General features: G+C 65.5%; 111 protein-coding genes, 2 tRNA genes and 1 pseudogene. 69 read left to right on the forward strand and 45 right to left on the reverse strand.

The genetic code is table 11. The annotated features are described in order from the left end of the window. Positions 1 to 165: 165 nt before the first annotated feature. Both phhA and hppD read right to left on the reverse strand, forming a co-directional pair. Positions 166 to 1,065: a phenylalanine 4-monooxygenase gene (gene phhA / locus F615_RS0107285; RefSeq protein WP_019560517.1), complete on the reverse strand. Its 900-nt coding sequence runs from the start codon at positions 1,063 to 1,065 to the stop codon at positions 166 to 168. 23 nt (positions 1,066 to 1,088) lie between these two features. Beyond that, a complete protein-coding gene (hppD, locus tag F615_RS0107290; protein WP_019560518.1) occupies positions 1,089 to 2,195 on the reverse strand; it encodes a 4-hydroxyphenylpyruvate dioxygenase in 1,107 nt (368 codons plus the stop codon). A 144-nt stretch (positions 2,196 to 2,339) separates the two neighbouring features. On the opposite strand from hppD, the gene F615_RS0107295 reads away from it, so the two are divergent. Both F615_RS0107295 and F615_RS0107300 read left to right on the forward strand, forming a co-directional pair. Beyond that, positions 2,340 to 2,822 carry an Lrp/AsnC family transcriptional regulator gene (locus tag F615_RS0107295; protein ID WP_019560519.1) on the forward strand — a complete coding sequence of 161 codons (483 nt, stop codon included), beginning with the start codon at positions 2,340 to 2,342 and terminating at the stop codon, positions 2,820 to 2,822. A gap of 116 nt (positions 2,823 to 2,938) precedes the next feature. Then, positions 2,939 to 4,345, forward strand: a complete 1,407-nt coding sequence (locus F615_RS0107300) for an alpha/beta hydrolase family protein (RefSeq protein WP_019560520.1) — start codon at positions 2,939 to 2,941, stop codon at positions 4,343 to 4,345. Positions 4,346 to 4,359: 14 nt separating this feature from the next. Here the strand turns inward: F615_RS0107300 and F615_RS0107305 are convergent, their stop codons facing one another. After that, positions 4,360 to 5,202 carry an HDOD domain-containing protein gene (locus F615_RS0107305; protein ID WP_019560521.1) on the reverse strand — a complete coding sequence of 281 codons (843 nt, stop codon included), beginning with the start codon at positions 5,200 to 5,202 and terminating at the stop codon, positions 4,360 to 4,362. A 160-nt stretch (positions 5,203 to 5,362) separates the two neighbouring features. Between F615_RS0107305 and F615_RS0107310 the strand changes: the two genes are divergently transcribed. Further along, on the forward strand, positions 5,363 to 6,100 hold the full coding sequence (locus tag F615_RS0107310) for a hypothetical protein (protein WP_156824572.1): 738 nt from the start codon (positions 5,363 to 5,365) through the stop codon (positions 6,098 to 6,100). Between the two features lie 64 nt (positions 6,101 to 6,164). Here the strand turns inward: F615_RS0107310 and fusA are convergent, their stop codons facing one another. From fusA to F615_RS0107335, 5 genes are all read right to left on the reverse strand, one after another. Beyond that, positions 6,165 to 8,216, reverse strand: a complete 2,052-nt coding sequence (gene fusA / locus F615_RS0107315) for an elongation factor G (RefSeq protein WP_019560523.1) — start codon at positions 8,214 to 8,216, stop codon at positions 6,165 to 6,167. Between the two features lie 74 nt (positions 8,217 to 8,290). Next, complete coding sequence (locus tag F615_RS0107320) at positions 8,291 to 9,886, reverse strand: acyl CoA:acetate/3-ketoacid CoA transferase (protein ID WP_019560524.1); 1,596 nt, start codon at positions 9,884 to 9,886, stop codon at positions 8,291 to 8,293. Between the two features lie 190 nt (positions 9,887 to 10,076). Beyond that, positions 10,077 to 10,583, reverse strand: coding sequence for an Hsp20/alpha crystallin family protein (locus tag F615_RS0107325; protein ID WP_026330115.1), 507 nt, complete (start codon positions 10,581 to 10,583; stop codon positions 10,077 to 10,079). Between the two features lie 35 nt (positions 10,584 to 10,618). Further along, positions 10,619 to 11,020 (reverse strand): Hsp20/alpha crystallin family protein, encoded by a 402-nt coding sequence (locus F615_RS0107330; RefSeq protein WP_019560526.1) that lies wholly within the window; start codon positions 11,018 to 11,020, stop codon positions 10,619 to 10,621. A 17-nt stretch (positions 11,021 to 11,037) separates the two neighbouring features. Beyond that, positions 11,038 to 11,475 carry an Hsp20/alpha crystallin family protein gene (locus tag F615_RS0107335; protein ID WP_019560527.1) on the reverse strand — a complete coding sequence of 146 codons (438 nt, stop codon included), beginning with the start codon at positions 11,473 to 11,475 and terminating at the stop codon, positions 11,038 to 11,040. A gap of 309 nt (positions 11,476 to 11,784) precedes the next feature. On the opposite strand from F615_RS0107335, the gene F615_RS0107340 reads away from it, so the two are divergent. The 10 genes from F615_RS0107340 (at position 11,785) to F615_RS0107385 (ending at position 22,531) form a co-directional block, all read left to right on the forward strand. Beyond that, the gene (locus F615_RS0107340; RefSeq protein WP_019560528.1) at positions 11,785 to 12,993 is read left to right on the forward strand and encodes a substrate-binding domain-containing protein; all 1,209 of its coding nucleotides are present in this window, start codon (positions 11,785 to 11,787) and stop codon (positions 12,991 to 12,993) included. A gap of 51 nt (positions 12,994 to 13,044) precedes the next feature. Further along, positions 13,045 to 14,568 carry a sigma-54 interaction domain-containing protein gene (locus tag F615_RS0107345; RefSeq protein ID WP_019560529.1) on the forward strand — a complete coding sequence of 508 codons (1,524 nt, stop codon included), beginning with the start codon at positions 13,045 to 13,047 and terminating at the stop codon, positions 14,566 to 14,568. Between the two features lie 245 nt (positions 14,569 to 14,813). Continuing rightward, entirely contained in the window at positions 14,814 to 16,016 is a 1,203-nt protein-coding gene (locus F615_RS0107350; RefSeq protein ID WP_019560530.1) for a substrate-binding domain-containing protein, read from the forward strand. A gap of 121 nt (positions 16,017 to 16,137) precedes the next feature. Further along, a complete protein-coding gene (locus F615_RS0107355) occupies positions 16,138 to 17,625 on the forward strand; it encodes an extracellular catalytic domain type 2 short-chain-length polyhydroxyalkanoate depolymerase (protein ID WP_026330118.1) in 1,488 nt (495 codons plus the stop codon). A 56-nt stretch (positions 17,626 to 17,681) separates the two neighbouring features. Next, entirely contained in the window at positions 17,682 to 18,440 is a 759-nt protein-coding gene (locus tag F615_RS0107360) for an ABC transporter ATP-binding protein (protein ID WP_211211792.1), read from the forward strand. Continuing rightward, the gene (locus F615_RS0107365) at positions 18,437 to 19,192 is read left to right on the forward strand and encodes an ABC transporter ATP-binding protein (protein WP_019560533.1); all 756 of its coding nucleotides are present in this window, start codon (positions 18,437 to 18,439) and stop codon (positions 19,190 to 19,192) included. Before F615_RS0107360 ends, F615_RS0107365 begins: the two co-directional genes overlap by 4 nt. Before the next feature lie 14 nt (positions 19,193 to 19,206). Next, positions 19,207 to 20,241: a branched-chain amino acid ABC transporter permease gene (locus tag F615_RS0107370; protein WP_019560534.1), complete on the forward strand. Its 1,035-nt coding sequence runs from the start codon at positions 19,207 to 19,209 to the stop codon at positions 20,239 to 20,241. A gap of 10 nt (positions 20,242 to 20,251) precedes the next feature. Next, on the forward strand, positions 20,252 to 21,313 hold the full coding sequence (locus F615_RS0107375; protein ID WP_019560535.1) for a branched-chain amino acid ABC transporter permease: 1,062 nt from the start codon (positions 20,252 to 20,254) through the stop codon (positions 21,311 to 21,313). A 42-nt stretch (positions 21,314 to 21,355) separates the two neighbouring features. After that, positions 21,356 to 22,216, forward strand: coding sequence for an alpha/beta fold hydrolase (locus F615_RS0107380; RefSeq protein ID WP_019560536.1), 861 nt, complete (start codon positions 21,356 to 21,358; stop codon positions 22,214 to 22,216). Between the two features lie 42 nt (positions 22,217 to 22,258). Next, positions 22,259 to 22,531, forward strand: a complete 273-nt coding sequence (locus tag F615_RS0107385) for a hypothetical protein (RefSeq protein ID WP_019560537.1) — start codon at positions 22,259 to 22,261, stop codon at positions 22,529 to 22,531. Between the two features lies 1 nt (position 22,532). Here F615_RS0107385 and F615_RS0107390 read toward each other — a convergent pair whose 3' ends face one another. The 3 genes from F615_RS0107390 to F615_RS0107400 all read right to left on the reverse strand — a co-directional run bounded on the left by F615_RS0107390 (position 22,533) and on the right by F615_RS0107400 (position 24,240). After that, a complete protein-coding gene (locus tag F615_RS0107390; protein ID WP_211211791.1) occupies positions 22,533 to 23,324 on the reverse strand; it encodes a glycosyl transferase in 792 nt (263 codons plus the stop codon). Between the two features lie 79 nt (positions 23,325 to 23,403). Beyond that, positions 23,404 to 23,571, reverse strand: coding sequence for a hypothetical protein (locus tag F615_RS19865; RefSeq protein WP_019560539.1), 168 nt, complete (start codon positions 23,569 to 23,571; stop codon positions 23,404 to 23,406). A gap of 12 nt (positions 23,572 to 23,583) precedes the next feature. Continuing rightward, positions 23,584 to 24,240, reverse strand: coding sequence for a TetR/AcrR family transcriptional regulator (locus tag F615_RS0107400; protein ID WP_019560540.1), 657 nt, complete (start codon positions 24,238 to 24,240; stop codon positions 23,584 to 23,586). 133 nt (positions 24,241 to 24,373) lie between these two features. Between F615_RS0107400 and F615_RS17940 the strand changes: the two genes are divergently transcribed. From F615_RS17940 to F615_RS17945, 19 genes are all read left to right on the forward strand, one after another. Beyond that, positions 24,374 to 25,327 carry an ABC transporter ATP-binding protein gene (locus F615_RS17940; protein ID WP_019560541.1) on the forward strand — a complete coding sequence of 318 codons (954 nt, stop codon included), beginning with the start codon at positions 24,374 to 24,376 and terminating at the stop codon, positions 25,325 to 25,327. Next, positions 25,324 to 26,112, forward strand: a complete 789-nt coding sequence (locus F615_RS0107410) for an ABC transporter permease (RefSeq protein ID WP_019560542.1) — start codon at positions 25,324 to 25,326, stop codon at positions 26,110 to 26,112. Before F615_RS17940 ends, F615_RS0107410 begins: the two co-directional genes overlap by 4 nt. Positions 26,113 to 26,136: 24 nt before the next feature. Continuing rightward, on the forward strand, positions 26,137 to 26,400 hold the full coding sequence (locus tag F615_RS0107415) for a BolA family protein (protein WP_019560543.1): 264 nt from the start codon (positions 26,137 to 26,139) through the stop codon (positions 26,398 to 26,400). A 107-nt stretch (positions 26,401 to 26,507) separates the two neighbouring features. Then, the gene (murA, locus tag F615_RS0107420; RefSeq protein WP_019560544.1) at positions 26,508 to 27,773 is read left to right on the forward strand and encodes a UDP-N-acetylglucosamine 1-carboxyvinyltransferase; all 1,266 of its coding nucleotides are present in this window, start codon (positions 26,508 to 26,510) and stop codon (positions 27,771 to 27,773) included. A 14-nt stretch (positions 27,774 to 27,787) separates the two neighbouring features. Beyond that, the gene (gene hisG / locus F615_RS0107425) at positions 27,788 to 28,429 is read left to right on the forward strand and encodes an ATP phosphoribosyltransferase (protein ID WP_026330121.1); all 642 of its coding nucleotides are present in this window, start codon (positions 27,788 to 27,790) and stop codon (positions 28,427 to 28,429) included. A 3-nt stretch (positions 28,430 to 28,432) separates the two neighbouring features. Continuing rightward, a complete protein-coding gene (gene hisD, locus F615_RS0107430; RefSeq protein ID WP_019560546.1) occupies positions 28,433 to 29,755 on the forward strand; it encodes a histidinol dehydrogenase in 1,323 nt (440 codons plus the stop codon). After that, a complete protein-coding gene (gene hisC / locus F615_RS0107435; RefSeq protein WP_019560547.1) occupies positions 29,752 to 30,828 on the forward strand; it encodes a histidinol-phosphate transaminase in 1,077 nt (358 codons plus the stop codon). Before hisD ends, hisC begins: the two co-directional genes overlap by 4 nt. 6 nt (positions 30,829 to 30,834) lie before the next feature. Further along, a complete protein-coding gene (gene hisB / locus F615_RS0107440; protein ID WP_019560548.1) occupies positions 30,835 to 31,440 on the forward strand; it encodes an imidazoleglycerol-phosphate dehydratase HisB in 606 nt (201 codons plus the stop codon). 11 nt (positions 31,441 to 31,451) lie between these two features. Beyond that, positions 31,452 to 32,096, forward strand: a complete 645-nt coding sequence (hisH, locus tag F615_RS0107445) for an imidazole glycerol phosphate synthase subunit HisH (RefSeq protein ID WP_156824574.1) — start codon at positions 31,452 to 31,454, stop codon at positions 32,094 to 32,096. 100 nt (positions 32,097 to 32,196) lie between these two features. After that, positions 32,197 to 32,943, forward strand: coding sequence for a 1-(5-phosphoribosyl)-5-[(5-phosphoribosylamino)methylideneamino]imidazole-4-carboxamide isomerase (gene hisA, locus F615_RS0107450; RefSeq protein WP_019560550.1), 747 nt, complete (start codon positions 32,197 to 32,199; stop codon positions 32,941 to 32,943). Between the two features lie 10 nt (positions 32,944 to 32,953). Further along, positions 32,954 to 33,715 carry an imidazole glycerol phosphate synthase subunit HisF gene (hisF, locus tag F615_RS0107455; RefSeq protein WP_019560551.1) on the forward strand — a complete coding sequence of 254 codons (762 nt, stop codon included), beginning with the start codon at positions 32,954 to 32,956 and terminating at the stop codon, positions 33,713 to 33,715. A 42-nt stretch (positions 33,716 to 33,757) separates the two neighbouring features. Next, positions 33,758 to 34,147, forward strand: a complete 390-nt coding sequence (gene hisI / locus F615_RS0107460; protein ID WP_019560552.1) for a phosphoribosyl-AMP cyclohydrolase — start codon at positions 33,758 to 33,760, stop codon at positions 34,145 to 34,147. Then, on the forward strand, positions 34,144 to 34,521 hold the full coding sequence (locus F615_RS0107465) for a phosphoribosyl-ATP diphosphatase (RefSeq protein ID WP_019560553.1): 378 nt from the start codon (positions 34,144 to 34,146) through the stop codon (positions 34,519 to 34,521). Before hisI ends, F615_RS0107465 begins: the two co-directional genes overlap by 4 nt. Then, positions 34,518 to 34,949, forward strand: coding sequence for a DUF4870 family protein (locus tag F615_RS0107470; protein ID WP_019560554.1), 432 nt, complete (start codon positions 34,518 to 34,520; stop codon positions 34,947 to 34,949). The genes F615_RS0107465 and F615_RS0107470 overlap by 4 nt, the downstream gene beginning before the upstream one ends. Continuing rightward, positions 34,946 to 35,293, forward strand: coding sequence for a histidine triad nucleotide-binding protein (locus F615_RS0107475; RefSeq protein ID WP_019560555.1), 348 nt, complete (start codon positions 34,946 to 34,948; stop codon positions 35,291 to 35,293). Before F615_RS0107470 ends, F615_RS0107475 begins: the two co-directional genes overlap by 4 nt. Positions 35,294 to 35,356: 63 nt before the next feature. After that, the gene (gene tatA / locus F615_RS0107480) at positions 35,357 to 35,596 is read left to right on the forward strand and encodes a Sec-independent protein translocase subunit TatA (RefSeq protein ID WP_019560556.1); all 240 of its coding nucleotides are present in this window, start codon (positions 35,357 to 35,359) and stop codon (positions 35,594 to 35,596) included. A 37-nt stretch (positions 35,597 to 35,633) separates the two neighbouring features. Then, positions 35,634 to 36,125, forward strand: a complete 492-nt coding sequence (tatB, locus tag F615_RS0107485) for a Sec-independent protein translocase protein TatB (RefSeq protein ID WP_019560557.1) — start codon at positions 35,634 to 35,636, stop codon at positions 36,123 to 36,125. Then, positions 36,122 to 36,919 (forward strand): twin-arginine translocase subunit TatC, encoded by a 798-nt coding sequence (gene tatC / locus F615_RS0107490; RefSeq protein ID WP_019560558.1) that lies wholly within the window; start codon positions 36,122 to 36,124, stop codon positions 36,917 to 36,919. The genes tatB and tatC overlap by 4 nt, the downstream gene beginning before the upstream one ends. Before the next feature lie 203 nt (positions 36,920 to 37,122). Further along, positions 37,123 to 38,325, forward strand: a complete 1,203-nt coding sequence (locus F615_RS17945; protein ID WP_019560559.1) for a maltoporin — start codon at positions 37,123 to 37,125, stop codon at positions 38,323 to 38,325. A 15-nt stretch (positions 38,326 to 38,340) separates the two neighbouring features. On the opposite strand, the gene F615_RS0107500 is transcribed toward F615_RS17945, so the two are convergent. Continuing rightward, a complete protein-coding gene (locus F615_RS0107500) occupies positions 38,341 to 39,498 on the reverse strand; it encodes a Do family serine endopeptidase (RefSeq protein WP_019560560.1) in 1,158 nt (385 codons plus the stop codon). 109 nt (positions 39,499 to 39,607) lie between these two features. On the opposite strand from F615_RS0107500, the gene F615_RS0107505 reads away from it, so the two are divergent. Further along, entirely contained in the window at positions 39,608 to 40,357 is a 750-nt protein-coding gene (locus F615_RS0107505) for a Nif3-like dinuclear metal center hexameric protein (RefSeq protein ID WP_019560561.1), read from the forward strand. 191 nt (positions 40,358 to 40,548) lie between these two features. Then, complete coding sequence (locus tag F615_RS0107510; RefSeq protein ID WP_019560562.1) at positions 40,549 to 41,670, forward strand: ABC transporter substrate-binding protein; 1,122 nt, start codon at positions 40,549 to 40,551, stop codon at positions 41,668 to 41,670. Positions 41,671 to 41,726: 56 nt separating this feature from the next. On the opposite strand, the gene F615_RS0107515 is transcribed toward F615_RS0107510, so the two are convergent. From F615_RS0107515 to F615_RS0107530, 4 genes are all read right to left on the reverse strand, one after another. Next, positions 41,727 to 43,310 (reverse strand): MFS transporter, encoded by a 1,584-nt coding sequence (locus tag F615_RS0107515; protein WP_019560563.1) that lies wholly within the window; start codon positions 43,308 to 43,310, stop codon positions 41,727 to 41,729. A gap of 122 nt (positions 43,311 to 43,432) precedes the next feature. Beyond that, positions 43,433 to 45,733, reverse strand: coding sequence for an NADP-dependent malic enzyme (locus F615_RS0107520; protein ID WP_019560564.1), 2,301 nt, complete (start codon positions 45,731 to 45,733; stop codon positions 43,433 to 43,435). Between the two features lie 127 nt (positions 45,734 to 45,860). Further along, positions 45,861 to 46,844, reverse strand: coding sequence for an acrylyl-CoA reductase (NADPH) (gene acuI, locus F615_RS0107525; protein WP_019560565.1), 984 nt, complete (start codon positions 46,842 to 46,844; stop codon positions 45,861 to 45,863). Between the two features lie 48 nt (positions 46,845 to 46,892). Continuing rightward, positions 46,893 to 47,297, reverse strand: coding sequence for a hypothetical protein (locus F615_RS0107530; protein WP_019560566.1), 405 nt, complete (start codon positions 47,295 to 47,297; stop codon positions 46,893 to 46,895). 225 nt (positions 47,298 to 47,522) lie between these two features. Here F615_RS0107530 and pdxA point away from each other — a divergent pair, with 225 nt between their 5' ends. After that, the gene (gene pdxA / locus F615_RS0107535; protein ID WP_019560567.1) at positions 47,523 to 48,557 is read left to right on the forward strand and encodes a 4-hydroxythreonine-4-phosphate dehydrogenase PdxA; all 1,035 of its coding nucleotides are present in this window, start codon (positions 47,523 to 47,525) and stop codon (positions 48,555 to 48,557) included. Here pdxA and F615_RS0107540 read toward each other — a convergent pair. Next, complete coding sequence (locus F615_RS0107540; protein ID WP_019560568.1) at positions 48,535 to 51,030, reverse strand: DUF1631 family protein; 2,496 nt, start codon at positions 51,028 to 51,030, stop codon at positions 48,535 to 48,537. The genes pdxA and F615_RS0107540 overlap by 23 nt on opposite strands. 164 nt (positions 51,031 to 51,194) lie before the next feature. Next, on the reverse strand, positions 51,195 to 51,614 hold the full coding sequence (mscL, locus tag F615_RS0107545; RefSeq protein WP_019560569.1) for a large conductance mechanosensitive channel protein MscL: 420 nt from the start codon (positions 51,612 to 51,614) through the stop codon (positions 51,195 to 51,197). Between the two features lie 205 nt (positions 51,615 to 51,819). Between mscL and petA the strand changes: the two genes are divergently transcribed. The 8 genes from petA to F615_RS0107585 all read left to right on the forward strand — a co-directional run bounded on the left by petA (position 51,820) and on the right by F615_RS0107585 (position 57,284). Continuing rightward, a complete protein-coding gene (gene petA, locus F615_RS0107550) occupies positions 51,820 to 52,416 on the forward strand; it encodes a ubiquinol-cytochrome c reductase iron-sulfur subunit (protein ID WP_019560570.1) in 597 nt (198 codons plus the stop codon). A 34-nt stretch (positions 52,417 to 52,450) separates the two neighbouring features. Then, complete coding sequence (locus F615_RS0107555; protein ID WP_019560571.1) at positions 52,451 to 53,851, forward strand: cytochrome b; 1,401 nt, start codon at positions 52,451 to 52,453, stop codon at positions 53,849 to 53,851. A gap of 20 nt (positions 53,852 to 53,871) precedes the next feature. Next, a complete protein-coding gene (locus tag F615_RS0107560) occupies positions 53,872 to 54,651 on the forward strand; it encodes a cytochrome c1 (protein WP_019560572.1) in 780 nt (259 codons plus the stop codon). A 122-nt stretch (positions 54,652 to 54,773) separates the two neighbouring features. Continuing rightward, on the forward strand, positions 54,774 to 55,385 hold the full coding sequence (locus tag F615_RS0107565) for a glutathione S-transferase N-terminal domain-containing protein (RefSeq protein ID WP_019560573.1): 612 nt from the start codon (positions 54,774 to 54,776) through the stop codon (positions 55,383 to 55,385). A 7-nt stretch (positions 55,386 to 55,392) separates the two neighbouring features. Then, on the forward strand, positions 55,393 to 55,917 hold the full coding sequence (locus F615_RS0107570; RefSeq protein ID WP_019560574.1) for a ClpXP protease specificity-enhancing factor: 525 nt from the start codon (positions 55,393 to 55,395) through the stop codon (positions 55,915 to 55,917). A 43-nt stretch (positions 55,918 to 55,960) separates the two neighbouring features. Next, a tRNA-Thr gene (locus F615_RS0107575) sits at positions 55,961 to 56,036 on the forward strand. Positions 56,037 to 56,118: 82 nt separating this feature from the next. Next, positions 56,119 to 56,481: a hypothetical protein gene (locus F615_RS0107580; protein ID WP_019560575.1), complete on the forward strand. Its 363-nt coding sequence runs from the start codon at positions 56,119 to 56,121 to the stop codon at positions 56,479 to 56,481. Between the two features lie 107 nt (positions 56,482 to 56,588). Then, a complete protein-coding gene (locus F615_RS0107585) occupies positions 56,589 to 57,284 on the forward strand; it encodes a Bax inhibitor-1/YccA family protein (protein ID WP_019560576.1) in 696 nt (231 codons plus the stop codon). 98 nt (positions 57,285 to 57,382) lie between these two features. Here the strand turns inward: F615_RS0107585 and F615_RS0107590 are convergent, their stop codons facing one another. After that, complete coding sequence (locus F615_RS0107590; protein WP_019560577.1) at positions 57,383 to 57,688, reverse strand: DciA family protein; 306 nt, start codon at positions 57,686 to 57,688, stop codon at positions 57,383 to 57,385. Between the two features lie 17 nt (positions 57,689 to 57,705). Between F615_RS0107590 and F615_RS0107595 the strand changes: the two genes are divergently transcribed. From F615_RS0107595 to argJ, 3 genes are all read left to right on the forward strand, one after another. Further along, on the forward strand, positions 57,706 to 58,665 hold the full coding sequence (locus tag F615_RS0107595; RefSeq protein WP_019560578.1) for a M23 family metallopeptidase: 960 nt from the start codon (positions 57,706 to 57,708) through the stop codon (positions 58,663 to 58,665). A gap of 271 nt (positions 58,666 to 58,936) precedes the next feature. After that, the gene (gene secA, locus F615_RS0107600; protein WP_019560579.1) at positions 58,937 to 61,681 is read left to right on the forward strand and encodes a preprotein translocase subunit SecA; all 2,745 of its coding nucleotides are present in this window, start codon (positions 58,937 to 58,939) and stop codon (positions 61,679 to 61,681) included. Between the two features lie 8 nt (positions 61,682 to 61,689). Then, positions 61,690 to 62,919, forward strand: a complete 1,230-nt coding sequence (argJ, locus tag F615_RS0107605; protein WP_019560580.1) for a bifunctional glutamate N-acetyltransferase/amino-acid acetyltransferase ArgJ — start codon at positions 61,690 to 61,692, stop codon at positions 62,917 to 62,919. Positions 62,920 to 63,010: 91 nt separating this feature from the next. Here argJ and F615_RS0107610 read toward each other — a convergent pair whose 3' ends face one another. Beyond that, complete coding sequence (locus tag F615_RS0107610; protein WP_019560581.1) at positions 63,011 to 63,544, reverse strand: phasin family protein; 534 nt, start codon at positions 63,542 to 63,544, stop codon at positions 63,011 to 63,013. A gap of 353 nt (positions 63,545 to 63,897) precedes the next feature. Here F615_RS0107610 and bioA point away from each other — a divergent pair, with 353 nt between their 5' ends. Genes bioA through bioD form a run of 3 tightly spaced genes read left to right on the forward strand, consistent with a single transcriptional unit; the run spans position 63,898 to position 67,197 of the window. Further along, positions 63,898 to 65,295: an adenosylmethionine--8-amino-7-oxononanoate transaminase gene (gene bioA, locus F615_RS0107615; RefSeq protein ID WP_019560582.1), complete on the forward strand. Its 1,398-nt coding sequence runs from the start codon at positions 63,898 to 63,900 to the stop codon at positions 65,293 to 65,295. Further along, a complete protein-coding gene (gene bioF, locus F615_RS0107620) occupies positions 65,285 to 66,499 on the forward strand; it encodes an 8-amino-7-oxononanoate synthase (RefSeq protein ID WP_019560583.1) in 1,215 nt (404 codons plus the stop codon). Before bioA ends, bioF begins: the two co-directional genes overlap by 11 nt. Continuing rightward, positions 66,496 to 67,197, forward strand: a complete 702-nt coding sequence (gene bioD / locus F615_RS0107625) for a dethiobiotin synthase (protein ID WP_019560584.1) — start codon at positions 66,496 to 66,498, stop codon at positions 67,195 to 67,197. Before bioF ends, bioD begins: the two co-directional genes overlap by 4 nt. 7 nt (positions 67,198 to 67,204) lie before the next feature. Here the strand turns inward: bioD and F615_RS0107630 are convergent, their stop codons facing one another. Together F615_RS0107630 and F615_RS0107635 are read right to left on the reverse strand one after the other, a co-directional pair. Continuing rightward, the gene (locus F615_RS0107630) at positions 67,205 to 67,483 is read right to left on the reverse strand and encodes a copper-binding protein (protein WP_019560585.1); all 279 of its coding nucleotides are present in this window, start codon (positions 67,481 to 67,483) and stop codon (positions 67,205 to 67,207) included. A 16-nt stretch (positions 67,484 to 67,499) separates the two neighbouring features. Next, a complete protein-coding gene (locus F615_RS0107635) occupies positions 67,500 to 67,988 on the reverse strand; it encodes a DUF411 domain-containing protein (protein ID WP_019560586.1) in 489 nt (162 codons plus the stop codon). Positions 67,989 to 68,349: 361 nt separating this feature from the next. Between F615_RS0107635 and argB the strand changes: the two genes are divergently transcribed. Genes argB through F615_RS0107665 form a run of 6 tightly spaced genes read left to right on the forward strand, consistent with a single transcriptional unit; the run spans position 68,350 to position 72,656 of the window. After that, complete coding sequence (gene argB / locus F615_RS0107640) at positions 68,350 to 69,261, forward strand: acetylglutamate kinase (protein ID WP_019560587.1); 912 nt, start codon at positions 68,350 to 68,352, stop codon at positions 69,259 to 69,261. Positions 69,262 to 69,274: 13 nt separating this feature from the next. Beyond that, a complete protein-coding gene (locus tag F615_RS0107645) occupies positions 69,275 to 69,967 on the forward strand; it encodes a pyrimidine 5'-nucleotidase (protein WP_019560588.1) in 693 nt (230 codons plus the stop codon). Continuing rightward, positions 69,967 to 70,617 carry a nucleoid occlusion factor SlmA gene (slmA, locus tag F615_RS0107650; RefSeq protein ID WP_019560589.1) on the forward strand — a complete coding sequence of 217 codons (651 nt, stop codon included), beginning with the start codon at positions 69,967 to 69,969 and terminating at the stop codon, positions 70,615 to 70,617. Before F615_RS0107645 ends, slmA begins: the two co-directional genes overlap by 1 nt. Positions 70,618 to 70,636: 19 nt before the next feature. Beyond that, positions 70,637 to 71,293 (forward strand): ligase-associated DNA damage response endonuclease PdeM, encoded by a 657-nt coding sequence (gene pdeM, locus F615_RS0107655; protein ID WP_019560590.1) that lies wholly within the window; start codon positions 70,637 to 70,639, stop codon positions 71,291 to 71,293. 53 nt (positions 71,294 to 71,346) lie between these two features. After that, positions 71,347 to 72,228, forward strand: a complete 882-nt coding sequence (locus tag F615_RS0107660) for an ATP-binding protein (protein ID WP_019560591.1) — start codon at positions 71,347 to 71,349, stop codon at positions 72,226 to 72,228. Next, on the forward strand, positions 72,225 to 72,656 hold the full coding sequence (locus F615_RS0107665; RefSeq protein WP_019560592.1) for an NUDIX domain-containing protein: 432 nt from the start codon (positions 72,225 to 72,227) through the stop codon (positions 72,654 to 72,656). Before F615_RS0107660 ends, F615_RS0107665 begins: the two co-directional genes overlap by 4 nt. Before the next feature lie 7 nt (positions 72,657 to 72,663). On the opposite strand, the gene F615_RS19645 is transcribed toward F615_RS0107665, so the two are convergent. The 6 genes from F615_RS19645 to pilB form a co-directional block, all read right to left on the reverse strand. Continuing rightward, positions 72,664 to 72,876: a DNA gyrase inhibitor YacG gene (locus tag F615_RS19645; RefSeq protein WP_083932418.1), complete on the reverse strand. Its 213-nt coding sequence runs from the start codon at positions 72,874 to 72,876 to the stop codon at positions 72,664 to 72,666. Continuing rightward, complete coding sequence (gene zapD / locus F615_RS0107670) at positions 72,873 to 73,631, reverse strand: cell division protein ZapD (protein ID WP_026330127.1); 759 nt, start codon at positions 73,629 to 73,631, stop codon at positions 72,873 to 72,875. Before zapD ends, F615_RS19645 begins: the two co-directional genes overlap by 4 nt. Before the next feature lie 118 nt (positions 73,632 to 73,749). Continuing rightward, positions 73,750 to 74,403 (reverse strand): dephospho-CoA kinase, encoded by a 654-nt coding sequence (coaE, locus tag F615_RS0107675; RefSeq protein ID WP_019560594.1) that lies wholly within the window; start codon positions 74,401 to 74,403, stop codon positions 73,750 to 73,752. A gap of 4 nt (positions 74,404 to 74,407) precedes the next feature. After that, entirely contained in the window at positions 74,408 to 75,262 is an 855-nt protein-coding gene (locus F615_RS0107680) for a prepilin peptidase (RefSeq protein ID WP_026330128.1), read from the reverse strand. A gap of 21 nt (positions 75,263 to 75,283) precedes the next feature. Then, entirely contained in the window at positions 75,284 to 76,501 is a 1,218-nt protein-coding gene (locus F615_RS0107685; protein WP_019560596.1) for a type II secretion system F family protein, read from the reverse strand. 33 nt (positions 76,502 to 76,534) lie between these two features. Then, positions 76,535 to 78,253: a type IV-A pilus assembly ATPase PilB gene (pilB, locus tag F615_RS0107690; protein WP_019560597.1), complete on the reverse strand. Its 1,719-nt coding sequence runs from the start codon at positions 78,251 to 78,253 to the stop codon at positions 76,535 to 76,537. 423 nt (positions 78,254 to 78,676) lie between these two features. On the opposite strand from pilB, the gene F615_RS0107695 reads away from it, so the two are divergent. Next, positions 78,677 to 79,522: a beta-keto acid cleavage family enzyme gene (locus tag F615_RS0107695; RefSeq protein ID WP_019560598.1), complete on the forward strand. Its 846-nt coding sequence runs from the start codon at positions 78,677 to 78,679 to the stop codon at positions 79,520 to 79,522. A 6-nt stretch (positions 79,523 to 79,528) separates the two neighbouring features. After that, positions 79,529 to 79,870, forward strand: a pseudogene (locus F615_RS19650) (DODA-type extradiol aromatic ring-opening family dioxygenase); the annotation flags it as partial. A gap of 146 nt (positions 79,871 to 80,016) precedes the next feature. Here F615_RS19650 and F615_RS0107705 read toward each other — a convergent pair. Both F615_RS0107705 and ispB read right to left on the reverse strand, forming a co-directional pair. Then, positions 80,017 to 80,093, reverse strand: a tRNA-Pro gene (locus F615_RS0107705). Between the two features lie 42 nt (positions 80,094 to 80,135). Then, entirely contained in the window at positions 80,136 to 81,116 is a 981-nt protein-coding gene (gene ispB / locus F615_RS0107710) for an octaprenyl diphosphate synthase (protein WP_083932419.1), read from the reverse strand. Between the two features lie 323 nt (positions 81,117 to 81,439). On the opposite strand from ispB, the gene rplU reads away from it, so the two are divergent. From rplU to proB, 4 genes are all read left to right on the forward strand, one after another. Next, positions 81,440 to 81,751: a 50S ribosomal protein L21 gene (rplU, locus tag F615_RS0107715; protein WP_019560600.1), complete on the forward strand. Its 312-nt coding sequence runs from the start codon at positions 81,440 to 81,442 to the stop codon at positions 81,749 to 81,751. A 23-nt stretch (positions 81,752 to 81,774) separates the two neighbouring features. Next, positions 81,775 to 82,032, forward strand: a complete 258-nt coding sequence (gene rpmA, locus F615_RS0107720) for a 50S ribosomal protein L27 (protein ID WP_019560601.1) — start codon at positions 81,775 to 81,777, stop codon at positions 82,030 to 82,032. Between the two features lie 145 nt (positions 82,033 to 82,177). Next, complete coding sequence (gene cgtA / locus F615_RS0107725) at positions 82,178 to 83,290, forward strand: Obg family GTPase CgtA (RefSeq protein ID WP_019560602.1); 1,113 nt, start codon at positions 82,178 to 82,180, stop codon at positions 83,288 to 83,290. A 38-nt stretch (positions 83,291 to 83,328) separates the two neighbouring features. After that, positions 83,329 to 84,447, forward strand: a complete 1,119-nt coding sequence (gene proB / locus F615_RS0107730; protein ID WP_019560603.1) for a glutamate 5-kinase — start codon at positions 83,329 to 83,331, stop codon at positions 84,445 to 84,447. 415 nt (positions 84,448 to 84,862) lie between these two features. Here proB and F615_RS0107735 read toward each other — a convergent pair whose 3' ends face one another. Next, positions 84,863 to 85,450, reverse strand: a complete 588-nt coding sequence (locus F615_RS0107735; RefSeq protein ID WP_019560604.1) for an RNA pyrophosphohydrolase — start codon at positions 85,448 to 85,450, stop codon at positions 84,863 to 84,865. 131 nt (positions 85,451 to 85,581) lie between these two features. On the opposite strand from F615_RS0107735, the gene F615_RS0107740 reads away from it, so the two are divergent. Together F615_RS0107740 and F615_RS17950 are read left to right on the forward strand one after the other, a co-directional pair. Further along, the gene (locus F615_RS0107740) at positions 85,582 to 87,327 is read left to right on the forward strand and encodes a proline--tRNA ligase (RefSeq protein ID WP_019560605.1); all 1,746 of its coding nucleotides are present in this window, start codon (positions 85,582 to 85,584) and stop codon (positions 87,325 to 87,327) included. Then, positions 87,324 to 88,013 (forward strand): lytic transglycosylase domain-containing protein, encoded by a 690-nt coding sequence (locus tag F615_RS17950; protein WP_051090206.1) that lies wholly within the window; start codon positions 87,324 to 87,326, stop codon positions 88,011 to 88,013. Before F615_RS0107740 ends, F615_RS17950 begins: the two co-directional genes overlap by 4 nt. Positions 88,014 to 88,043: 30 nt before the next feature. Here the strand turns inward: F615_RS17950 and F615_RS0107750 are convergent, their stop codons facing one another. The 4 genes from F615_RS0107750 to F615_RS0107765 are packed head-to-tail and all read right to left on the reverse strand — an operon-like array spanning position 88,044 to position 91,888. Continuing rightward, positions 88,044 to 89,213, reverse strand: a complete 1,170-nt coding sequence (locus F615_RS0107750; RefSeq protein WP_019560607.1) for a mandelate racemase/muconate lactonizing enzyme family protein — start codon at positions 89,211 to 89,213, stop codon at positions 88,044 to 88,046. Further along, positions 89,210 to 89,938: an SDR family NAD(P)-dependent oxidoreductase gene (locus F615_RS17955; RefSeq protein WP_033371080.1), complete on the reverse strand. Its 729-nt coding sequence runs from the start codon at positions 89,936 to 89,938 to the stop codon at positions 89,210 to 89,212. The genes F615_RS0107750 and F615_RS17955 overlap by 4 nt, the downstream gene beginning before the upstream one ends. Then, positions 89,928 to 90,911: a Bug family tripartite tricarboxylate transporter substrate binding protein gene (locus F615_RS0107760; protein WP_019560609.1), complete on the reverse strand. Its 984-nt coding sequence runs from the start codon at positions 90,909 to 90,911 to the stop codon at positions 89,928 to 89,930. The genes F615_RS17955 and F615_RS0107760 overlap by 11 nt, the downstream gene beginning before the upstream one ends. Positions 90,912 to 90,955: 44 nt before the next feature. Continuing rightward, positions 90,956 to 91,888 (reverse strand): dihydrodipicolinate synthase family protein, encoded by a 933-nt coding sequence (locus tag F615_RS0107765; RefSeq protein WP_019560610.1) that lies wholly within the window; start codon positions 91,886 to 91,888, stop codon positions 90,956 to 90,958. Positions 91,889 to 91,989: 101 nt separating this feature from the next. Here F615_RS0107765 and F615_RS0107770 point away from each other — a divergent pair, with 101 nt between their 5' ends. Beyond that, on the forward strand, positions 91,990 to 92,919 hold the full coding sequence (locus tag F615_RS0107770) for a LysR family transcriptional regulator (RefSeq protein ID WP_019560611.1): 930 nt from the start codon (positions 91,990 to 91,992) through the stop codon (positions 92,917 to 92,919). Between the two features lie 6 nt (positions 92,920 to 92,925). Here F615_RS0107770 and F615_RS0107775 read toward each other — a convergent pair whose 3' ends face one another. From F615_RS0107775 to F615_RS19385, 3 genes are all read right to left on the reverse strand, one after another. Continuing rightward, a complete protein-coding gene (locus F615_RS0107775; protein WP_019560612.1) occupies positions 92,926 to 93,492 on the reverse strand; it encodes a UbiX family flavin prenyltransferase in 567 nt (188 codons plus the stop codon). A gap of 10 nt (positions 93,493 to 93,502) precedes the next feature. Continuing rightward, on the reverse strand, positions 93,503 to 93,820 hold the full coding sequence (gene grxD / locus F615_RS0107780; RefSeq protein ID WP_019560613.1) for a Grx4 family monothiol glutaredoxin: 318 nt from the start codon (positions 93,818 to 93,820) through the stop codon (positions 93,503 to 93,505). A gap of 97 nt (positions 93,821 to 93,917) precedes the next feature. Further along, complete coding sequence (locus tag F615_RS19385) at positions 93,918 to 97,631, reverse strand: PAS domain-containing protein (RefSeq protein WP_019560614.1); 3,714 nt, start codon at positions 97,629 to 97,631, stop codon at positions 93,918 to 93,920. A gap of 208 nt (positions 97,632 to 97,839) precedes the next feature. Here F615_RS19385 and F615_RS0107790 point away from each other — a divergent pair, with 208 nt between their 5' ends. Continuing rightward, positions 97,840 to 98,682, forward strand: a complete 843-nt coding sequence (locus F615_RS0107790) for a GNAT family N-acetyltransferase (protein ID WP_026330132.1) — start codon at positions 97,840 to 97,842, stop codon at positions 98,680 to 98,682. A 47-nt stretch (positions 98,683 to 98,729) separates the two neighbouring features. On the opposite strand, the gene F615_RS0107795 is transcribed toward F615_RS0107790, so the two are convergent. Genes F615_RS0107795 through F615_RS17965 form a run of 4 tightly spaced genes read right to left on the reverse strand, consistent with a single transcriptional unit; the run spans position 98,730 to position 101,255 of the window. Next, positions 98,730 to 98,999, reverse strand: coding sequence for an HPr family phosphocarrier protein (locus F615_RS0107795; RefSeq protein WP_019560617.1), 270 nt, complete (start codon positions 98,997 to 98,999; stop codon positions 98,730 to 98,732). After that, positions 98,968 to 99,414: a PTS sugar transporter subunit IIA gene (locus F615_RS0107800; protein WP_019560618.1), complete on the reverse strand. Its 447-nt coding sequence runs from the start codon at positions 99,412 to 99,414 to the stop codon at positions 98,968 to 98,970. Before F615_RS0107800 ends, F615_RS0107795 begins: the two co-directional genes overlap by 32 nt. Before the next feature lie 48 nt (positions 99,415 to 99,462). Next, on the reverse strand, positions 99,463 to 100,728 hold the full coding sequence (locus F615_RS0107805) for an MFS transporter (RefSeq protein WP_019560619.1): 1,266 nt from the start codon (positions 100,726 to 100,728) through the stop codon (positions 99,463 to 99,465). Beyond that, complete coding sequence (locus tag F615_RS17965) at positions 100,725 to 101,255, reverse strand: hypothetical protein (protein WP_019560620.1); 531 nt, start codon at positions 101,253 to 101,255, stop codon at positions 100,725 to 100,727. Before F615_RS17965 ends, F615_RS0107805 begins: the two co-directional genes overlap by 4 nt. Before the next feature lie 126 nt (positions 101,256 to 101,381). Between F615_RS17965 and F615_RS0107815 the strand changes: the two genes are divergently transcribed. Beyond that, positions 101,382 to 102,560, forward strand: a complete 1,179-nt coding sequence (locus tag F615_RS0107815) for a hypothetical protein (RefSeq protein WP_019560621.1) — start codon at positions 101,382 to 101,384, stop codon at positions 102,558 to 102,560. Between the two features lie 124 nt (positions 102,561 to 102,684). Further along, entirely contained in the window at positions 102,685 to 103,182 is a 498-nt protein-coding gene (locus F615_RS0107820; protein ID WP_019560622.1) for a TlpA family protein disulfide reductase, read from the forward strand. Here the strand turns inward: F615_RS0107820 and F615_RS0107825 are convergent, their stop codons facing one another. Further along, on the reverse strand, positions 103,183 to 104,043 hold the full coding sequence (locus F615_RS0107825; protein ID WP_019560623.1) for a DMT family transporter: 861 nt from the start codon (positions 104,041 to 104,043) through the stop codon (positions 103,183 to 103,185). Positions 104,044 to 104,239: 196 nt separating this feature from the next. Between F615_RS0107825 and F615_RS0107830 the strand changes: the two genes are divergently transcribed. After that, positions 104,240 to 104,590 (forward strand): hypothetical protein, encoded by a 351-nt coding sequence (locus tag F615_RS0107830; protein WP_019560624.1) that lies wholly within the window; start codon positions 104,240 to 104,242, stop codon positions 104,588 to 104,590. Continuing rightward, positions 104,590 to 104,736 (forward strand): hypothetical protein, encoded by a 147-nt coding sequence (locus F615_RS19870; protein WP_019560625.1) that lies wholly within the window; start codon positions 104,590 to 104,592, stop codon positions 104,734 to 104,736. The genes F615_RS0107830 and F615_RS19870 overlap by 1 nt, the downstream gene beginning before the upstream one ends. A gap of 108 nt (positions 104,737 to 104,844) precedes the next feature. Here F615_RS19870 and F615_RS17970 read toward each other — a convergent pair whose 3' ends face one another. Next, positions 104,845 to 105,237, reverse strand: coding sequence for a helix-turn-helix domain-containing protein (locus F615_RS17970; RefSeq protein WP_019560626.1), 393 nt, complete (start codon positions 105,235 to 105,237; stop codon positions 104,845 to 104,847). Between the two features lie 26 nt (positions 105,238 to 105,263). Further along, positions 105,264 to 105,462, reverse strand: a 199-nt coding sequence (locus F615_RS0107845; RefSeq protein ID WP_019560627.1) for a transposase, incomplete at its 5' end; no start/stop codon positions are given.

The raw sequence follows: 105,462 nt of genomic DNA on the forward strand, positions 1-105,462 counted from the left end.
GGGCTTGCGAAAACGCTCGAATCCCGCGGACGCATCGGCCGCCGCTGCCAAGGTCATCTGCTTCATGACCGTAATCATCGCCGCCCATCACCAGGGCGACAAGACGGACTACTGCCAGGCGCAGGACTTGATCAGCGTTTCCCTAGGCCACCGAGGACGGCAGGCTCAGTTCGGGGCGAAGAGCTGCTCGGCGGGCAGCAGCTCACCGGCTTCCAGCGCGGGCAGTTGGCGCACGCGCGCATAAATCGGCGTGAAGTCGGGGGCGGTGGCCTGGAAGAGCTGATCGAAGCTGTCGATCACGAAGTAGGTGCGCTGGTAAGTGTCGATTTTGTAGCGCGTGCGCATGATGCGCTCGACGTCGAAGCGCACGCGCTTGGGCTCGGGCGAGGTGACGCTGTAGCGCAGTTCGCCGGTGGATGACAGGATGCCGGCACCGTAGGCGCGCAGGCCCTCGGGCGTGGCGATGAGGCCGAATTCGACCGTGTACCAGTACAGCCGTGCCAGCAGCTCGCAGGCGTCCAGCCGGCTGGCTTTGAGGCCGCCGGCGCCATAGGCCTGCATGTAGTCCGCAAAGACCGGGTTGAACAGCAGGGGCACGTGACCGAACAGGTCGTGGAAGACGTCGGGCTCGACGACGTAGTCGAATTCCTCGGGCTCGCGAATCCATTCGGTGACCGGGAAGCGGCGCTCGGACAGCAGTTTGAAGAAGGCCTCCTCGGGGATGAGCCCGGGCACGGCCACCACCTGCCAGCCGGTGGCGCGCATGAGGCGCTCGCTCAGCTCGTCGAAGCGCGGGATGCGGTCGGGCTCGCCCAGGTGGGCCACGGCCTCGATGAACTCTCGGCAGGCCAGACCCGGCAACTGGGCCGCCTGGCGTTCGTAAAGTCTGCGGTAGAGGTCGTGCTGGGCCGGGGTATAGGCGCCCCAGTCTTGCTCGCAGGTGTAGTCGGCACGGGCGCGGGCATAGTTGCCGCGCGGCGGACGTTCGCCTTCGCCGTAGGTGACCGGCGCCACGCCCTGGTTGACGCCGCTGTGGAAGTCGATGGCGGTGGAAGGGGCAGTCATGGCGCGCTCCTCGTGCGGGATGTTCAGGCCGCGGTGGCGTCGGTCTTCAAGACGCCGCGGCGCATTTGATCCAGTTCCATGGTTTCGAAGAGTGCCTTGAAGTTGCCTTCGCCAAACCCTTGATTGCCTTTGCGCTGGATGAATTCGAAAAAGATGGGGCCGAGCTGGTTCTCGCTGAAGATTTGCAGCAGCAGCTCGCCGGGCTGGCCGTCGACCAGGATGTTGCGGGCCTTCAGCCCTTCCAGATCTTCGCCGTGGTTGGGGATGCGCTTGGGCAGCAGCTCGTAGTAGGTGGCGCTGGTGCTCAGCAGCTTGATGCCGGCCATTTGCAGGGCGTCGACGGTGTCGTAGAGGTTGTTCGTGCCCAGGGCGATGTGCTGGATGCCCTCGCCGCGGTAGCGATCGAGGTATTCCTGGATCTGGCCGGCTTTTTCGTTGCCTTCCTCGTTGATGGGGATGCGGATTTTGCCGCAAGGGCTGGTCATGGCCTTGCTTTTGACGCCGGTGGCCTGGCCTTCGATGTCGAAGTAACGCACTTCGCGGAAGTTGAAGATGCGTTCGTAGAACTCGGCCCATTCGGCCATGCGGCCGCGGTGCACGTTGTGCGTGAGGTGGTCGATGTAGGTCAGGCCATGGCCCACCGGGTGGAGCTCGGCGCCGGGCAAGGGCTCGAAGTCGACGTCATAAAAGCCGATGTTGCCGATGTCGCCTTCTTTGGCGCCGTTCTTGCCGCGCCATTTGTCGACCAGATAGATCAGCGAGTCGCCGATGCCCTTGATGGCCGGGATGTTGAGCTCGCCCGGGCCGGCCTGGTTGGCATAGCCCCAAGCGCCCAGGCTGATGGCGCGTTCGTAGGCGGCCTTGGCATCTTGTACGCGAAAGGCAATGGCGCACACGCTGGGGCCGTGCAGACGGGCGAAACGCTGGGCGAAGGAGTCGGGCTCGGCATTGAGGATGAAATTGATCTCGCCCTGGCGATACAGCGTCACGTTTTTGTGTCGGTGGCGCGCGATGGCCTTGAAGCCCATGCGCTCGAAGAGCTGGCCCATCGCGGCAGGATCGGGCGCGGCGTATTCGATGAATTCGAAGCCATCGGTGCCCATCGGATTGTCCCAGGGGGTGAACTGCATACCGGTCTCCTCGTCGAGCATGGGCAAGCGCCGCGCGCCTGCAGGTTGAGCTGTGTCAAGACTGTAGGTGACGTGAGACGCAGTTTTGCTGCATTTTTGAATGCCTGCACGGACATTACGCAATAAATATGCAAAAATTTATCTATGAACACAGTTGTTGCGCTCGATGCGATCGATCGGCGCATCCTTCGCGCCTTGCAGGTTCATGGCCGCATGACCTATGACGAGCTGGCGGCCCAGGTGAGCTTGTCGCCTTCGGCGGCCTTGCGCCGCGTCAAGCGGCTGGAGGAGGCTGGCGTGATCGCCGGCTATGTGGCCATCGTTGCGCCTGAGCGGGTGGGCTTGGGGCTGACGGCCTACATCAATGTGCGCTTGGAAAAGCACACCGAGACCCATAAGCGCAATCCCATGGATCTGTTCCGCGCCGCGGTGCAGAGCTGGCCCGAGGTGGTGGAGTGCGTGGCCCTTACCGGCGAGATGGACTACCTGCTGCGCGTGGTGGTGGAGGACATGGCGCATTACTCGCGCTTCATCATGGACACCTTGCTCAAGCACCCGAGCGTCGAAGACTGCAAAACCAGCTTCGTGCTCGATCGGGTGAAGAACACCACGGCCGTGCCGGTGTAATCCCTAGGGCTGGGCTGTCGCTTTGGCGACAGAAACGATCCGGCGAGTCTCCACAATGGATTTGCAAATTTGCACGGTCGTGCATTTTACAGTGCAGAACACCAAAGGAGACGAGCATGCCGATATTCCGCTTCACTGGGGCCGTCGCCATGGGCGGCGTGATGTTGTTGGCCGCTTGCGGCGGGGGAGACAGCCCTCCCGAACCCGAGGAGGTGCGGCCGCACGATGCGCGCACCTTTCCACTGGATGCGTCGAGTCTGGCTTTCGATGCCTTGCCCGGGACCTCCACGAGGCGCTTTCATGGGGTGCTGGATGGAGCGGGTTATCGCATCGAGGTGCCGGAGAACTGGAATGGCCGCCTCGTGATGTATGCGCACGGCTACCGAGGCACCGCGGTGCCGCTGACGGTGAGCAATCCCCCGATTCGCGCTCACTTGATTGCCAATGGCTATGCCTGGGCGGCATCGAGCTACAGCAAGAATTACTACGATGTGCGCGCTGGGGTGGAGGACACCAATGCGTTGGCGCTGGCGTTTTCGCGCCTGACCGGGCTGCCCGAGCCGACACGGCGCTACATCATTGGCCATTCGATGGGTGGACACATCACCGGCGCGGCGATCGAGGAGGAAACCTTCCGCACGGCCCGGCACAAGGTGCGCTACCACGGAGCCGTGCCGATGTGCGGGGTGATGGGCGATACGGAGTTGTTCAATTACTTCTCTGCATATCAGACGGCCGCGCAGTACTTCGCGGGGGTGCCTCTGTACCCCACCACGGGGTGGGCCGATATCAATGCCTTGGTGCGCAGCCGGTTGTTCACGACGTTCTCCCAGATCGAGATCGTGCCCACGGAGGATGGCCAGAAGCTCAAGGGGGTGGTGATGAACCTGACGGGCGGCAGTCGGCCCATCTTCGAGCAAGGCTTCGCCAACGCGGGCCTGCAGCAGGTGGTCTGGGGCACCTTCGGCGGCGACGGCACGATCAACGGCATCCTCAATGCCAGCGTGCTGGACACGCGTGACCTGGTCTTGCAGATCGACAGCGACCCGGCGCTCAGTGACGAGGAGACCTTGCTCAACCAGCGCTTGCTGCGTGTCACTCCGGTGCCCGAGGCCAACCGCTTGCGCCGTGACGGCTTGCGCTGGATTCCAAAGGTCAACGGCCAGTTCAGTGTGCCGGTGGTGTCTTTGCATACCCTGGGCGACATGTATGTGCCGTTCAGCATGCAGCAGATCTACAAGCGCCGCGCCGATGCCAATGGGTCGGGGCAGTGGTTGGTGCAACGCGCCATCCGTGCGCCCGGCCATTGCGATTTCACGGTGGCCGAACAGGTGGCGGCGTTCGATGACATGGTGGCTTGGGAACAAACCGGTGTGCGACCGCAAGGGGACGAGGTGCTGGATGCGGCCACGGTGGCCGACCCGGCCTATGGGTGTCGCTTCACGGTGAATGCCGGCGGGCCCTATGACAACCCCAATACGCTGACCGCGCGCGGGCTGATGCCCGCCTGCCCAACGCCTTGAGGGGGCTTGTTGACTCAGCTTTCGTCCAGGTCGCGCAGCTTGCGCAGCGTGGCCTCGGGCGAGAGGTTGAGCAAGGCGGCGATGTCGGTGATGTCGTCCGGGACGGCTGGATTGTCCCAGCCATGCTGGGTGTGGCGGGCCAGGCGGATGGCCAGGGTCACGCAGCGTGCTTGAGGGTCGTGGACGGCGGCGTGGTCGTCGGTGAGCCGGCGCCAGACGCGCGGCAGACGCCAGGTGCGCATCAAGGCTTGTTCGAGATCGGTCAGCCGGATGTGCAGCACGTCCCACTGGGCCTGCGCCGAACGCAGGCGCGGATCGCGTCGCTGACGATGGCGGATTTCCAGCGCCAAGTCGGGGGCATGGCACCACAGCAGCATTTCGGCGAAATCATGCAGCAAGGCCGCGTGATAGAGCGCCGGCGCGTCGCTGTCCATGCGGTGCACGGCAAAGCCCAGCGCGAACACGGCCGCACGGGCGGCACGGGTGAGCACCTCGTGCAGGCCGTCACGTGCTTGCGGGTGGGCTTGCAGCAGGTCTTCGGTGGTTTGCAGATGTTGGAAGGCGCGGAAAAAGGGCCCCACGCCCAGGTAGACCAGGGCTGCGGTGAGGGTCTCGGTCACGACTTCTTCGTCGTCGTCCTCGTGGCCTGGCCGACGCAGGCTGGCCACGTGGCTGAACAGTTTGAGGGCCATCAGCGGGTCGCCAGCGAGGAATTCGGCAATGCTGTGGGCGTCCAGATCGTCTTGCCGGGTGGCCAACCAATCGATGGATTCGGCCGTGCGGGGCAGCACGGGAATGGTGGCCGCTGCGAAGTGGGCCGTCCAGGCCTCCAGGGTGGGTAAGGGGCGGGTGAGCATACAGACCCTCCTGAGGGGTTATCGGCGGTCTTGCCGGAGGACTTGAATGGGACAAACCCGCAAGGGGGTCTGAGGTGTCGCCTGGGCAGCATCGCGGCGGTGGGGCGCAGGCTCACAATGCGGGCGATCAGGACAGAGACCGTCGGCAGCGGAGGTGGACATGGCGTCATCGTGGGGACGCGGCAGTGGGCGCGGGCCTTGGTGGATCGCGGGGGTGATTGTGCTGGGCGGCGTGGTGGCGCTCGGGGGATGGCTGAGCCGCACCGGGCCGCAGTGGCAGGCCGGCGACGAAGCGACAAAGGCCCTGTCGCCGCAAGAACGAGAGGCTTTGGAGGCCGCCGGCCAGCGCTTGGCTCAGGCGCTGCGAAACCGGGACAGGGCGTGGCGCGAGGGCGGCGCGGCGGCGATGGAGCAGGCCCAGCGCGCGCTCAACGAGGTCATGGGGCTGGGGACCCGGCCCACGCTACGACCTGAGCAGATCGAGGCGGTGCTGCCTGCACAGTTGGGTGGTTTGCCGCGGCAGCCCAGCGATACGTTTGGCGATGCGTCCTTGGGGGCGTCCAGTGTGTCGGTCAGTACGCAATACGGGGACGATGCCGCGCGCCGCATCGTGTTGTCGGTCAGTGACACAGGGGGCTTGTCGGTCTGGGCGGTGATGGCCGAGTGGCTGCGCGTGGCTGCCGAAGCGCAGCAGGCGGGGCGTCGAGAGATCGTGCGCTTCGAGCAAGGCCGGGTGCGGCGCGAGGTCGAGCCGGCGGACGCGACGCCGGCCCAGATTCACTGGGTGCTGGCCAATGGGGTGGCCGTGGAGGCGCTGGCCGACGGCTTGGACCTGGACGGCCTGCGAGCCGCCATGAAGGATTTGGACTTGGCCGCCTTGGAGGGGCTGCGGCCTTGAGGGGGGCGGGTCTCGCGACGTCTGCTCGGGAGCATGCAAACATGCCTGGGACCGGAGGACGCGCTCAATCCTCCTCGCGCAGCCGGAACTGGCTGACGAGTTGTTGTTGTACAGCCGCAGGCACGGGTTCGTAGTGTGAGAACTCGATGAGGTAGCTGCCATGGCCGGCCGTGAGGGCGTGCAGCCTGGATTGGTAGCCGTTGAGTTCGGACAGCGGGGCTTGACCGAGCACGACCAGGGTGCCGGGTGAGAGCGCGCGGGTGCCGTTGATTTGGCCGCGCTTGGTGGCCAGGTCCCCGGTGATGTCGCCGATATGGGCCTCGGGGGCCGTCACTTCGAGCTTGACGATGGGCTCCAACACGATGGGCGCGGCCTTGAGCATCGCATCGATGAAGGCTTTGCGCCCAGCGGTGATGAAGGCGATCTCTTTGGAATCCACCGAGTGGTGTTTGCCGTCATACACCACCACCCTCACATCTTGGATCGGGTAGCCGGCGATGACGCCGCCGTCCATGGCTTGGCGCACGCCTTTTTCCACGGCCGGGATGAAGACGCTGGGGATGGCGCCTCCTTTGACCTCGTCGATGAATTCGAAGCCGGCTCCGCGTGGCAGGGGTTCGATGCGCAGGAAGACTTCGCCGAATTGGCCGGCTCCACCGGTTTGCTTTTTGTGCCTGTGGTGGCCTTCGGCCGATTGGGTGATGGTCTCTCGGTAGGCGATGCGCGGTGGCCTGGTGAGCACCTCGCATTTGTAGATCTCGGTCATGCGTTCGAGCAGCACGCGCAGATGCATCTCGCCCAGGCCGTAGATCACGGTTTCGTTGGTCGTGGCCACATGTTCTACTTTCAAACAGGGATCTTCTTCGACGAGTTTTTGCAGCACTTCCCACATGCGTTGTTCGTCGCCGCGCCGTTTCGGTTCGATGGCCAGTCCGTGCACGGGCACCGGGAAGGGCAGGGGCTCGAGGTGGATGTGGCTGTCTTCGGCGGCGTCGTGCAGCACGGCGTCGTAGTGGATCTCATCGACTTTGGCCACGGCGGCGATTTCGCCTGGACCGGCGCTGGGGATCTCGACATGGTCGCGGCCGTGCACGGCAAAGAGGTGGCCGACCTTGAACGGCTTGCGCCCGTCTCCGACGTAGAGCAAGCTGTCCTTGGTGACGGTGCCTTGGTGCACGCGGAAAAGGCTGAGCTTGCCGACATAGGGGTCGCTGACGACTTTGAACACATGGGCCAGCACGTGTCGGTCGGCGTCGGGCTCGGCGCGCACGGGGCGGGCCTGTGGTCCTTCGCCTTCGAGGAAGTGTGGCGGGTTGCCCTCGCCGGGGTGGGGCATCAGGGCCGCCATCACGTCCAGCAGCTCGGCAATGCCTGCACCGTTGCGTGCCGAGGTGAAGCACACGGGCACCAAGTGGCCTTCGCGCAGGGCTTGCTCCAGCGGCGCGTGCAGTTCGCGCGGGTCGACGTCGCCATCGTTGAGATAGCGCTCGACGAAGTCGGCATCGACTTCCACCACTTGCTCCACCAGCGCGCGGTGCGCAGCCTCCACGGAGGAAAAATCCGACGCGCCAGCGGGATTGAAGAAGCAGTCGACCACCTGGGTGCCACCGCCGGCAGGCAGGTTCAGCGGCAGGCATTCCTTGCCGAAAGCTTCCTGGATTTGCGTCAGCAGCCCAGGCAGGTCGACCCGTTCGGCGTCGATTTTGTTGATGATGATCAGCCGGCACAGGTCGCGCTGACGGGCCCAGTTCATCATCCGGATGGCCATCGGTTCGATGCCGACGGTCGCGTTGAGCACGATGGCCGCCGTCTCCACGGCTTCGAGCGCGGGCAGCGCTTGGCCGAGGAAGTCGGGCAGCCCCGGGGTGTCGAGCAGCTGGATCCGCGCTCCCCCGTGTTCGAGGCTGACCAGGCTGGTGTTGAGGGAGTGTTGGAACTTGCGCTCCAGCGGGTCGAAGTCGGACACGGTGCTGCCGCGTTCCAGACTGCCCAGGCTGCCGATGCGGCCGGCGCGATGCAGCAAGGCCTCGACGAGGCTGGTTTTGCCCGCCGCGCTTTGCCCCACCAGGGCCAGGTTGCGGATCGTGGCAGTCCTGGGGGACGGTGTCGTGGGCATGGCGCATTCCTCCTTGGGCGGAACATCCGTCGCCGAGGGGTCGGTGCGCCGTGCAGGGCGCGCCGACTGGACGATCACAGCGTAAGGGATCGGCCCTGCGCCGGCAAGGGGGTTGCCGCCGACGGTGCTTGCGTCATCGGCGCGTCGGTGAAGATGCGTGGGTCCATGGGGCGCAAGTCCTCGGCCACGGCGATGGGGGCGTCGCAGGCTGCGAGCACATCGCGTTGCAGGTCCAGGCCGGGGGCGATTTCGGTGAGGGTGAGGCCGGTTTCGCGCAGTTCGAAAACGGCCCGTTCGGTGATGTACAGGACCTCGCGGCCCAGGCTGCGCATGTAGAGGCCGTTGAAGCTGAGGTGGCCCACTCGAGGCACCAGCTTTTTCACCCGGCCTTCGCGCACGATGCGCAGTTGCCCACCGCCGGCTTGGGCCTGCAGTCCCTCGGCGGTGAGCGTGCCCATCAACACCACGCGACGGGCGCTTTGGCTGATGTTGATGAAGCCGCCCACCCCGGCGATGCGGCTGCCGAAGCGGCTGACGTTGACATTGCCTTGCGGGTCGAGTTCGGCCAGGCCCAGAAAGGCGATGTCGATGCCTCCGCCATCGTAGAAGTCGAACATCGCGGCATGGTCGATGATGGCTTCGGGGTTGGCGCTGGCACCAAAGCTCAACAGCTGCGCGGGGGTGCCGCCGACCGGGCCGGCTTCCACCGTGAGGGTGAAGTCGCTGTGACCTTCCTCACGGGCGATGAGCCCCAGGCCGGCGGGCATGCCCACGCCCAGGTTGACGACGGGCTTGTGCAGCTTTTTCAGCTCCAGAAAGGCACGCCGTTGCACGATCTTGCGCACGTCCAGCGGCAGGGGCTGGAAGGCTTGTTCGGGCTGGCGCACTTCGCCGGTATACGCGGGGTTGTAGGCCTCGCCGAAGGTCATCCAGTGATCGGCCGGGTCCTCGGTGATCACGACATAGTCCACCAGGATGCCAGGCACGCGCACGAGGTTGGGGTTCATGCTGCCGGCGCGGGTCAGGCGCTTGACTTGGGCGATGACGATGCCACCGCTGTTGTGAGCGGCTTGCGCAATGGCCAGCAAGTCTTGGTGGAAGGGCTCGTGCTCGGTGGTGAGATTGCCATGCTCGTCGGCCGTGGTGGCGCGGATGAGGCCGCAGTGGATCGGAAAGCTGGGGTAGAACAGCTGCTCCTCGCCGTTGAGGTGGATCAGTTGCACGAGCTGCTCGGTGGTGCGCGGCGTCAGCCGCCCGCCGTCATGGCGTGGGTCGACGAAGGTGTGCAATCCGATGCGGGTGATCACACCCGGCTTGCCCCCGGCGATGGCGCGAAAGAGGTGGGCGATCACCCCTTGGGGCCAGTTGTAGGCCTCGATCTCATTGCGCGCCACCAGCTCGCCCAGGCGCGGGGCCGAGATCCAATGCCCCCCGATCACGCGTTTGACCAGCCCGGCATGACCGAAGTGGTTGACCCCTCGCCGGGCACGATCGCCTTGGCCGGCGGCATACACCAGAGTCAGGTCGCGCGGCGCGGCTTCGGCCTCGAACCGGCGCTCGATGGCCGCGGTGATGGCCTCGGCATGGCCCGCACCGACGAAGCCGGCCGTGGCGATGGTCCAGTGGTTTTGGATCAGGGCAGCGGCTTGGGCTGCGGTGATGACTTGCATGGCGTGAGGGCTGGGGCAGGCTACAAAGCCTCCAAGTATCACGCCGAAGTGGAGCCGGCAGCCGCTGTCCGTTGGTGCCGAAGGCCGCGGCCTGCTGCCGCGGCATGGCGCTGTGCCGGCGTGAGGCACCGACCGGGGGGCGCTGCGCGTCCTCGCGTTTCGCAGCGGGGGCGGCGGATCGTCGCGGTGCTCAGTTCACCGTGAGCTGGATGCGCCGGGCGCTGCCAGGCTGGGCCTTGGGCAGCTCGATGCGCAGCACACCGTCACGATAGCGAGCTTGGGCTTGGTCGGCCTTCACGGGCACGGGCAGCGGCACGGTGCGCTCGAAGCTGCCATAAGCGCATTGCAGCACGCGCCAGCGGCCGTCGCTGGACTCCTGCTCGAAGCGCTTCTCACCACGGACCACGAGCACATCGTGATGCACTTCGATGTCGAAGTCCTTCTTGTCCATGCCTGGCACTTCCAGCCGCACGACCAGGCGGCGGTCGTCTTCGAAGACATCGCCGCCGATCAGCGCCCAGCCGTGCGAGGCATTGAAGCTGCTGTCGTCGATGCGGCTGCGGTCGGGCAGCTGGGCTTCGTCGCCGGCGCGAAACCGGGTGAGGGCGCCACGCGCAGACTCGCGCAGGCGCGCCCAACCTTCGGAAAGACTGTCCCACAGCGAGTCGAAGCCTTCACGGATGGTTTTCATCGTCATGTCGGGCCTCCATTCGATGTTGGACATGCCGCAGTTCAGATCACCCGCACCTCGACGCGGCGTGGCTGGGCATGCTCGGCTTTGGGGATACGCACCCGCAGCACCCCGTGCGTGAGTTCGGCGCTGACCTTGTCGGGGTCGAGCTCCTTGCTCAGCGTGAAGGTGCGACGGAAGCGCGACAGCTGCACCTCGGCATGGCTGGGCGTCATCTCCTGCGGCACGGCCAGCTGCATCTCGCCTTCGAGGCTGAGCGTGTCGCCTTCGACTCGCAGGTTCAGGCGTTCCTTGGGCACGCCGGGCAAGTCGGCGTACAGCGTGATGCCGGTGCTGTCCTCGATCACGTCCACCGGCGGCACGAGCGCCGGTTCATTGCGTTCACTGGCGGGATGGCGCACAGCGGCTTGGCCAGTTGGGGTCACGGCAGTGGTCGTGTTCATGGCTTCACTCCTTGTGTTCATTGAACCTCGATGCGCCGCGGTTGGGCATTGGCTTTGCGCGGGATGCTGACTTGCAGCACGCCATCGCGGTAGCTGGCCGTCACGCCGGCCGGGTCGATGTCGTCGGGCAGGCTGATGACGCGGCGGAAGCGCCCGTCGAAGCGCTCATGGATGTGCAGCGTTTGCTTCTCGTCGCTGGCCTGGGCCACAGGCGCGCGCTCACCGGCCAGCGTCAGCACGCCGCGGTCCAGATTGACCTCGATGCGGGCCGGATCCAAGCCGGGCGCAAAAGCGTAGACCTCCACCGAGGTCGGCGTGCTGCCGATGTTGAGCGCAGGATAGCCCCCACGGCCGAAGCCGCGAATGCTGGGCGACAGATCGAAGACCTGCTGCATCTCGCGCTGCAGGCGATCCAATTCGGCGAACAGGTCGCGTGAAAAGAGCGAGCGATACATGGTGTGTCCTCCGTCGATTTCGATGGGTCTCGAAACCCTGAGCCCGATATAGGGGGTGCGCGGGCCGGTTTCAAGACCTCTGTCTTGAGCTTGGTCAGATGTCCGTCAATCAGGCAGGTCTGAGCGGCCTGGTGTCTGGACGGTGGTCACATGGGCGCGCCGCTGGGCGGCGCATCGGTCACGTCCGCTGTCACGTCTGCCGCGCCCGGGCGTGCGCGGCCGGTCCTTGGCATCGTGCTTGCATCGGAGCGACTCCACATCGGTCCGCCGGCGTTGCGCCTTGGCGGGCATCACACTGAGGAGACGGTCATGACATCGGTGCTGAAGCGTCGTGGGGTGTTGAGCTTGGCTGCGGCGGCGTGGGCATTGCCGTCGCTGCGAGCGCATGCGGCGCGCGCCCCGATCCGCTTGGCGCACATCCACAGCCGCAGCGGCCCTTTGCAGTCCTACGGGCAGCAGACGTCCATCGGCTTGGCCATGGGGCTGGAATACGCCACCGGCGGCAGCCTGCAGGTGGCCGGTCGTCCGCTGGTGCTCACGGAAGCCGATGACGAGGGGCGGCCCGAACGCGGACAGGCCCTGCTGGAGCAGGCCTATGCCGATGGCGCGGATCTGGCCATCGGCCCGACCTCTTCGGCGGTGGCCTTGGCCTTGTTGCCGGTGGCCCAGGCGCAGCGCAAGTTGTTGCTCGTCGAGCCCGCAGTGGCCGACATCATCACTGGTGAGCGCTGGAACCGCTACATCTTCCGCACTGCGCGCAACAGCAGTCAGGATGCCATCGCCAATGCGATCGTGCTGGATCACGAGGGGCTGCACCTGGCCACGTTGGCCCAGGACTCGCCTTTCGGTCGCAGCGGCGTGGCCGCATTCCGGGCGGCCTTGCGCAAAGCCGAGATCGTTCACGAAGAGTATGTCGACACCGGCCGTGTGCCCGACGTCGGCGCGATCGCGCAACGCCTGATCGAGCGCCTCAGAGGACGCACCGGGCGCAAGGTGGTGTGGATCCTTTGGGCCGGCGACGACCCTCCGTTTGCACTGGCCGATCACTTCAAGCGCCATGGCATCGAGCTCGCCACCGTGGGCAACACGCTGGGGGCGATGGTGCAATTCAATCGAATGCCCGGCATGCAGGGCGCGGCGTATTACTACTACGCGTTTTCGCGCAACACCGTCAACCTGTGGTTGGTCACTCAGCACTTTCTGCGTTACGGAAGCCCCCCCGACATGTTCACGGCCGGGGGCTTTGCCGCAGCGATGGCCATCGTCAGCGCATTGCGCGCCACGCAAGGCGATACCGACCCCGAGCGTCTGGTGGCTGCGATGGAGGGCTTGCGCTTCGAAACCCCAAAGGGTTGGATGCAGTTCCGCGCCGAGGACCACCAGGCCTTGCAAAGCATGTACCACTTTCGCGTCTCGTCTGGGGCTTTTCCTGGCAGCATTCCCGACCTCAAACTCGTGCGTGAAATCCCGCCCGCCGAGATAGACCTGCCCATCCGCAATCGCCGCAAGACCGGCTGAGTGGGCAGCCCGGGCTAACCCCGGCCGCAAACCACGCGGTCAGGCGTTAGCATGCGCGCGATGTCCCAGATCCGAGCTCTCGATCCCCTGGATGCGGCCAGCGACTTGCCGCGCGATGCCCGCAGTGTGCTGGAGTTGGCCGCACGTTCGATGTTCCAGCTCTTTGCCGACACGGCCGAGGGCATGATGGTCGTGGACCGTAGTGGCCGGGTGGTGTGGATCAGCGAGGGCTACAAGCAATTCCTGCCGGCCCTGGGGCTGAAAGACGAGGCCGATTTCGTCGGGCATCGGGTCGAGGAGGTGGTGCCCAACACCCTGATGCACGAGGTCATCGCCACCGGCCGGCCCATCCTCGTGGACCTGCTGACCAACAAGGCGGGCACCTTTCTCGTCAGCCGCATCCCGCTGCGTGACGAGGCCGGCGAAGTGATCGGAGCGCTCGGTTTGGTGTTGATGGCCCATCCCGAGAGCACGATGCAGCCGCTGATGAAGAAATTCGCGATGCTGCAGCGCGAGCTCGACGATGCGCGCAAGCAGCTGGCCGAACAACGCCGGCCCAAATACACCTTTGCCAGCTTCATCGGCTCCAGTCCGCAGGCCATGGAGGTCAAGCGCCAGGCGCGCCGGGTGGCGGGCACCGACAGCACGGTGCTGCTGCTGGGCGAAACCGGCACCGGCAAAGAGCTGTTGGCCCACGCGATCCATGCCGCTTCCTCCCGCGCGCGGCGCCCCTTCATCGGCGTGAACATCGCGGCGGTGCCCGAAACCTTGCTGGAGGCCGAGTTCTTCGGCGTGGCCCCCGGCGCCTACACCGGCGCCGACCGCAAGGGGCGTGACGGCAAGTTCAAGCTCGCCGATGGTGGCACGCTCTTTCTCGACGAGATCGGCGACATGCCGGCGCCGCTGCAGGCCAAGCTCTTGCGCGCTTTGCAAGAGCAGGAGATCGAGCCGCTGGGCTCCAACCAGGTCATCAAGATCGATGTCCGCGTGATCGCCGCCACCAGCCGTGACCTGCCGGCGCTCGTGGCCCAGGGGCGGTTCCGCGAAGATCTCTATTACCGGCTCAACGTGGTGCCCATCCGCATCCCGGCCCTGCGTGAGCGCCTCAGCGACCTGGAGGCCTTGGTCGAAGCTTTGGAAGAGGACATTGCCCGGCGCAGCGGCATGCCCCATCGCGAGGTGACGCCCGAGGCCCTGGAGGTGCTGCGCCGCCACCCCTGGCGCGGCAACATTCGCGAACTGCGCAATGTGCTGGAGCAAGTGAGCTTGCTGACCGACGATCTGCGCCTCGATGCCCACCATTTCGCGCGGGTGCTTTCGCCCGGGGAGGCGCAGGCCGCCGCACCTGTGGCAGCAGCGGCCGACGAGGCCCGCACCGCCGGCCCGCAGCCACCGCAGGCCCCCCACGTGCGCCCGCTGGCCGAGGCCGTGGCCGAGCTCGAGCGCCGCGCCATCGCCGAGGCCTTGCGCATCACCGGCGGCAACAAGCTGGCCGCCGCCCGCTTGCTGCGCATTTCGCGGGCCACCCTCTATGAAAAACTGGCCGCCTGGCCGGAGTTGCGCCAGCTGTCTTGAGTTCAGACACTGTCTGAAATCCAGACAATTGCGGCCGCGATGAGCTGTCCGACTTTCGGACAATCGCTCGAGACCCCATCCTCGGGTAAACCCTAAAATCGATCCCGAATTCCAAGGACGACAAGGGTCTGGCGGCCGTTGTTCGGCTCGGCATGCACCTTGCAGAGTCGGGGTGTCCGGCCCGAATTCTGCGGGACGGTGACTCGGTGGTGGAGGGATCCGCCACGACAACCACAGGAGACACCATGACTGCGCATCCCATCCGTCGCGCCTTCCTGGCCCTGGCCGTCACGGCGCTGGCTGCCTCCGGCACCGGCTTGGCTCAGGCCCAAGGCAAGGACATTCGCATCGCCCACGTCTACAGCAAAACCGGCCCGCTGGAGGCCTATGGCAAGCAGACCCAGACCGGTCTGATGCTGGGGCTGGAATATGCCACTGGCGGCACCATGCAAGTGGCCGGCCGCAAGATCGTGGTGATCGAGAAAGACGACCAGGGCAAGCCTGACGTGGGCAAATCGCTGTTGGCGGCGGCCTATGCCGACGACAAGGTCGACTTGGCCGTGGGGCCCACGTCCTCCGGCGTGGCCTTGGCCATGCTGCCGGTGGCCGAGGAGTACAAGAAGATCCTGCTGGTCGAGCCGGCCGTGGCCGACTCCATCACCGGCGAGAAGTGGAACAAATACATCTTCCGCACCGGTCGCAACAGCTCGCAAGACGCCATCTCCAACGCCGTGGCGCTGGACAAGGAAGGCACCGTGATTGCCACCTTGGCGCAGGACTACGCCTTCGGTCGCGATGGTGTGGCGGCCTTCAAGGCGGCGCTCAAGAAGGCCAAGCTGGTGCATGAAGAGTATTTGCCCACCAACACCACCGACTTCACCGCCGGGGCGCAGCGGCTCATCGACAAGCTCAAAGACCAGCCCGGTCGCAAAGTGATCTTCATCATCTGGGCCGGCGCGGGCAATCCCTTCAAGATCGCCGATCTGGATCTCAAGCGCTACGGCATCGAGATCGCCACCGGCGGCAACATCCTGCCGGCGATGGCCGCGTACAAGCAGTTTCCGGGCATGGAGGGCGCCACCTACTACTACTTCGGCATCCCGAAAAACCCGGTCAATGAGTGGCTGGTGGCCAACCACTACAGCAAATTCAAGAGCCCGCCCGACTTCTTCACGGCCGGGGGCTTCGCCGCTGCCATGGCCATCGTCACCGCGTTGAAGAAAACCAATGGCGACACCAACACCAACAAGCTGATCGCCACGATGGAAGGCATGAGCTTCGAGACGCCCAAAGGGACGATGACCTTCCGCAAGGAAGATCACCAGGCCATGCAGAGCATGTACCACTTCCGCATCAAGGACGATCCGGCCTTCGCCTGGGGGGTGCCGGAGCTGGTGCGCGAAATCAAGCCCGAAGAAATGCAAGTGCCCATCCGCAACAAACGCTGACCCCAGCGTGGGCCGCGGCCTGCCGTCGCGGCCCTTGCATGCACATTCTTTGCATCGTTTCACAACAACCGCGCATCGGCGGGCGGGGGCGCTCATCCCCGAGACGACGAGGAGACAAACGATGAAGACCAGAATGTTGGTGGGCTGGGCCGCAGCCGCCGTTCTCGCAGCGGGCCCGGCCTGGGCCGTGCAGAGCTTGCCCAGACTCAATATCGACAAAAGCCAGATCAGCGTATCGGGCCTGTCCTCCGGCGGCTTCATGGCCAACCAGCTCGGTGTGGCGCACTCGTCCACCTTCATGGGGGTGGGCGTGTTTGCTGCCGGCCCCTACATGTGCGCAGGGCACTACAACTACACCGCCTGCATGTACAACGCCACGATCAGCGATGGCCAGCTCTCCACGATGCAGTCCAGCATCAACCACTGGAGCGGCTCGCAAATCGACGACAAGGCCGGGATCGCCAAGCAGAAGATTTACTTGTTCGTCGGCACGAGCGACAGCACGATCGGCCCCAACCCCATGGACGCCTTGCGCAAGCAGTACGCGAACAACGCCGTGCCCTCGGGCAACGTCGAATACATCAAGCGCAGCGGTGCAGCGCATGTGTTTCCCACCGATTTCGATGCCGCTGGCAACAACAGCTGTGGCAGCACGTCCTCTCCCTACATCGCCAACTGCGGCTATGACGGCGCCAAGGCCGTGCTGACCCGCATCTACGGCACGCTCAACCCCCGCAACGACACACCGCCGGCCAGCAACTACATCGAGTTCAGCCAAGCCAGCTTCACCAACAACCCCGGCATGGCCGCCACCGGCTGGGTGTACGTGCCCAGCGACTGCGCCGCCGGCGCCCAATGCAGGCTGCACGTGGCCCTGCACGGCTGCCAGCAGAGCTATGCGCAGATCGGCGACAAGTTCATCAAGAACACCGGCTATACCCGCTGGGCCGACACCAACCGCATCGTCGTGCTGTTTCCTCAGACCAAGGTGGACAACACCAGCCGCAGCACCGCCGCCAGCGGCCTGTTGCCCAACCCCAATGCCTGCTGGGATTGGATCGGCTGGTATGGCAGCGACTTCGCCCAGAAGGGCGGGTCCCAGATCAGTGCCATCAAGGCCATGGTGGACCACCTGGCCAGCGGTGCGCCCACGTCCACGCTGCCTGCGCCCACGGGGGTCAGTACCTCGGGGGCGACCGACACCTCGATGGTGATTTCCTGGGCCTCGGTTCAGGGGGCGGCTGGCTACCACGTGTATCGCAACGGTGCCAAGCAGACGACGACCCCGGTGACCGGCACCAGCTACACCGACACCGGGCTGACACCAGCCACCACCTACCAGTGGACCGTGACCGCGGTCGATGGACAAGGGGCCGAGAGTGTGCCATCTGCTGCGGCCAGTGGCACCACCACCGGGGCGGCGCCACCACCGGCCACCTGCTACACGGCCAGCAACTATGCGCACACCACCGCAGGCCGCGCCTATGCCGCCTGGGGGTACGCCTATGCCAAAGGCTCCAACCAGAACATGGGGCTGTGGAACATCTACGTCATCACCACCCTGAAGCAGACGGGACCCAACCACTACGTGATCGGCACCTGTCCCTGAGGGCCGATCGTCCTCGATCCGATGAACCCACAGAAAGTGAAGCAGCGATGAGCGGCGTGCTCGAAACCCAGGATCTCACGGTCCGCTTTGGCGGACATGTGGCCGTGGACCGCGTCAGCTGTGCCTTCCATCCAGGCACGCTGACGGCCATCGTCGGGCCCAACGGCGCGGGCAAGACGACCTATTTCAACCTCATTTCCGGGCAGCTCAAGGCGACAAGCGGCAGCGTGCGGCTCGATGGGGAGGAGATCGGTCATCTGCCCGCGCCGTTGCGCACCCGGCGCGGGCTGGGGCGCGCTTTCCAGCTCACCCAGCTCTTCCCCAACCTTTCGGTGCTGGAGAACGTGCGCTTGGCCGTGCAGTCGCGTCACGGCGGCGTTCTGCAGTTGTTCAGCGTGTGGCTCGATCGCAAAGACCTCATCGATGAGGCCTACGCTCGGCTGGAGGCGGTGCGTTTGGCCGACAAGGCCCATGCGCCGGCCTCCAGCCTGCCCCACGGCGACCAGCGCAAACTGGAAGTGGCGCTGATGATGGCCTTGGATCCCAAGGTCTACATGTTCGACGAACCCACCGCCGGCATGAGCGTGGACGAAGTGCCCGTGGTGCTCGATCTCATCCGCGCGCTGAAGGATCGGCGCGACAAGACCATCTTGCTCGTCGAGCACAAGATGGACGTCGTGCGCGAACTGGCCGATCGCATCATCGTGCTGCACAACGGTCAGCTGTTGGCCGACGGCGAGCCGGCTCAGGTGATGAACCTGCCCATCGTGCAAAGCGCCTACATGGGCACGGCCGACATTCGGGAGACCGCATGAATCCGAACGACATCGTGCTCAGCCTCTCTGGCGTGCACACCCACATCGGTGCCTATCACATCCTGCATGGCGTGGACTTCGAGGTGCCGGCCGGTCAGGTCACCATGTTGCTGGGGCGCAATGGCGCCGGCAAAACCACCACGCTGCGCACCATCATGGGCTTGTGGTCCGCGCAGCAAGGCAGCATTCGATTCAAGGGCCAGGCCATCGGTGGGCCCGGTGCGAAGCTCTCCACACCGGACATTGCCCAGCGTGGCATCGCTTATGTCCCCGAAAGCATGGGGATCTTCAGCGACCTCAGCGTCAAGGAGAACCTGCTGCTGGCCGCGCGCGGGGCGCGCACCGTCGATGAGCTCGACTCCCGGCGTCTGGAGTGGATCTTCGGGCTCTTCCCGGCGCTGAAGAAGTTCTGGCTCTATCCCGCCGGCAAGCTTTCGGGCGGCCAGAAGCAGATGCTGGCCATCGCGCGCGCCATCGTCGAGCCGCGCGAGCTGCTGCTCATCGACGAGCCCAGCAAGGGGTTGGCGCCGGCCATCATCCAGAACCTCATCGGCGCGCTGCGTGAACTCAAGTCCACGCACACCACCATCTTGCTCGTCGAACAGAACTTTGCCATGGCCAAGGCCCTGGGCGACCAGGTGGCGGTGATGGACGACGGCCGCATCGTGCATCGCGGCCCGATGGCCGAACTCGCCCAGGACGAGGCCCTCCAGCAGCGCCTGTTGGGGCTGTCGCTGGCGGCTCATCAGTGAACACGAGGTGTGCGATGACTCCCATCACTTCTGCTGTGGGCGCCACCGGTGGCGCCACCGAGGCCGTGCCGCGCGAGCGCTTCGACCTCATTCCCTTGGCCTTGGTGCTGGTTCTGGCGGCAGCCGCCCTGCCGCTGGTCGGTTCGGTGCCCACCTGGCTGACGCTGACCATCGCCGGATTGGCCATGGGCATGATCATTTTCATCATCGCCTCGGGCCTGACCCTCGTCTTCGGCCTGATGGACGTGCTCAACTTCGGCCATGGCGTGTTCATCGCGCTTGGCGCCTTCATGGCCACCACGGTCCTGGGGGCCATGGGCGACTGGACTGCCAGCGACTCGCTGTGGCGCAATCTGACGGCCATTTTCCTCGCGATGGTGGTGGCCATGAGCGTGGCCGGTGCGGTGGGTTACGCCTTCGAGCGCGTGGTCGTGCGGCCGGTCTACGGCCAGCACCTGAAGCAGATCCTCATCACGATGGGCGGCATGATCATCGGTGAGGAAATCATCAAGGTGATTTGGGGGCCGCTGCAGATCCCGTTGCCGCTGCCCCAAGGCTTGCGCGGCTCGGTGCTGCTGGGAGAGGCGGCCATCGAGAAATACCGGCTGTTGGCGGTGGTCCTCGGCGCGGTGGTGCTGGCGGCCATGCTGTTCGTGCTCAACCGCACCAAGATCGGGTTGCTCATCCGCGCCGGCGTGCAAGACCGCGAGATGGTCGAAAGCCTGGGCTATCGCATCAAGCGCTTGTTCATCGGCGTGTTCGTCGTGGGCTCGGCGCTGGCCGGCTTGGGGGGCGTGCTTTGGGGTCTGTACCAGCAAATGGTGGTGCCGCAGATGGGCGCGCAGATCAATGTGCTGCTGTTCATCGTCATCATCATCGGCGGTTTGGGCTCCACGCTGGGCTGCTTCGTCGGGGCTTTATTGGTCGGACTGATGGCCAATTACACCGGTTTTCTGGCCCCGAAGGTCGCGCTGTTTTCCAACATCGGTCTGATGGTGGCCATCTTGCTGTGGCGACCCCAAGGCCTGTATCCGGTGACCCATCGTTGAGGGGGCGATCATGTTGCAACGCCTGCTGTCCCATGACCTGCCTCGCAGCCGCTGGCTGGCCCTGGCTTTGATCATCATCCTGCTCGGACTCTTGCTCACGCCCTTCGTCTTTCCGGGCAGCAAGTCGCTCAACGTGGCGGCCAAGATCCTCATCTTCATGGTGCTGGTGGCCAGCTACGACCTCTTGCTGGGCTACACCGGCATCGTCAGCTTCGCCCACACCATGTTCTTCGGCATTGGCGCCTACGGCGTGGCCATCGCCTCCAGCCGCATGGGCGCGGGCTGGGATGCGCTGGCGGTGGGCATCGGCTGCGCGTTGTTGCTGTCGCTGGTCTTGTCGTTCGTGATCGGCTTGTTCAGCCTGCGCGTGAAGGCCATCTTCTACGCAATGATCACGCTGGCGGTGGCCTCGGCGTTCCAGACCCTGGCCTCGCAGCTGTCAGAGATCACCGGTGGCGAGGATGGGTTGACCTTCCGCATGCCCGAGTGGCTGAGCCCGAGTTTCGAGCCTTTCGACAACGAATTCTTCGGGGTGCTCATCGACGGACGCATCATCAGCTACTACGGCTTGTTCCTGCTCACCCTGCTGCTGCTGGGCTTGATGCTGCGCATCGTCAACTCGCCGTTTGGCCGCGTGCTGCAGGCCATCCGCGAGAACGATTTCCGTGCCGAGGCCATTGGCTATCGCACGGTGGTCTACCGCACCTTGTCCAATGTGCTGTCGGCATTGTTCGCCACGGTGGCCGGCGCCATGCTGGCCATCTGGCTGCGCTACAACGGCCCGGACACCTCCTTGAGCTTCGAGATCATGCTGGACATCTTGCTCATCGTGGTCATTGGCGGCATGGGCACGATCTACGGCGCGGTCATCGGCGCGGCGCTGTTCGTGCTGGCCCAAAACTACCTGCAAGACCTCATGCGCCTGGGCGCGGGTGCGGTCCAAGGGCTTCCAGTCGTCTCCGAGCTCGTGTCTCCCGACCGGTGGCTGCTGTGGTTGGGCGTGCTGTTCGTGCTGTGCGTCTACCACTTTCCCACCGGCATCGTCGGGCGGCTGCGTCAGCGCGCCCTGTGATCGGTTGCACATGCTTGAGGCACACGAGCAAGGGAGATTCTCATGCCGTTCACTTCCCACTATCTGAGCTGCGTCGGCCGCGAGATCCATTACACCGAATGGGGCGCGCAGCACCGCGAGACCGTGATCGCCTGGCATGGCCTGGCACGCACCGGCCGTGACATGGATGACGTGGCCGAATACTTGTCTTCGCGTTTTCGCGTCATCTGCCCGGACACACTCGGCCGTGGGCTGTCGCAGTGGAGCCCCGACCCTGTCAATGAATACAAGCTTTCGTTCTATGTGCAGATCGCTACGGCGCTGGTGGACCAGCTCGGCTTGGAACGTTTCCACTGGTTGGGCACCTCCATGGGAGGGGCCATCGGCACGCTGGCGGCGGCCACCACGCTGCGGGGGCGCATCCGGCGGCTCATTCTCAATGACAACGGTCCCCAACTGGCCCAACCGGCGCTCGAACGCATCCGGGCCTATGCCGGCAGTCCGCCGACCTTCGAGCGCATGACCGAGCTCGAGGCTTTCTTGCGCACCGTTTACCGGCCCTATGGCTGGCTGTCCGATGCCCAGTGGCGCCGCATGGCCGAAACCTCGGCGCGCCGCCTGCCCGATGGACGCATCACCACCCATTACGACCCGGCGATGGCGCAGCAATTCGTCCATCACCCACACGACTACGACCTGTGGGAGGCCTATGACAGCCTGGACATCCCGGTGCTGTGCTTGCGCGGCGAACACTCCGATCTGCTGCTGGCCGAGACGGCCGAGGCCATGCGCAACCGCGGTCCGCGTGCCGTGGTCGTCACCATCCCCGGCTGCGGGCATGCGCCGGCGCTGAACGTGCCGGACCAATGGGAGTTGGTCGAACGCTTCTTCTGCGCCAGCGACCCCCGAAGTCATGGGGCTTGAATCCGCGTGGTTTCATGGTAGCCTGCCGAGAGGGAGGTTTTCATGAAACGACGCATTCAACGCTTGTCCCCGCATCAAAACGGCAAGGTGGCTGGGCTGATGATGGCCCTGGTGTCCTTGGTCATCCTGGTGCCTTTCATGCTGATCCTGGGGGGCATCATGCCCCACGGCGAACGAATGCCCTGGCTGATGGTGCTCATCCTGCCCGTGCTCTACCTGGTGCTCGGCTACATCGGCACGGTGCTGGCCTGCTGGGTCTACAACCTGGTGGCCGGCTGGGTCGGCGGCATCGAGTACGACGCGCAGGAGGTCTGAGTCACTCGCGCCAGTGCTGTGCGATCCAGGGCACTGGCTTGACATAGCGGGTGGCATGGCGCCAACGCTGCTTCAGGCTCAGGCCGGGGCGAAAGGCGCCGCGCAGATGCTCCCAGGGCGAAGGGTGTTCGGGGGCCTCGGGGGTCCAGCGCCCCACCAACACGTCGCCCGGGTTGGGGCCGCCGGGAAAGGTCACGATGCGTGTTCCGCGAGGCAGTCGTGCGGGCATGAAGTAGCGCAGCGGAAACGGCGGCAAGCAATGCAGGCGGAAATGCCTCGTCCAGCTTTCAGGCCAGAGCTTGATGCCGCCGGGCACGGCATGTGTGATGTAGTGCTGCTCGAAGCGATAGCGGTCGGCCACGCCTTGCGGGTCGGCACGAAAGTCAGCCAGGATGTGCGGATAGCGGCCCACGGGGAAGCGAAACACCGAGGTCTGCCCCAGCCGTTGCAAAGGTTTGGACCAATTTCTCGCCAGGATCACGTCCTCGGGGTGGCCGTAACTGAAATAGTCGTCCAGCGAGCCGACGATCACGGAGTCCAGATCCACGAAGAGCGCGGGGCCGCGCAGGTCGCCCAGGGTCTCGCCCCACAACACCACCTTGCGCCATTTGCCCATCGTGCGTTGCGGATGGGCGCACCCCAGCTCCGGCAGGTCGAACGTGTCCACCTCGGGGCGGATGCCACGCCGGTCGTCGGTGAAACATACCAGCCGAAACGGGCCTGTGATGTGGCGTGACACCATGCCGTAGAGCCGGTTGACGTACTCCGGTCCATAGGCGGTGCCCCACTTCACGCAGATGATTTGCTTGGGTGTGGTCGACATCGGGGGCGGGCAGTGTGAGGCTGCGCATCATAACGGGGTCGCAGCAGGTTCATGACTCGAGTTCGGACCGGGCCATCTCGACGTCCAGCCGGCGCGTCGCGTCCATGGGCTCGCAGGCGGCAGCTTCGGCATCCAGCCGCGCCCACTGTGGCTGCAAGGGGGCCAGGTCGTGGGTGGAGGCGGTGGCGTCGTCAGGGAAGGCAGTCCATCGGGCCATGGGGGGCTTGACTCAGGGGGGGCTGTAGTGCCCGACCAGACCCAGCAGGTGGGTCTTTTGTGCGGGATCGAGATAAGGCAGCAGCAGGCTCAGCACATGGAACGCCCCCCGCAACAGGGCCGCGCCGGCGCATTCGGGCTCCAGCGCGTGGCGCGGGTCGCGCACATATTCATAGCTGAGCCAGTAGGTGAGCACCACCACCATGGCGGTGGCTACCGAGTCGGCTTCACGGCCATCGATGCGTAACGACTGATGGCGCGACAAGGCGTCGAGCACCGTGCGCACCGCGCGGGACTTGTTCTTCAGCACGAACTGGAAATGCGTCTCCAGTCGGCGGTTCTTGCTCAGCAGGTCGTTGAGATCGCGGTAGAGGAAACGGTACTGCCAAATCAACTCGAACAGCATGTGAAAGAACAGCCAGGCGTCTTCCACGTTGCGCACATCGTCAGCGGCGTGCAGCAGCTCGTTGAGGGCGCGTTCGTAGCGGTCGAACAAGGCATTGATCAGTTCGTCCTTGGCCGGGTAGTGGTAATAAAGGTTGCCTGGGCTGATGTTCAGTTCGGCCGAAATCAGGGTGGTCGAGACATTGGGCTCGCCGAAGCGGTTGAACAGATCGAGCGAGACTTCGAGAATGCGCTCGGCCGTGCGGCGCGGCTTTTTGGTGTGCATGATGGCTCCGGGGCACGGACGCCTTGTGCGCCGGCATGCCCGCTGCCAATCTAGCAAATCCGGTTCCGACCGCAAGCCGGGTCTGTCCCGCGGGCTGCACGCTGCGGCGGCCTTGCCTACAATCAAGCCCCCTATGTCCGCTGTCGTTTTCCAGCAGGTCAGCAAGACCTATCGCACCGCGCGGGGCCCATTGCAGGCTTTGCGCGAGGTAAGCTTCACCATCGAACCCGGTGAATTCTTCGGCTTGCTGGGGCCCAACGGCGCGGGCAAGACCACCCTGATCAGCATTCTGGCCGGTCTGAGCCGGGCCACCAGCGGGCGTGTGTGCGTGCATGGCCACGATGTGGTGGACGCCTACGCGATGGCGCGCCGATGCTTGGGCATCGTGCCTCAGGAACTGGTCTTCGACCCCTTCTTCAGCGTGCGCGAGGCGCTGCGCATCCAGTCGGGATACTTTGGCTTGCGTCGCAACGACGACTGGATCGACGAGTTGCTGGTCAATCTGGGTCTGGCCGACAAGGCCAACGCCAACATGCGCCAGCTGTCGGGCGGGATGAAGCGTCGGGTGCTGGTGGCCCAGGCCCTGGTGCACCGGCCTGCGGTGATCGTGCTGGACGAGCCGACGGCCGGCGTGGACGTGGAGCTGCGCCAGACGTTGTGGCAGTTCATCGCGCGCTTGAACCGCGAAGGCCACACAGTGCTGCTGACCACGCATTACCTCGAGGAGGCCGAGGCCCTGTGCCATCGCATCGCCATGCTCAAGGCCGGGCAGGTGGTGGCCCTGGACCGCACCTCGGCCCTGCTGTCGGGCCGGGCCAGCACGATGCTGCGTTTCAAGACCGACGACCCGCTGCCGGCCTCGCTGGCCGACATGGCGCGTGTGACCGGACGCATCGTGCAGATCAAAGCCCACGATGCCTTGGAGGTGGAGGAGATCCTGTCCACCTTGCGCCTGCATCACGTGGCCGTGGAAGACCTCGAGATCGGCCGCGCCGATCTGGAAGACGTGTTCCTCGAAATCATGCAAGCCGATACCGCGCCGGCATTCCTCGACCATCCCAGCCCGCTGGAGGAGGTGCCATCGTGAAGCCGCTGGATCCCGCGTCGATCGCGCCGACGGCTGGCGTGCGCACGCTGCTGTACAAGGAGGTGCTGCGCTTTTGGAAGGTGAGCTTCCAGACCGTGGCCGCGCCGGTGCTCACCGCGGTGCTGTATCTGCTGATCTTCGGCCATGTGCTCGAAGAGCATGTCCAGGTCTATGACGGCGTCAGCTACACCGCCTTTTTGGTGCCGGGCCTGGTGATGATGAGCGTGCTGCAAAATGCCTTTGCCAACAGCTCCTCGTCCTTGATCCAGAGCAAGATCACTGGCAACTTGGTGTTCTTGCTGGTGGCGCCGCTGTCGCATCGGGACTGGTTTGTTGCCTATGTCGGCGCCTCGGTGATCCGGGGCTTGTTGGTGGGGCTGGGAGTGTTCCTGGTCACGCTGGGCTTTGCCGTGCCGCCGTTTGCGCAACCGGGATGGATCCTGGTGTTTGCAGTGCTGGGGGCGGGCATGTTGGGCTCGCTGGGTTTGATCGCCGGCCTGTGGGCCGAGAAGTTCGACCAGATGGCGGCCTTCCAGAACTTCCTGATCATGCCGATGACGTTTTTGGCCGGGGTGTTCTACTCGGTGCATTCGCTGCCGCCGTTCTGGCAGGCGGTGAGCCACCTCAACCCCTTTTTCTACATGATCGACGGGTTCCGTCGGGGGTTTTTCGGTGTCAGTGACGTCTCGCCGTGGCTCAGCCTGGCCGTGGTGGGTGGCAGCTTCGCCGTGGTGGCTGCGATCGCCCTGCACCTGCTCAAGACCGGCTACAAGATCCGGCATTGAAGAATGCAGGATAATTGGTCCACTATGGCCGATCCGACTCCTCAGGAAGTGCGCACCTACATTGCCCAAGGGCTCGCCTGCGAGCATTTGGACGTGGAGGGCGACGGCCGCCATTTTTTCGCCACCATCGTGTCGGCCGAGTTCGAGGGGCTGTCGCGCGTGGCGCGGCACCAGCGTGTCTACCGCGCGCTGGGCGATAGAATGCGCGAGCAAATCCACGCCCTGTCGATGAAGACGTTCACGCCGGCCGAGTGGTCTGCCACTTCGGCGTCCACCCACCACCATTGATCGGCGCCCGTGGCCGCGGCACGGGTGGCAGCCCCCTGGGCGCGGTTGGCGTGCAAGCGGGGGGCGCCCAGACGGGCGCGGCGCGGGGCCTGTAAACCAGCCCACGCATGGACAAACTCCTCATCCGCGGCGGCCGCCCTCTGGCGGGCGAGATCACCATTTCAGGGGCCAAGAACGCCGCCCTGCCTGAATTGTGCGCGGCCTTGTTGACGGCCGAACCCGTCACGCTGGACAACGTGCCGGCGCTGCAAGACGTGGCGACCATGCTCAAGCTCTTGCGCAACATGGGGGCCAAGGCCGAGCGAGATGCCGACCACCCCGAGCGCATCCACCTGGACGCCAGCTGCGTCACCTCCCCGGAAGCGCCGTATGACCTGGTCAAGACCATGCGGGCCTCCATCTTGGCGCTGGGGCCGCTGCTGGCGCGCTTCGGGGAGGCCACGGTCTCGCTGCCCGGCGGCTGTGCGATCGGCTCGCGCCCGGTGGACCAACACATCAAGGGCCTGCAGGCCATGGGGGCCGACATCCGGGTCGAGCATGGTTACATCCTGGCCAAGGCGCCGGCCGGTGGGCTGCGCGGGGCGCGCATCACCACCGACATGGTCACCGTCACCGGCACCGAGAACTTGATGATGGCGGCCACGCTGGCCCGGGGCGAAACGGTGCTGGAAAATGCCGCACAAGAGCCTGAAATTCCCGATCTGGCCGAGATGCTGATCGCCATGGGGGCGAAGATCGAAGGGCATGGGACGAGCAAGATCCGCATCCAGGGTGTCGAGCGCCTCGGCGGCGTGACGCACCGGACCATTCCGGACCGCATCGAAACCGGCACCTTCCTGTGCGCCGTGGCCGCCGCCGGTGGCAACGTGCTGTTGCGCCAGGCGCGTGCCGATCATCTGGATGCGGTGATCGACAAGTTGCGCGAGGCCGGCGCCCGCATCGAAGCCGGCGCCGACTGGATCCGCGTGGCCGCCTCGGGGCGGCTGAAAGCCCAGTCCTTCCGTACCAGTGAATACCCGGCCTTTCCTACCGACATGCAGGCGCAATTCATGGCGCTGAACTGTGTCGCCGAAGGCACGTCCCGCATCACCGAGACCATCTTCGAAAACCGCTTCATGCATGTCAACGAGCTGGTGCGTCTGGGGGCGCGCATCGAGGTGGACGGCCACACGGCCATCGTGCAGGGGGTCGAGAAACTCTCGGGCGCTGCCGTGATGGCCACCGATTTGCGCGCCTCGGCCAGTTTGGTGATCGCCGGCTTGGTGGCCGAGGGCGAGACCGTGGTCGATCGCATTTACCACTTGGACCGGGGTTACGACCACATGGAAGTCAAGTTGCGCGCTTTGGGTGCGGACATCGAAAGAATTCAATGAGCCAGAACGCAGCCATGATCACGCTGGCGCTGTCCAAGGGCCGCATCTTCGATGAAACCTTGCCGCTGCTGAAGGCGGCCGGTGTCGAGGTGATGGAGGACCCGGAGACATCGCGCAAGCTCATCTTGCCCACCAATCGACCCGATGTGCGTGTGGTGTTGGTGCGCGCCACGGACGTGCCCACCTATGTGCAGTATGGCGGGGCCGACGTGGGGGTGGCAGGCAAAGACGTGCTGCTCGAGCATGGTGGCCAGGGTTTGTATCAGCCCTTGGACTTGAACATCGCCCGCTGTCGCATGAGTGTGGCGGTGCGCGCCGACTTCGACTATGCGGCAGCCGTCAAGCAGGGCTCGCGCATCCGCGTGGCCACCAAGTACACCACGGTGGCGCGCCAGCATTTTGCCGACAAGGGCGTGCATGTCGATCTGATCAAGCTGTATGGTTCGATGGAGCTCGCCCCGCTGACTGGCCTGGCCGATGCCATCGTCGATCTGGTATCCACCGGCAGCACGCTCAGGGCCAACCATCTGGTCGAGGTCGAGCAGATCATGCCGATTTCCTCGCGGCTGATCGTCAACCAAGCGGCGCTCAAGCTCAAGCGTGCGGCGCTGCGCTCGCTCATCGATGCGTTTGCCGGCGCCATTGCGAAGGAGTGAACGATGTCCGTCCGAATCCGTCAACTGGCCACCACATCGCCCGATTTCGAGACCGAGTTTCAGCGCGTGTTGCATTGGACGGCACAGGCAGACCCAGCGATCGAGGCCCGTGTCACGGAGATTTTGGCCGACGTGCGTGCGCGAGGCGATGCTGCCGTGCTCGACCACACCGCGCGTTTGGACGGGCTGCAGGCCGCCTCGGTGGCCGAGCTGGCGCTCAGTCCGGCGCAGTTGCAGGCGGCTTTCGAGGCCATCCCGGCGACCCAGCGAGAGGCGCTCCAAGCCGCCGCCAAGCGTGTGCGGACCTATCACGAACGTCAGTTGGAGGCCTGCGGCCGCTCTTGGTCGTACCGTGACGAGGACGGCACTTTGTTGGGCCAGAAGGTCACGCCGCTGGACCGCGTGGGCATTTACGTGCCCGGCGGCAAGGCGGCCTACCCCTCGTCGGTGCTGATGAACGCCATTCCTGCCCAGGTGGCCGGGGTGGGCGAGATCATCATGGTGGTGCCCACGCCGCGGGGCGAGAAGAACCCGCTCGTGCTGGCCGCCGCGCATGTGGCCGGCGTCAGCCGTGCCTTCACCATCGGCGGGGCGCAGGCCGTGGCCGCCCTGGCTTATGGCACGGCCACCATCCCGAAAGTGGACAAGATCACCGGCCCGGGCAATGCCTACGTGGCCAGCGCCAAGAAGCATGTGTTTGGCACCGTGGGCATCGACATGATCGCCGGCCCCAGCGAAATCCTGGTGCTGGCCGACGGCAGCACGCCGGCCGATTGGGTGGCCATGGACCTGTTCAGCCAGGCCGAGCACGACGAGTTGGCCCAAAGCATCCTGCTGTGCCCTGATGCCCACTACATCGCCGAGGTCCGAGCGGCGATCGATCGTTTGCTGCCAGGCATGCCGCGCCGCGACATCATTCGCGCCTCGCTCGAAGGCCGCGGTGCGCTGATCCTGACCCGCAGCATGGAAGAAGCTTGCGAGATCAGCAACCGCATTGCCCCGGAGCATTTGGAAGTGTCCTCTCGGGAGCCGGGGCGTTGGGAGCCCTTGCTGCGCCATGCGGGGGCGATATTCCTGGGGGCGTACACCAGCGAGAGCCTGGGCGATTACTGCGCCGGCCCCAATCACGTGCTGCCCACCTCGGGCACGGCCCGCTTTTCCTCGCCGTTGGGGGTGTATGACTTTCAGAAGCGTTCCAGCCTGATCGAGGTGAGCGAATCGGGCGCTCGAGTGCTGGGTGCCATTGCCGCCGAGTTGGCCTATGGCGAGGGTCTGCAAGCCCATGCGCAGGCGGCCGAGTTCCGCTTGAAGGGGCAGGTGCGATGAGCCGGCTCGATGCGGTGATGGCGCGCTGGCTGCGCCAGGACGTGCAAGGCATGCATGCCTATGCCGTGCAAGACAGCACCGGCATGATCAAGCTCGATGCGATGGAAAACCCCTTTCGGCTGCCGCCGCGGCTGCAGCAAGCCTTGGGTGAGCGCTTGGGCGCGGTGGCCATCAACCGCTATCCCGGCGCGCGCATCGACACCTTGCGCCAAGCCCTGGCGCGTCACGCCGGCCTGCCCGAAGGCTGCGCGCTGATGCTGGGCAATGGATCCGATGAGCTCATCAGCCTGCTGGCCATGGCTTGCGACGTGCCCGGCGCCACCATCATGGCCCCGGTGCCCAGCTTCGTGATGTACCCGATGTCGGCGCAGCTGCAGGGGCTGAAGTTCGTCGGCGTGCCGCTGACGGACACATTCGAGCTGGACGAGACGGCCATGCTGAGGGCTTTGGAAGCGCATCAGCCCACCCTGCTGTATCTCCCCTATCCGAACAATCCGACGGCCAATCTCTTCGACGATCGCATCGTCCAGCGGCTCATCGAGGCCGCACCGGGCCTGGTGGTGATCGACGAGGCCTACCAACCCTTTGCCAGCCGCAGTTTCATCGATCGGCTGGGCCAGCACGAGCATGTGCTGCTGATGCGCACGCTGAGCAAATTCGGTCTGGCCGGGGTGCGTGTGGGCTACATGATGGGTGCGGCCCGGCTGATCGCCCAGATCGACAAAGTGCGCCCGCCCTACAACGTGAGCGTGCTCAATGCCGAGGCGGCTTTGTTCGCCTTGGAGCATGCCGACGAGTACGCCCGCCAGGCGGCCGTGTTGCGCGAGGAGCGCACGCGGCTGATCCAGGCCCTCGACAGCCTGCCCGGCGTGACGCCCTTTCCCAGCGAGGCCAACATGGTGCTGGTGCGCGTGCCCGAGGCCGACCGCGCCTTTGCCGGCTTGAAGCAGCGTGGCGTGCTGGTGAAGAACGTTTCTAGAATGCATCCATTGCTGCGAGACTGTCTGCGCTTGACCGTGGGCACGCCCGAGGAGAACCAGCGCCTGATCGCCGCCTTGCGAGAAAGTCTGTAAGCCACCATGAGCACTTCCATCGCGCCGCGCGTCGCCGAGGTCACGCGCCATACCCATGAAACGAAGATTCGCGTGGCCCTCAATCTCGACGGCAGCGGCCAGGCCAAGCTGAACACCGGCATCGGCTTTTTCGACCACATGCTCGATCAGGTCGCCCGTCATGGGCTGATCGACTTGGAGATCGACTGCCAGGGCGATCTGCACATCGATGGTCACCACACGGTGGAAGACGTGGGCATCACCCTGGGGCAGGCCGTGGCCAAGGCCGTGGGCGACAAACGGGGCATTCGCCGCTACGGCCATGCCTATGTGCCGCTGGACGAGGCCTTGTCGCGGGTGGTGATCGATTTTTCCGGCCGGCCCGGCTTGCACATGCACGTGCCCTTCACGGCCGGCATGATCGGCGGCTTCGACACCCAGCTGGCGTTCGAGTTCTTCCAGGGCTTTGCCAACCATGCGTTGGTGACGTTGCATATCGACAACCTCAGGGGGGTGAATGCGCACCATCAATGCGAGACGGTCTTCAAGGCCTTTGCCCGCGCCCTGCGTGCCGCCCTGGAGCTCGATCCGCGCAGCGCTGGCGTCATCCCGTCCACCAAAGGCTCGCTGTGAGCGCGCGTGCCATGGCTACCGTTGCGGTCGTCGACTACGGCATGGGCAATCTGCGCTCGGTGTCGCAGGCCGTGCGCCATGTGGCGCAGGGCTGTGGCCTGGAGGTGGTCGTCACCGCTCGCCCCGATGAGGTGTATGCCGCCGAGCGCGTCGTGCTGCCCGGCCAGGGGGCCATGCCCGATTGCATGCGACAGCTGCGTGACTGCGGCTTGCTGGAGGCCGTGCTGCATGCGGCGGCGAACAAGCCGCTGATGGGCGTGTGCGTGGGCATGCAGATGCTGCTGTCACGCAGCGAGGAGGGGCCCACCGAAGGCTTGGGCTTGATTGCCGGCGAGGTGGTGCGCTTCCAGCTCGAAGGCCAGATCCAGCCTGATGGCAGCCGCTACAAAGTGCCGCAGATGGGGTGGAATCAGGTCTGGCAGACGCGTTCGCACCCGATGTGGGCCGGCGTGCCCGATGGGGCTTGGTTCTATTTCGTCCACAGCTTCTATGCGCGGGTGGTCGATGAGGCCCATAGCACCGGGGAAACCGAGTACGGGCTGCGCTTTACCTGTGCGGTGGCCCGGGATAATATTTTCGCGACGCAGTTCCACCCCGAGAAAAGCGCCGATCACGGCTTGGCCCTGTACCGCAACTTCCTGAGCTGGAAGCCCTGACATCGCCCGAGACCGTCGACTCCTAAAGCGTGCACCGCTGCGGTGCCCGATTCTTTCGCCACTCCGCTGCCCTTCCCATCCCACCCACTCGACTTCGGCTATGTTGCTGATCCCTGCCATCGATCTCAAAGACGGCCAATGTGTGCGCCTCAAGCAGGGCGACATGAATGACTCCACCACCTTCGGCGAAGATCCGGCGGCCATGGCGCGCCGTTGGGTCGATGCGGGGGCACGTCGCTTGCATCTGGTCGATCTCAACGGGGCTTTTGCCGGCAAGCCGGTCAACGAGTCGGCGATCAAAGCCATCCTGGCCGAGGTGGGCGATGAGATTCCCGTGCAGTTGGGCGGGGGCATCCGCGACCTCGACACCATCGAGCGCTATCTCGACGATGGCCTCAGCTACATCATCATCGGCACGGCCGCGGTGAAGAACCCGGGGTTCTTGAAAGATGCTTGCAGCGCCTTTGGCGGCCACATCATCGTCGGGTTGGATGCCAAAGACGGCAAAGTGGCCACCGACGGCTGGTCCAAGCTCTCGGGCCACGAGGTGATCGATCTGGCCAAGAAGTTCGAGGACTATGGCGTCGAGGCGGTGATCTACACCGACATCGGCCGCGACGGCATGCTCACAGGCATCAACATCGAGGCCACCGTCAAGCTGGCGCAGGCTCTGAGCATTCCGGTGATCGCCTCTGGCGGCTTAAGCAGCTTGGCCGACATCGAAAAGCTGTGCGCAGTGGAAGACGAAGGCATCGAGGGGGTGATTTGCGGTCGGGCGATCTATACCGGTGCACTCGATTTCGCGCAGGCCCAAAAGCGCGCCGATGAACTCAACGGCGGCGCTTGAGCGCAGATCCATGCTGGCCAAACGCATCATTCCCTGCTTGGACGTCACCGGCGGCCGCGTCGTCAAGGGGGTCAATTTCGTCGAGTTGCGCGATGCCGGCGACCCGGTGGAGATCGCCGCGCGTTACAACGAGCAAGGCGCCGACGAGCTGACCTTCCTCGACATCACGGCCACCAGCGATGGGCGCGACCTGATCCTGCCCATCATCGAGGCCGTGGCTTCACAGGTCTTCATCCCGCTGACGGTCGGCGGAGGCGTGCGCACCGTGGACGATGTGCGCCGCCTGCTCAATGCCGGGGCCGACAAGGTGAGCTTCAACTCGGCGGCGGTGGCCAACCCTCAGGTCATTCGCGAGGCGTCGGCCAAGTATGGGGCCCAGTGCATCGTGGTGGCCATCGATGCCAAGGCCCGGCCCGATGGCAGCGGCTGGGACGTCTATACCCACGGTGGACGCAAGAACACCGGGCTGGACGCCGTGGCCTGGGCTCGGCAGATGGCCGAGCATGGGGCCGGAGAGATCTTGCTCACCAGCATGGACCGCGACGGCACCAAGAGCGGCTTCGACCTGGCGCTCACGCGGGCCGTCAGCGATGCGGTGAATGTGCCGGTGATTGCCTCGGGCGGCGTCGGCACCCTCGAACACTTGGTCCAGGGCATCCAGCAAGGCGGTGCCGATGCCGTGCTGGCAGCCAGCATTTTTCATTACGGCGAGTACACGGTCGGGCAGGCCAAGGCCCTGATGGCTGCAAGGGGAATCCCGGTGCGGGCCTGAGAGGCGGCATCGCCGATTCCCCGTGGTTGCTACACTGTGCCGATGAGTTGGCTCGACGAAGTGAAATGGGACCGCGACGGCCTGGTGCCGGTGATCGCGCAGGAGGCGAGCACCAAGGACGTGCTGATGTTCGCCTACATGAACCGCGAGGCGCTTGCCGAGACGGCCCGTCGCGGTGAGGCCGTCTACTGGAGTCGCTCGCGCGGGCGCCTGTGGCACAAAGGGGAGTCCTCCGGCCACATCCAGAAGGTGCACGAAATCCGCCTGGATTGTGATGCCGATGTCGTCTTGCTGTTGGTGAGCCAGCTCGGTCACGAGCCGGGCATTGCCTGCCACACCGGCCGGCATTCGTGCTTCTTCCAAGTTCTGCGAGACGGACGATGGGTCACCGTCGATCCGGTCCTGAAAGACCCACAGAGCATTTACGGATGAACGCCATGGACCAGGAGCCGCCGTCTTTTTCGTCGCAGGATGTGCTTGCCCGCCTGGCCGATGTGATCGAATCCCGCAAGGGGGGCGATCCTCAGACCTCGTACGTGGCCCGGCTCTTTCACAAAGGCACCGATGCGATCCTGAAAAAGGTGGGCGAGGAAGCCACCGAGACCGTGATGGCCGCCAAGGACGGGGAGCCACAGAAGATCGTGTACGAGGTGGCCGATCTGTGGTTCCATACCATGGTGGCCCTGGCGCATTTCGGGCTCAAGCCCTCGGATGTGCTGGCCGAGCTCCAGCGCCGCGAGGGCCTGTCCGGACTGCAGGAGTTCGCCGCCCGACAGCCGAGCCAGCCGCGGGAGCCCGGTGTATGAGTGCCTCACCCGATCCCCGCGAGGCCTCGCCCGTCAGCGAGATCTTCGGCCCCCACGGTCCAGGCGAGGACTCGCTGCGCACCCTGGGTCACATCAGCTATGCCTTGCATGCCATCGTGGCGGTGGGCGCCGTGATTCCTTCTTTCCAACCCGGCGTGCTGCTGCTGGTGGCGGCCTTCATCCTCGATCTGATCAAGCGCCATGACGCCGCCGGCACATGGCATGCTTCGCATTTTCGCTGGCGCATCCGCAGCGTGCTGTGGGCCGCCGGCCTCTATCTCGTCACACTGCCGCTGTGGTTTTTGTTCATCGTGCCGGGCTGGATCGCCTGGTGCGTGATTTCCATCTGGTTCGTTTACCGCGTGGTGCGCGGCTGGCTGGCCTTGAACGACCGCCGACCCATGCCCATGCCCATTGAAGTGCCATGAGCCAAGATCCGAACTGCGTCTTCTGCAAAATCGTCGCCGGCCAGCTTCCTTCGAAGAAGGTGTACGAGGACGAAGAACTGCTGGCTTTCCACGACATTCGGCCGCATGCGCCCATCCATTTCCTGATCATTCCGAAGCTGCACGTGGCTTCCTTGCTGGAGGTCGGGGCCGAGCACCAGGCCCTGCTGGGGCGCATGCTCACCCTGGCGCCGCGCCTGGCGGTGGAACAGGGCGCCGGCAATGGGTTCAAAACCTTGATCAACACCGGTGTGGACGGTGGGCAGGAGGTCTACCACCTCCATGTCCATGTGTTGGGCGGGCCGCGCCCGTGGCGTGTGGGCTAGCCTCGAGCCGCTGCGCTGGTGGGGCGAAGCCGTAGAATCAAGGGTCCTTGTTAGGAGTACATCATGGGTACCTTCAGCATCTGGCACTGGTTGGTCGTGCTGTTGATCGTCGTGCTGGTGTTTGGCACCAAGAAGCTCAAGAACATCGGCTCGGACCTCGGGGCGGCCGTCAAGGGCTTCAAGGACGGCATGCGCGACGGCTCCAGCAACACCGAGGCCTCGACCCCCGCCCAACAGGTGACCGCCGACAAAGCCCAGGGCGTCGGCACCACCATCGACGTCGAGGCCAAAACCAAGTCCTGAGGGCTGGCCCGGCTGAGCCCTGACGGCGCGTACGTCCATGATCGACTTTGGCTTCGACAAGCTGGCCCTGATCGGAGCGGTGGCGCTGATCGTCATCGGCCCGGAGCGCTTGCCCAAGGTGGCCCGCACGGTGGGGCATCTGCTGGGCAGGGCGCAGCGCTATGTCGCCGAGGTCAAGGCCGAGGTCAACCGCTCGATCGAGCTCGAAGAGCTCAAGAAGATGAAGTCCCAGTTCGAGGACGCCGCCCGCAACGTCGAGCAGACCGTCACCCAGGAGGTTCAGGCCGTCTCCAGTGACTTCGACAAGGCCTGGGCCGAGGCGACCGGGGGGCTGTCGTCGTCCTCCTCCACCGCCTGGGAGCCGCCGCCTCCCGTGTACAAGCCGCCGCGCAAGAACTGGCGCCTCAAGCGCAGCGCCGTGCCCCAGTGGTACCGACAGCGCCATGGCCTGCGCTCGAAGGTTCAGTCCGGGGCGGCGCGGGTGGCACGTTTTCGGCCCCCGAAAGTCTCCTCCAAAGCCCGTCCGTGAGCCAGGATCCCAAGCCAGACCGTCCGGATGAGCTGGACGGCACCGAGCAGCCCTTCGTCTCCCACCTGATCGAGCTGCGTGACCGCTTGGTTCGGTCGCTCATCGCGGTGGGCATCGTCTTTGGCCTGCTGTTTCTGTGGCCCAGTCCCGCGGGGCTGTACGACTTGCTGGCCGCCCCCTTGGTGGCTCATTTGCCGCAAGGCTCCACCATGATCGCCACCAACGTCATCTCGCCCTTCCTGGTGCCCTTGAAGATCACGTTGATGGCGGCCTTTCTGATTGCGCTGCCTTACGTGCTGTACCAAGTGTGGGCTTTCGTGGCCCCTGGCTTGTACTCGCATGAAAAACGCCTGGTCTTGCCCTTGGTGATCTCCAGCACCCTCTTGTTCTTGCTGGGCGTGGCGTTTTGCTACTTTTTCGTCTTTGGGCAAGTGTTCAAGTTCATCCAGAGCTTTGCCCCCAAGAGCATCACGGCCGCGCCCGACATCGAGGCCTACCTGGGCTTCGTGCTGACCATGTTCCTGGCCTTCGGCCTGACCTTCGAAGTGCCCATCGTCGTGGTGGTGCTGGTGCGCATGGGCGTGGTCAGCGTGGACAAGCTGCGCAGCTTCCGCAGCTACTTCATCGTGCTGGCTTTCATCGTCGCGGCCATCGTCACGCCGCCCGATGTGATCTCCCAGCTCGCCTTGGCCCTCCCCATGTGCCTGCTTTACGAGGCGGGCCTGTGGGCGGCCCAGCTTTTCGTGAAGTACACCCGCGCGCCCGACGCGGAAGAAGACCTGGCCGCCAAGTAGCGCGGCCCTGCATCGGTGTCCCCAGCCCGCGGTGAGCGAGGCGGCGTCCGCCCAGCCGGTGCGCCGCCCGGAGGGCTTTGCCCATCAGTATTAACCATGTATTAAGACTTTAAGAAACCTTAAATAATCGTGCCGGCCTTTGCGGCAATCCTGCCCAAAGGTCACCCCAAGCAAAGCAAACAGAAGCACGAGGAGTCTTAACGATGGATAAACAGATTCGCCGTCTGGCGGGATGCCTGGCCGTGGTTGCGGCGGCCGGCTGGGCTGCCTCCCCCAGCTGGGCCTTGGACAGTCATGGCTACTTCCGCGCCGGCCCGGGGGCCACGAAGAAGGACGCCGCCCGCGCCTGCTATGGCCTGCAGGGGCCGGGTTTGAAGTACCGCCTGGGCAATGAATGCGACTTTTACGGGGAGTTCTTCTTCAGCGAGAACTTCAAGGCCGGCGATGTGGACACCAAGATCCAGTTCACGCCCAATCTGTACAACGCCGGTACCGACACGAATGACGCCAAGCTCGGCCTGGCCGAGATGTTCGTCGAGGGCAAGGGCTTCGACATCGCGCCCGAGGCCAGCTTCTGGGTGGGCAAGCGCTACTACGCCCGGGCCGATGTGCACATCGTCGATACCTTCTTCACGCAACAAGATGGGGTGGGCGGTGGCATGCGCGGGCTGTCGGCCGGCCCGGGACGCTTCTCGCTGGCCTATTTCCGCACCGATGACGGGGTGGCTGGAACCGCGGGCAATCAGCCCGGTCATCGGCTGAGTGCGGAGTGGTACGACTTGCCGGTCAATGCCGGCGGCAAGCTGCGCTGGGTGGCCAGCTACACGCGGGGCAGCTTCTCCGGTGGTCAGGACGGGCTGGCTCTGACGGCCCAGCACCAACAGGAAAATTTCCTGGGCCTGGGCGGGTCCAACACCCTGTGGCTGCAATATGCCCAAGGCTCGGCCAATCTGAACACCGGCTTTGGCGACTTGTCCGCGGGCTCGGGCCACAAAGGCTGGCGCTTGGTCGAGTCCTTCACGTGGCAGCAAGGGGCTTTTGGCGGGCAGGCCTTGGCCATGTGGCAGACCGAACGCAGCGATACCGGCGACAAGGTCCACAGCATCTCGTTGGGGGGCCGGGCGTCGTATGCCCTGACCCGGCACTTCAAGATGGTGGCCGAGCTCGGACATTCGCAGCGCAAGCCCGACGGTGGGGCCACGCAGAAACTCACCAAGTTCACGCTGGCGCCCACGCTGAGCACGGCTCCGGGCTTCTGGACCCGTCCCGAACTGCGCTTGTACGTGACGACCGCCCGATGGAACGATGCGGCCAATGTCGCCGCGGGCTCCGGGGGGGTTACGGGTCTGGGCGATGGCAAGACCTCGGGCACCAGTTTCGGCGCCCAGGTGGAGGTGTGGTGGTGATCTGAGCCGCCAGCCTCAGCGCGGCGCGCGGCCCGAGCGCTGCAAGCTGGGGCGCTGGGCCACTTGCACCTGCAGCTCCAGCCGCTCATTGGCGCGCTGCAGGGTCAGCGTGGCCGTGCTGTCGGGCCGCAGTGCGGCCACTGCATCGAGCAGCTGGGCCGTGTTGGCCACCGGCCGGCCTGCCACGGCCACGACCACATCGCCCGGCCGCACGCCAGCCCGTTGGGCCGGGCCGCCTTGCAAGACGCCGGAAATCAGCACGCCTTCGCGCAGGGGAAGGTTGAAGGTCTGCACGAGTTCGGGCGTGAGATCTTGGGGCTCGACCCCGATCCAGCCGCGCGTGACCCGACCGTCGCGAATCAAGCTCTCCATCACCTGGCGCGCGGTGGTGGCTGGGATCGCAAAACCGATGCCCATGCTGCCGCCGGAGCGCGAATAGATGGCGGTGTTGATGCCCATCAGATTGCCTGCCACATCGACCAGGGCGCCACCGGAGTTGCCGGGGTTGATTGCTGCGTCGGTTTGGATGAAATTCTCGAAGGTGTTGATGCCCAATTGGTTGCGTCCGAGCGCACTGACGATGCCTGCGGTGACGGTTTGACCCACCCCAAAGGGGTTGCCGATGGCCAGCACCACGTCGCCCACCTGCAGCGCCGAGGCGTCGCCGAAGCTGATGACCGGCAGATCGGGCAAGTCGATCTTGAGCACGGCCAGGTCGGTCTCCGGGTCGGTGCCCACCACTTGGGCCGAGGCTTTGCGGCCATCGACCAGGCTGACCTCGATGTCATCGGCCCCCTCGATCACATGGTTGTTGGTCAGCACATAGCCTTCGGGTGCGACGATGACGCCCGAGCCCAGGCCGGTTTGGGGCTGCTCATCGGTCTGATCTCCAAAGAAGAAGCGGAACCAGGGGTCGTTGAGGTGCGGGTGACCCTCCGGGGCTTTGCTGGTGGCGATGTTGACCACTGCCGGCGAGGCGCGCTTGGCCGCTGGCGCCAGGCTGCCTGGGGGATGCTCCTGGCTGAGCAACACGGGGGTCTCGGTGATCGTGAGGGTCGGGATCACACTGCCGGGCGCACGGCGCAACCACTCGGGCTTGAGCGTGGCCACGACGAAGAGCACCGCCACCGCGACCGTGACGGCTTGCGAGAAAATCAGCCAGGTTTTGCGCATACAGTGAAGGGAAAGGAGGCCCAATGAGCGGCTTGCCATCCGGCACCGGCCCCGCCAGGGGCCGCACACGCGACACGCCGGATTCCGGGCGGCATGGGGAGCCTGAGGCATGATCCACCGCGATGAGTTTGGCGTGCAGGTGCACGCCCTGTTGGAGGCGGACCGCTTCCGTGATTATGGGCCGAACGGCTTGCAAGTCGAGGGCCGTCCCGAGATTCGCAAGCTGGTCAGCGGGGTGACCGCCAGTCTGGCCCTGATCGAGGCCGCGGCCCGGGCCGGGGCCGATGCCATCCTCGTGCATCATGGGCTGTTTTGGCGTGGGCAAGACGGACGGGTGACGGGCTGGATGAAGCGGCGCTTGCAGGTCCTGCTGGCGCACGAGATCAACCTTTTTGCTTACCACCTTCCGCTGGATGCCCATCCGCAATGGGGCAACAACGCTCAGCTGGGGCAGAAGCTGAAGCTCAGCATCGATGGCCGCTTCGGCGAGCAGGATCTCGGCTTTTTGGGCACACCGGCCCAGCCACTGACCGTGGCGGCCCTGACGGCCTTGCTGCAGTATCGACTGGGCCGCGCGCCCGTGGTGGTGGAGGGTGACGGTCGGCCGATCCGCCGGGTGGCCTGGTGCACCGGGGGAGCACAAGGCTATTTCGAGGCCGCCATCGCCGCCGGTGCCGATGCGTTCCTGACCGGCGAGATTTCCGAGCCCCAGGCCCATTACGCGCGCGAGACCGGTGTGGCGTATTTCGCCTGCGGCCACCATGCCACCGAGCGTTTTGGCGCCGCCGCGCTGGGCGCCCATCTGGCCGAGCGCTTCGGCCTGGAGCACCAGTTCATCGACATCGACAATCCGGCGTGAGGGCCGCTGCCGGCCACCGGGCAAGGCGCCGGCTGCGACCGTGAAGGATGGCCCATTCCGGAGGGGGCTGTGCGCACACGGTCCGCCAATCGCACGCCGATTGAGGGTTAACCCTGACCATCCCCGTAGAATCCGCGCGGCTCGCCGGTTGCCGTGGCGGGTGTGGGTGATCTGGATCAGGAGAAAACGGAATGATGTCGACAGCCTGGGTGGCGCGAGGATGCGCGGCGCTGGCAATGGTGATGTGGGGCGCGCTCGTCCAAGCGCAAGTCGTCGTGGGACAGGTGGCGCCTTTCAGTGGGCCTCAGGCAGTGACCGGACGCGCCATTCATGCCGGGGCCAAACTCTATTTCGATGCGGTCAATGCCCGAGGCGGCGTCAAGGGCCAACGCATCCGTTTCGTCACGCGTGACGATGCCCAAAAGGCCGATGAGACGGTGCGCTTGGTCAAGGCGATGATTGCCGAAGATGCGCCGGTGGCCCTGTTGGGCACGGTGGGCACCACCAACCTGGAAGCGCTGTCCAAGGATGGGGTGCTGGTGCGCAGCCGCACGGCCATGGTCGGGGGCGTGTCGGGGGCTGCTTCGGTGGCGCAGGCGCCCAATATTTTCGTCGTCAAAGCCAGCTATCACGACGAAATCGGCCGCTTGTTTCGTCAGTTGTCGCAGGTGGGCGTGACCCGCGTCGGTTTGCTCTACCAGGACGATGGTTTGGGTCAAGACGTGCGGGCCGGGGCGCAGGCTGCTGCCCAAGCGCATGGCATCAGCTTGGTGGCGCAAGCGCCCTACGCGCGCAACACCACCGAGGTGACGGCCGCCGTGACCCAACTGATGCAAGCCCAGCCGCAGGCGATCTTCCTCGGAGCCACCACGGCCGCGGCGATCGAGTTCGTGCGACGTTATGGCGAGGCTGGCGGGCAAGCCACGATGTATGGGATGTCGATCATCGATACCGATGCATTGCTCAAAGCCTTGGGGCCGGATCGGGCGCGGGGCTATGCGTTTTCCGTGGTGTTGCCTTTGCTCAACCGGCAAGACCGTGCCGTGGTGCGTGAATATCTCGCCTTGCGAGAACAGTCCAAGGATCCGGATTTGACGGCGCGCTCGATCGAAGGATTCATCGCGGCCAAAGTGTTGGTGCATGCGTTGGAGCGTGCGCCGCGCTGGACGCCCGAGGCCGTCAGCGCGACGCTGAGCAGCCTACGCAGCCTGGATGTGGGCGGCTATGTCTTGGACTTCAGCCAACAAGGGCGCACGGGGTCCCGCTACGTGGATTTCGCGATGATCGGCTCTGGTGGCAGGCTGGTGCAGTGATCGCTAGGGGCCCGGCGCCCCAAGCGTTTCGGGCGCACCGTTCTGAGCCGGAGGGATCAATGGGGGTCCAGCGGTTCGGCGATGCGTCGGGTCACCACCGGCGGCTGCGGTCCGATGTGAAACGCCAGACGGCGCTGCCGCAGGTGCACGTCGGCCGCGGTCACACGGTCGAAGCGCCGCAGGTGCTCGACCCAAGATTCATCGATGAAGTACTCGGTGTACAGCCCTGGGTCGTTGACGTCGCGAAACAGCTCCCAGGCCAGCGCGCCTTGACGCAGGCGGCTGCGGCGGCTTTCCTTCATCACCTCACGGAAGGCGGCGGCCTGCGCCGGGTCGATGCGGTATTCGATGGTCACGAGCACCGGTCCGGCGTCCGGGGCGATCGGGGTGGCGGTGACCGGCGGCTTCCAGGCCTGCGAGGGCGTGAGGTCTTCTTCGGCCTTGCCTTCGATACGCCAGCGGCGGGCCCAGGGGAGCAAGGCCATGCCGGTGACGGCCGCAGCCAACAAGCTCAAGGGCACGGAGCCGAGCGTGGCCACTTTGCCCCATAGCGCGGCGGACAGGCCGGCGCTGCCCATCAAGGCCATTTGGTAGATCGACATGCCGCGGGCGCGCACCCAATCCGGCAGCGCCAGTTGGGCAGCCACGGTCAAGGTGTTGGCCACCGTGATCCAAGCCATGCCGCTGAAAAACATCGCCGGCACGGCCACCCAGACATTGGGGGCGAAGGCCACGATCACGGTCATGGCCGCTTGCACGATGCTGCCGCGATTGACCAAGGTGTCGCGGTCGTAGCGGGCGCGCAGCCGCTGCAGCTGAGAGGCGGCCACCACGGCGCCGCAGCCCATGGCCGCCAGCAGCATCGTGAACGTGCCGGCTCCACCGCCTTGCAGGCCGCGGGCCACCAGCGGCAGCAAAGCCAGCACGGCGGTCGATTGCAAGAAGAACAGCGCAATGCGCAACAGCACGGCGTGCATGCGGGTGGACTGACGCACGTACTGCCAGCCCACGCGGATGGCGCCGAGGAAGCGCTCGCCGGGCAAGGCACTGACGGTGCGCTCGCGCTTCCAGCGCATGATCACGAAGCCGGCGGCCACCGACAAAGCGGCATTGAGCACGAAGACATACGCGCTACCCAGCGCGGCGATGATCGCGCCGGCCAGCAGCGGGCCGATGATGCGCGAGGCATTCATCGCGATGCCGTTGAGCGCCAAGGCGGCGGGCAGTTGCACCCGTGGCACCAATTCGGGCACGATGGCGGCGAACACGGGCCAACGCATGGCCAGACCGATGCCATTGGCGAAGGTCAGCACCAGCAGCAGCACCGGCGAGATGGCGTCGGTGAGCACCAAGGTGCAAGTCACCACGGCCACGCCGGCCACCCAGAACTGGGTGACCATGAAAAACCGCCGCCGATCCAGGATGTCGGCCAAGGCGCCGCTGGGCAGTCCCAAGAGGAAGACCGGCAGCATCGAGGCCGTCTGCACCAGGGCCACCAGGGCCGGGGAGGTCGTCAGCGTGGTCATCAGCCAGGCCGCGGCCACATCGTTCATCCACATGCAGGTGTTGGCCACCAACCAGGTGATCCAGAGCATGCGAAAGACCGGCTGGGTCAGCGGCGCCCAGGCGGAGGCCGACACCGCCGCCGTGGCGGGCGAAGACGTGGGGGAGGGGGAAGAATCAGACGGGTTCAAGGCAAGCCCGATGATGCCTCAAACCCGACGAGTTTGCGCATGCCGCGCCAGCGGCGTTCAGCCTGGATTCAGCAGCGTGCGTTGGCGTCGGCCACGGCCAAGGCCGTGATGTTGACGATGCGTCGCACCGTGGCCGATGGCGTGAGGATGTGCGCCGGTGCGGCCGCCCCCAGCAAGATGGGGCCGACCGTCACGCCCTGGCCGCCGGTCATCTTCAGCACGTTGAAGAGGATGTTGGCCGCATCCAGATTGGGCAGCACCAGCACGTTGGCCGCCCCGCGCAGGGTGGAGCCGGGCAGAAAGGTCTCACGCACGGCCTCGCTGAGGGCCGCGTCGCCGTGCATCTCGCCATCGGCCTGCACATCCGGGCGGCGTTGCACGAAGAGATCGCGCGCGGCGCGCATCTTGCGCGCCGAAGGGCGCGTGCTGGAGCCGAACATCGAGTGCGACAGGAAGGCCACGCGCGGCGGCAGCCCGAAGCGACGCACCGCATCGGCGGCTTGCACCGCGATGTCGGCCAACGTGGCCGCGTCGGGGTCCTCGTTGACGAAGGTGTCGGCGATGAACAGCGTGTGCTTGTCCAGCATCAGCGCGTTCATCGCGGCCCAAGCGCTGGCCCCAGGCTTCAAGCCGATGAGGTCGCGCACGTGTTCCAGGTGGGCCTCATAGCGCCCCACCAGGCCGCAGACCATGCCATCGGCATCGCCCAGGTGTACCATCATCGTCGCGATCAGTGTGTTGGATCGGCGCAGGGCCACCTTGGCCATCTCGGGCGTGACGCCATCGCGGGCCTTGAGCCGGTGGTAGGTTTCCCAGTACTGGCGAAAGCGCGGGTCGTCCTCGGGGTTGACCACCTCGAAGTCGCGCCCGGGTTGCAGGCGCAAGCCGGCGCGCTCCAGCCGCATCTGGATCACATGGGGCCGGCCCACCAGGATCGGCCGGACCATCTTTTCGTCCAGCGCGATCTGCACCGCGCGCAGCACCCGTTCGTCCTCGCCTTCGGCATAGGCGATGCGCCGCGGCGCGGCCTTGGCCGCCTGGAAGACCGGCCGCATGAACAGCCCGGTGTGGGTGACGAAGCGGGTGAGCGACTCGCGGTAGGCCTCCAGATCGGCGATCGGGCGGGTGGCCACGCCGGAGTCGGCTGCGGCCTTGGCCACGGCCGGGGCGATGCGCAGGATCAGGCGGGCATCGAAGGGCGTGGGGATGAGGTAGTCCGGGCCGAAGCGCAACTCTCGGCCGGCATAGGCCGAGGCCACCTCGTCACTGATTTCGGCTTTGGCCAGCTCGGCGATCTCGCGCACGCAGGCCAGCTTCATCGCCTCGGTGATGCGCGTCGCACCGCTGTCGAGCGCGCCGCGGAAGATGTAAGGAAAACACAGGACGTTGTTGACCTGGTTGGGGTAGTCCGAACGGCCGGTGGCAATGATGCAGTCGGGCCGCGCGGCTTTGGCCACCTCGGGGCGAATTTCCGGTTCCGGATTGGCCAGCGCCAAGATGATGGGCCGCTCGGCCATGGTCTGGACCATCTCGGCGGTCAGCACGCCCGGGGCCGAGCAGCCGAGGAAGACATCGGCCCCCCGCACCGCATCGGCCAAGGTGCGCGCCTCGGTTTTTTGCACATAGCGCCGCTTGGATTCGTCCAGCCGGTCTTCGCGCCGGTCATGCAAGACCCCCTTGGAGTCGCACACGAAGATGTGCTCGCGTCGGACGCCCAGCGCCACCATCAGGTCCAGGCAGGCGATGGCTGCCGCACCCGCCCCCGAGACGGCCAGCTTGACCTCGTCGATGCGTTTGCCCACCAACTCCAGGCCATTGAGCAGCGCAGCCGCAGAGATGATGGCCGTGCCGTGCTGATCGTCGTGAAAGACGGGGATGTTCATGCGCTCTCGCAGCTTCTTTTCGATGTAGAAGCACTCGGGCGCCTTGATGTCCTCCAGGTTGACCCCGCCGAGGGTGGGCTCCAACGCGGCGATGATCTCGATCAGCTTGTCGGGGTCTTTCTCGGCCAGTTCGATGTCGAAGACATCGATGCCGGCGAACTTCTTGAACAGACAGCCCTTGCCTTCCATCACCGGCTTGCCCGCCAGCGGCCCGATGTCGCCCAGGCCCAGCACGGCGGTGCCATTGGTGACCACACCGACCAGATTGCCGCGTGAGGTGTAGTCAGCCGCCAGGCGAGGGTCCTCCTCGATGGCCAGGCAGGCATAGGCCACACCGGGCGAGTAGGCGAGCGACAGGTCGCGTTGGTTGGACAGGGGTTTGGTGGGGGTGACGGCGATTTTGCCGCGCACCGGGCTGCGATGGTATTCGAGGGCGGCGTCGCGCAGGGCTTGTTCGGCAGGCGACAGCGGGGTCTTGGCGGCCATGGGTGCTCCTTGAAGCTTGCGGGGCGCTGAGGTGCCCCGCAAGCCTCTAGCCTACGCTTTTGCGCCGCGCGGATTAATCACCGCAGAAGTTGGGCAGCTTACGCTGCCGGCCCCAGGCCCCGGGCCTTCAGCGCCACACATCCACCACGGTGCGTCCACGCACCTGACCGGCCAACAGCTTTGGACAATAGTCGATCACCTCGCTCAGGCCGATCTCGGTGATCATGGTCTCCAGTCGTTCGGCCGGCACATGCTGCGCCAGCAGATCCCAGGCCTTGCGGCGTGTGTCGTGGTCGGTGAAGACGCTGTTGATGCCGTACAGCGTGACTCCCCGCAGGATGAAGGGCATCACCGTGCCGGGGAAGTCGGAGCCCTGCGCCAGGCCGCAGGCGGCCACGGCGCCGTTCCAGCGCGTGGCGGCGCAGGCATTGGCCAGGGTGTGGCTGCCCACGGTATCGACCACGCCGGCCCAACGCTCGCTTTGCAGCGGCTTGCCCGGTTGGGCGAATGCCTGGCGATCCACGCAGCGGGCCGCCCCCAGGCTGCGCAGATAGTCCGCCTCCTGCGGCCGCCCGGTGGAGGCCACCACCGTGTAGCCCAGGCTGCCGAGCAAGGCCACGGCGATGGAGCCCACGCCGCCGGCGGCGCCCGTGACCAGCACCTCTCCGTCGCCGGGCTGCAAGCCGTGGCGCTGCAAGGCCATCACGCACAGCGCAGCGGTGAAGCCGGCCGTGGCGATCGCCATCGACTGCCGGGCGGTGTAGGCCGCCGGACGCCGCAGCAGCCAACCGGCCTTCAGACGGGCCTTCTGAGCCAGGCCCCCCCAGTGGGTCTCGCCCAGTCCCCAGCCGGTCACCACCACCGGGTCGCCCGGCTGCCAGGCTGGATCGCGGCTGGCTTCCACCGTGCCGGCCAGATCGATGCCGGGCACCATCGGCCAGGCGCGCACGATGGCCCCGCGGCCCGTGATGGCCAGCGCATCCTTGTAGTTGAGGGTGGAATACTCGACCTTGACGGTCACCTCGGCCTCGGGCAGCTGGGTGTCGTCCATATCGACCAGCGCGGCGCGGGTCTGGCGGTCCTCCTGGCTCAGGAGCAAAGCTTTGAACATCGGGGTGTCTCCTTCCACAACAGCCCCGATCTTGGCCCAAAACCGGATTCAATGGTGCAGCGGCTCCAGCACGCCCACCAGCGCCAGGTGGCTGCGGTCGGCATGCGAGCGCCAGCGGGCATGGCAGGCGGGCACTTCCACTTCGACCGGTTCGGTCTGCGAGACCCAGTCCAGGGCCTCTTGCAGCAAGCCGGGGCGGCTGGCGGCGTGCTCCAGGGCCTGGCACCACAGGAGCTTCATGCGTTCGCCAGGCGCGCAGCCATGCTGCACGCGGTGGGCGCGTTCATAGCGTTCACGACAATCGGGTGGCTCGATGTGGCAGCATTCCCAGCGCCCGGTGATGTCGGGCATGGGGCGCACCAGCGAAGGCTCGATGCTATCGGCTTGGGCGTCATACAGCCCAAGCAGGGTCAAGCCATCCGCAAAACGGATGCGGGCGAGATGTTGGGTCATGGGGCAAACGGACATCAAATTCTTGGGTGGGGCCGCGGCCGCTCGCACCGGTTCGGGCTTCGAGCACTGCGGCTGGCGACACCAAATGTTGCGTATAGGACCACAGGTTGGCCCTCGAGTGCCTCCCACTTTTGGGGGAAAAATGGGGGAGTCGGGCGCGCGCCGGACGCCTGCGATCGGGTGCGTTCACAATGCGCACATGGACACCGATGCCATGCACCCGTGATGATGGATGCCGAACGTCCCTTGGCCCTGACGATGGGCGACCCTTGCGGCATCGGCCCGGAAATCCTGGCGCGCGCGCTGGTGGCCGGCGCCATTCCGGCGGCCGTGGTGGTGGGCGATGCCGCCGTGATGCGACGCGCCTTGGCTTGTGTCGGGCAGCAAGCGCCGGTGGTGGTGCTCGAGCACCCGGATGAAGCGGCCTGGGTGCCCGCTGGCGCCGTGGCCGTGTACCAGCCTGCGGGCCTGCCCGCGGGCTTGGCCGAGCTGCCTTGGGGCCGGGTCGATGCGCGCGCTGGCGCGGCGGCGGCCTGCTGCGTGCGCCAGGCCATGGCCTGGGCCCGCGCGGGGACGGTGGCCGGTATCGTCACCGCGCCGCTGCACAAGGAGGCGCTGGCCGCCGCGGGCGAGCCCTATCCCGGCCACACCGAAATGCTGGCCGCCGAAGCCCTCGGCCCGGGTCAGGCCGCGCCGGCCGTGCGCATGATGCTGGCCAACGAAGAACTCAAGACCGTGCTGGTGAGCATCCATGTGTCGCTGCGCGAGGCCATCGAACGGGTGACGCAGTCGGCCGTGCTGGAGACCATCCGCATCACGCATCGCAGCGCGGCGTTGTGGGGGCAGCCGCAGCCGCGCATCGCGGTGGCCGGGCTCAACCCGCATGCCGGCGAGGGCGGCCTGTTCGGCGACGAGGAAATCCGTCACATCGCCCCGGCCATCGAGGCCGCTCGCGCCGAAGGGATCGACGCGCGTGGTCCCTTTGCGCCCGATACGGTCTTCATGCGGGCCCGCCATGCCCCCGGCCATCCGGGCGAGTTCGATGTGGTCGTGGCGATGTATCACGACCAGGGCTTGATCCCGGTGAAGTACCTCGGGGTGGACCAAGGCGTCAATGTGACGCTTGGGCTACCGTTCATCCGGACCAGCCCCGACCATGGCACGGCTTTCGACATTGCCGGCCGCGGCCAGGCCGACCCCTCCAGCCTGATTGCCGCCGCCCGCATGGCTCGCCGGCTCAGCGCTGGCTGTTCGCGGTGAGCTCGGCCAGCTGCTTGCGTGCCCGCGCCACGGCGCGCTCGATCAGATAGGCTTGCTCGAAGGCGCGGAAGCGCCCGGTCTCGCACATCTTGGTCAGCATGCGGCCTGTCATCGAGACCAGGGTCTGGTGCTTCTTGCCGTGGCTGAAGATGAAGAAGGTCCGCCCCGGACTCACCCAGTTCAGCCGCACCTTCTTCCACTGCCCGTCCAAGTGCATCTGATAGGCCACGCCGGGCTGCACATGCTGCACCAAGGCCACGCCCTGCGTGGGCTGTTCGGGCCGCATCTCGGGCTCGAGTTCCTCGAGGTTGATGTCCACGTCCGTGCCGCCGGCGGGCGCGCTGCCCAGGTCGATGTCGAGCTGGCCGTCCCAGTCGATGGCCGTCTCGGCCACCAACCCCACGCGCTGGGCCTCGTCGGGCGAAAAATTCGTCTCCGGGATCGCCGCGGCAGCCGTTGCCTCGGTGGGAGGCACTTCCTCGGCCGTGGGCACGACCAGCCGGTCCAGCCCCTGCAACTGGGCGTCGAGCTGACGCAGCTGGAAGTCGGTCAGCGGCTGGCCTTTGAGCGACTGGGCGTGCAAGGGCAGCAACTCGGCAAAGAATGCCTTCTTCTGCTCTTCGGGGTGATGGATCAGCGCCAGGCCCTCGTGCAGCGTCTTCATCAACTGCGGCAGCGCCAAGATGAACTGCTTGCGTTCGGCCGGCGTGGCTTTGGGTTGCAGCGACATCACCAGTTCACGCCCGACGCGGCGGATGCGCCGCGTCGTCTCTGCGTCAGGCCCATGCCGCACCGTGGCCTCCACCTCGACCTGGGTCCATACCTTCACCAAGAAGTCGCGGATGAATTCGGGCAGGTCGATCGACGCCAGCACGCCTTGCACCTGCATTTCATGCCGATGCACGATGCGCAACTGCGCCTCTTTGTTGGCCAGCAAGGCCACCGCCTCGGCATGCGCCAGGGCCTCGTCATGCGCTTGCTCTTGCACGAAGGCTTCGAGGGCGCGCAACTTGCCCTCGTACAGATCCATCTGGTCGAAATCGCCCTCGACGATTTGCTGCACCAGTTCACGCACCAAACTCAAAAAGCGCCGGCCTGGACCCTCGTCGAAGTCTTCGAAGGCACAGGCAATGGAGGCCATGCGGTTGACGAACTTGCGCACCGGGTGGCTGCGCGAGGAGAAGAACTGCATGTCCTTGAGCGCCACTCGCAGCACCGGCAGCTGCAGCCGGGCGATCTGGCGGGCCATCTGCGGCGGCACCTTCGGGTCCGACAGGATCTGATCGAACAGCGAGGCGACGATGTCGATCACCATGTGATCGAGCGCCCCGCTGCTGGCGCGCATCAGTTCTTCACGGTGTGCGCGGATCAGATTGACGGCCATCAGGCCGCTGAGGCCCGAATGCAGCCCTTCAGGGGCCGAGGCCGCCGGCGCAGCGGCCGCCCCGCTGCTTCCCCAGCCTCCGGTGCTCACCGCGTCCAGCGCACCGGGGCCGCTGGTCAAGTAGGCCAAGCGGCGGATGACGTCGAGCATCTGCGCATCGGAGGCCAGCGGCGCGCCCGCAGAGACGGGGCCGCCCAGGGCCCCGGCACCCGATGGCCCACCCACGGCCCCGGCCGAGGTCGCGCCGCCGAGCGACACGCCGCCCGTGCGGCTCGGGCTGGGGCTGCCCAGGCTGCCTGCACCGCTGGGGCCGAAGCCGGCCGGCGCAGGCATGCCGAACAAGGCGCTCAGGGCTTGTGCCGCCTGATGCGGGTCGGCCAGGGAGCCGGCGCCGGAGTGGCGAAACGGCACGGCCGGCGCGGTGACGCCCCCGGTGCCCGAAATGACGGCGCTGCGCACGGCCAGGCCCACCGGCTGGATGCCGCGTGCGCTGAGATCGGCCACGATCGCCCCGTAGCACTGGCGCATCGCCTTGGCCAGACCATGCCCCAGTTCACGGGCCAAGGTCTGGCGGACCGCGGCTTCCGGACTGACCACTTCGATGCTGCGGAACAACGCCTTGCCGATGACGTCCGGTCGCACGGGGTTGCGTTCCGGGTCGGGCCGGCCCAGGCCCAGCAGCGAGCCCATGTAAGCATCCAGCTCCCGCAGTTCCCACTCGCACTCGTGCTCGATGTCCAGCCCGAGTCGATGCGCCGTCACTTCCTCCTCGACCTCATGGTCGCCCACCAGGCTGAGGGAGGTCCAGTCGGTGCTGGCCAAGCTGCGGCCGCCACCGACGCGCGGCGTGATTTCCTGAGCGACCTTCTCGTTGAGCACCGAGGTGAAGGTCATGTTGAAGGCCGACAGCTTGTGCTGCAGATCGAACTGCGCCGACATGTAGGACTGGCGCTGCGCGTTGCTCTTGGCCGACAGCGCGAGCATGCCCAGCGCGTCGACCACGCGGCTGGCGGTGGACGACGCGGTGTTCACGATCTTTTGCACGGCCGCCTGCATGGCGGCGTGGAGTCGCGGGTCGGGCAGGGTCATGGGACTTGCGTTGGCAAGGTGAAACAGTATGACCCGAAAACCGCGGAGTGCAGCCAGGAGCCGCGCCGTCGGCGCACGGCATCCGGCCGCAGCGTGCCAAATTGGGCACAGGTGCACCGTGGCGGCGGCCCGCCCGGCACGCCAGGCCGCCGCGCTGGTAACGTTTACTTACTTTTCAGCGCATCGCGAATTTCGCGCAGCAGCACGATGTCTTCCGCGGGGGCCGGTGGTGCCGAAGCCGGCGGCGGAGGTTGACGCTTGAATCGGTTGATCTGCTTGATCATCAGGAAGATGATGAACGCCAGTATCAGGAAGTTGATCGCCACGGTGATGAAGTTGCCATAGGCGAGCACCGCGCCGGCTTTCTTGGCGTCGGCCAAGGTCTGGGCCGTCTGTCCTGCCAGCGGGAGGAAGTAATTGGAGAAGTCCAGCCCGCCGAACAGGGTGCTGACCACGGGCATGATCACGTCGCCCACCATCGAGTCGACGATCTTTCCGAAGGCACCACCGATGATCACCCCGACGGCCAGATCGACGACATTGCCCTTGACGGCAAATTCCTTGAACTCGCGCATGAAACCCATTCGGCTCTCCTGGGGTTGGGGGATCCGTGGCGCCTGCGCCGACGGTGCTTGCAGTATGCCTGCGGTCATGCGGGCGGCCAAGCCGTGCGGCCCGGCCCAAGGGGCTGCGCCCCTCGGGATGAGACCCGCGCTGGCTGGGCGAGCCCGCAGTCCGCTAGAATCGCGGGTTGCCCCTAATCAAAGACGTGCTTTCCGAGGATCCCCCATGAGTGATCAGCCAGTGGACAAGAGCCGCCGTACCTGGGTCGCCATTGCCTGTGGCGCGGGCGCCGTTGGCGGCGTGGCCACCGCCATCCCCTTCGTCAGCACCTTCCAACCGTCCGAGCGGGCGCGGGCCGCTGGCGCCGCGGTGGAGGTGGACATCAGCACGCTCAAGCCCGGCGAGATGATCACCGTGGAGTGGCGAGGCAAGCCGGTGTGGATCCTGCATCGTACGCCCGAGCAGATCGCATCCCTGGCCAAAACCGAGTCCCAAGTGGCCGATCCGAAGTCCGAGCGGACCCAGTACCCCACACCGGAGTACGCGCGCAACCAGCACCGCTCGATCAAGCCGGAGATCTTCGTGGGTGTGGGCATTTGTTCGCACCTGGGCTGCTCGCCGGTGTCGAAGTTCACGCCGGGAGCCCAGCCCTCGCTGCCCGATGATTGGCAGGGGGGGTTCCTGTGTCCCTGCCACGGTTCCACCTTCGACATGGCCGGGCGCGTGTTCAAGAACAAGCCTGCGCCGGACAACTTGGAAGTGCCGCCGCACATGTACCTGTCCGACACCAAGCTGTTGATCGGTGAGGACAAGCGGGCCTGAACCCCGATGCACGGACAAGAAAAGGTGACACCCCATGGCTGAATTCAAAGAGGCGCCGGTCGACGCCACCGCAGGCCAGAAGCTGCTGACCTGGATCGACAACCGCTTTCCGCTCACCAAGCTCTACAAAGAGCACATGGGCGAGTACTACGCGCCCAAAAACTTCAACTTCTGGTATGTGTTCGGCTCACTGGCGCTGGTGGTGCTGGTGATCCAGATCGTCACGGGCATCTTCCTGGTGATGCACTACAAGCCCGATGCGAACCTGGCTTTCGCATCGGTGGAATACATCATGCGCGACGTGCCCTGGGGATGGCTGATTCGCTACATGCACTCCACGGGCGCCTCGGCCTTCTTCATCGTCGTCTATCTGCACATGTTCCGCGGGCTGCTGTACGGCTCGTATCGCAAGCCGCGGGAGCTGGTGTGGATCTTCGGCTGTGCGATCTTCCTGTGCTTGATGGCCGAAGCGTTCTTCGGCTACCTGTTGCCCTGGGGGCAGATGTCTTACTGGGGCGCGCAGGTGATCGTGAACCTGTTTGCCGCCGTGCCCTTCGTCGGCCCGGACCTGGCCCTGCTGATTCGCGGTGACTATGTCGTCTCCGACGCAACCCTCAACCGCTTCTTCAGCTTCCATGTCATCGCCATCCCGCTGGTGCTGCTGGGCCTGGTGGTGGCGCACATCATCGCGCTGCACGAAGTGGGCTCCAACAACCCCGATGGCATCGAGATCAAGGCCAAGAAGGACGCCCAAGGCCGTCCGCTGGATGGCATTCCGTTCCATCCCTACTACACGGTGCACGACATCTACGCGCTGAGCGTGTTCCTGATGGTGTTTTCCGCCGTGGTCTTCTTCGCGCCCGAGTTCGGCGGCTACTTCCTGGAGTACAACAACTTCATTCCGGCCGACCCGTTGAAGACCCCGGCGCACATTGCCCCAGTGTGGTATTTCACGCCCTATTACTCGATGTTGCGTGCCACCACGGACTTGATGGTCAACGTGCTCGTGGTGCTCATTGCGCTGGCGGCGATCTTGGCGGTGTTGCGCGGCGGCTTTGGCGCCAAGGGCAAGTTGGCCGTCATCGTCGGCGCCTTGGTGGCCGCCGGTCTGCTCAAGGCCTTCGACGCCAAGTTCTGGGGCGTGGTGGTCATGGGCGGCGCCGTGATCATCATGTTCTTCCTGCCCTGGCTCGACCGCAGCCTGGTCAAGTCCATTCGCTACCGTCCCAACTGGCACAAATACATTTACGGCGCGTTCGTGCTGGTGTTCATGGTGCTGGGTTATCTGGGCATCCAACCGCCGTCGCCCACCGGTGAACTGATCTCTCAGATCGGCACGCTGTTCTACTTCGGCTTCTTCCTGCTCATGCCTTGGTGGTCGCGCCTGGGTGAGTTCAAGCCGGTGCCTGAGCGTGTGACCTTTGCCGCCCACTGAGCCCGCCGGAGTCTGTCCCCATGAAAAAAATGATCCAAACACTGCTGGCCGCGCTGGTGCTGAGTGTCGGTCTGTCTACGGCCCATGCGGCAGGCGGTGGCATCGCCTGGGACAAGTTTCCCAAAGAGCGGGTCACCGATCTGGCTGCGCTGCAAAACGGTGCCAAGCTCTTCGTCAACTACTGCCTGAACTGCCACTCGGCGGCCTTCATGCGCTACAACCGCCTGCGCGACATCGGCCTGACCGAGGAGCAGATCAAAAACAACCTGATGTTCACCACCGACAAGGTCGGTGAAACCATGAAGGTCGCGATCGACCCGAAGATGGCCAAGGAATGGTTCGGGGCCAACCCGCCGGATCTGACCGTCATCGCCCGTTCGCGTGCGGCTGCTGGCAAGGGCTCGGGGGCCGATTACCTCTATACCTTCTTGCGCACCTTCTACCGTGACGACACCAAGGCCACGGGCTGGAACAACCTGGCGTTCCCCAGCGTGGGCATGCCCCATGTGTTGTGGGAGCTGCAAGGCCAGCGTGTGGCGCGTTTCGCCCAGCAGCCCGATCCGCACGATCCGAGCAAGACCATCGAGGTGTTTGCTGGTTTCGAGCAGATCACGCCGGGCAAGATGAACGAGGCCGAATACAACTCGGCCATCGCCGACCTGGTGGCTTTCCTCCAATGGATGGGGGAGCCGGTCCAAAACCAGCGTGTGCGCCTGGGCGTGTGGGTGCTGATCTTCTTGGCCGGCTTTACCTTCATCGCTTGGCGCTTGAACGCCGCCTACTGGAAAGACGTGAAATGAGACGGGCGTGATGCTGGCCGCACGGCATGCGGTGCAGCGTCAGCCCCAGCCGGAGTGGGCCCGCCGACGCGTCCCACTCCTTTCGTTTTTAGGATCTCTCGCCTCATGAGGAGCTCACCGCCATGATGGTGCTTTACTCCGGAACCACTTGTCCTTACTCGCACCGTTGTCGCTTCGTGCTGTTCGAGAAGGGCATGGACTTCGAGATCCGCGATGTCGATCTGTATGCCAAGCCCGAGGACATCGCGCTGATGAACCCGTACAACGAGGTGCCCATCCTGGTGGAGCGCGACCTCATCCTGTACGAGTCCAACATCATCAACGAGTACATCGACGAACGCTTTCCTCATCCGCAACTGATGCCCGGTGATCCTGTGGCGCGGGCCCGCGTGCGGCTGTTCTTGCTCAACTTCGAGAAAGAGCTGTTCACCCATGTCAACGTGCTGGAGTCGCGAGGCATCAAGCCCACCGACAAGCAGCTCGAGCGGGCGCGCGCTCAGATCCGTGATCGCCTGACCCAACTGGCGCCCATCTTCCTGAAGAACAAGTACATGCTGGGCGAGGACTTTTCGATGCTCGACGTGGCCATTGCCCCGTTGCTGTGGCGTCTAGACTACTATGGCATCGATCTGTCCAAGAACGCCATGCCGCTGCTCAAATATGCCGAACGCATCTTCTCTCGGCCGGCCTACATCGAAGCGCTGACCCCGTCCGAAAAAGTCATGCGCAAGTGATGACGCGATGAGCGAGCCCAACGCACCCGAGAGCCCGGAGGTCGCCTCCACGCGGCCCTATCTGATTCGTGCCTTGCACGACTGGTGCACGGACAACGGCTTGACGCCCTACCTGGCCGTCTACGTGGACGATTCGGTGCAGGTGCCGCGAGAGTACGTCAAAAATCGCGAAATCGTCCTCAATGTCAGTTTCGAGGCCACCAGCGGGCTCAAGCTGGGCAACGACACGATCGAGTTCCGGGCTCGTTTCGGCGGTGTGGCCCGTGACATCGTGCTGCCGGTGGACCATGTGATCGCCATCTACGCCCGCGAGAACGGCCAGGGCATGGCCTTCCCGGTGCCGGCGGCCGCTGCCGCCGGCCCATCCCCGGCGCCTGCCGACGGGGCCCCAGCAGCGACGACGGCGCGCGCCGGTGGCGGGCCGCTCAAGCTCGCGGCCAGCCCCTCGTCGGGCGAGCCGCCTGCCGAGCCACCGCCCGAGCCTCCGCCGCCCCCCAGCGGGGGGCGTCCCGCGCTCAAGCGGGTGAAATGAGGCTTTTACAATCCCGAGACATCGCATCATTTCCGTCCAGGCCGCCGGCTTAGCTCAGTTGGTAGAGCAACCGCCTTGTAAGCGGTAGGTCATCCGTTCGAGTCGGATAGCCGGCACCATGGCATCATGGTCCCCACGGGGGCAGGGGTGGCCAGCGATTCTGCAGGCACCGGGCTGCCGTCTACGCATAGAATCCGGCCCATGATGAAGCGACTGTTGTCCTTCGTGGCGCTTTTGCTCCTGGTGGCCACGGCCCAGGCGCTGCCGACGGCGGCCGCCTCTGGGCTGGGGGCTGCCGTTGCACAGCCGCAGGTCGAGTTCACCGCCGATGCCTCTTGGCCTGCGCCCAGCAGCCACGCTGGCGGCTCGGAGGAGTCGGCGACGGATTCCTCCGTGCCCGTGGATCCGGCCGTGGAGTTCCATGCCGTCGAGACCGTCGGCGCACAGCTGGCTCAGCCTCGGTTCGCACAGACCTGGACGGGCCATTTGGGCGCCCGACCCGTGGCATCGCCTGCGCTGGAGGGCTTGCTGCGGCCCCCGAAGCGCGCCGGGCGGGGCGCTTGAGACCCGCAGCGGCCCGGGTCGCGTCCGCGCCACAGGCTGGCCGACATGGCCGCCGCCGTGCGGCGGCTGCTCGACGTTTTGACCTTCCCTTTGTTGGAGCTTTGTCCATGAACGAGAACACGGTTCTTTCATCCTCCTTGGGCGCATCGATCCCTTCGGCCCAAGAGCGCAACCGCGTTTTGCGCAACACCTACTGGCTGCTGGCTTTGTCGATGGTGCCCACTGTGCTGGGCGCTTGGCTGGGCTTGGCCACCGGCTTGGCGCGAGCCATGTCGCCGATGGTGAGCCTGGTGGTGTTTCTGGGTGGTGCGTTTGCCTTCATGTTCGCGATCGAACGCACCAAGAATTCGGCTGCCGGCGTGCCGGTGCTGTTGGCCTTCACCTTCTTCATGGGCGTGATGCTGTCGCGCCTGGTGGGTGTGGTGTTGGGGCTGGCCAATGGCGCGAGCCTGATCATGACCGCCTTTGCCGGCACCGGTGCGATCTTCTTCGGCATGGCCGCCTTGTCCTCGATCATCAAGCGCGATCTCAGCTCGATGGGCAAGTTTTTGTTCGTCGGTGCGATCATGCTGCTGGTGGCTGGCATCGCCAACGTGTTCATCCAATCCAGCGCGCTGATGATCACCCTGTCGGTCTTGGCGATCGGCATTTTTTCGGCCTTCATCCTGCATGATCTCAAGCGCGTGCAAGACGGCCTGGAAACCAACTACATCACGGCCACGTTGGGCGTCTATTTGAGCCTGTATAACGTGTTCCAGTCGTTGCTGGCCCTGTTGGGCGTGTTTGGCGGCCGCGACGAATAACATGCCGCGGCGGTGCTGGCCGCTGGCGCACGCGGCCGCACGGTCGGGCCGTCCGTGACACCTGCACGGCCAGTTACGGACGGTTTCCGTTCTCGGGATCAGTTCGATTGAACCTTCACCCGGATTGCGCTAACCTGCCAGCCCTGTTGGCGTAAGGCCGCTTCCAAACGCGGCTGAAGCTGGCGCAGTTTGGCCGCGACCGCGGTATTGGGCGCCAGCAGCGTCCAACCCGTGTCATCGACCGGCCCGGGCTTCACATGGGCCGCGATGGCCGCAGGCAGGAGGGGGCGAATGCCCTCGAGGCGCGATTGAGATTCGCGCAGGAGTCGTTGAAGCCGCTCGAGCACGGTGTGGCGGTTCATGGCCTCTTGGATGGGCAGCGTGCGATCTGCGCGGGCATTCATGAGGTGGGAGTGTACCGATGCAGATCATGATCACGCACAGCCGCTTCACCCGCACGCATGTGTGGACGCTCAGCCGCTGGCAGCTGGCCGCGGTGCTGAGCGGCGCGCTGGGCCTGATGCTGCTGCTGTCGGGGCTGGTCTACCACTTCATCTTTCTTCAGGCCGCACGTGAAGGCTGGCCGGTGGTCAGCCAAATCGTGCGTCTGGTGGTCAAGGACGAGTTTGCCCAGCGTGATCGCTTCATGCGGGAGAACCTCGATGCGATGGCCCGCCGGGTCGGCGAGATGCAAGCCCGCTTGCTGCAGCTCGAAGCCGTGGGCGAGCGCGTCTCGGACATGGTCGGGCTCAAACCCGACGACATCAAAGCGGCGCTGCCGGATGGACCCAAGGGCGGCCCCTATGTGCCCAGTGCGCAGCCCTCGTTCGAGCAGCTGCAGCGCATGGTGGACGAGCTGGACCATGCCGCGGCACTGCATGCGGACCTGTTCACGCTGATCGAATCCCAGCTGTTCGAGCAGCGCATGCAAGCCCTGAGGATTCCGAACACGCGCCCGGTCGATGGCCCCACCAGCTCGGGGTTTGGCTTCCGGCTGGATCCTTTCACGGGCCGGCAGGCCCTGCACACGGGTTTGGATTTCCCGGCGCCGGTGGGCACGCCCATCCTGGCGGCCGCCGGGGGGGGGGTGATCGCGGCCGAAGACCATCCGGCCTATGGTTTGATGGTGGACATCGACCACGGCAATGACCTGGTCACCCGCTACGCCCATGCCTCGAAGCTGTGGGTCCAACCGGGGGATCTGGTCAAGCGCGGTCAGGTGATTGCCGAAGTCGGCTCGACCGGCCGCTCCACCGGCCCGCATCTGCACTTCGAGGTGCTCGTCTCTGGCGTGCCCCAGAACCCCGCGCGTTTTCTGGCCGACGCCGGGCAGTCCAAAGCCTTGGCCCAGAGTGCGAGAGGCCGGCCTGCGCGGCCTTGAGTGGAGCAGCGCAAGCCCATCTCCTGCCTTGCGCGAGCTTTCTTGACCGGGGCAGCGCCGCCCCGACGATTGTGACTGCGGATTCACGGTGAGCCACGCCCGGCCCGAAGGCCCGGTGCTAAACTCGATCGCTTTAGAGCTTTCGGGGCCGGCTGCGCCTGTCGGACCCGCGCCGAGCGACGCATCGAACCGGTGCCACTTTCTTTCCCGATGTGTTTCCGACGGCCTGGTCCCCGAGGTCCGTCCATCGTTTCAAATCACCCCATCACGCATGTTGCCCAAGCTTCTCACCCAGATTTTCGGCAGTCGCAACGACCGGCTCCTCAAGCAGTACCGGCGCGTGGTGGAGCGCATCAATGCCATGGAGCCTCAGTATGAGGCCTTGGACGATGCGGCCCTGCAGGCCAAGACCGGCGAGTTCCGGCAGCGTCTGGCCCAGGGGGCCTCGCTCGACGACTTGCTCCCCGAGGCCTTTGCCGTGGTGCGTGAAGCCAGCAAGCGGGTGCTCAAGATGCGTCATTTCGACGTGCAGCTCATCGGCGGCATGGCGTTGCACGACGGCAAGATCGCCGAGATGCGCACAGGCGAGGGCAAGACGCTGACGGCGACTTTGCCCGTTTATCTGAATGCGCTGGCGGGCAAGGGCGTGCATGTGGTCACGGTCAACGACTACCTGGCTCGCCGCGATGCCGAGTGGATGGGGCGCCTCTATGGCTTCCTCGGGCTGAGCGTGGGCGTGAACTTGCCGCAAATGTCGCGCGAGGACAAGCAAGCAGCTTACCGCGCCGACGTGACCTATGGCACCAACAACGAGTTCGGCTTCGACTACTTGCGCGACAACATGGTCTACGAGCCGGGCGATCGGGTGCAGCGTGGCCTGCACTATGCCATCGTCGACGAAGTGGACTCCATCCTGATCGACGAGGCCCGCACGCCGTTGATCATCAGCGGCCAGGCCGAAGACCACACCGAGCTGTATCAACGCATCAACCAGGTGGTGCCGCTGCTGAAACGGCAGATCGGAGAGGCCGACCCCCGTACCGGTGAAGGGGTGATCGAGCCGGGCGACTTCACGATCGACGAGAAGAGCCGCCAGGTCTTCCTGACCGAACAGGGCCACGAGAATGCCGAGCGCGTGCTGACCCAGGCCGGTTTGTTGGCCGAGGGGGCGAGTCTGTACGACCCATCGCACATTGCGCTGCTGCACCATTTGTATGCCGCGCTGCGTGCCCATCATCTGTTCCATCGCGACCAGCACTATGTGGTGCAAAACGGCGAGGTGATCATCGTCGATGAGTTCACCGGCCGCTTGATGGTCGGGCGCCGCTGGTCCGATGGCTTGCACCAAGCGGTGGAGGCCAAGGAGGGCGTGGCCATCCAGGCGGAGAACCAGACGCTGGCGTCGATCACCTTCCAGAACTATTTCCGCATGTATGCCAAGTTGGCCGGCATGACCGGCACGGCCGACACCGAGGCGTACGAGTTCCAGGAGATCTATGGTCTGGAGACGGTGGTCATCCCACCGAACAAGCCCACGCAGCGCAAGGACGAACTCGATCGCGTCTACAAGACCAGCCGCGAGCGCTACGAGGCGGTGATCGCCGACATCCGCGAATGCCATGAGCGTGGCCAGCCCGTGCTGGTAGGCACGACCTCGATCGAGAACTCCGAGCTGCTGTCGGATTTGCTCACCAAGGCCGGATTGCCGCACCAGGTGCTCAATGCCAAGCAGCATGCCAAGGAGGCCGAGATCATCGCCCAGGCCGGCCGCCCGGGCATGATCACGATCGCCACCAACATGGCCGGCCGCGGCACCGACATCGTGCTCGGCGGCAACGTGGACAAGCAGGTGCAGCTGATCGAGGCCGACGACTCGCTCAGCGAGGCCGAGAAGCAGCAGCGCATCGACAAGCTGCGCGCCGAATGGCGCAGCCTGCATGAGCAGGTCAAGGCTTTGGGTGGGCTGCGCATCATCGCCACCGAACGCCATGAGTCGCGTCGCATCGACAATCAGCTGCGTGGTCGCGCTGGCCGTCAGGGCGATCCTGGTTCTTCGCGGTTCTATCTCTCGCTGGAAGATCCGCTGATGCGCATCTTCGCGGGAGATCGCGTCAAGGCCATCATGGACCGCCTCAAGATGCCTGATGGGGAAGCCATCGAGGCGGGCATCGTGACGCGCTCCATCGAAAGCGCGCAGCGCAAGGTCGAAGCACGCAACTTCGACATCCGCAAGCAGCTGCTCGAGTATGACGATGTGGCCAACGACCAGCGCAAGGTCATCTACCAGCAGCGCAACGACATCCTCGATGCCACCGATGTCAGCGCCCAGATCGCCCATTTGCGAGAGGGGGCGCTGACCGATGTGGTGCGCAGCTACGTGCCCGTCGACAGTGTCGAAGAGCAGTGGGATCTCGAAGGGTTGGAGAAAACCCTGCGCGAGGAGTGGCAGCTGGATGTGGATTTGCGCCAGTGGGTCGAGTCCAGCGAGGCGGTGTCGGACGAGGACATCGTCCAGCGTGTGGTGCAAGCCGGCCATGCGGCCTATCAGGCCAAGGTGGACCGCGTGGGCAAGGAACAGTTTGCGCAGTTCGAACGCATGGTGTTGCTGCAATCCCTGGACACCCATTGGCGCGAGCACCTGGCGGCGCTGGACTACTTGCGGCAGGGCATCCATTTGCGTGGCTATGCGCAGAAGAATCCCAAGCAGGAATACAAGCGAGAAGCCTTCGAGCTTTTCGCTCAATTGCTGGATGTGGTGAAGATGGAGGTCTCGCGCATTTTGCTGACGGTGCGCATCCAGACCCAGGAGCAGGTGGCCCAAGCGGCCGAGGCCATCGAGGACAAAGTCGGACACATCTCGAACGTGACCTACACCCATCCGAACGAAGACGGCTCGGTGGCCAGTGAAACCGACCCGCGCACGGCCACCGTCCAGGTGCCCAAGGTGGGGCGTAATGAACCTTGCCCGTGCGGCAGTGGCAAGAAGTACAAGCATTGCCATGGCAAGTTGAACTGAGGTCGATCATGCCGGTGAATCTGCAAGCTCCCGACCCCAAGGCCTTGCACCCGGTCCCCGGGGTGCGCATCGGCACCGCGATGGCCGGTGTGCGCAAGGCTCATCGCAAGGATGTGTGTGTGTTCGTGCTCGACGAGGGGGCGGCCGTCGCAGGGGTGTTCACGCGCAATCGCTTTTGCGCCGCCCCGGTGCAGGTGGCCCGCGAGCATCTGGCCGCCGCGCGAGGGATTCGCGCTTTGGTGATCAACACAGGCAATGCCAATGCGGGCACCGGAGAGGAGGGCTTGGCCCATGCGCGGGCCACCTGCGCAGCCCTGGCTGGTCATCTCGGCGTGGAGCCCACTCAGGTGTTGCCCTTTTCCACTGGTGTGATCATGGAGCCGCTGCCGGTGGATCGCATCGTGGCGGGGCTGCCCGTGGCTTTGGCCGGTCTGAAGGCCGACGGCTGGGCCGATGCGGCGCAGGCCATCATGACGACCGACACGGTGCCCAAAGCGGTCTCCACGCAAGTGAGCATCGGCGCTCAGACGGTGACGATCACCGGCATTGCCAAAGGGGCCGGCATGATCCGTCCCAACATGGCCACGATGCTGGGTTTCATCGCCACCGACGCGAACATCGATCCAAGCCTGCTGCCTGCGTTGGTGCGCCAGGCTGCCGATCAGTCCTTCAACCGCATCACCGTCGATGGCGACACCTCGACCAACGATGCCTTCGTGCTCATGGCCACGCGCCGGGCGCAGCATGCGGCCATCACGGCGCTCGAATCGCCTGAAGGGCTGGCGCTGCAAGAAGCCCTCATCGGCGTGGCGCAGCAACTGGCGCAGGCCATCGTGCGGGATGGCGAAGGCGCCACCAAGTTCATCACCGTGCGCGTGGAAGGCGGCGCCACTGCGGATGAGTGCCGCAAGGTGGCGTATGCCATTGCCCATTCGCCATTGGTGAAAACGGCGTTTTACGCCAGCGACCCCAACCTGGGCCGCATTCTGGCGGCCGTGGGGTATGCGGGCATCGAGGATCTGGATCAGACCAAGATCGACCTGTATCTCGACGACGTGCATGTGGCCCAGCGGGGGGGGCGTCATCCGCAGTACAAGGAAGAAGACGGCCAGCGCGTGATGAAGCGCTCGGACATCACCGTGCGGGTGCTGCTGGGCCGCGGCTCAGCCGAGGCCACGGTGTGGACCTGCGATCTCTCGCACGACTACGTCAGCATCAACGCTGACTATCGCAGCTGAGTCTCGACGTGCGTTTCGGGCTCGAACCGCACGGTGTCGGTATGCGGGGCGGCCTGCTCATCGCTTGGCGCAGGCCCAGCGCCAGCGGATCTCAGGCATCGGCCTTGCGAGACGCCGCCTGCTTGGCCGCCGCCTTGCGGGCGGTAGCCGTTTTGCGGGCGGCGGATGTGGCGCGGCCCGTTGGCTGGGCCTTGGCCTTGGACAACTGGTCCACGGCCTGGCTGAGCGCATCGATGCGCGCGATCAGGGCCTGGACATCCTTGTGACTGGGCACGCCCAGCTTGTTCAAGGCGCGCGCGACGCGCTCTTCGAAAATGGCTTCGAGCTTGTCCCAGTGCTGACCGGCACGGTCGGTGATCTCGCCGGCCATCGCACTCATCTTGCCGGTCATCTGGCCGATGGTGTCCTCGGCCACAGCCTGCGTTTTGCGCTGCAGGGACACCCCTTCCTTGACCAGCGCCTCAAAGACCTTGCTGCCTTCGGCTTGCGCCTTGGAGAACGCGCCCAGGCCGGCCAGCCAGATTTGCTGAGCCGATTCACGCACGGTGGCCGCGAGTTGAGAGTCGAACAGCCCAGCGGGCGTGGCGGCCTTGCTTTCGGCCGCCTTTTGCGCTTTCTTGACCATGGGGCATCCTTCCAGGTTGGGTGGAGACAGGACCACTATAGAAGGGTGCCGTAGGCACGACAGCCCAATTCTTTAGTGAGGCGCCTCTATGGCGGCCTGGGGGATGGCGCGCAGCATCGGCGCTCGCCGAACCGCAAGAGGATGCGCGGCATTCATGTCTGAACGACCGAAAATGTAACGGCATGACTCGCCGCTCGTGGGCGGTTGACTGCAAAAAGCGCGCGCATGTCGCGGGCTTGCTGCAAATGACCTCAACTGCGCTCATCTTGCAGGGTTTCTGGCGCGAGCGCGGCAGTTGATCGGTCGTGCGGGGCTTGCGTACCATCCGAGGCCTTGTTCAGTTCGACGGCCCGATGACGACCCCTTCTTTCGATGCGGCCGCACCGGCGGCCGGCGTCTGCGCGCACTGGGCGCAACGCAGTCTTGCGCAGGTCTGGCATCCCTGCACCCCGATCCAGCGCCAGGCGCGCTCGGCACCCTTGCCTTTGGTGCGGGGGCAAGGGCCCTGGCTGTTCGATCCCGACGGGCGGCGTTATTTCGATGCGATCAGCTCGTGGTGGGTGAATCTCTTCGGCCATGCCGATGAGCGCATCGCGGCGGCCGTGAAAGATCAGCTCGACCGCTTGCCCCACGTGATGTTGGCCGGCTGCACGCACGAGCCGGCGGTGAGGTTGGCCGAGCGTTTGTCGGCGCGCACCGGCGGCGTGCTGGGGCATGCGTTTTATGCCAGCGACGGCGCCAGCGCGGTGGAGATCGCGCTGAAGATGAGCTTCCACAGCTGGCGCAACCGGGGCCGCACGGCCAAGCGCGAGTTCGTCTGTTTGCGCGGCGGCTATCACGGGGAAACCTTGGGGGCGCTGGCCGTGACCGACGTGCGGGTGTTCCGAGACGCCTATGACCCGCTGCTGCTGCGCACGCATCAGGTGATGTCCCCCGATGCGCGCCAGGCCCAGCCCGGCGAGACGGGCGCCGAGGTGGCGCAGCGGGCGCTGGCGCAGATGCAGGCGCTGATGGAGGCGCGGCATGAGCATCTGGCGGCGGTCATCGTCGAGCCGCTGGTGCAGGGGGCCGCGGGCATGGCCATGCATGATGCGGCCTATCTGCGTGGACTGCGCGCCCTGTGCGACCGCTACGAGGTGCACTTGATCGCCGATGAGATCGCCGTGGGCTGCGGGCGCACCGGCAGCTTCTTCGCCTTCGAGCAAGCCGCCAGCGCCGGTGAGGCGCCGCTGTGGCCGGATGTGCTGTGCCTGTCCAAGGGCATCAGCGGCGGCTTTCTGCCCTTGTCGCTGGTGATGGTGCGCGAGTCGATCTATGCCGCGTTCCTGGACGAGCGCAGCGAGCGCGCCTTCTTGCATTCGCATTCGTACACCGGCAATCCGCTGGCCTGCCGTGCCGCGCTGGCCGTGCTCGACCGTTTCGATGAGGAGCCCGTGCTGGAGCGCAACCGCGTGGTGGCCGACCGCTTGGCTGCGGCATTGGCCCCGTTGGCGCAAGACCCGCGCATCGAGCACCTGCGACGCTGCGGCACCATCCATGCCTTCGACGTCAAGGCCCAGCACGCAGGCGAGGACTTTGCCGAGCGCTTCCATCGCGCCGGGCTGGCGCAGGAACTGCTGATCCGCCCGATCGGCCGCAGTGTGTATCTGATGCCGCCCTACGTGCTCGATGAGGCGGGGGCCGATTGGCTGGCGCAGCGGGTGCGCCGCACGCTGGAGGCTGTGCTGTCCGGAGGATGCCATGCTGCTTGACCATCTGCGCCAGCAACTGGCCGAGCGCGAGGCGCAGGCCCTGCGCCGCCGGCGTCGCACCGCGCACACACCCTGCCAACCGCGCCAGGTGCTGGCGGCCGATGGGGCCGCGCCGCGCGAGCTGCTGAGCTTTTGCAGCAACGACTACCTGGGCTTGGCCGCGCACCCGGCGCTGCGCGAAGCCTTGGCCGAGGGGGCGGCCCGCTATGGCGCCGGCAGCGGCGCCTCGCACCTCATCAATGGCCATGGCGTGGCCCATGCGCGGCTGGAGGCTCAGTTGGCCGAGCTGTTGTCGCCCCATTGGCCCGAGCTGGCCGTCTTGAGCTTTTGCACCGGCTACATGGCCAATCTGGCGGTCCTGACCGCCTTGGGGCGGGCCCAGGCCACCTTGCTGTGTGAAAGCCTCAACCATGCCTCCTTGATCGACGGAGCGCGTCTGGCGCGAGCGACGGTCATGATCTATCCGCACAACGACGTGGCGGCGCTGGAGGGGTTGCTGGCGCGTTGCACCTCGACGCTGCGCTTGATCGTCACCGATGCGGTGTTCAGCATGGACGGCGACCTCGCCCCGCTGGAGGCGCTGCTGGCCTTGGCCGAGCGCCATGACGCTTGGCTGATCGTGGACGATGCCCATGGCTTTGGCGTGTTGGGCGCCCACGGACGCGGCAGCTTGGAGCATTTCGGCTTGCGCAGCCAACGCATCATCTACGTGGGCACCTTGGGCAAGGCCGCTGGCGTGGCCGGGGCCTTCGTCGCGGCCCATCCCACGGTGATCGAGTGGCTGGTGCAAAGCGCGCGCAGCTACATCTATACCACTGCCGCTCCGCCAGCGGTGGCCCATGCCGTCAGCGTGAGCCTGGGCTTGATGTTCGGCGAAGAGGGCGCGCGCCGGCGAGCCGCCTTGCGTGAGCGCATCTCGCAATGGCGCCGCGGCTTGGCCCAGGGCCTGCCCGCCGGCTGGCGGCTGGCGCCATCATTCACGGGCATTCAGCCCCTGATCCTGGGGGACAACGACGCGGCGTTGGCCCTGTCGGCCGCTTTGGAAGCCCGTGGCTTGTGGGTGCCTGCCATCCGGCCCCCCACGGTGCCTGCGGGCACGGCTCGCTTGCGAGTGGCCCTCAGCGCGGCCCATACGGCCGAGGACGTGGACCGCCTCATCGAGGCGGTGCGTGCGGCGGCTTTCGAGGTGGGAGATGGTCCATGAAGTCGTTGCAAGGCTGGTTCGTCACGGGCACCGATACCGAGATCGGCAAAACCACCATCAGCGCTGGGCTGCTGCACGCCTTGGGGCGCCGTGGGTGGCGCGTGGCAGGCTACAAGCCGGTGGCCGCGGGCACGCAATGGCGTGAGGGCCGTCGTGTCAATGACGACATCGAACGCCTGCGTGCCGCCTCCACCGAGCCGCTGGATGCCGAGGAGGTCTGCGCCTGCCTGCTCGATGCCGCGTGCGCCCCCCATGTGGCTGCACGCCAAGCCGGCGTGTCGATTTCGCTGCAGGCGCTGCTGGACGGCGCGCAGCGCTTGGCCGGGCGGTTGGACCGGCTCATCGTCGAGGGCGTGGGCGGCTTTCTCGTGCCGCTGGACGAGCAACACGACACGGCGGAACTGGCCGTGCGCCTGGGCCTGCCGGTGATCCTGGTCGTGGGGCTGCGCTTGGGCTGTCTCAACCATGCGTTGCTCACCGCCGAAGCCGTGCGTGCTCGGGGTTTGCGGCTGGCTGGCTGGGTGGGCAATGCGGTGGACCCCCGCATGCCCTGGCGACAAGACAATGTCGAGACCTTGCGCTTGCGTATGGCGCGGGATTTCGAGGCGCCGTGCGTGGGCGTGGTGCCCCCGTTGAGCGAGCCCCACGCCGCCGCGGTGGCCGCCCATCTGGATCCGTCGGTGCTGGAGCCGGGCTGAGTCGCGCTCAGCGCTTTTCGATCGCGGTGACCGTGTAGGTGCCGCCCACCTTGGCGGCCTGGAAGCTCACCTTGTCCCCGACCTGCACCTTGTCGAGCAAGCTGGGTGGTTCGGCGCGGAAGACCATGGTCATCGGTGGCATGTCCAGGCTCTTGATCTCGCCATGCTTGATCGTGATTTTGCCGGCGGCTTTGTCGATCTTGCGCACCTCGCCTTCGGCAGCCTGGCCCAGGGCCAGCGTGCTTGCGGTTGCCACAGCGATGGCGCTGATCCAGCGTTTGAGCATCGAGAGGCCTTTCTTTTCAGGGACGTGTGCCCGGCAGGGCGGGGTAGTGCTGGTAGACACGGCCCTTGCGGTCACGGCCGACCAGGATCACATCATAAGCGTCGCGACGCTCGCCCACTTCCATGCCGGGCGAGCCCACCGGCATGCCGGGCACGGCCAATCCGATGGCCGCGGGCCGCTCGGCCAGCAGGCGGCGGATCTCGCGCGCTGGCACATGGCCTTCCAGTACATAGCCTTGGACGAGCGCGGTGTGACAAGAGCCGAACTCATCGGGCATGCCCAGTTTCTCGCGATATTCGGCCGGGCCGCGGACATGGTTGACCTTCACTTGGAACCCGTGGGCTTGCAAATGCTCGACCCAGGCACCGCAGCAACCACAGCTCTCGGACTTCCAGACCTCGATCAGAGGCTGGCGGGCGGCCATCGCCAACCCCGGGGCGAGGGTGGCGCCGGCCAGGGACCCGGCCCAGGCCAGCCAGCGGCGACGTGACATCGGCAAAGACATGGAATGAACCTTTCTCGACAGGCGGTGGCGCATCGGGGGCAGCGCCAGCGGCGCTCACGGCGCCCAGCACGCATTCGTGCCGAGGCAGGCGTTTGGAGCCGCGGGGGCACCTCGAGGTTCCCAGTCCCGTTCGGTTTGCGAACGGGGCCGGGGCCGCACCCCGATATGATGCCTGGAGTGGCAGGCCCCGTCTGAGGATCGGTCGCAAGCCATGCGGTGTCTCTTGCCGCTCTTGCCGCCGTGGCCGCCGCGGAGGGGCCCCCCAAGGGGCGTGCTGCGCCGCACCAGCCGCCCTAGAATCCGGGCATCGTCCGGCGGCTGTCCACCGTCCGTATCCGAAGCGTCCCGGAGTCTTACCTGCATGAACACCCCTGCTGCGGCCCCCCATGATTTGAGCCACATCGCCCCGCGGGACCAGGCCGAGATCCTGGCCCAGGCCTTGCCCTACATCCGCAAATTTCATGGCAAGACCATCGTCATCAAGTACGGCGGCAATGCCATGACCGACCCGGCGTTGCAGCAGGACTTCGCCGAGGACGTGGTGCTGCTCAAGCTGGTGGGGATGAACCCGGTGGTGGTGCATGGGGGTGGTCCCCAGATCGACGAGGCCCTGGCCAAGATCGGCAAGAAAGGCACCTTCATTCAAGGCATGCGCGTGACCGATGAAGAGACCATGGAAGTGGTCGAATGGGTGCTGGCCGGGCAGGTGCAGCAAGACATCGTGGGCCTCATCAACGCCGCCGGTGGCAAGGCCGTGGGCCTGACCGGACGCGACGGGGGCTTGATCCGCGCACGCAAGCTGCGCATGAAGGACAAGGACGACCCGACCAAGGAACACGACGTGGGTCAGGTGGGCGACATCGTCGCCATCGACCCCAGCGTGGTCAAGGCGCTGCAAGACGACCAGTTCATCCCGGTCATCTCGCCCCTGGGCTTTGGTGAACACAACGAGAACTACAACATCAATGCCGATGTGGTGGCTGGCAAGCTGGCCGAGGTGCTCAAGGCCGAGAAGCTGATGCTGTTGACCAACACCCCGGGAGTGCTGGACAAGAACGGCAATTTGCTCACCGATCTGACCGCACGCCAGATCGACGAGCTGTTTGCCGATGGCACCATCTCGGGCGGCATGCTGCCCAAGATCGCCTCGGCCTTGGATGCGGCCAAAAGCGGCGTCAATGCCGTGCACATCATCGACGGCCGCGTGCCGCATGCGATGCTGCTGGAGGTCCTCACCGACCAAGCCTTCGGCACGATGATCCGCTCGCACTGAATTGCGTTCGCGCATGAAGCGCCGCAGCGTCTGGCTGTTCGACCTGGACAACACGCTGCACGACGCCTCGCGGGCGGTGTTCCGTCAGCTCGACGGCTCGATGACGGAATACATCGCCCGTGCGCTGCAGCTGCCCCACGAGCAGGCCGATGCCCTGCGGCGCGACTACTGGCGGCGCTACGGCGCCACGTTGCTCGGCCTGGTGCATCACCATGGCATCCGCCCAGCGCATTTCCTGGAGCACACCCACGCGCTGCCGGGGCTGGAAGGGCGACTGTTCGCGCATGCCCATGACAAGGCGGCGCTCAAGCGCCTTGGGGGGCGCAAATACGTGCTGACCAATGCGCCGCGGGCCTACACCCGGCGGGTGTTGGGCGCCCTGGGCCTGGAGCCGGTCTTCGACGGTCTCATCCCCATCGAGGACTTGCGCATGTTCGGCCGCTGGCGGCCCAAGCCCGATGCGCGCATGCTGCGCCGCGTGGCCGCCCGATTGAAGGTGCCGCCGAGTCGCTGTGTGCTCGTCGAAGACACCTTGGCCCATCAGAAGGCGGCCCGAGCGCTGGGCATGCGCACGGTGTGGATGCAGCGATATCTGCGACACAATGCACACGGCCCGGAAGTTGGTGTTTACCTGCACCGCAAGCCTGTGTACGTGTGTGCGAGAATCCGCTCGCTACAAAAGTTACATTCTTTGCGTGCACTGTGATGGCCGAGCCTTCCCTGCCTGTCGAGCCGATGTCGGGTGCAGCCGAGTCCGGCAGCGACGCGGCCTCACGCAAGCGGCCCAAGCCTGGCGAGCGCCGCGTGCAGATCCTGCAAACCCTGGCGGCGATGCTCGAACAGCCGGGGGCCGAACGCATCACCACCGCAGCCCTGGCGGCGCGTTTGGCGGTGAGCGAGGCGGCCTTGTATCGCCATTTCGCCAGCAAGGCCCAGATGTTCGAGGGCCTGATCGAGTTCATCGAGCACAGCGTCTTCACGCTGATCAACCAGATCACCGAGCGCGAAAGTGCCGGCAGGGTCCAGGCCCACAAAATCGTGGCCGTGGTGTTGCAGTTTGCCGAGAAGAACCCGGGCATGACCCGCGTGATGGTGGGTGATGCCTTGGTGTTCGAGCACGAGCGCCTGTTGCTTCGCATGAACCAGTTCTTCGATCGCATCGAGGCGCAGCTGCGCCAAAGCCTGCGTCAGGCGGCCGATGCCGACGGTTCGATCACGCCCTCGGTCGATGCCCAGGCGCAAGCCTCGGTGTTGACGAGCTTCCTCTTGGGGCGGCTGCATCGCTACACCCGCTCGGGATTCAAGCGCTCGCCCACCGAGTTCCTCGAGGCCAGTCTGCGTCTGTTGTCGGGCTGAGCCCGGCTGCGCGAAGGGCATGCTGAGCATCTGCTTGGCAGGCGAGACCGTCGTCCTGCTGCCTGAGAAAGCCCTGTGGCTGCCGGCTCATGCCAGTCTGCTGGTGGCCGATGTCCACCTGGGCAAGGCAGCGAGCTTTCGCCGACAGGGCGTGCCGGTGCCGCGCGGCAGCAGCCGTGCCGCCTTGCAGGGCCTGAGCCTGTTGATCGAGCGCCTTGGTCCCGAGCGCGTGGTGTTTCTGGGCGATTTTCTGCATGCGCCGGCGGCCCACAACCCGGGCACCTGGCAGGATCTGTGGCACTGGCGGCAACGCCATCCGGGGCTGGAGCTGGTGTTGGTGCGTGGCAACCACGACCACCGGGCCGGCGATCCTGCGGTCGAGCTGGGCATGCGCTGCGTGGACGAACCCTGGCCCTTGGGCCCCTGGGCCTTGTCGCATCATCCGCAGCCGCAACCGCAGGGCTATGTGCTAGCCGGGCACTGGCATCCATGCGTGAGCCTGCAGGCCCGGCCGCGCGACCGGCTGCGTCTGCCGTGCTTTTGGTTGGGTGCGCAGGTCGGGGTGCTGCCAGCCTATGGGCCCTTCACGGGGATGCACCCGATCGCACCGGCCGCCGGCGACCGCGTGTACGCCGTGGCCGATGACATGGTCGTGGATCTGGCGGGGGGCCGTTGAGCACGCCGCTACACTGGCGCGTCGACGAGTCTTTGCCGTCTGCGCGTTTGCCCATGTCTGCTGCCCTCGAAACTCTGCTGCTACGTGCCGAAGCCCTGCTGGCGCGGCTGGAAAACATGCTGCCCCAGGACGCTCTGACCGAGCCCGACTGGTCGGCCTCCATCGCGTTTCGCTATCGCCGGCGCGGCCCCGTCGGCCGTCTCGACCCGGTGCGCCATGTGTCTACCATCCGCCTGTCGGACCTGCGCGAGGTCGATGCGCAGAAAGAGCGCTTGCTGCGCAACACCGCGCAGTTCGTCGCCGGACGACAGGCCAACAATGTGCTGTTGACCGGCGCGCGGGGCACCGGAAAGTCCTCGCTGGTGAAGGCCTGCTTGAACGAGTTTGCCGACCGTGGGCTGCGGCTCATCGAGGTGGACAAGGCCGATCTCGTGGACTTGCCCGATCTCATCGATCTGGTGGCCGATCGTCCGGAGCGCTTCATTGTCTTTTGTGACGACCTCAGCTTCGACGAGGGCGAAGCGGGCTACAAGGAGCTCAAGTCCATTCTCGACGGCTCGGTGGCGGCGGCCACACCGAACGTGTTGATCTACGCCACCAGCAACCGCCGCCACCTGCTGCCCGAGTACATGAAAGAAAACCTCACCTACACCCACACCGACGACGGAGAGGTCCATCCGGGGGAGGTGGTGGAAGAAAAGATTTCCCTGTCCGAGCGCTTCGGACTGTGGATCAGCTTCTATCCCTTCACCCAGGCCGAATACCTGGCCATCGTGGCCCAGTGGCTGCGCCGCTTCGGCGTGGACGAGGCCTCCATCGAGGCCGCGCGTCAGGAATCGTTGGTGTGGGCCTTGGAGCGTGGCTCGCGTTCGGGGCGCGTGGCTTACCAGTTTGCTCGGGACTATTGCGGCCGCATCGGCCTGGCTGCGGCATGAGAACGCCCATCGATGTGGCCGTTGGGGTCTTGGTCGAGCGCACACCGGCCGGGGAGGGGCGATTTTTGCTGACCTCGCGCCCGCCGGGCAAGGTCTATGCGGGCTACTGGGAGTTCCCGGGAGGCAAGCTCGAGCGCGGGGAGTCGGTGGAGGATGCCCTGCGTCGCGAATTGCACGAAGAGCTGGGCATCACCATCGGCGCGGTTCATCCATGGAAGGTCGAGCTGGTGGACTATCCGCATGCGCTGGTGCGCCTGCATTTTTGCAAGGTCTACGAATGGACGGGCGAGCTCGAGATGCGTGAAGGCCAGTCCATGGCCTGGCAGGATCTGCCGGTGCAAGTGCGTCCGGTGCTGCCGGGGACGGTGCCCGTGCTGCAATGGTTTGCCGCCGAGCGCTGTCACACGGGCCCAACCCACGCGGACTGAGCCTGCGTCAATGCACCGGGGCCGAGGATCCCGGGTCGTCGGGGTCGGACGCCTGCGACGGAGCCGGCACGCGGTAGCGTTCGCTGGCCCAGGCCCCGAAATCCAGGTTCTTGCAGCGTTCGCTGCAAAAGGGACGGTACGGGTTGTCCGGCGCGTACCGGCTCGGCCCGCCACAGGCCGGGCAGCGCACGGTGCGAGGTGGGGGTGGGGCAGAGCTCATCCGGTGCACAGGGTCAATTCGAAACCCAAATCTTCGACGGACGGTCGCAAGCGTCCATCGTCCTCTTGGCGCAAGAAGCGGATCGACACCATCAAGCGATGGCCGCTGATCTCGGGCACGAGTCCGGTGGACGGATCCAGGCGCACCCGCAGGAGCTGATAACTGCGCCCCGCAGGCAGGCTTTGCTGATACTGGCCGGCGGTGGCCATCACTTTGTGCGGCACGCCGGACTCGCGCAGCAACCCCAACAGCACCCGCAAGGCCTCGGCCAGCGGCGTCAGCGTGCCCACCCAGCGTTGCAGGTCGGCTTGCCGCCGCGCCGCCGGGAGATGCTGCCAGGCGTAATACGCGGGCAGGTCGAACTCGCAGGTGCCGCCGGGGATGCTGATGCGGCTGCGCACGCTCATCAACCACTCATTGCTGGTCAGCGCATGGCCCGCTTTGCCGGGCAGCTGGTTGAGCTGGGCGTGAGCATGGTCGATGCGACCGAGCACCTCGTCCAAGGCCTGCTCCGAGATCGAGGGATTGCCGCGATAGCCATTGAGCAGCGTTTTCTGGCGATCCAGATCCTTGAGCAAGTCGGACTTGAGATCGGCCCGGGAGGCCACGTCCATGATCTCGAACAGGGTGGCCAGGGCGAAATGGTGGTCGACGGCCGCCTCACGCACCATCAACTGGCCCAGCCGGTCGAACAAGTGTTCGAGCCGCAGCATGGTGCGGATGCTTTCGTTGAAGGGATATTCGTAGAGGATCAAGGCAAGCGGCACGACGCAGTCAATGCCAAGCATTTTTCCATACCTGGGTAGCGCGGGCTACCCGCGCACCGCGCAAGCCCCTGTCTTTCGGTTGGCGACCCTCGCGGCGGTGGCAGGCTCAGAAGGCCGACGCGGCGGCCGCAGCCGGCGGATGCATCGGATGCCACAGACGCCACAGCGCTTCCAATGCGGCGTGCAGATCGGCCAAACCGTCGGTGTCGTTGGCCACGATGATGTCGGCTGCGCTCAGTCGCTGCAGGCGCGAGGCCTGCTGGGCCATGATGGCGCGCACCGCGGCTTCGCTCAGGCCCGAGCGTTGCTTCACGCGCAGCACTTGGCGTTCGGGCGAACAATCGACCACCAGGACCTGGTCCACCCGGGTGCGCCAGACGCGCGATTCGACCAGCAGCGGCACATCGAAGACCACCATCTGATCCGGCTGGGCCTGGGCCGCTTGGCGCAGGGCTTCCTCGCCGATCAGCGGATGCAAGATGGCCTCGAGCATGGCCTTGCTTTGCGGGTCGCGAAACACCCGCTCGCGCATGCGCTCGCGGTCCAAGGCGCCGTCGGCCGTCAAGACCGCCTCGCCGAAGGCCGCACGGATCGGCGCGATGCCGGCTCCACCGGGTTGGGTGAGCTGGCGCGAGATGGCGTCGGTGTCGACCACATGCGCGCCGCGTTCGCGCAGCCAAGCGGCCACGGTGCTTTTGCCGCTGCCGATGCCACCGGTCAGTCCGAGCCGGCGGGGGCGCGGGAGCCGTGCGCCGTCCATCGGCTCAGGCCCACCCCAACCAACCGAGCACGGTGTCGGCGCCCAGGAAATACACCAAGGCGCCGGCACCGGCCAGAAACGGGCCGAAGGGCACATAGCGGCCTTCACGCAGGTGGGCGGTCAGCTTCATCCCGATGCCCACCACGGCGCCGATCAGCGAGGCGATCAGCGCGATCGGCAGCAGGGTGTTCCAGCCCAGCCAAGCGCCCAGTGCTGCCAGCAGCTTGAAGTCACCATAGCCCATGCCTTCCTTGCCGGTGGTGAGCTTGAACAGCCAATAGACCGACCACAAGGCCAGATAGCCCGCGACGGCTCCCCACAGCGCCGTGGACAGCGGAATCGTCCAGTCCAAGGCCGCGGCGATCAGTCCGGCCCACAACAAGGGCTGCGTGAGCTGGTCGGGCAGCAAGGTGGTGTCCCAGTCGATGAAGGCCAAAGCCACCAAGGTGGCCATCAGCCCGCACCAAGCCAGCACCACGGGCTGCGGCCCCAGCTTCCACGCCACGCCGGCGAACAGGACGGCCGTCAACAGCTCGACGGCCGGATAGCGCCAAGAAATCGGGGTTTTGCAGGCCGAGCATCGCGCGCGCAGTGCCACCCAGCTGATGACAGGAATGTTCTCGTACCAGCGGATGGCATGGCCGCAGTGCGGGCAGCGTGATCGAGGCCGCCACAGACCCAGCGGCTCGCCCTCGTCGGGCAGGGCTTGCTCCAGGAGCTCGGCGCTGTCGCGTCGCCACTGCCGCTCCAGCATCAGGGGCAAGCGATGGATCACCACGTTGAGGAAGCTCCCCACGCACAGGCCCAGCACGGCCAAGGTGGCCGGTGATAGCCACCAGGCAAGCATTTCAGAGGACATCGAGGCTCTTGGGCTTGCGCTTCAGACCACCTGACCCAGCTTGAAGATGGGCAGGTACATCGACACCACGATGCCGCCGATGATGGTGCCCAGCACGACGATGATCACGGGCTCCATCAGGCTCGACAGCCCTTTGACCGCCTCATCGACCTCCTGCTCGAAAAACTCGGCGGCCTTGTTGAGCATGTGATCCAAGGAACCCGACTCTTCGCCGATCGCACACATCTGCAGCACCATCACCGGAAAGAGGCCCGTGGATTGCATCGCCGTGGTCAGACTCGTGCCGGTGGAGACATCCTTTTGGATTTTCTCGGTGGCTTCGGCAAACACCGCATTGCCCGAGGCTCCGCCAACGGAATCCAGCGCTTCGACCAAGGGCACGCCGGCGGAAAACATCGTGGCCAAGGTGCGCGTCCAACGCGCCACGGCCGATTTGTAGACCAGCGGGCCGAACAGAGGCACTTTCAGCAGCAAGCGATCCATGGCTTTTTGCATCTTCTCCGAGCGCTTCCAGCTCTCGAAGAAGAAGTAAGTGCCACCGATCAAGACGCCGAAGATGATGTACCAGTACTGCACGAACAGGTCCGACATCGCCATCACCAGCAGCGTGGGAGCCGGCAAGTCGGCACCGAAGGAGGTGAAAATGTCCTTGAACGCCGGGATGACGAACATCATGATGATGGTCACCACGATGAAGGCCACCACCAGCACGGCCACCGGGTAGATCAGCGCCGACTTGATTTTGGCCTTGATGGCTTCGGTTTTTTCCTTGTAGGTGGCCAGGCGCTCCAGCAGTGTCTCCAGAATACCGCCGGCCTCGCCGGCTTCGACCAGATTGCAGTACAGCGCGTCGAAGTACAACGGATGCTTGCGCAAGGCCGCCGATAGACTGGTGCCGGTCTCCACGTCCATGCGGATCTCGTTGAGCAGCTTGGTCAATCGCGGATTGCTGCTGCCGCGGCCGACGATGTCGAACGCCTGCAGCAAGGGCACGCCCGCACGCATCATCGTGGCCAGCTGACGGGTGAAGATGGCAATGTCCTTGGGCTTGATCGCTCTGCCACCGCTCATGCGGCGCTTCTTGACCTTGGTGACCAGCACGCCCTGACGGCGCAGACTGGCGCTGACCATGGCCTCACCGCCGGCGCGCATTTCTCCACGCACGGCTTTGCCATTGCGGTCCTTGCCTTCCCATTCGAAGACGAATTCCTGGGTTTTCTTTGCTGCTGCCACTGCCATGGTGTCTCCAGGGTGCAAGCCCTGTGTCAAAGCTTATTCATTGGTGACGGAAATGACTTCTTCGAGTGTCGTCACCCCCAGTCGGACCTTGTACAAGCCGGCCTGACGCAGATCCCGCACGCCTTCCTTCTGCGCTTGGGCGGCGATGTCCAAGGCCGAGCCGTCGGCCAAGATGATGCGTTGGATCTCCTCGGAAATGGGCATCACTTGGTAAATGCCGACGCGCCCTTTGTAGCCATTGTTACAGCTCGAGCAACCCACGGCTCGGTAGGGCTTCCAACTGCCGTCGAGCTCTTCCTCCTTGAAGCCGGCTTTGAACATGGCCTCGCGGGGATAGTTGGCGGGCTGCTTGCAGTTCTCGCACAGCCGCCGGGCCAGGCGTTGGGCGGTGATGAGGATCACGCTGGAGGCGATGTTGAACGGTGCCACGCCCATGTTGCGCAGGCGTGTCAAGGTCGAAGGCGCATCGTTCGTGTGCAGCGTGGACAACACCAGGTGACCGGTCTGAGCCGCCTTGATGGCGATGTCGGCGGTTTCCAGGTCCCGAATCTCCCCGACCATGATCACGTCGGGATCCTGGCGCAGGAAAGCCCGCAAGGCCGTGGCAAAGGTCAGGCCGGCTTTCTCGTTCACATTGACCTGGTTGATGCCAGGCAGGTTGATTTCGGCCGGATCTTCGACGGTGGAAATGTTCACCCCCGGCTGGTTCAGGATGTTCAGGCATGTGTACAACGACACCGTCTTGCCGCTGCCGGTGGGGCCTGTGACGAGCACCATGCCATAGGGGCGGTGGATGGCCGCCAACAGCCGCTCTTTCTCGGCCTTTTCATAACCCAGCGCATCGATCCCCAGTTTGGCGCTGGAGGGATCGAGGATACGGATCACGATCTTCTCGCCAAACAGCGTGGGCAAGGTGCTGACGCGAAAGTCGATGGCGCGGTTGCCGAACTTCAGCTTCATGCGCCCATCTTGGGGCACCCGTTTTTCGGCAATGTCCAGACGAGAGATCACCTTGATGCGAGAGGCCAGCTTGTCTTTGATGGCCACCGGCGGCTGCGTGATTTCGCGCAGCTCGCCATCGATGCGGAAGCGCACCCGGTAGCTCAGCTCATAAGGCTCGAAGTGCAGGTCCGAGGCCCGCATGTTGATCGCATCGATCAGCATCTTCTGCAAGAAGCGCACGACCGGTGCGTCCTCGACATCGGCGGCCATCTCTGCGGCTTCCGACGCAGCAGGGTCCTCCTCGGACACATCGAACTCGAAATCGCCGCCGACGATGCTCTCCAGCGCCTCGCTGGCCGAGGCGCCCAGGCTTTCGAGCACTTTGACCAGCTTGTCATGCTCGACCAAGATCCACTCGGGCGTCAGCTGGGTGGCGAACTTGATGCGCTCGAGGGCTTCCTGGTCGGTCGGATCGGCACCGGCGACGAACAGGCGGCTGCCCCGCTTGCCCAGCGGGAGGACCTGGTACTGGGACGACAGCTTCGGTTCGATCAAGCCCTTGGGCAAGCGCTGGACATCGACCGCGTTCAAGTCGATGAGCGGCAGGGAAAACGTCGCTGACAGGGTGTGCGCCAAATCGCTGGGAGAGACCGCGCCGGCGGCGATGACCGCATTGATGAAACTGCAGCGCTTTTCCGTGGCCTGCTTGGCCAGATCCTCGGCGGTCTTCGTCGAGAGCTTGCCGGCATTGACCAGCACGCGCGCCACGCCAGACAGCGTGGAGTTCGGGGCCTCAGCCAGGGTGTCCATGCCAAAAGGTCAAATCGGAAAAAGTGAGCGATCGCACAGCGCCGAAAGGCGCCGTCTGTGGGGCCGCGGAATGATCGCCGATCCTCTGCACACTGTAAACCTTGCAAGCCCGTGCAAGCAGCCCGAGACCGGCGGCGGCATGGTGAACTAGTGCACGTCCGTGCCCGAAATCTGGCCGCTGCGCACTCCCCCTGCCTGCGTTTGGAGTTGCGCCTGACCATGCCCCACGTCGGCCCGACGGCAGCCCCGCCGCCCGTGAGGGTCTCGGGTGTCAGGCCTGCCCCAAGGCCCCGGGCGAGGCTGGATGTTGCGAGAATACAACTGCTGGCGCCTCGCCTGCGGTGCGCCTCATCGCCGCTGGGCTGCCTTGCCGGGCTTGCTCTGGCGCAGGCTTGCGGCACTATTGGCTGAAAGGATGGCCCCATGACGACCCCGTTCGCGCTCGACCCCCTCATGCTCACGGTGGCCCCCAACGGGGCGTACAAGACCCACGAGCAACACCCTGCCTTGCCTCTGACCGCACAAGCCCTGGCCGCGACGGCCAAGGCCTGTCTGGAAGCCGGCGCCGCCATGCTGCACATGCATGTGCGCCGGCCTGACGGGCGTCACCTGCTCGATGCCCAGGCTTACCGGGAGGCCACAGCGGCCGTGCGCCAGGCGGTGGGCTCGCAACTGGTGGTGCAGATCACCACCGAGGCGGCCAAGATCTACGAGCCGGCGGCCCAGATGGCCGTGGTGCGCGAGGTGCTGCCCGAAGCCGTGTCGGTGGCCTTGCGTGAGCTGCATGTGCCGTGTGTCCGTGAGCAAGAACTCAGTGCCTTCTTCCAGTGGTTGGTGGCGCATCGCGTGATGACCCAAGTCATCCTCTACGACGCGGCCGACGTGCGCGACTGGCAGGACCTGTGCCGCCGCGGCGTGATTCCCGAGGGGCCGTGGTTCCTGCTTTTCGTGCTGGGACGCTACAGCGCCGGGCAGACCTCCTCGCCCAACGATCTGCTGCCCTTCCTGCAGGCGCATGATGGGATGCACCCGTGGGCCGTGTGCGCCTTCGGCGCGCAGGAGCATGCCTGCGTGCTGGCGGCTGCGGCCCTGGGCGGGCATGTGCGGGTGGGCTTCGAGAACAACCTGTGGCTGCGCGACGGGCGCATGGCACCGGACAACGCCGCGCTGGTGGCGCAGGCCGCCGAAGGCATTCGATGGCTGGGCCGCCCCTTGGCCACGGCCGATCAGGTGCGGGAGCGTTTTGGACGCGTGAGCGCCTCCGGTTGAAGCGCCCGATCGCTGGACCACGGGTGTTTTTCTCCTTTGTCGGTGATGTGTTCCCACGAAGACGGATGGCCGGTGAAACTGTTGCCGCTGCAGGTGGGAGTGCTGCAGTTTCCAATTCCCAGTGCTCGGCGGTGTTGGAGGCTGGGTCAGGCGCTGCGCCGTGCCATCGAAAGTTATCCCGAAGACCTGAACGTGGCCATCGTCGCCACGGGCGGCTTGTCACACCAAGTACACGGCGAGCGCGCCGGATTCAACAACACCGCTTGGGATGCGAAGTTTCTGGACGTATTGGAGCGCGACCCGCAATCCTTGCTGGACTTCACGCATGCCGAGCTCGCGACCTGGGGCGAGCTCGGCAAGCGGCTTGGTCGTGCTCGGTGTTTCGCGTGCCCTAGGCTTTACACGCCCGCGCGGCGTGCTCGAAGCCCACACTGCCGACCATGGTAGGCTGAATGGCTCCACCCGAGACATCGGGGCGGGCCGACGAAGAAAACTGGTCGGGGTGAGTGGATTCGAACCACCGGCCTCTACGTCCCGAACGTAGCGCTCTACCAGGCTAAGCTACACCCCGATGGGACCCTTGTAGGGTCGAGTCGGATGCTCAGTTGCTTGCTCAAGCAGAGCGCTCAACTGAGCGAACACATAATTCTAGCAAAGCTTCTCGATAGGGGGAAGCCGGCAGGCCGTGGAGGCAGTGCCGAGCCGTCTCGGCCTCGGCGCGGGCGGCTTGGCGTGTTGCATCCAATGCCCCGGTGCGGCGAACGATGTCGACGATGTCCTTCAAGCGGTCCATCTCGCCATGCTCGATGGCGTGGCGGATCAATTGCCGCTCTTGTGCGTTGCCGCGCTCCATCGCAATCAGCAGCGGCATCGTGGGCTTGCCTTCGCGCAGGTCGTCGCCGACGTTCTTGCCCAGGGCCGCGGTGGAGCCCTCGTAGTCGAGCAGGTCGTCGATGAGCTGGAAGGCCGTGCCCAGGTGGCGGCCGTAGTCGGCGCAGGATTGCTCGACCTCGGCCGGTGCGTCGGCCAGCACCGCGCCCAGGCGGGCGCTGGCCTCGAACAGCTTGGCGGTTTTGTAGCGGATGACGCGCAAGTAGGCCTCGATGTCGGTGTCGGGGTCGTGCATGTTCATCAGCTGCAAGACCTCGCCCTCGGCAATGACGTTGGTCGCCTCGGCCAGCACGTCCAGCACGCGCATGCGGTCGATGGCCACCATCATCTGGAAGGCGCGTGAGTAGAGGAAATCGCCCACCAGCACGCTGGCAGCATTGCCGAACACCGCATTGGCCGTTTCGCGGCCGCGGCGCAGCTGGGATTCGTCTACCACGTCGTCATGCAGCAAGGTGGCGGTGTGGATGAACTCGACCACGGCTGCCAGTTCGTGCCGCTGCGGGCCATCGAAGCCCAGCGCCTTGGCCACCAGGATCACCAGCTGAGGCCGGATGCGCTTGCCGCCGGCGCTGACGATGTAATGAGCGATCTGGTTGATCAGCGCCACCTCGGAGGCCAGGCGCCGATGGATGACGGCGTCGACTTCGGCCATCTCGGCGGCCAGCAATTCGGGCAGTGCAGGGGATGAGACAGGGGCGGACACGCGACAGGCCCAGGGACGTGAATCCGCGGATTATAGAGAGGCCAGTGGCGGGCAAGGCCGGGATCGACGGGGGCAGGGCGGCTGGGATTCTGGGTGTGCTACAATTTTGGGCTCGGCCAAATGGAGGCTAGAGCAAGGGTCATGGTACGCGGCGTTGGTGGCCTCGTGTCGGTAGGCCAGCCTTGGGGTGCTGTAGGCTCTCTTTGAGAGAGTCGCTTCAGCGCCAAAGAGGGTGAGCCTGGCAGCGCGAGGGCTGCGGCGTGCGGGCCGTGACGATCGGTGCGCACCGGGTCGATGAGGTGCGCGTTTGTGAAAGGGCTGATATGTACGCGGTCATAAAAACCGGCGGCAAGCAATACAAGGTGGCTGCCGGCGAAAAGATCAAGGTAGAACAGATTGCTGCGGAAGTCGGCCAAGAGATCGTGATCGACCAGGTTCTCGCCGTGGGCAACGGCGCCGAGCTCAAGGTTGGCACGCCCTTGGTTGCCGGCGCCAGCGTCAAAGCCACGGTGGTGGCTCATGGCAAGCATGACAAAGTGCGCATCTTCAAGCTGCGTCGTCGCAAGCACTACAAGAAGAGCCAAGGGCATCGCCAGACTTACACCGAGCTGCAAATCAGTGCGGTGACGGCCTGATCCCCTTCCAGGAGTAAGCAAGCATGGCACAGAAAAAAGGCGGCGGTTCCACCCGGAACGGCCGCGACTCCCAACCGAAGATGCTCGGCGTGAAGGTGTTCGGCGGCCAGGTCGTGTCGGCCGGCTCGATCATCGTGCGCCAGCGCGGAACGCGTTTCCATGCCGGTGTGAACGTCGGTACGGGGCGTGACCACACGTTGTTCGCTCTGGTCGATGGCCAAGTGTCCTTCGATGTGAAGGGCCCGCTGAACCGCAAGGTGGTCAGCGTCACGCCGCTGTAAGCGTCGGCCTTCCCTTGAAGCGAAGCCCCGGTTTGCCGGGGCTTCGTTGTTTTGTGCCGTCGCCAACCCGGCCGACGGCGCTGCAGTACCATCGCCAACGGCGGCCGGTCCTCGTGTGCGGCCGTTCTCGGCGGGACAGGACATCATGAAATTCGTTGACGAAGCCTACATCGACGTGGCTGCCGGCAATGGCGGCAACGGCTGCGTGAGCTTCCGCCGCGAGAAGTTCATTCCCTTTGGCGGCCCCAACGGGGGCGACGGGGGGCGCGGCGGAAGTGTTTACGCCGTGGGCGACCGCAACCTCAACACCCTGGTCGATTTCCGCTATGCGCGCCGCCATGAGGCCCGGCATGGTGAGCATGGCCGCGGTTCGGACCAGTTCGGCGCGGCCGGCGAGGACATCGTGCTGCGCATGCCGGTGGGCACGATCATCACCGATGTGGACACCGGAGAGGTCGTGGCCGAGCTGCTGGTGCCGGGGCAGAAGGTCTTGCTGGCCAAGGGCGGCGACGGCGGCTTTGGTAACCTGCATTTCAAGTCCAGTACCAACCGGGCGCCACGCCAGCGCACCTTGGGGTGGCCGGGGCAGCAGCGTCGACTCAAGCTGGAGTTGCGGGTGCTGGCCGACGTGGGCTTGCTGGGCATGCCCAATGCGGGCAAGTCCACCCTGATCGCGGCCATCTCCAATGCTCGGCCCAAGATCGCCGACTATCCCTTCACCACCTTGCACCCCAACCTGGGCGTGGTGCGCGTCGGCCCGGAGCAGAGCTTCGTCGTGGCCGATGTGCCCGGGCTGATCGAAGGCGCGGCCGAGGGCGCCGGCCTGGGACATCAGTTCTTGCGCCATCTGCAACGCACCCGCTTGCTGCTGCATCTGGTGGACCTGGCGCCGTTTGACGAAGGGGTGGATCCGGTGGCTCAGGCCAAGGCCATCGTGGCCGAGTTGAAGAAGTACGACCAGGCGCTGTACGAGAAGCCGCGCTGGCTGGTGCTGAACAAGCTCGACATGATCCCCGAGGACGAACGCGCGGCGCGCGTGAAGGACTTCGTCAAGCGCATGCGCTGGAAGGGGCCAGTCTTCGAGATTTCTGCACTCACCCGTGAGGGCTGCGAAGCCTTGGTGCGCGCCATCTACGACCATCTGGCGGCCCATCGCGAGCCCGAACCGCAGCAGCCCGATGTGCGCTTCGTGTCGCAGGAGGCCCAAGATGCCGAATCGGCCCCTTCGTCTGACCCGCACGACCCGCGCTGGCGCTGAGGTCGCGCACGCTTCGTTCTTTCGCTTGCGATACTCCGATGAGTGACGTGCTTCGCAATGCCCGCCGTATCGTCGTGAAGGTGGGCTCCAGTCTGGTGACCAACGAGGGCCGTGGCCTGGATGCCCAGGCCATCGGGAACTGGTGCCGCCAGATGGCGGCCTTGGCCCGTGAAGGTCGCGAGCTGATCATGGTGTCCAGCGGCGCGATCGCCGAAGGCATGAAGCGACTGGGTTGGACCCGACGTCCGACCGAGCTGCACCAACTCCAAGCTGCCGCCGCGGTGGGGCAGATGGGCCTGGCCCACATTTACGAGACCGAATTGCGCGCCCAAGGCCTGGGCAGCGCTCAGGTGCTGCTGACCCACGCCGACCTGGCCGACCGTGAGCGTTACCTCAATGCCCGTTCGACCTTGCTGACCCTGTTGTCCTTGAAGGTGATTCCAGTCATCAACGAAAACGACACGGTGGTTACCGACGAGATCAAGTTTGGCGACAACGACACGCTGGGGGCGCTGGTGGCCAACTTGGTCGATGCCGATGTGTTGGTGATTTTGACCGACCAGCGTGGCCTGTACTCGGCCGACCCCCGCAAGGACCCGAACGCCCGCTTCGTGCACGAAGCCCGAGCGGGCGATCCCGAGCTCGAGCGCATGGCTGGCGGGGCGGGTTCCAGCATCGGCAAAGGAGGCATGATCACCAAGATCCTGGCGGCCAAGCGCGCCGCCGGCAGCGGGGCCTCGACGGTGATCGCCTGGGGCCGTGAGCCCGATGTGCTGATCCGCCTGGCGCAAGGCGAATCGATCGGCACGCTGCTGGTGGCCGGCACGGCCAAGCTGGCCGCGCGCAAGCAATGGATGGCCGACCATCTTCAACTGCGCGGGGCGGTGGTGGTGGACGATGGGGCGGCAGCCAAGCTGCGCGAGGCCGGCAAGAGCCTGTTGCCCATCGGCGTGGTGCAAGTGACGGGAGAGTTCGATCGTGGTGACGTGATCGCCGTGCGTGACGCCCAAGGCCGTGAGATCGCGCGGGGCATCTCCAACTACGACAGCACCCAGGCTCGGCTCATCGCTCGCAAACCGTCCAGCGAGATCGAGCGCTTGCTCGGCTGCCCCGGCGAATCCGAACTCATCCATCGGGACAACCTGGTGCTCGTGTAACGAGCACCAGGTTGCGGCGCCGGCTCATATCGCGTAGCGATGTGAAGGCGCGTAGCGCCGGGCCGGCGCCACAAAGTCCGCTCGTGTAACGAGCACCAGGTTGCGGCGCCGGCTCATATCGCGTAGCGATGTGAAGGCGCGTAGCGCCGGGCCGGCGCCACAAAGTCCGCTCGTGTAACGAGCACCAGGTTGCGGCGCCGGCTCATATCGCGTAGCGATGTGAAGGCGCGTAGCGCCGGGCCGGCGCCACAAAGTCCGCTCGTGGAGCGAGCGCCAGGTTGCGGCGACGGCTCACATCGCGCAGCGATGTGAAGGCGCGTAGCGCCGGGCCGGCGCCACAAAGTCCGCTCGTGTAACGAGCGCCGGGCCGGCGCCACAAAGTCCGCTCGCGTGGAGTGAGCGCGGGCTCGCAGGTTCAGCTTTCGCCGGTGCCGGGAGGCTCGACCAGCGGGACGGCAGGGGCCGTGCGCGGCTCTTCGCGGGGTTGCGGTCGCAGCCCGGCTCGCAGATAGCGGTTGTGTTGATGGGGCAAGCGCGGCAAATAGCGGGCCAGCTCGGTCAACGCCATCTGGTAGACGCCGCGCTTGAACTCGATCACCGCATCCAGCGGCACCCAGTAATCGTTCCAGCGCCAAGCGTCGAACTCGGGATGGTCGGTGGCACGCAGGTTCATGTCGCTGTCGCGCCCCAGCAGCTGCAGCAGGAACCAAATCTGCTTCTGCCCTTTGTAGTGACCGCGAGCATCGCGGCGGATGTAGTGTTCAGGCACTTCGTAGCGCAGCCAATCGCGGGTGCGCGCGACGATGCGCACGTGTTCGGGACGCAGCCCCACTTCCTCATGGAGCTCTCGGTACATCGCCTGCTCGGGGTTCTCGCCATGTTTGATGCCCCCCTGGGGAAACTGCCACGAATGGGTGCGGATGCGTTTACCCCAGAACACCTGGTTCTTGTGGTTGAGCAGGATGATGCCGACGTTGGGCCGGAAGCCGTCACGGTCGAGCATAATCGAACCTCGGATTCTTCAATTGAAATCATTATTGCACCGGCACGCGCGGCTGCCTACCGGGCCGCGCCGAAGGCCCTCATGCGTGAGATCGTTCACGCTTTGGGGCGGCCTTTTCACCTCTTTTGCCCATGAAAGCCTCCCAGTTTTTCATTTCGACCTTGAAGGAAGCGCCCGCCGATGCGGAGATCGTCAGCCACAAGCTCATGATGCGTGCCGGCCTGATCAAACGGCTGGGCGCGGGCATCTACAGCTACATGCCGATGGGCCTGCGCAGCATCCGCAAGGTGGAGGCCATCATTCGTGAGGAAATGAACCGCTCGGGCGCCATCGAGCTGCTGATGCCGGTGGTGCAGCCGGCCGAGCTGTGGCAGGAGACGGGGCGCTGGGACCAGATGGGCCCGGAGCTGCTGCGCGTGAAGGATCGGCACGAGCGCGACTTCGTCATCCAGCCCACCTCGGAGGAGGTCATCACTGACATTGCCCGGCAGGAGCTGCGCAGCTACCGACAGTTGCCGAAAAACTTCTACCACATCCAGACCAAGTTCCGCGACGAGCGCCGGCCTCGCTTTGGCATCATGCGAGGGCGCGAATTCACGATGAAGGACGCCTATTCCTTCGACCGCGATCTGGAGTCGGCGCGTCGCAGCTATCAACAGATGTACGACGCCTACGTGCGCATCTTCGAGCGCCTGGGCCTGAAGTTCCGCGCGGTGGCCGCCGATACCGGTGCCATCGGCGGCGATGCCTCGCACGAGTTCCAGGTGATCGCCGACACCGGCGAGGATGCGATCGTGTACTGCCCGCAGTCCGATTACGCGGCCAACATCGAGTTGGCCGAAGCCGTGGCGCTGATTGCGCAGCGTGCTGCGCCCACGCAGGCGCTGGCCAAGACGCCCACGCCGGGCAAGAGCACTTGTGCGCAAGTGGCGGAGTTTTTGGGCCTGGAGCTGTCGCGCACGGTGAAATCGCTGGTGTTGGCCACCGACGAGAAGAACGAAGCCGGGGAGGTGGTGCGCACCCAGGTGTGGTTGCTGCTGGTGCGTGGCGATCATGACCTCAATGAAGTCAAGGCCGGCAAGATCGAGGGCCTCAAGGCGGGCTTTCGCTTTGCCACGCCAGCCGAGATCGAGGCGCATTTTGGCTGTCAGCCGGGCTACTTGGGGCCCATCGGCGTGAAGCGGCCGGTCAAGGTGGTGGCCGACCGCACGGTGGCGAACATGAGCGACTTCGTCTGCGGCGCGAACGATGTCGGCTATCACTACACCGGTGTGAACTGGGGCCGCGACCTGCCCGAGCCCGATGTGGTGGCCGACATTCGCAACGTGGTCGAGGGAGATCCCTCGCCCGATGGCAAGGGGCGGCTCGCCATCCAGCGTGGCATCGAGGTGGGGCATGTGTTCTTGCTCGGCACCAAGTACAGCGCCGCGATGAACGCGACCTACTTGGATGAAAACGGCAAGCCCCAGCTGATGGTGATGGGCTGCTACGGCATTGGCGTGACCCGCATCCTCGGGGCGGCCATCGAGCAGAACCACGATGAGCGCGGCATCATCTGGCCCGATGCCATGGCGCCCTTCACGGTGGTGCTGTGCCCGATCGGATACGAGCGCTCGGCCGAAGTGAAGGCCGCTGCCGACCGCTTGCATGACGAATTGGCCGCGCTCGGGGTGGATGTGATGCTCGATGACCGGGGAGAGCGTCCGGGCGCGATGTTCGCCGACTGGGAGCTGATCGGCGTGCCGCATCGCGTGGTGCTGTCCGACCGTGGCCTCAAGGAGGGCAAGCTGGAATACCAGGGCCGCCGCGATCCTCAGGCCACGCCGGTGGCCGCGACCGAGCTGTTGGCCTTCTTGCGCCAGCGGCTGGGGGTATGAGGGGCGAGGGAGGCGTTCATTGGTTGCGGCGCCGGCTGATGCTGGCCGGGGCGGCCGGACTGATCGTGCCTGCCGCGCCGGCGCTGGCCGGTGGTCAGATCGAGGAGCCTTTGGCCGATTCGGTCCGCTCGGCCTTATCGGCCGCGATCGCCAATCGCGCTGCGCCCGAGCCTGAGTTCCGGGATATCCAGGAGCGCTTGGCGTATTTGCGCTGGCTCGGCGAGATGAGCGACCGCTTGCGCCGGCACAAGCCGGACCGGACCACGCGCCTGGAGTTCTTGAAGACGCTGTGGTACGAAACCACCCGCGCCGGTTTGGAGCAAGCGCTGGTGCTGGGCCTCATCCAGGTGGAAAGCGGGTTTCGCAAGTATGCCGTCAGCCCGGTGGGGGCACGGGGCTACATGCAGGTGATGCCGTTTTGGAGCCGACTGATCGGCGATGGCGATCCGTCCAAGCTCTTTCACATGAAGATCAACCTGCGCTTTGGCTGCGTGATCCTGCGCCACTACCTGGACATCGAAAAGGGCAACCTCTTCATGGCCTTGGGCCGCTACAACGGCAGCCGTGGCCGGCCGGAGTATCCGAATGCGGTGTTTGCGGCGCGCAAGCATTGGCTGTATGCCCCCTCGATCGAGTCGCGCAGCGGACGGGATATGCCGCACCCAAGTGGCGGTGGCAGTGGGTGAGGGCCGTCGGATGCGCTGCCCCGCTGTGGCTCATGCGGCCAGCGCCTTCATTTGTGCATACAGGTCCGCCTTACCTTCGAATCCGATGCCTGGTAGTTCGGGCAGGGTGACGTAGCCGTTTTCGACGCGAACCCCATCGGGAAAACCTCCATAAGGCTGAAACAGATCGGGGTAACTTTCATTGCCGCCCAGACCCAATCCCGCAGCGATGGCCAGGCTCATTTGGTGACCGCCGTGAGGGATGCAGCGTGTGGGGCTCCAGCCGTGCGATTGGAGCATATCGAGCGTGCGCAGGTATTCGACCAAACCATAACTGAGGGCACAATCGAATTGCAACCAATCGCGATCCGGCCGCATACCACCGTAGCGGATGAGGTTGCGGGCATCTTGCATCGAGAAGAGGTTTTCTCCGGTGGCCAGAGGGCCTTGGTAATGCTGCCCCAGCACCGCTTGAAGTTGATAGTCCAGCGGATCGCCTGCCTCTTCATACCAAAACAGGCCGTAGTTTTTTAAAGCCTCGGCATACGCAAGTGCTGTTTTCAAATCGAATCGGCCATTGGCATCGACGGCCAAATTTTGCCCTGGGCCCAGCAGCTTGAGTACAGCTTCAATGCGTTGGCAATCTTCGGACAAGCTGGCACCACCAATTTTCATTTTGACCACGGTGTACCCGCGATCGAGGTAGCTGCACATTTCACGGATCAATCCTTCCAAGCCTTGGCCGGGCCAGTAATAGCCCCCAGCTGCATAGACAAACACTTTGGGGTTGGCTGGACGGCCCCGGCCATAGCGCTCGGCCAGCAAACGGTGCAAAGGCTTGCCCTCGATTTTTGCCACGGCATCCCAGACCGCCATGTCGATCGTGCCCACGGCGACGGATCGTTCACCATGCCCTCCAGGCTTTTCATTGCGCATCATCGTGTCCCAGATGCGGTGAGGGCAAAGATTGTCTCGCTCAGGGTCGAGTAGGCTGTTCGGATCGGCTTCGAGCAGTCTGGGAATGAATCGCTCGCGCATCAATGCGCCTTGCCCATAACGACCATTGGAGTTGAATCCGTAGCCGATGACCGGTTTGCCGTCACGCACGACATCGGTGACCACAGCCACCAAGCTGAGCGTCATTTTGCTGAAGTCGATGTAGGCATTGCGGATGTTTGATGCAATGGGGCGGGTGGATTCCCGAATGTCAACGATTTTCATAATGCGGGTCGAGGATGAGATGGAAGAGACGCGCCGCCGCAGATAATGATGTCTTGGCCAGTGATGGCTGCAGCAGCGTCGGACAAGAGAAAACCGACGAGGGCTGCTACTTCAGCAGGTTGGATCAGTCGCCCGATGGGGGGCAGTGCGGGTGGGGAGGAAGTTCGTGCGGGATCACGGAGCATGCCGGTGTCTGTGGCGGCTGGAGACACGACATTGACCGTCACGCCTTGGGTCACGACTTCGGCGGCCCAACTGCGCGCCAACGCGACCAGGGCGGCCTTGCTAGCGGCATACAAGCTCCGGGCTGGCATGCCTTGGGATACGCGGCTGCCGATGAGCACCATACGTCCTCGGCCGACTTGGGCCATGCGCGGCAGAAGAAGGTTAGCCAGTTGCGTGGCGGCTTGAACGTGCAGTTGCCACAACTGCCGGGCCGCGTCTGTGTCGAGTTGTCCCAGTAATCCAGTGCGCAGCATCCCAGCGGCGTGGATCAGCGCAAACGGTGCTGGCTCGTGGCGCCAGGGCTGAAGCGCCGCCTCCAGTGCTGCTGCATCGGTCAGGTCGACGATGCGGTGGCTGTAGGCGTCATGCTGGATGGTTGCAGGTCGAACATCGAACCCGAACACGAACCAGCCCTTTTCGACCAGCCATTGCGCGATGGCTTGGCCAATGCCAGAGCTGCTGCCAGTGACCAAGGCCACAGGGCCGGTGTTATTGAGCACGGATGTTCCCTTCGGAAATGAGTTTTTGGCTCTTGGCCATGTCCGATCGCTGGAATCGGGCCATGTCATCGACAGTGCCACCACCGACGATCAACCCCTGCGCCTCGAGCTTGTCTTTAAGATCTCCTTGGAGGGCTTTGTTGACCTCGGCATTGAGTTTGTTCACGACCTCAGTGGGGGTGCCGGCCGGAGCCCACAGCCCGTACCAGCTGTAAAACTCGTAGCCCGGGATGGTTTCTGCGACGGTGGGCAGTTCCGGCAGATTGGGGAGGCGGTTCTTGGATGTGATAGCCAGGATGCGCAGCCGTCCCGACTTGTAGAAGCTCATGGCCCCCAGCAGAGGATCGATGAAGCCTTCAATCTGTCCCCCTACCAATTCTTGCATGGCTGGAGCCGTGCCTTTGTATGGAACGATGCTCAAGTTGATGTTGGCGGTTTTCTTGAGCAGTTCGGTGGCCAGGTGACCTGCCGAACCGGTAGATCCAATGGCGAAGTTCAGCTGACCGGGATGGGCTTTGGCATGTGCAATCAGCCCTGCCAAGTCTTTCACCGGCAGTCCGTTCGTCACGGATACGGCCAGTGGGGCTTGGGCCACCAGGGCGATCGGTACGAAGTCTTTCTGAACGTCGTAAGGCGCCTTGGCCACCATGGGGCCAGTGACAAAGGTGCTGGCGTTGAACAGTAACGTGTATCCGTCGGCGGGGGCTTTGGCCACAGCGTCAGCGCCGACGAACCCATTGCCGCCAGCCCGGTTTTCGACAATGAATGTTTGGCCCATCGACTCTCCCAGTTTCTGCGCAAGCGCCCGCCCCACGAAGTCCAGGGTGCCGCCAGGAGGGAAGGGGATGATCATCTTCACCACTTTGTGGGGGTAGGGTTGGGAGTGGGCTACATTGGGCAGCACCGCAGTGACAGCGACTGTCGTTGCGATGATCGTGCGCACGCTGTGGTGCAAAAAGGTCCGTCGTGTCATGGGCATGTCTCCTTTTGAATCATTGGTGTGGACCAAGGGGAACTTCAGCGTTTGAGCAAGCCGGCTTGCGCCAGGGCTGCGCGCAAGGCGTGTATTTCTGCTTCGTCAGGGGCCTCGGTGGGAGGACGTACGCGAGGGTTGTCGAGGATGCCAGCGAGCCACATGCCGGCTTTCATTCGTGCGTGGGCCTCACCAGTGGGCTCCCCCATGCCGTAAACCGCGTCCTTCAATGGGTTGATGACCGCTTGGATTTGCATCGCGCGCCGCAGGTCGCCAGCTTGAACAGCGGACCAAAGATCCGCGATCAAGCTCGGAATGAATGTCGCAAAGCCCACCAATGCGCCATCCACGCCTTGCACCATGCTGGCCAACAGATACTCGTCATGGCAGGTGAGGATGGCTTTGGTCGGAGCGACCGCCCGAATGGCGGCAATGTCGGCCGCGTATTTGTTCATGTCGCGCTGGCCCACTTTGAAGGCCTGGACCGCGGGATGACGCGCCAGCTCGGCCATGACTTCGGTGGTGTAAGAGGCTCGCGTCCAGGCGGGGTAGACGTGCGCCACTAGGTCGAGCCCTGTTTCGGCAACGGCGTCGAAATACTGACGCACGTGCTTGGGCCGGTATCCAAAACGAAGCCAATGGTGTGGGGGCATCACGTCCAAAGCGGCAGCACCGGCTTGGCGGGCCATGCGTGCGTGACGTTTGGCGTCTTCGATGCCCTCGCAGACGATGGAGCTGATGACGGGCAACTGCCCTGCGAGCTCGCTAGCCACGATTTGCGTGACCTGTGCCCGCTCTTCGGGCAAAAGCGCGAAGCATTCCCCGGTATGACCATTGGTCATGACGGCGACCACGCCGGGCTGCTGGGCGAGCCAGCGCGCTAAGCGGCGCAGCGCTGGCTCGTCGATACGGTCGTCGTCGGTGAATGGGCAGGCAATCGCGGGAATGATGCCTCGGTAGTTCGTAAGTGTCGTCATGGAAGGTGCCGTGGGACCAGAAAGTTGTCGAGTGCAAGGCATCTTACTAATCACAAAAATAACTACAATCTGTTCTAATGGAGTTTCATTTATTCTGAATCGTGATCAATGATCCATCTCTGAGCGATTTGCGGCTGTTCTGCGTCGTCGCGAGGCGGGCCAGTTTTGCCGGCGGCGCGCGCGAGGCAGGCGTGTCGCAAGCTTTGGCGAGTAAGCGTGTGGCTCAGTTGGAGCGTGCGCTGGGGGTCACGCTGCTGCGACGCACGACGCGGAAGGTGAGCCTGACCGATGAGGGCCAGCGTGTGTTGGATTGGGCGCAGCGCATCCTGGAAGACGTCGATGACATGCGCGATGAGCTGTCGCGGGCGGCGAGGGAGCCCCAGGGCCCCATTCGCGTCAGCAGTAGCGCCCGGCTTGGGCGCGAAGTGGTTGCGCCTGCTTTGTCGGCCCTGAAGAGGCGCTATCCAGGCATCGATATTTGGCTGGAGCTATTGGATCGGCGCGTGGACTTGGTAGGGGAGTCGTTCCACCTCGACGTGCGTGCCGGGGAGGTAGCCGAGCCTCACTTGATCGGGCATTTGATTGCGCGCAACGCACACATCGTTTGTGCAGCGCCGTCTTATTTGGCGCGCCGAGGCGTGCCGCAAACGCTGTCGGACTTGGCAGCGCACGACTGCGTGTTGCTGCGGGAGCGGGAAGAGCCGTTTGGATTGTGGCGGCTGAGTGGGCCGGACGGCTTGGAGCAGGTGAAGGTCAAAGGTCCTTTGGCCTCCAATGACATCGACGTCGTATTGCGTTGGGCGCGTGACGGGTTCGGTTTGGTGAAGGCATCTCAATGGCTGCTGGCACCTTCTTTGGCGCAGGGTGCGTTGGTGCGGGTGCTCCCGCAATATGAGCACAGCGCTCACATCCATGCCGTCTCTACGGTGCGTTCTGCACAGTCGGCCAAGGTGCGTTTGTGTGTGCAAGCGCTTCGTCAGCAGATGGATCCTACGATGGCGTACACGGATGACAACCGCCAATCACGGTAACAGCGCCTACAAACCTTGCCAGGGCTGAGGGTGGGCCTCGGGGAGGCCCATCAAGGCCAGCACACGCTCGATGCTGTCGTCGACCAGTGCTTCGATGCTGTCGGGGCGGTGGTAAAAGGCCGGCAGTGGGGGGAAGATGATGCCGCCCATTTCGGTGACGGCCGTCATGTTGCGCAAGTGCGCAAGATTGAAGGGGGTCTCGCGCACCATCAGCACCAGGCGTCGGCGCTCTTTGAGGGTGACGTCGGCCGCGCGGCTGAGCAGGTTGTCCGACAGGCCGTGCGCGACGGCCGCCAGGGTCTTCATCGAACATGGCGCGATGACCATGCCCGCCGTGGGAAAGCTGCCGCTGGCAATGGCTGCGCCCACGTCGCCAGGTGCATAGGCGACGTCGGCCAGGGCTTCGAGCGCGCGGCGGTCCAGGCCGAGCTCGTGATGGGCATTGAGCACGCCGGCGGCCGAGACGACCAGATGGGTGCAGGCCCCCAGCTCGCGCAGGCGCTGCAGCAGCCGCACGCCGTAGATGGCGCCAGTGGCTCCGGTGAGTCCGACGACGACCTGGGGGGCACCCACGGTGGCGGCCTTATTGGGCCGTGCCCAGCACTTGTTGCAGTTCGCCGGACTGGTACATCTCCGTCATGATGTCCGAGCCGCCAATGAATTCGCCATTGACGTAGAGCTGCGGAATCGTGGGCCAGTTGGCGTACTCCTTGACGCCTTGCCGGATGGCTTCGTCTTCCAGCACGTTGACCGCTTTGAAGTCGTTGACGCCGCAGGCCTTGAGGAGTTGGACGGCGCGGCCGGAAAAACCGCACATGGGGAACTGCGCGGTGCCCTTCATGAAAAGCACCACGCGGTGCGATTTGACGAGGTCGTCGATGCGTTGCTGAACGTCGTTCATGGTGGGGCAGACGGCCGCCAATGCGACCGTTTCGTAGAGTCCAGCCCACAGTGTATCGGGCCCGGCGGCTTCGGGGGGCTGGAGGGCTTGTTTCGAGTCAAGGCGGGGACGGGGTGCGGCCCAGGTAGGCCCGCACGGCTTGGCAACTGGCGGCCAGGGTGTCGTTCAGCTGCGCCAAGTCGGCCGCGGGCAGGGGGTGAGCGGATTTGCACTGGGCTTCCAGCTGTGCGGCCTGGTGCTGCAGCCGCAACAGCCCCAAGCTGCTGGCCGCTCCCTTGAGGCTGTGCGCCTCGCGTTGCACGGCGTCGGGGCGGGCATCGGGCTGGAAGCGCCCGCAGTCTGCGTACAGCGCCACGAACTGCTGCAAGGCTCGGTGGTAGAGGTCCTCGCGTTGGCCGCACAGGCGCACCCCCAGGGCCGCATCCAGCAGCGGCAGGGGGGCGTCTGCCGATGGCGCGGGGGTGGGGGGCGGGGATGGGGCCGCGGCGGCACCGGCTGCCGCGTCGGTGAGGCTGTGGCGCAGGCGGGCCAGGGTGTGGCGCAGGGCGGCGCTGTCGATGGGCTTGGTCAGGTGCTCGTTCATGCCTGCGGCCAGCGAGCGTTCTCGGTCGCCGGACATGGCATGGGCCGTCATGGCGACGATGGGCAGGCGGGCGGCTGGGCCGGGCAGCGCACGGATGCGGCGTGTGGCTTCGAATCCGTCCATGACCGGCATTTGCACGTCCATCAAGACCACGTCGAAGCGGTCTTGCTGTACCGCGGAGACGGCCTGGGCTCCGTTGTCGACGGCCTGGACCTGGGCGCCGGCTTGTTCGAGCAAGGCCACGGCGAGCTCGCGGTTGAGCGGATTGTCTTCGGCCAGGAGGACGCGCAGCCCATCGAGCCGGGGGAGCGAGGCGAGTCGGTCTCCGGTGTCGGTCGATCCGGGAGTTTCCCGCTCCAAGGGCAATTGGAACCAGAACAGCGAGCCGCCGCCGGGCTTGGAGCGTACGCCGATGCGTCCTCCCATCAGGTCGAGCAGGCGGCGCGAGATCACCAAGCCCAGCCCGGTGCCGCCAAAGCGGCGCGTGGTCGAGGCATCAGCCTGGGCAAATGCCTCGAACAGCCGCGCTTGCTGTTCCTCGGTCAGGCCGATGCCGGTGTCTTCCACCTCGAAGCGCACGATGGGTCGGTCGGCCGGCGCGGCGCTGGCCAGGGCGATGCGCAAGTCCACCCGGCCGCGTTCGGTGAACTTGACGGCATTGGACAGCAGGTTGGTGAGCACCTGGCCCAGCCGGGTCGGGTCGCCAAGGCAGTGTTCGGGCACGTCCGGCGCGATCGATACGTCCAGCGTCAAGCCCTTGGCCTGGGCTTGCAGCCGCACCATGTCCAGCGCGCTTCCCACCAAGGCCGGCAGCGAGAACGCGGTGTGGTCCAGGTCGAGCTTGCCGGCTTCGATCTTGGAGAAGTCCAGGATGTCGTTGAGCACGACCAGCAGATTGCGTGCTGCCGCGTTGGCTTTGGCGATTTGGTCGCGCTCGCGTGCGGGCAGGGCTCCGCCCAGGGCCAGTTCGGTCATGCCGATGATGGCGTTCATCGGCGTGCGAATTTCGTGGCTGACGTTGGCCAGAAACTCGCTCTTGAGGCGGTTGGCCTCCTCGGCCGCAGCCCGGGCGCGCTGGATGGCCTCGGTGGCTTGGCGTTCGGGGGTGATGTCGAAGGTCAGGCCGATGGTTCCCGTGGGATGCCCGGCGGCATCACGGGTGCCGCGGGCCACGACGCGCACGTGACGGACCTGCCCGTCGGGGCGCACGATGCGGAATTCGGAGCTGGCGCCCGTCGTGTGCTCGTGAGCGTGGGCGACTTCCCGCGCCATGCGCTCCCGGTCGTCGGGATGCACGCGCTCGAGCCAGGCTTGTCGGGAGATGGGCGATTGCGGCGGCAGGCCATAGATGCGGTATTGCTGTTCGTTCCATTCGACGGCGCCGTCGGACAAGCGGTTGCTCCATACGCCGATGCCGGCTGCCGTGATGGCCAGCTGGAGTCGTTGCGCCAACATTTCGGCGTGCGTGGCCGTCTCGACTTGCGCGGTGATGTCCAAGTCCAAGCCGATGGTGCGCACCAAGCGGCCATCGTCGTCGCGTTCGTTGCGGGCCACCGAGCGGATGTGGCGGCGTCCGAGCTGGGGGTGCTCGATGGTGTAGCTCAGATCGAACTCGCTGCATCCGGGGTCTTTGAGCAGAGCATAGATGCGCTGGCGCGTGGCTTCGGCGCATTCGGGGCTGAGCACCGATTCCCAGGCTTGCCGATCGCGGTTGACATCGATACCGTACAGTGCGGCGCCACGCTCGTCCCAGCGCAACTGGCGCGCCTGGGCGTCATACTCCCACACCGAGGCATTGATCGTGGACAGGGCGATGAGGAGCCGCTGATTGACGTCTTGCAGGGCCTGACGCGCTTGCACGTCTTCGGTGACGTCCCAGTTGACGCCGAGCATGCGCACCGGGCGGCCGCGACTGTCTCGATCGACATGGGCCAGTCCGCGCAACCATCGCACCTGTCCGTCGCGTTGGATGCGAAATTGCGATTCATATTCCGCCCCGCCTTCGATGACTTTTTGCATCGAGGCCAACGCGCCGGGCAGGTCCTCGGGGTGCAGGCAGGCGCGCAGCAGCGGGCGGGTCACCTCCACGTCTTCGGGCAGGCCGAACAACTGGCGTTCGTAGGCGTCGAAGCTGAAGCGCTCGGTGGCGAAATCGTATTCCCACACGCCGAGCTTGGCGACTTTGGTTGCCAGGCGCAGGCGTTGCAGTCGTTCTTCTTCCTCGGTGATGTCGCGGTCCAGCCCGATCAAGCGCACGATGCGGCCGTCTTCATCACGCTCGATTTCACCGACCGAGTGGATCCAGCGCACGCTGCGGTCGCGTCGGACGATGCGATAGCGACAGTCGTAGCCGCCTTGGCCGGCCAAGGCGCGCTGCAGGCACTGGCGCACGCGATCCAAGTCGTCGGCATGGACCACGTGCAGCCAGTCTTTCATCCGCGGGCGTTGCAAGCCGGGGGCAGCGCCGAAGATGTCCCGCTCTCGGTCGTCGATGATGAACTCGCCGTGCAGGAGGTCGTATTCCCACACGCCGAAGCGTCCGATCCGCACGGCCATGGCCAGACGGTGGTGCACCTTTTGCAGGGCTTGGATCTGCTCGTGCTCGAGACGCTGGCGCGCTTGCTCGGTCGAGGATCGCACCAGCCGTTGCCGCAGCACCAGGGCCAAGGTGCTGCACAGCAGGATGAATGCCAAGTAGGCCCAGGCCTGGTTGTAGGGTGACAGCAACTTGGGCTGACCATACAGGCCTTGCGCTTGCAGATGGGCCAAGCCGTAGATGACGCCGGCCGTCAGCAGCGCGGCCGACAAGCCGGCCCAGGGCCCGAAGATGAAGACGATGTAGATCACCGGCAGGGCCAGCATCAGGAGGTGGGTGGTTTGCACCGTGCCCAGCCCGGCCACCCAGGCCAGTGCTCCCAACAGGCAGACCGTGACGGCCAAGCCCACCGCCCACGGGCGCTGGCTGCGGCGCACCCACAGACTCAAGCCCAGCGCCGTGGCGCTGAGCGCATAACCGGTGGCCAGACTCGGGGGATGGGCCAGCGGCGCCAGGCCCCAGGTCAGTGTGATCAGCAGCAAACCACCGGCGCCCAACACCAGCAGGATGCGGGCGGTGAGCTCGCGCAGTGGCTGCAGCGGCAGGGCCGGCGTGGCCAGTTCCTCCAGCCAGGCACGCCAGCCCGCTGGCCGGGGCGTCGGTGGGTCGCAGGCGCGCGAGGGCCGATCCATGCGTGTTGCGGAATGTCCGGTCTCTGAGGGATGACGATCAGGCCGTCACGGTAACACGACCGCCAGGCCGGTTGGGATCGGGAAGCCTCGGTGTCGGCCTGGGTTCGGTGGTGCGGCCGGTAGGAAGTCACGAGCGCGTCACGGCATGGTCATGGCCACGTCATGACGCATCCCTAGGCTTGAGGGCGATGCCATCTCGGAGAACGACATGAGGGACCTGCCGCTGCCGACCTTGCCCATTGCCGAGATCCGTGCGCCGCGGAGGTCACTTCACGGCTCGACTGGGGACCTTGGCGCGGCTGAGGGGGCTGCCCGGGCGCGGCTGGAGGTGGTTTGGGCGCGCCATGAGGAGGAGGTGCGCGAAGCGCAACGGCTGAGGTACCAGGTGTTCGCCGAGGAGATGGGGGCGCGTCTGAGCGTGCCCAAGGGCTCCCCGCCGGGCCATGACATCGATGTCTTCGATGCCTATTGCGAGCACTTGTTGGTGCGCGCCCCATCGTGCGAGGGGGGGGCGGGCCCGGTCATCGGCACGTACCGGGTGCTCACGCCCGAGGCCTCGCGACGGGTCGGTGGCTTGTACAGCGAGACGGAATTCGATTTGACGCGGCTGCGTCCGCTGCGAGCCCGCATGGTGGAGCTGGGCCGTTCCTGCGTGCACCCGCTGTACCGCAGCGGCGGGGCGATCCTGGCGCTGTGGGGGGCGCTGGCCGAGTTCATGGTGCGCAACCGCCTGGACACCATGGTGGGCTGCGCCAGCGTGAGCATGCGCGACGGCGGCCACTATGCGGCCAGCCTGTGGGAGCAGCTGCGCCACACGCACCTGGCCCCCATCGAATACCGCGTGCAGCCGCGCCTGCCGCTGCCGGTGGACGAGTTGCAGCGCGACCTCGCGGTGGAGCCGCCGGCATTGATCAAAGGCTACTTGCGCTGCGGCGCGAAAGTCTTGGGCCCTCCGGCCTGGGATCCGGATTTCAACACGGCCGACTTGCCCATGTTGATGCGCATCGCCGATTTGCCGGCCAAATATCGCCGGCACTTTTTGGGCGGATGAATCTCGGACGACAGCGTCCATCCATCAAGCCACGCGGGACGGTCGATTCACTCGCCTTCGCCAAACTTGTCTTCGATGAGTGCGCGCAGCGCATCCATGGCGGCTTGCTCATCTTCGCCATGGGTTTCGATTTCGACCTCGCTGCCCAAGCCGGCGGCCAGCATCATCACGCCCATGATGCTCTTGGCATTGACGCGTCGGCCATTGCGGCTGAGATGGACTTCGCTTTTGAAACTGCCGGCCAGCTTGGTGAGCTTGGCCGAGGCCCGTGCGTGCAGGCCGAGCTTATTGCTGATGGTGATTCGTGACTTGAGCATGGACGGGGGAGGACACCTGATTTTGCGGAGCAGTGTGGCCCACTTGCATGATGCCTTGGTTGGCGCCGGCCACCGCGCGCGCGACCAGCGAGTCCAGCGGTTCGTGCCGATAGCACAAGCTGCGCCATAGCATCGGCACGTTGACGCCAGCCACGACCTTCACATGCACGCCGTCGGCCAAACGTTGGGCCACATTGCAGGGCGTGGCGCCAAAGACATCGGTGAGGATGAGCGCTTCGGGCGCGCGCACTCGGGCCAGCAGCGCGCGCGCACGGGTCTCGACTTCGTCGATGCTCATCTGGGCGGTCACGTCCAGGGCTTCGAGAGTGGCTGCACACTCCGGAAACGTATGGCGTGCGCAGGCCTGCAGGGCGCTGGCCAGCGGGGCATGGGCGATGATGAGAATGCCAAGCATGGGGAACGACGTTGACGGATTATCGACCCATCGCGCCTGGGGTGTGTGTCATCGGGCGGACACCCGGGTCGGGGGGGTGGCCATGCGCAGGGCCCGCCAGTGCTGGACATAGGCCCCGGCCGCCAGCACGCCATACAGGCCCAGGGCCAGGCGATGAGCGCCGATCGCCTCCAGCCCCAGGGCGTGCCCCAGGTCCACCACCAGGCCGATGCCCCATTGCATGGCGAACACCCCGGCGAAGATCACCAGGTTGTAGGCCGACAGAGCCCGGCCGGCCAGATGGGGCGGGAAGGACTGTCCCACCAGGGGCTGTGCCAAGGCCATGAAAGTGCAGCTCACGCAATACAGGGCCCAGTGCCCGGCGGTGGCCTGGGGTCCCAGAACCAAGTTCAGCGCGAGCACGCCCAGACTCCAGGGCGCGCCCGTGACGATGAGCCGGGCGGCGGACCAGCCCCGGGCCTGCAGCCGCGGCATCACCAGTCCCCACGCGAGGAAGGCCAGCAGCATGGACGCATTGACGACGAACAAGCCCGAGGCCGAGGCGTCCGGCGACCAGCCGGCCACCTGCACCAGCCAAGGGCCGATCCACAGCGTCTGCAGGGCGATCATGCCGCCATAGTTGACGAAGCCCAGACCGACGTAGCGACGAAAGGCCGGCTCGCGCCAAATGGCGCCATAGCCCTCGGCGGTGGCCGGATCGGGCGCGGCCGGTGCGCTCGGTGGCCGATCGCGCGGCACGGCCACCCACAGGCAGGCGATGCTCAGCATCAGGCCACTGGCCAGCAGCCAGAACAGTCCGCGCCAGCCCGTCAGCGGCAGCAGCCATTGCACCGGCAGTGTGGAGGCCAGCATGCCCAGCGAGCCGGTCATCAGCATCCACGAGTTCGCGCGCAGCTGCTGGGTGGGGGTGAACCAGTGCCGAAAGCCTGTGAGCGGCGCCATCAAGCAGGCGCTGACTCCCGCACCGATCAGCATGCGCGCCACCGTCAAGCTCGTGAAGCCTTGCGCCAATGCAAAAGCGGCGCAGCCCAGCACCGCCATGCCCAAAAAGGCCATCAGCACGCGGCGTGGACCGAAGCGGTCCAGCCACCGACCCAAAGGCAGTTGCATGGCGGCAAAACCAAGGAAGTAAGCACCCGCCAGCAAGCCGAGATCACCCGAACTCAGGCCCAGATCGGCGCTCAAGGTCGGCGCCAGGGTGGCCGTCACCGCGCGAATCAGCGCCGAGAGGAAATACGCCCAGGCAAACACCAGAAAAAGCACCAGGGCTTGCCGTGTGCGCAATGGCGCATCGGCCGGGCGCAGCGGCTTCATGGCAGGCGCAAGCCCTCGAAGAAGGTTTGGACGGCTTCCTCCGGCGGCTCGGGGCCGACCACGTTGACTTGGTGAATGCGGGTCGCATGGGCAAAGTAGCCGGCCACATGGGTGACGGCTTGACCGTCTGGCAAGTGGCCACTCACACGCACGCGCAGCGCCTCGGGGTTGGGGGTCATGCCGGGCACTTGCAGCGGCTGGGGCACCGGCTCGGGGGCGTCGAGGTTGGCCACCGTGGCTTGCCGCAGCATGCGCAGCGCCGGGGTCACCCGGCTCGGATCCCCGAGATCCGCCCAGCTCAGGGCATAGGTGTGGCCTGCGGCCGTGCAGGCATACAGGTGCATGCGAACCTGCGTGCCCGCCAGCTCGACGCTGCGCGCATGGGTCTTGGGCTTGCACGGAAACAGCGCCACCCAGCGGCCGTCCTCGGGGCGCACCTCGCGCCAATCCAGTGTCGGCGCACAAGCCGACACTCCCAGCGCCACTCCCAGCGCGAAAGCCAGACCGACGAGGATTCGAGGCGACATCGTGCCGATTATCCGCCGCCGGCGTCACTCTCGCCCGCAGGCCCCCGATCGGGGGATCGACACCCTTTGTCACCTCTCGGAATACTGGTGACACTATCGTTGCGTTGCTACGCCGCTGGAGCGTCCATGGACTTGTCTGAGCTCTCCGGCCCGACGCCCCCCGGGCGCCAGCGGCCGGCAGAGGCCATGCCCTCGATGCCCGAGCCGGCCGTCGAGCGCTGGCACCGCTTGCTCACCCAGATCGGGGAGGAAGTCTCCACGCCCTTGAGCCGTGCGTTGGAGCGGGTGCATGCGCTGATCGCCACCGGTCAGATCGACCGACGCAGCCTGCGCAGCTTGCGCGACGAGCTCGAACGCGCCCGGCGCGTGGGCATGTGCAGTCAGCAAATCGTGCGCTTGGCTTCCGGTCGCGTGCGCCAAAGCGCCGAGCGGCTGCATCTGACGCAAATGCTGCAAGGCGTGTTGGCGCACCGCAGTCGCGAGAGCCAGTCCCATGGGCTGGAGATCCGCCAGGTGCTCAAGCCCGTGGAGGTGATCGTCGATCCGGCGCTGTTGTTTTCCCTGCTCAATACGCTGCTGGACTGGGCGTTCACGCATGCCCAAGGGGCGATCGAGCTGCGGCTGGACACCAAGCCCTGGCCGGTCCAGGCCCGCTTGCTGTGCCGTTTTCATCACACGGCGCCCGACGAGGTCGGGCCGAGCCCCGTGGCTGCCGCGCTGTCCTTGCAGGACGAGCGGCCCCTGCTCGATGACGTGAGCTGGTGCCTCGTGCGGCAAGCCGCCGACACCCTGGGGTTGGAACTGCAGCGCCAAGACGATGAGTCGCGTACTGCCGTGACGCTGTGTTTTCCGCGCACCGTGGCCGATCAGCTGCCGGGCCTCAGCGTGGTCGAGGAAGACACCGGATTTGCGGCGTCCTCGGCCAACTCGCGCCCCTTGGCCGGCAGCCACGTGCTGGTGGTGGCATCGCGGCGGGAGGTGCGTGCCCAAGTGCGCGAGGCGGTCCGACACATGGGGCTGGTGCTCGATTTCGTGTCGTCCCTGGACGAGGCCGTGGCCTTTTGCCGCGAGGGCCTGCCGCACGCCATCCTGATCGAATCCATCCTGCGCGGTGAGCGCTTCAACCAGTGGCGTGAAGACCTGCTGCATGAAGCGCCCGACCTGGTCTTCATCGAGATCGTCGAAGAAGGGGACATGTTCGAAGCCTCGGGCTTCGGACATGCCACGATCGCACGCGTGGGGCGCGGGGCCATCCTCAGCTCGCTGCCGTCGGCCCTGGTGTTCGAGTTGGCCAAAACCATGTGAGCCCTTGGGGCAGGGCGAACTTTTGCCACGGGTGCGACTCCTTCCGTGCGGATCGGCCGCCCCTGCGCCGGGCAGGCGCAGCGGCCTGGCCGTACACTGGCGCCTTGCACATGGAGTGCCCCCGATGAAGAAACCTGCCCTGTGGGCCGCCGCCGTGGTGGCCGTGGTTCTTGCCGTCACTGGCTGGATGGCCCTGTCCCGAGATCAGGCTCCGGCCGTGGACTATGTGCTGCTGGACGGCCGCAAGGAAAACCTCGCCGAACTGCGCGGCAAGGTGGTGTTGGTGAATTTCTGGGCCACGAGCTGTGTGACCTGCGTGAAGGAAATGCCCGAGCTCGTCGAGACCTATCGCAAGTACCATGAGCGTGGGTTCGACCTGGTGGCCGTGGCGATGAGCTACGACCCGCCGGCCTATGTGTCCAACTTCACGCACAGCCGTCAACTGCCGTTCAAGGTGGCCATCGACAACACCGGCGAGGTGGCCCGACGGTTCGGCGAGGTCAAGCTCACGCCCACCACCTTCGTCGTGGACAAGCGCGGCCAGGTCGTCAAGCGCTATGTCGGCGAGCCCGACTTTGCGCAGTTGCACCAGCTCATCGAGCGCCTGCTGTCCGAAGCCTGATCAGGCGCGGGCCCGCACCCCGGCCAGGGCCGCGCCGATGATGAGCACCGCAGCGGCCACGATCCAGCCCGACACACTGCGTCCGGTGGCCAGCACCAGCAGCACCGTGCTGGCCAGCGGTGTCAGATAGCTCAGGATGCCGATGCGCCGCGCATCGCCGGTCTTGAGCGCCTTGTCCCACAGGAAGAAGGCGGCCCCCAGGGGCCCCAACCCCATCAGCACGAGCAGGCCCCAGTCCTGTGCCGACAGTGCCACGCGCGGCTCCAGCGCCCAGTGGCAGATCAGCGACAGCCCGCCGGAGACCAGACCGAACAACCCGATGGCCGCCGTCGGGAAATGCGCCACGCGCCGCGTCCACAACGAATAACTCGCCCAGACGAAGGCCGAGCCCAGCGCCGCGACATAGCCCCAGGACCACCCCCCGGCCAACTCGCGCCCGCCGGCGATCGCCAGCGCCGCGCCGGCGAAGCCGGTCAGTGCGGCCCCCACATGCACCGGGCGCAGCCGCAGGCCGGGCAGGAACAGCGGGGCCATCACCACGATCAGGAGCGGCCACAGATAGTTCACCAAATTGGCCTCCACCGCCGGCGCGTGGCGCAGCGCGATGAACAGCAGGAAATGAAAACCGAACAGTCCATAGACCCCCAAAGCCAAGGTGCGCAGCGGAATGCGCCACTGCCGCCACGAGGGCCAGGCCGGCACGCTGCCCACCACCAGGGCGACGCCAGTGAGCAGAAAGGGCGGCACATGCGACAAGGCCACGCCCAAGGTGGCCAATGAGGCCCACAGCGCGATCGCGCCGAGGGCGTACAGGTGGGAAGCGGAACGGCCGCGGCTTGCAGTCGGGGTCTCGGAGTTCATGGCAGGCGAGCATAGCCGCAGGTGCGCGGCGCGATCGTCGCGCCACGCGGGTCGGTCGTCGCGCGATCACGGTTTGATAGGGCCTACGCCTCGAAACCCGGTTTCACCCCTGGATACGTCCAGGCCAGGCTCGCCCAAAGCGGATTGGCCTAGGATGCCAGGGCACGGACGGATCACCACAACATCGGGAGGAACCATGAACCGCCCCTTGTACTTCGAGTATCCGGTCCAAGTTGGCGATACCTTGCCGGCATTGATTCAAAGCGTCTACGGCAGATCACCATCGTCTTGCCATCACGAAGACGTGCTGCAAACGCTCCAGGCGTTCAACCCCCATCTGCGCACGAACCCGCCTTGGCACCCCGGCATGATCCTGAGATTGAGCGACTGTGTGCCCGCGCACGTGCCCGGTGGGGTGAGGCCCTTGTGGCTTGAATCGGTGCAAGACCCATCGCAGCAGAGGGCTCTTTGGGTCTTGGCCTGGGCCCAGCACAGCAACCTGCTGTTGGCTCCAGGGGCTGTGGCCTTGGGGGGACATCGACGCTGATGAGCCCGGGCAACCTGGACCTGCTGCGCCGCATCGGCGACGACTACGCCCTGTACAAGCTCTTTGTTGAAACGGTGGCGAGCACGGTGGTGGGAGCGGGTTTCGGCCTTGTGGTCGGCTTGGACTGGGGTGCTTCCTGGGTGTAGCGCTTTATCAGCGTGGGCGCATGTCGGAGAAGGCTCGCCGATCCTCGAGCCGCAAAAGATCGGGGATCCAGTGATGCCTCGCTGGGCCGTCTCGGTGCCCAGGCGAGATCAGCCCTGCCGCCGCAGCGCCGCCGTCAGCGCCGACGGTGAACGGTAACCACAGCGCAGCGCCACCTCCTGCACCTGCAGACCCTGAACGCGCAGCCGGCGGGCCGCGGCCAGGCGGCGTTCGCGCACGTAGGCCATCGGTGCCTGCCCGGTTTCGGCCAGGCACCGGGCGGTGAACTGTGAGGGGCTCAGGCAGACCTGTGCCGCCAAGTCGGCCACGCCCAAGGGCTCGCCCAGGTGGGCGTCGATCCAAGCGTCCAGCCGCCCCCAGTCGATGGGCCGTCGCGTGCGGCGCGGCGCGGCGGCTTCGCTGGGCAATGTCGATAGCAGCAGCGCGGTGGCCGGGCCCTGCAGATCGGCCAGATCGTGGCGGCTGGCCAGGAAAGGCTCCATGTCGTTTCGTGTGGAAAGCAACACTGTCACTGGGGCATCGCCGGCGCGAATGGGCTGGCCGGCAGGTGCTTGAGCTTAGACATGCGTAGGTAGGCGATGGCGATGAAGTTCTGGCTCGTCCTGAAGCCGCGTGCGGCGCGCTTGGCCTGTTGCAGCAGCCCGTTCATCGCCTCGACGAAGGCGTTGCTGCGGTGATCGACCATGCCGCGCACCACCGCGTCGAAC

This window comes from Caldimonas manganoxidans ATCC BAA-369 (assembly GCF_000381125.1).
Classification (GTDB): Bacteria; Pseudomonadota; Gammaproteobacteria; order Burkholderiales; family Burkholderiaceae_C; genus Caldimonas; species Caldimonas manganoxidans.

Coding starts and splice junctions, on each gene's coding strand:
- phhA (WP_019560517.1), bottom strand. CDS start 1,065: ATGACTGCCCCTTCCACCGCCATCGACTTCCACAGCGGCGTCAACCAG.
- hppD (WP_019560518.1), bottom strand. CDS start 2,195: ATGCAGTTCACCCCCTGGGACAATCCGATGGGCACCGATGGCTTCGAA.
- F615_RS0107295 (WP_019560519.1), top strand. CDS start 2,340: ATGAACACAGTTGTTGCGCTCGATGCGATCGATCGGCGCATCCTTCGC.
- F615_RS0107300 (WP_019560520.1), top strand. CDS start 2,939: ATGCCGATATTCCGCTTCACTGGGGCCGTCGCCATGGGCGGCGTGATG.
- F615_RS0107305 (WP_019560521.1), bottom strand. CDS start 5,202: ATGCTCACCCGCCCCTTACCCACCCTGGAGGCCTGGACGGCCCACTTC.
- F615_RS0107310 (WP_156824572.1), top strand. CDS start 5,363: ATGGCGTCATCGTGGGGACGCGGCAGTGGGCGCGGGCCTTGGTGGATC.
- fusA (WP_019560523.1), bottom strand. CDS start 8,216: ATGCCCACGACACCGTCCCCCAGGACTGCCACGATCCGCAACCTGGCC.
- F615_RS0107320 (WP_019560524.1), bottom strand. CDS start 9,886: ATGCAAGTCATCACCGCAGCCCAAGCCGCTGCCCTGATCCAAAACCAC.
- F615_RS0107325 (WP_026330115.1), bottom strand. CDS start 10,583: ATGACGATGAAAACCATCCGTGAAGGCTTCGACTCGCTGTGGGACAGT.
- F615_RS0107330 (WP_019560526.1), bottom strand. CDS start 11,020: ATGAACACGACCACTGCCGTGACCCCAACTGGCCAAGCCGCTGTGCGC.
- F615_RS0107335 (WP_019560527.1), bottom strand. CDS start 11,475: ATGTATCGCTCGCTCTTTTCACGCGACCTGTTCGCCGAATTGGATCGC.
- F615_RS0107340 (WP_019560528.1), top strand. CDS start 11,785: ATGACATCGGTGCTGAAGCGTCGTGGGGTGTTGAGCTTGGCTGCGGCG.
- F615_RS0107345 (WP_019560529.1), top strand. CDS start 13,045: ATGCGCGCGATGTCCCAGATCCGAGCTCTCGATCCCCTGGATGCGGCC.
- F615_RS0107350 (WP_019560530.1), top strand. CDS start 14,814: ATGACTGCGCATCCCATCCGTCGCGCCTTCCTGGCCCTGGCCGTCACG.
- F615_RS0107355 (WP_026330118.1), top strand. CDS start 16,138: ATGAAGACCAGAATGTTGGTGGGCTGGGCCGCAGCCGCCGTTCTCGCA.
- F615_RS0107365 (WP_019560533.1), top strand. CDS start 18,437: ATGAATCCGAACGACATCGTGCTCAGCCTCTCTGGCGTGCACACCCAC.
- F615_RS0107370 (WP_019560534.1), top strand. CDS start 19,207: ATGACTCCCATCACTTCTGCTGTGGGCGCCACCGGTGGCGCCACCGAG.
- F615_RS0107375 (WP_019560535.1), top strand. CDS start 20,252: ATGTTGCAACGCCTGCTGTCCCATGACCTGCCTCGCAGCCGCTGGCTG.
- F615_RS0107380 (WP_019560536.1), top strand. CDS start 21,356: ATGCCGTTCACTTCCCACTATCTGAGCTGCGTCGGCCGCGAGATCCAT.
- F615_RS0107385 (WP_019560537.1), top strand. CDS start 22,259: ATGAAACGACGCATTCAACGCTTGTCCCCGCATCAAAACGGCAAGGTG.
- F615_RS19865 (WP_019560539.1), bottom strand. CDS start 23,571: ATGGCCCGATGGACTGCCTTCCCTGACGACGCCACCGCCTCCACCCAC.
- F615_RS0107400 (WP_019560540.1), bottom strand. CDS start 24,240: ATGCACACCAAAAAGCCGCGCCGCACGGCCGAGCGCATTCTCGAAGTC.
- F615_RS17940 (WP_019560541.1), top strand. CDS start 24,374: ATGTCCGCTGTCGTTTTCCAGCAGGTCAGCAAGACCTATCGCACCGCG.
- F615_RS0107415 (WP_019560543.1), top strand. CDS start 26,137: ATGGCCGATCCGACTCCTCAGGAAGTGCGCACCTACATTGCCCAAGGG.
- murA (WP_019560544.1), top strand. CDS start 26,508: ATGGACAAACTCCTCATCCGCGGCGGCCGCCCTCTGGCGGGCGAGATC.
- hisG (WP_026330121.1), top strand. CDS start 27,788: ATGATCACGCTGGCGCTGTCCAAGGGCCGCATCTTCGATGAAACCTTG.
- hisD (WP_019560546.1), top strand. CDS start 28,433: ATGTCCGTCCGAATCCGTCAACTGGCCACCACATCGCCCGATTTCGAG.
- hisC (WP_019560547.1), top strand. CDS start 29,752: ATGAGCCGGCTCGATGCGGTGATGGCGCGCTGGCTGCGCCAGGACGTG.
- hisB (WP_019560548.1), top strand. CDS start 30,835: ATGAGCACTTCCATCGCGCCGCGCGTCGCCGAGGTCACGCGCCATACC.
- hisH (WP_156824574.1), top strand. CDS start 31,452: ATGGCTACCGTTGCGGTCGTCGACTACGGCATGGGCAATCTGCGCTCG.
- hisA (WP_019560550.1), top strand. CDS start 32,197: ATGTTGCTGATCCCTGCCATCGATCTCAAAGACGGCCAATGTGTGCGC.
- hisF (WP_019560551.1), top strand. CDS start 32,954: ATGCTGGCCAAACGCATCATTCCCTGCTTGGACGTCACCGGCGGCCGC.
- hisI (WP_019560552.1), top strand. CDS start 33,758: ATGAGTTGGCTCGACGAAGTGAAATGGGACCGCGACGGCCTGGTGCCG.
- F615_RS0107465 (WP_019560553.1), top strand. CDS start 34,144: ATGAACGCCATGGACCAGGAGCCGCCGTCTTTTTCGTCGCAGGATGTG.
- F615_RS0107470 (WP_019560554.1), top strand. CDS start 34,518: ATGAGTGCCTCACCCGATCCCCGCGAGGCCTCGCCCGTCAGCGAGATC.
- F615_RS0107475 (WP_019560555.1), top strand. CDS start 34,946: ATGAGCCAAGATCCGAACTGCGTCTTCTGCAAAATCGTCGCCGGCCAG.
- tatA (WP_019560556.1), top strand. CDS start 35,357: ATGGGTACCTTCAGCATCTGGCACTGGTTGGTCGTGCTGTTGATCGTC.
- tatB (WP_019560557.1), top strand. CDS start 35,634: ATGATCGACTTTGGCTTCGACAAGCTGGCCCTGATCGGAGCGGTGGCG.
- F615_RS17945 (WP_019560559.1), top strand. CDS start 37,123: ATGGATAAACAGATTCGCCGTCTGGCGGGATGCCTGGCCGTGGTTGCG.
- F615_RS0107500 (WP_019560560.1), bottom strand. CDS start 39,498: ATGCGCAAAACCTGGCTGATTTTCTCGCAAGCCGTCACGGTCGCGGTG.
- F615_RS0107505 (WP_019560561.1), top strand. CDS start 39,608: ATGATCCACCGCGATGAGTTTGGCGTGCAGGTGCACGCCCTGTTGGAG.
- F615_RS0107510 (WP_019560562.1), top strand. CDS start 40,549: ATGATGTCGACAGCCTGGGTGGCGCGAGGATGCGCGGCGCTGGCAATG.
- F615_RS0107520 (WP_019560564.1), bottom strand. CDS start 45,733: ATGGCCGCCAAGACCCCGCTGTCGCCTGCCGAACAAGCCCTGCGCGAC.
- acuI (WP_019560565.1), bottom strand. CDS start 46,844: ATGTTCAAAGCTTTGCTCCTGAGCCAGGAGGACCGCCAGACCCGCGCC.
- F615_RS0107530 (WP_019560566.1), bottom strand. CDS start 47,297: ATGACCCAACATCTCGCCCGCATCCGTTTTGCGGATGGCTTGACCCTG.
- pdxA (WP_019560567.1), top strand. CDS start 47,523: ATGATGGATGCCGAACGTCCCTTGGCCCTGACGATGGGCGACCCTTGC.
- F615_RS0107540 (WP_019560568.1), bottom strand. CDS start 51,030: ATGACCCTGCCCGACCCGCGACTCCACGCCGCCATGCAGGCGGCCGTG.
- mscL (WP_019560569.1), bottom strand. CDS start 51,614: ATGGGTTTCATGCGCGAGTTCAAGGAATTTGCCGTCAAGGGCAATGTC.
- petA (WP_019560570.1), top strand. CDS start 51,820: ATGAGTGATCAGCCAGTGGACAAGAGCCGCCGTACCTGGGTCGCCATT.
- F615_RS0107555 (WP_019560571.1), top strand. CDS start 52,451: ATGGCTGAATTCAAAGAGGCGCCGGTCGACGCCACCGCAGGCCAGAAG.
- F615_RS0107560 (WP_019560572.1), top strand. CDS start 53,872: ATGAAAAAAATGATCCAAACACTGCTGGCCGCGCTGGTGCTGAGTGTC.
- F615_RS0107565 (WP_019560573.1), top strand. CDS start 54,774: ATGATGGTGCTTTACTCCGGAACCACTTGTCCTTACTCGCACCGTTGT.
- F615_RS0107570 (WP_019560574.1), top strand. CDS start 55,393: ATGAGCGAGCCCAACGCACCCGAGAGCCCGGAGGTCGCCTCCACGCGG.
- F615_RS0107580 (WP_019560575.1), top strand. CDS start 56,119: ATGATGAAGCGACTGTTGTCCTTCGTGGCGCTTTTGCTCCTGGTGGCC.
- F615_RS0107585 (WP_019560576.1), top strand. CDS start 56,589: ATGAACGAGAACACGGTTCTTTCATCCTCCTTGGGCGCATCGATCCCT.
- F615_RS0107590 (WP_019560577.1), bottom strand. CDS start 57,688: ATGAATGCCCGCGCAGATCGCACGCTGCCCATCCAAGAGGCCATGAAC.
- F615_RS0107595 (WP_019560578.1), top strand. CDS start 57,706: ATGCAGATCATGATCACGCACAGCCGCTTCACCCGCACGCATGTGTGG.
- secA (WP_019560579.1), top strand. CDS start 58,937: ATGTTGCCCAAGCTTCTCACCCAGATTTTCGGCAGTCGCAACGACCGG.
- argJ (WP_019560580.1), top strand. CDS start 61,690: ATGCCGGTGAATCTGCAAGCTCCCGACCCCAAGGCCTTGCACCCGGTC.
- F615_RS0107610 (WP_019560581.1), bottom strand. CDS start 63,544: ATGGTCAAGAAAGCGCAAAAGGCGGCCGAAAGCAAGGCCGCCACGCCC.
- bioA (WP_019560582.1), top strand. CDS start 63,898: ATGACGACCCCTTCTTTCGATGCGGCCGCACCGGCGGCCGGCGTCTGC.
- bioF (WP_019560583.1), top strand. CDS start 65,285: ATGCTGCTTGACCATCTGCGCCAGCAACTGGCCGAGCGCGAGGCGCAG.
- bioD (WP_019560584.1), top strand. CDS start 66,496: ATGAAGTCGTTGCAAGGCTGGTTCGTCACGGGCACCGATACCGAGATC.
- F615_RS0107630 (WP_019560585.1), bottom strand. CDS start 67,483: ATGCTCAAACGCTGGATCAGCGCCATCGCTGTGGCAACCGCAAGCACG.
- F615_RS0107635 (WP_019560586.1), bottom strand. CDS start 67,988: ATGTCTTTGCCGATGTCACGTCGCCGCTGGCTGGCCTGGGCCGGGTCC.
- argB (WP_019560587.1), top strand. CDS start 68,350: ATGAACACCCCTGCTGCGGCCCCCCATGATTTGAGCCACATCGCCCCG.
- F615_RS0107645 (WP_019560588.1), top strand. CDS start 69,275: ATGAAGCGCCGCAGCGTCTGGCTGTTCGACCTGGACAACACGCTGCAC.
- slmA (WP_019560589.1), top strand. CDS start 69,967: ATGGCCGAGCCTTCCCTGCCTGTCGAGCCGATGTCGGGTGCAGCCGAG.
- pdeM (WP_019560590.1), top strand. CDS start 70,637: ATGCTGAGCATCTGCTTGGCAGGCGAGACCGTCGTCCTGCTGCCTGAG.
- F615_RS0107660 (WP_019560591.1), top strand. CDS start 71,347: ATGTCTGCTGCCCTCGAAACTCTGCTGCTACGTGCCGAAGCCCTGCTG.
- F615_RS0107665 (WP_019560592.1), top strand. CDS start 72,225: ATGAGAACGCCCATCGATGTGGCCGTTGGGGTCTTGGTCGAGCGCACA.
- F615_RS19645 (WP_083932418.1), bottom strand. CDS start 72,876: ATGAGCTCTGCCCCACCCCCACCTCGCACCGTGCGCTGCCCGGCCTGT.
- coaE (WP_019560594.1), bottom strand. CDS start 74,403: ATGGACGGCGCACGGCTCCCGCGCCCCCGCCGGCTCGGACTGACCGGT.
- F615_RS0107680 (WP_026330128.1), bottom strand. CDS start 75,262: ATGTCCTCTGAAATGCTTGCCTGGTGGCTATCACCGGCCACCTTGGCC.
- F615_RS0107685 (WP_019560596.1), bottom strand. CDS start 76,501: ATGGCAGTGGCAGCAGCAAAGAAAACCCAGGAATTCGTCTTCGAATGG.
- pilB (WP_019560597.1), bottom strand. CDS start 78,253: ATGGACACCCTGGCTGAGGCCCCGAACTCCACGCTGTCTGGCGTGGCG.
- F615_RS0107695 (WP_019560598.1), top strand. CDS start 78,677: ATGACGACCCCGTTCGCGCTCGACCCCCTCATGCTCACGGTGGCCCCC.
- rplU (WP_019560600.1), top strand. CDS start 81,440: ATGTACGCGGTCATAAAAACCGGCGGCAAGCAATACAAGGTGGCTGCC.
- rpmA (WP_019560601.1), top strand. CDS start 81,775: ATGGCACAGAAAAAAGGCGGCGGTTCCACCCGGAACGGCCGCGACTCC.
- cgtA (WP_019560602.1), top strand. CDS start 82,178: ATGAAATTCGTTGACGAAGCCTACATCGACGTGGCTGCCGGCAATGGC.
- proB (WP_019560603.1), top strand. CDS start 83,329: ATGAGTGACGTGCTTCGCAATGCCCGCCGTATCGTCGTGAAGGTGGGC.
- F615_RS0107735 (WP_019560604.1), bottom strand. CDS start 85,450: ATGCTCGACCGTGACGGCTTCCGGCCCAACGTCGGCATCATCCTGCTC.
- F615_RS0107740 (WP_019560605.1), top strand. CDS start 85,582: ATGAAAGCCTCCCAGTTTTTCATTTCGACCTTGAAGGAAGCGCCCGCC.
- F615_RS17950 (WP_051090206.1), top strand. CDS start 87,324: ATGAGGGGCGAGGGAGGCGTTCATTGGTTGCGGCGCCGGCTGATGCTG.
- F615_RS0107750 (WP_019560607.1), bottom strand. CDS start 89,213: ATGAAAATCGTTGACATTCGGGAATCCACCCGCCCCATTGCATCAAAC.
- F615_RS0107760 (WP_019560609.1), bottom strand. CDS start 90,911: ATGACACGACGGACCTTTTTGCACCACAGCGTGCGCACGATCATCGCA.
- F615_RS0107765 (WP_019560610.1), bottom strand. CDS start 91,888: ATGACGACACTTACGAACTACCGAGGCATCATTCCCGCGATTGCCTGC.
- grxD (WP_019560613.1), bottom strand. CDS start 93,820: ATGAACGACGTTCAGCAACGCATCGACGACCTCGTCAAATCGCACCGC.
- F615_RS19385 (WP_019560614.1), bottom strand. CDS start 97,631: ATGGATCGGCCCTCGCGCGCCTGCGACCCACCGACGCCCCGGCCAGCG.
- F615_RS0107790 (WP_026330132.1), top strand. CDS start 97,840: ATGAGGGACCTGCCGCTGCCGACCTTGCCCATTGCCGAGATCCGTGCG.
- F615_RS0107795 (WP_019560617.1), bottom strand. CDS start 98,999: ATGCTCAAGTCACGAATCACCATCAGCAATAAGCTCGGCCTGCACGCA.
- F615_RS0107800 (WP_019560618.1), bottom strand. CDS start 99,414: ATGCTTGGCATTCTCATCATCGCCCATGCCCCGCTGGCCAGCGCCCTG.
- F615_RS0107805 (WP_019560619.1), bottom strand. CDS start 100,728: ATGAAGCCGCTGCGCCCGGCCGATGCGCCATTGCGCACACGGCAAGCC.
- F615_RS17965 (WP_019560620.1), bottom strand. CDS start 101,255: ATGTCGCCTCGAATCCTCGTCGGTCTGGCTTTCGCGCTGGGAGTGGCG.
- F615_RS0107815 (WP_019560621.1), top strand. CDS start 101,382: ATGGACTTGTCTGAGCTCTCCGGCCCGACGCCCCCCGGGCGCCAGCGG.
- F615_RS0107820 (WP_019560622.1), top strand. CDS start 102,685: ATGAAGAAACCTGCCCTGTGGGCCGCCGCCGTGGTGGCCGTGGTTCTT.
- F615_RS0107825 (WP_019560623.1), bottom strand. CDS start 104,043: ATGAACTCCGAGACCCCGACTGCAAGCCGCGGCCGTTCCGCTTCCCAC.
- F615_RS0107830 (WP_019560624.1), top strand. CDS start 104,240: ATGAACCGCCCCTTGTACTTCGAGTATCCGGTCCAAGTTGGCGATACC.
- F615_RS19870 (WP_019560625.1), top strand. CDS start 104,590: ATGAGCCCGGGCAACCTGGACCTGCTGCGCCGCATCGGCGACGACTAC.
- F615_RS17970 (WP_019560626.1), bottom strand. CDS start 105,237: ATGGAGCCTTTCCTGGCCAGCCGCCACGATCTGGCCGATCTGCAGGGC.